This window comes from Paenibacillus roseus, from assembly GCF_016424485.1.
GTDB classification, from domain to species: Bacteria; Bacillota; Bacilli; order Paenibacillales; family Paenibacillaceae; genus Paenibacillus_D; species Paenibacillus_D roseus.
Genome location: NZ_JAELUP010000061.1, coordinates 57672 through 141535 on the forward strand (window position 1 = coordinate 57672; position 83864 = coordinate 141535).

Sequence of the window (83864 nt, forward strand, 5' to 3'; positions counted from 1 at the left end):
GGGCTTGGCGGACAGGTTGAAAAAGATTTTTTAAAACTTTTTTCAAAGGGTCGCAACTTTTCGCGAGATGCTGCGTTTAAATACATGTAGAAACGAAGCACAGCATCAGGGACACACTCTCTGATGGGAAATGTTCAATAATACTTAGGAAAATTGTACTTTACGCTGGATATTAGCCATTGTATAATGTTATAGTGGTCTAGCGAATCTTCCATTTTTTTCTTCTTGCGTTTACGAGTTTCTGCGACATGTTATTACAAGGGTTAAACATGACAGCAGACATTATTTTATATTATCGCGCTCAACTCTGGGAAGGGGGTGAATCGGCCGATGAGGGAAACGAGCCATTCATTAAGCAATTATCAAAACTCTCAACAACCGAAGCATTTTAGAGGAGGAGAAAAAAAGGTTATGAAGAAAAGTTTATCTTTGCTTGTAGCCATCGCTATGGTATTTTCTATGTTTGCATCTGTAGCGGCTGCAGCAGCATCTGAAGCTGGTAAAAAGCTAGAAGGTTACGGTGTTATCAAAGGTAACCAAAACGGCGATCTTTTGGAGGACGAAAACTGGTTGCGTCAAGACGTAGCTGTTCTGATCTCCCGTCTTGCTGGTAAAGAAGAAGAAGCTAAAGCAACTGCTAAGACTCACACTTTCGCAGATGTACGCGGTACTTTCTACAACGGATACATCTCTTGGGCTAAAGAAAATGGTTTCATGCAAGGTAACTCTGCAACCAACTTTGGCTTTGACAGCGAAATTACTTACAAAGAGTTCGCAACAGTTATTCTTCGCGCTCTTGGCGTAGACACTACTGACTACTCCAAAATCGGCGAATTGGCTGTTAAAGCTGGCATCATCGGTTCTGACCTGAACATCGATGACAAAGCAAAACGCGGCGTAACTTATGACATCATCGTAACTTCGCTTGACGTTGAAGTTGCTGGCACTGGCAAAGTTCTGGGTGAGGTTCTGGGACTGCCTGGTTTTGAAAAACCAGCTCCTGCAATCGACGCTAAAGCTACTTCCGTTAAAGAAGTAACTGTTACCTTTAACAAAGCGATTGATACTGCTAATGCTAAATTCGAGCTTACTCGCAGCCAAACTGCAGTTAAAGTTGACAAAGTGACTTTCTCTGACGATAAAAAAGTTGCTAAGCTGGAACTGAACAGCAAACTGGTTGCTGGTGACTACACACTGGTTGCAAAAGGTGCAACTGATGTTGAGCTTTCCGCTACTTTCTCTGCTGAGAATGAAAAAGTTGCTGAAATCAAATTCCTGGGCGACAAACTTGCTTTGGGTACTAATACTGATGGAAATGTGAACAGCGACCAAGTTGAAATTTCTTTCCAAGTAACAAACCAATATGGTGACGATGTAACTAGAACTTATGGTTCTTCCGTTAACTTCCAGGCTTCCAAAGGTTCAATATTCTCTCAAACTAACGGTAAACTCGTTATCGAGAATACTGCACAAGGCACAACTTACCAAATCAACGAGCAAGTATACGTTTCGGCTAGCTACACTAGCGGAACTAACAATGTGTTTGTTAACAACACATTCTCTGTTGGTGCTCAATCCCGTGTTGATTCTGTAACAGTAAAAGAATTGTACCATCCAGAAGACAAAACTATTTCTGCTGGTTCTAATTTCTCTGAATATACTTTGATCTTTGAAGCTAAAGACCAGTATGGCAACCTGATTACTGATCTGGCCAAGCTGAAAAAAGATCTGAGCGTATTCGTTACTAATCCATCTATCTTTGATATTGCTAAAGATAACAATAATGCTAACTTCCTTGCTGATCAAGGCAAAAACAAGGATAAACTTGGTTTGAAACTGAAATCACCAAACACTGGTGGATTTGCTCAAGAAGGTACTAATACTATCACCTTTAACTCCATCTTTACTGGTAAACAAACCAAATTTGATGTTGAAGTAACTAAAGGTACTGCTGTACAAAGCATCTCCCTGGTTGCTCCTTACAACTTGGCAGTAGGCGACAAAAAAGTTAAAGTTGCATTTACTGCTATTGATGGAAATGGTAACGAAGTAACAAAATACGATGATCTGGTTGACAGAATTACACTTAATTCTTCTGTTCCAGGTAACAATTTCAAATTTGTAAAAGATACCCTGACTGGTAAAGCAACTCTTGAACTTGACATCACTAATGCATCTCAAGGTACTTATGGATTGTATGCTTATGTGAAAAACACTAACAGCCAAGCTCAAGTACAATTTACAATTGCTGCAGCTCCAAAACCAACCGATATCAAGAAAGTAGATATCGATCGCAGCAAAATTATTAAAGGCAACCCTGCACAAGCTGTTTTTGAAGTGAAGCCTGATAAAGTGAAAATCGAAGACAATCTGTCTCGCGATTGGAAACTAACATCTGCTTACACGTTGAAACTGGTTCAAGTAAGCTCCAATAACAACTTTGTTATCTCTGGTAACGATGATAATGATGTTGTAACAGATAATACTATTATCACGGCTACTGCTTCCGGTACTGCTCGTTTCAGAGTAACACTTACAGGAGACAACACTAATCTTTCTTATGAGTTCACAATCTCTGCTGTTGAACTGAAAGATCTGAAAAACTTCTCCGTAGACGATATCTCTAAATTCTTTGGTGGCGCAGATTCCAAACATGCAAGAGAAATCAAAGTGTTTGGTGTTAACCAAGATGGCGAAAAGGTTCAATTGGACAAATCTCAATACGATGTATTTGTACCAACTGCTAGAAACCTGAGCTATGTAGATGGTAAGATCAAAGTAACTGAAGATTCTACAGGTTATCCTTTTGATAAGAGCTCTGTTACTGAAGAAACTTTCAGCTTCACTGTTCAAATTCAAGACGGTAAGGGTGGAATTGAGCAAGTCACTAAATCTGCCAAAGTATCCAATGAACTTCCTAAAATCACTAAAGTAGAATACAAGTCTGACAATAAGTTTAAAGGCGAGAACGGTTATGTAACTGTTCAAACCGGCGCAACATTCGCTACGATCCAAGATCTGTTCAACAATGCTTTGAAATTTGTTGATCAATACGGTGATGATTCTAAATATGTTGCTAATGTAACCATTACCGGTGATTCCGATGTACTTGCTAAGCTTTCCGCTAAATCCGGTAAGTCTGACGTAATTACAGTGGCAAGAGCATTTGCTAGCGGTGATAAATTCATCGTTAACTACACCATCCAAGGTGAAACTAGCGGTGTGTTCACTGTAGAAGTTGAGTAATTAATAAAAAAAGGAGCCCTTCGGGGCTTCTTTTTTTTGCAATTTTACCAAATTCGCTAATTCGTGATTTTATGAAACTTTTCACCCCTTTTTTCGTCTATATATATAGCTAGTTTTATACAAAGGAGAATTAATGGATGAAAAAACTGGGTAAGTACACATGCACGGTAGCACTGGCCGCAAGTCTTCTTATATCAGATCCATCACAACTGATATATGCTGCAAATACACCCTCGAAGGCTTCAGCAGCAGACACGAAACAAACGAACAGAGTTACAGCTTTCGCAGGAACCAAGTTGAAGACCTTCAACATTACTTCTAAAAGCTACATTGAGATTAGCGATGTACTATTCCAATACAGCAATAATGAAAAGATTGTACATTATACGGTAACCGTACATAACAAGGATAATAGGAACCTTGATTTTATGGATTATTGGGTAGACGTTCAGGATACCAGCGGCTCCAAATATTCAGTTCAAGCCAACCCTAATAATAGCAAGTCCAATCGTGTCGCTCCGCAATCTACACAGAGCTTTAAGTTCTATGCGAAAGTAAATCCCAAGTTAAACTACTATAATTTGAAGTTTAAATTGATTAAATGGGACTTCAGTATGCCTAATTATGAGCGCGTGATTGGTGAAGCACGTGTTACATCTAAGTATGCTAACGTTGTGCCTTCAAACCAATATTACATTCTGACTAAAGGTACGGAGAGAATCAGAACGTATTTGCAACCAGGTTCCAGATTCAATTTGGGTGATACAACACAATTTCAAGCCACCTTCCAGCTTGAGAATTCCGGGAACTTTGTGAAGAACGTCTCCGAATATCAATTTTATATAAAAACAAAAGCAGGAAATATTGTAAAATTAAATACAGATATTGCTACTGACCAAAAGTTGGAGTCTGGTAAAAAATTAGACGTTTTGTTATCTGGGGAAGTAAAAACCAATGTTGATTTGAATGGCTCACAATTGTTTGTGACACAAACTGAAGGAGAAGCAAAATTTGAATCTCCTGTGGCAAACTATGCTATGACCTGGCAGGCAGCAAGCAATATTATCGCAGAAGTGAACAAGTCCAAGACGATCAGAATTGATGGCGTACAGGTTGAAACAGGCATCGAGTACAGCTATGTTGATGAAGGTGAGAAGCAAAATGATATTTCAGTCACCTTAAAATTTATAAATAAAGGAAGCAAAGCGGTTAAGCTACCAAAATATCAATTTGAATTACTGAGTTCAGAGGGAGTGCGATATCCGATACTTCCTGAAGCAGAGGATTTGGAACTTGTTCCAGGGATTCAAAAAGAACTGATTCTAAATGGAAAAGTACCGGTAAGTGTTGCTTCTAAATCCTGGACATTGCTTCTACAACAGCCGAAGGAAGAAAATAAGGCATCAGGCTATGTATTGAGCGGGTTCAAGCTTCCAACCGTGAAAACTGGAGGTTCAGACCTATCTTTAATCAGACAATATCAGAACGAAAACAGCAAATATGAGATTGCTGTCATGAATACCGAACGACTGCCGTGGGGCGATCAGGATATTATTAATATCTATTTGGAAGTCCGCAATAATGGTGAAAAAGAGCAGCTCATTCCAGATATTAAAAGCACGTTGAAAATGAATGGCGCGGCATTGGATGCAAAAGATATCTCCATCATCAAACTTGATAATCAGATTCTTATTCCAACAGGCGAAAGCATTAGATATGTAATTAGCACCAAAGTTCCGTACAATTATAAGTTCTCTAAAATGAGCCTTGTATTAAATGACCAGCTCGAAGAGAAAAAGACGAGAACAATGGGCCAGTTTACAATTAATGAACTCGCTCAGGTGAAATACGTACGCAACTCTTATAACCTGGATTCCAAAGGACGCAAGGCTACGCTCGATTTAGAAAATTCCTATCGATTCGAAGCTAAAAATTCAAGCATGTACTATGTTGAGTTTAGCTACTCCAACAAGGAAGATCGAATTACTGAGTTGCCTGTATTAAAAGGTTACTTTAAAACTAAAGATGGTAAATACATTGAAGCTGAAATCCAGAATGTGAAATCTAAATTAAGCCCAACTGGCAGAGCATTGCTAATCGCATCGGCGCAAATTCCAAAATCGTATGATGGGGAAGGAGTAGCATTTATCGTTGGCGAGGCAATAACGACTGGCAAATATTCTACGATTGAGGATAAACCGGACAGCTACATTAAAGCTGGTTCCTTCAATGTTCCTGTAGCCGTTAATGAGGTAAGTGATAAGTTTCAGGATATGAAGATTAATCCTTATCTGCTTACTTTTGATAAAGTTGATGCCGGAATTACGGGCAATTCAGCTTTAACGCTGGAAATCAGATACACGCTGACAGACAGCAAAAAATATGAAGTCAATGAAAATAAAAAGAAACTTCTTTTTGAAATTAATGATGGCAACACGACCTATGAGCAAATTTTAGAAATTGAAGGTGAAAAAGGACTTGTTGTAGGTAAAAATCAACAGCTTAAAGTTGAGTTTACCGGCCCAAGTATTTCACGCGTACTTTCCAATGGATATAAGCTGAATGTTTACGAATACAACAATGGTCACAAAAAACTGCTTGCTTTTAAAGATTATAGTCGGTTCTACGTGTCCCAAAATAATAATGATAATAGTTAATTTCTAGGGGGACCTATTTTGAGCAGGATTAGACTGTTTGCAGTTATTTCTATACTACTTATAGGTGTTGTTATTGGGACTGTCTGGAACAGTGAGGCAATTGGAAGCCAGGTTGCCCCTGGTACAGCAGAGGATCCTGTCGTAACAAAGAGCTATGTTGACCAACTATTTAAGCAAAACGGCGGCGGCAGCTCAAGTGCAGGACCGGATTCGGTTAATACAGCAATGCAGGTAGTAACCGTTCCAGCAGGTAAAACTTTAGTTGCAACGCAAGAAGGAACGGAGTTTATTGTTCGCTCCGGTAAGGCTTTAGCTTTTAGTGAGGATAAAGATGGCATCTCAAATCTTACTTTGGGTGCGGATTTAACTAACGGGAAAGCTGTAGCCAACAATCACTTGATTTTGTCGCCGCGGGCTGGCCGGGGTATTGTCCCGGATGACAAAGTGAAAAATAATAAATTGATTGTCTTAGTTAAGGGCGGTTACGAACTTAAGTAAAATAAAAAGCATTGTATATTTTTGCCCTGAATGTAAACAACTTATACGCTTTGAGAAGACATCTCCTCCATATAATAAGGCTACAAACCAGTGGAGGTGCTTAATATGGCTACTCGCAGCAATAAAAAAGTAGTACCGGAAAGTCGTCAGGCATTGGACCAATTGAAATATGAGATTGCTGCAGAATTAGGCTTGTTTGTCCAATCTGTATCACAAGCGGATACCGAGTTTGCAGGAGAAATTGGTGATCTTCCTTTAGCTAATCGAGGATATGTCCCGTGGAGCCAGTTAGCTACACGGGATGCAGGCTCTGTTGGCGGGGAAATTACAAGACGGCTTATTGCCCAAGCAGAGCAGGTACTGGGTAGCATCCATTGACAAGAAGTGGCATATCCGGTATCATACTATCCTAGAGAGTTGTCTAACAACCTTTTCCTTCGTGGAAAAGGTTCATTTTTTGTGTAGGTGAAATGAACTTATAGCATACTATGGATGTGGGAGGTTGAACGGATGTCAACTAAAGGTCGCCACTTGTTTACTTCAGAGTCAGTAACCGAGGGTCATCCCGATAAAATATGTGACCAAATTTCTGATGCAGTATTGGATGCTTTCCTGGAAGTCGATCCGTATGCTCGTGTAGCTTGTGAAGTATCTGTAGCTACCGGATTGGTATTAGTTATTGGAGAAATCAGCAGCCGAGCAGATTATGTAGATATTCCGGCTATTGTTCGCCGCACAATTAAAGATATCGGATACACCCGTGCTAAATTCGGCTTTGATGCGAGCACTTGTGCAGTATTGACGTCGCTTAATGAGCAGTCCGCTGATATTGCACAAGGTGTTAATGCTGCAATTGAAACCCGTGATGGCAAGGACATACGTCTCGAGAATGAAGATATCGGTGCAGGGGATCAAGGCTTGATGTTTGGGTTCGCTACGAATGAGACCCCTGAGTTGATGCCGTTGCCAATCGCACTGTCACATCGAATTGCGCGCAGATTGTCAGAGGTTAGAAAAAACGGAACATTGGAATACCTCCGTCCAGATGGGAAAACTCAAGTGACGATTGAATATATGGATGGTAAGCCGGTTCGTGTTGATGCTATTGTCGTTTCGACACAGCATGCTGAGGAAGTCACACTAGAGCAAATCCAAAGCGATATTCAAGAACATGTTATTAGGACGGTAGTGCCGTCTGAATGGCTTGATGATGCTACGAAATATTATATTAATCCTACAGGCCGTTTTGTAATAGGTGGTCCTCAAGGCGATGCTGGTCTTACAGGCCGTAAAATCATCGTGGATACTTATGGGGGTTATGCTCGCCACGGAGGCGGCGCTTTCTCAGGTAAAGATCCGACAAAAGTTGACCGTTCAGCCGCGTATGCTGCTCGCTATGTAGCGAAAAACCTCGTTGCTGCCGGACTTGCTGACAAATGTGAAATTCAGCTTGCGTACGCAATCGGTGTAGCGACACCGGTATCTATTAATGTGGATACTTATGGTACAGGTAAAGTAGCAGAAGAGAAATTAGTAGAAGTAATACGCAACAACTTTGATCTGCGCCCTGCGGGCATTATTAAAATGCTTGATTTGCGTCGTCCAATTTATGGGCAGACTGCGGCTTATGGCCATTTTGGTCGTACAGACGTAGACCTGCCATGGGAACGCGTAGACAAAGCTGATCAACTCAGAGCAGATGCTTTGAGCTGATAGATTACTAACTTAGACCGTCATACTTACAAGTATGACGGTCTATTTTATTTAAGCTCTAAACTTCATCAATTAAATAGCCGAAAATATATATACTATCGTCTTTTGGGGAGTGAGTCAGCTTTGATTCGGAATTTGAAACGGATTTCAGTTTTGCTTGTCACCGTATTAATGGTTGAGTTAGTGTTAAATATGTTGTCTCCAGTCCCTCCTAGTGTTAAAGCCGCGCCATCAGGCCCGGTATTGCTTGGTACGTACCCTGTTGACGACGCAGTGAATGTCCCGATGAACTCAAATCTTTCCATGACCTTTGATGAGAATGTATCCAGGGGGACAGGTTCGGCTTCTATTTCCGTTCGTAGAGTTTCAGATAACCGAATTGTAAGGTCAATTTCGGCCGCTTCTGGAAACGAGATTTCGATCAACGGCAATGTAGTAACTATTAGCCTTCCGTCAGGTACGTTGGAAGCGGGAGGAGATTATTATGTCCTGGTTGATGCAGGAGCCTTTCAAAATAGCAACGGCGCCAATTTTGCCGGTATAGCAAACGCAACGGCCTGGAATTTCTCCGTTGTTTCGGCGGATTCCAGCGCGCCATTAATTACTTCGATGAATCCGGCTTCCGGATCAGTTGCACCGATCGATACTCCACTTGAGTTGGTCTTTAACAAAACAGTGTTTGCATCTGCAGGATATATTACCTTGCAAAATGAGAACACTGGTGATGTTCAATCCATTTCTGTCACCTCAAGCAATGTGCAGGGGAGCGGTTCGTCTAATCGGACAGTTCGGGTCACATTGCCGTCTCAACTGGCAGCAGGCAACAAGTATAATGTCACTATCGACAATAATGCTTTTGTAGATTTATATGGCAAAGGAACAGCGGCGGTTAGCGGCTGGTCCTTTACCACATCTGCGCCGCCTATGGCAATGCCGTCCTTTAGCCCTGCTCACAAGGAGATCGGGGTGGCGGTCAATGCTCCACTGACTATGAGCTTCAATACGCCAATGGCAAAAGGCAGCGGGAGTATAGAAATTCGCCGAATTTCTGATAATCGTGTATTTCAGACAATCAGTGTAAGCAGCACGAATGTACAAGTATCCGCATCACTTGTCACGATTTCACATTCTAATTTTGATGCAAATACAGGCTATTATGTCGTTATAGATAGTGGCGCCTTCCGCTCTGCTGATGGCTCTACTAATTTCCAGGGGATCTCAGATGCGTCCACATGGAGCTTTACAACGGTTGATACCCAAAACCCGACTGTGAAGACGTTTAGCCCAAGTCGCGGCTCAACAGCCACCGCACTCGATACCAAACTCGAAATCACATTTGATAAAGAAGTTTATCCAAGAACAGGCAACGTGGTCATCCGAAATGCCTCCAATGATACTGTTTTTGCATCCATTCCTGTCACTTCTGATCTGGTTACAGGTGGCGGTACAAGCAAAATTATCATTAATCCGGGAAAACAATTTGTAGATAATAGTTCGTATTACGTACAGATCGGCAACCAGGCTTTTGCAGATGGCTCGGGAAATAATTATACCGGCATCAATGACAAAACAACCTGGAGCTTTAAAGTAAACAAAGATACATCGGCGCCCTATATCGTGACGTATTCGCCGGTTAATAATGCTACGAATGTTTCGACCAGCCCAACGATGTTTATCACTTTTAACAAGCCGATTCAACGTGGAGACGGTGTAATTATCATTAGACGTTCCGGCACAAGTTCTTCTTTTTCGACTACGGCCACTGTTGATACAACGGATAACAAAAAACTGAATATCAAACCTTCATCATCCTTAATTAACGGAGTTTCGTATTATGTAGAAATTCCTTCTGGCGCCGTGACGGATCTGGCCGGAAACAAGTTCGCGGGGATTCAAAATGAATTTCAATGGACCTTCAAAACAGGGGTGGATACGACAACGCCACAGCTTTCCAAGGCTGAGATGTCCGGCTCTACCAAAATTGTTCTCACTTATTCTAAAACGCTTAATGCGGCGTATGTGCCCTCCATTTCAAATTTCTATGTGACCGTCAATGATGTGTCCAGGGACATATCGGGTATTTCTATTAACGATAACCAGGTTACGCTGTCGATCTCCAATGGGGTCATATACGGGCAAACAGTGAAATTTTCTTATTCAAAGGGAACTATACCACTTCAAGATCTAGCGGGGAATCAAGTGAGTAATGTAACCAACTATACGGTTACGAACTCTTCAGAAACAACACTGCCAAAGCCAACAAGTGGAACGGTATACAACAATACAGTTGTTGTTAATTTTTCTGAAGGACTGAGCGCAATGACTTCAGTCCAGGAAGCCTATAACCAATTTTCTGTTTTCGTAGGCGGGAGCCAGCGTTCGATTAAAAACGTTGTGGCGGGTGGGATGGCAGCAACGATTACGCTGGATTCTATTGTTTCGGAAAATGCTTCGGTTTACGTGAATTATACGCCAAATTCGTATGCACTTCGTGACTACTATGGAAATGCTGTACAGGCTTTCAGTAACTTTTATGTCAGAAACCCGTTTGACCGACAACCGCCTGAGCTGCAGACTGTAACGGTGAACAGCAACAAACTGACGCTCACTTATAATAAAGGCCTGAGCACAAGCTCTGTTCCGACCGCCAGCCAGTTTGCTGTGCTGGTTAATCAGCAGGCAAGGGGCATTACCAATGTAGAAGTGAATAATACGCAGGTGATATTGACACTCTCGTCCTCTGTATCCACGAACCAGACGGTACTGGTGAGCTATGTCATCGGCTATCCGCCAATTACGGATCTGTCAGGCAATCAGGCTCCCTCCTTCACCAATCAGGCAGCCACGCATTCGGAAGGCGCAGGGCTGCTGACAGGCGCTTATGCCCAGGGTCAAAGCATCACTTTGACCTTCTCGCAGGCGTTGAACAGCAGCTATGTGCCGGCGGTCTCCCAATTCAACGTGAGAGTGCAGGGCGTCTACACTGCGGTAAGCAGTGTAACGGTATCCGGGTCAAATGTAGTGCTGCAACTGCCCAAGGCGATTAATACCGGTGATACGGTTCTTGTCAGCTATACAGGGTCTTCAGGGACATTGCGTACAGCAACAGGCACAACAGTAGGAAGCTTCACGGACTATAAAGTATCGAACGGCTCGTCAGGCGGAAATTCGAATGAGGGGTCTGTCAATCTCCCGGCAGGAATGGAAAGGGCCGCCGCGGGCGGTATTAACATGAAGGATTCGCTGGCTACAACGAGTCTGGATATGACACCGGCCAACCGGGCTGCCAGCCGTTACACGATTCAGACGGATAAGCTTCAGGCCGCCTACGATGCGATTTTGAGCGGCAGTGGCATTGCGCCGAGAGTCCAGTTTACAGTGCCGACCTCGGAGCAGGCTGCAATTGTAGCTGTATCATTGGGGCAGTTGGAAAGTGTACAAAAGCAGATATCCAATGCCTCCTTCGCCGTCAGCTATCGGGAAATGATGTACGAAATTCCGCTGAGCAGCCTGGACTTTAAAGCGCTGGCCGGACAGGCGGGAGCAAGTGCAGCCAATTCACAGCTGGTTATTCGTATCGATGCGACAGCGACGATTTCATCATCCAGTTCACTGATGTCAGCCATTAACCGCTCACCGGGCCAATTGATGACAAGCGCGGCATATTTCCAGCTTTCTGTGCTTGGCAATGGTACAGAAACAACGGTCGATACATTATCCGACTATGCGACCTATACGATTGCTGCGAAGATTCAATTCGATGCGAACAAAACGTCTACCGTATGGCTTGACCCTGAGACAGGGAAGCTGTCCTATGTGCCGACTCAGGTCAAAACTTCGAATGGAGCTTCCTCCGTATCCTTTAAGCGCCGGGCTGGCGGAGGCTCTTATGCGGTCATCAGCGGATCCGCGAGCTTTACGGATACAGGCAAGCATTGGGCGGGCAGAGACATTAACGCAATGACAGCGAAGTACATTACAGAGGGGCGTACAGCAACGAAATATGAGCCGGAGAAGCCGGTTACCCGTGCGGAATTCGCCATGTTCATTGCCAGAGGGCTTGGATTGTCCGGAGATAAAGCGGCGGGGGCGAAGTTCAAGGATGTAAATGCTTCTTCACCTATGGCTCCTTACATCGGGGCAGCTTCCAAAGCGGATATTGTCAAAGGCAATCCGGATGGAACCTTTAAGCCGAACGATCTGATCACAAGACAAGAAATGGCGGTCATGATCATCAGGGCAGCGGCTGTGGCCGGCGTAAAGATCGACTTGTCGGGAAGTACCGCATCCTACTTCACTGCTTATAAAGACCGCTCAAGTATTGCAAGCTGGGCGCGGGATTCCTTGGCCAAAACAGTTGAGGCAGGGATTATTGCCGGTCTGAAGAAGGATACGATGGGACCGAAAGCGAACGCGACTCGTGCGCAGGCGGCAATCATTATTAAACGTATGCTCGTCTATATTAATTTTCTGGATGCCTAGTTATTAAACTGTGATTCAGTAAGGCTGCCTGATGGCAGCCTTTTTCTAATCCGTTTATAAACTTCATAGTATATGGGAAACAAGTAAGCAGATAAAGGGCTCAATTCTAAAAAAGTATTAAAGTCTTCTCATTTTGCGTAACTTTTTCCCGCGTTTAGAAGTCTATAACTAATAGATTTCTAGATGGGAGAGTTGCAAGGGAAATGCGGAAACCGTTAAAAAGAAGTGAAAGACGCAAAGGGATGGAACGGAACGTCCCGGCCCCAAAGACATTGGCAGCGATGAAAAAGCAAATTTTAATTGTGACGTTGAGCGGAGCTTTGCTTGTGCAGCCATTCGTTCCGCTTTCTTTGCCATCGGAGGGACAGGTTGCTTCGGCAGCCGCCGCTCAATCCCCTGCTGTTAAACTGCTGGATGAGGTAATGGTAACTTCCGGAGCCAAGCAGCAAAAATACTTATGGACTTCCACGCGCAGCAGCACAGCGGTGCAAGCGAACGTCTATGTGCTAGAGGTTGATTTGAGCAACCCCTATGTCAAACTGGATGTAATGAGCGGGAAGAACAGCACGGTTGCCAGCAAAAACACCGTGACAAACATGGTTGCTGAAACGAAAGCCGTTGCAGGCATTAATGCGGACTTCTTTATTATGACAGCCGAGGGTGTAGGGATGGGACCGCAAATCTCGAATGGGAATATGGTGACGACCCCTTCTGTTATTAATGGCATGTATTCTTTCTCGCTGGACAAAAATCGCACGCCAGAAATAGATAATTATGCTTTCGATGGCAAGGTGACATCGGAGTCAGGCGCGACCTTCGCGCTTTCCGGTATCAACAAGACGAACTACACGATGGATACAGCAAACGGGAGCCAACGCAGCCATGTCAACGCTCTCTATATGTACACCAGCGCCTGGGCGACTACAGAGCGGCCACAGAACAGTGCAACGCTCCCGACCGAGGTGCTCGTCCGCAATGGTGTCGTTACCCAGATTCAGGAGAACGGCTCATTGCCCGGCACGGTTCCCGAAGACGGTTACATACTCAGGGCGCATGGTGAGGCAGCGAAGTTCGTCCGGGAAAACCTGGCAATCGGGCAGCGTGTAACAGCGGATTATAGTCTTGTCTCCCTGACTTCAGGTGCAAAAAAGGACCCGGCGGCCTTCCAAATGATGGTGGGCGGACATACGCTATTGGTGGACAACGGCAAGGAGGCTGTATTTACCCGGGATATCTCAGGCGTGAGCGGCAACAGTGCGGTAGCTCGTACGGCTATCGGCTATTCCAGGGATAACAAGAAGCTGTATTTGATCACGGTGGAGAAGCAGGGAAGCAGCTCAGGAATGACACTGAAGGAACTGCAAAGCGCTATGGTATCTCTTGGCATATGGAAGGGGCTGAATCTGGACGGGGGAGGCTCCACAACGATGGTGACCCGGCCTCTGGGCGATTTTGCAGCGGGCTTGACCCATGCGACCTCCAACGGCGTAGGGACTTCCCAGCGTGCTGTAGCGAACGGGCTCGGCATTTACTCGATTGCTCCTCAAGGAGAAGCAAAAGGTATCCGTGCGAGCGGCCCCTCAGCTGTATTCGTCAAGGGTCCGGCTGAATTCTCGCTCAAGGGCTATGATACGTACTACAACCCGATTAGATTCGAAGGCGCTAACGCGACTTGGAGCGCGAAATCACTTGGTGCGTTCTCCGGCAATATTTTCACTGCCAGCAAGCCGGGCAAGACCACATTGACTGTCAAATCGGGCAGCGCGTCTGCGAATATGGATGTAGAGGTGGTGGCTGGCGGCCAGATTGATCAAATGACTGTATCTCCAAGCAGCGGCTCGATTGCGGCAGGAGCCACAATCAATTTGCCTATTAAGGTAAAATTAAACGATGGCCGTGAACTGACAGTTCCAGCGGAGTCCGTGACTTGGGAGCTGAAGGGCATGAAGGGCCGGGTGAAAGATGGCAAGCTGACCGTAGACTCTGTGGATCAGGGAGCAGCTAACGCCTACGCGATCGCAAGCTATGACGGTTATGCGGCAATGGCTGCCTTCTCGGCTTCGAACTCTGCAACGTCCAAAGTATGGGAGGATTTCGAAAAAGTCAGCTACCCGATTACGTTCAAAGGCAATCCTTTCGGTACCGTCGGCTCGGCTGTCATAGTAAAAGGAATTGCTGGCAGGGAAAACAGCTCTGCACTGCAAATTGCGTATGACTTCACGACAGGCGCAGGAGGCCGTTGGGCTTATGCGGTGTTAGGCAGCAACGGAAGGTCCGTTGAAGGTAAACCGGTTAGCCTGACAGCATCTGTATATGGAGATGGAAGCAAAAACTGGCTGCGTGCCGAAGTGAGTGATGCAGCTGGCAAAGTACACTATCTGGATTTGGCCAGACCGCTGGATTGGACGGGATGGAAGGACGTGAAGGTCGACCTCGGCAAGCTTGGCTTAAGCTATCCGATCTCAATCAAGCAAATCTATGTGGCCAACCCGGAATCCGGGCAAGAAGAGCGTGCTCTAACAGGACAGGTCGCAATTGACGATATTAAATTCGAGTATCAGAATGCCGTTACAACGCCTCCTGCCTCTAAAATTGAGCTGACGATCGGCAAGAGAAGCGCCGCGGTAAACGGCAAGGCGACGGCTCTGGATGCTGCTCCAATTGTATTGAACGGAACTACTTATGTGCCGTTGCGTTTCGTATCCGATGCGATTGGCGGTCAAGTGAACTGGGACGGCCGCAGCAAGCGGGTGAATCTGCTCCGGGGAAATAAGATGCTGGATCTGTGGATCGGCCGCAAGGAAGTTGTACTAAACGGTTCAAGAATCAAGACAGAAGTGAGTCCCATAGAACGGAGTGGCAGAACGCTCGTACCGGTGCGCCTGGTGTCCGAGCAGCTGGGGTTGACCGTGACTTGGGACAATAAAGCCCAAAAAGTTACAATCCAATAATAATTCGTATCGCATCTATGGTATGATAGTAGCAGACGAGTTTAATAGGAAAGTGGGCGGATTCGTTAGTGGAACAGAGAGTTAATGACATTGATCGCGTTATCAAGAACGCGATTCAGGTTATGGAGGATAGCAAGTATCAAATTTTTGAAATCTGCGAAGCCGCCCGCAACGAGCTTACTCTCCTGACCAAGGAGATGGAGCAGGTATTCAAGGAGACCGCCGAGACGATTGAGAAAGTCGATCGTCTCGAGCTGGATTACCGGCGTTCAAGAATCCGGCTTACCGAGGTAAGCCGGGATTTTGTTCGATACAAGGAAGAGGATATTAAGATCGCCTATGAGAAAGCAACGCAAATTCAGCTGGAGCTTATGATTTTTCGTGAGAAAGAGAATTATTTGAAGGCAAGGCGGGATGAGTTGCAGCTTCGCGCGAAAAATGTCGAGCTTTCTATCGAGCGAGCCGAGACGATCAGTTCACAGGTGAATGTAGTGCTGGAGTATCTGTCAGGAGACCTGACCCAGATTACCAGAATTTTAGAATCGGCCAAAAATCGTCAGCTGATTGGACTCAAAATTATTTTGGCGCAGGAGGAAGAACGTAAACGTATCGCCCGCGAGATCCATGATGGTCCTGCACAGTCTTTGGCCAACCTGGTTATTCGAACAGAAATTGCGGAAAGAATGCTCCAGAAGCAGGAGTTTCGCCTGGTCCAGGACGAATTAGTAGATTTGAAAGGTCAGGTTCGTTCAGGATTGGAGGAAATTCGCAAGATTATATTCAATTTGCGTCCTATGGCCCTGGATGATTTGGGTCTTGTGCCTACACTGCGAAAATATGTGCAGGATTTTGAGGAAAAAACCAAAATTCGCACGGATTTTGAACTTGTGGGCCGGGAAGTCAGACTGCCTTCCGCGATGGAAGCCGGAATCTACCGTTTGATTCAGGAAGCCTATACCAATGCCTTGAAGCATGCAAATCCTTCGTTTATATCACTTGAAATAACGTATCAGGCCCAAATGGTTAAAATTGTTGTGCAGGATAACGGAAGCGGCTTTCATGTCGGTTTAGCTGAACTAAAGGCAGCCGAGAATTCCAGCTTTGGACTGATTGGCATGCGGGAGAGGGTGGATTTGCTCGAGGGAAGATTGGATATCGAATCAGCCATCCAGGAAGGTACAAAAATTATGATTCATATTCCTATAAACGCAGAGACAAGAAAGGAGCCTTAATATTATGGAGTCAACATCGACAGGGACGCGTAAAATCAAGGTTTTGCTTGCAGATGATCACCAGCTTTTCCGTGAAGGTTTGAAACGCATTTTGAATATGGAAGAGGACCTTCAAGTTATTGGCGAATGCGGCAACGGCATTCAAGTGCTGGAATTTTGCAATCATCAAAAGCCTGAGGTTGTATTAATGGATATCAATATGCCGGTGGAGAATGGAGTTGTCGCCACAGAGAGGCTGCGGGATATTTTCCCGGATGTGAAAGTCATCATTTTGTCGATTCACGACGATGAAAGTTACGTATTTGAAACTCTTCGCAAGGGAGCGAGCGGTTACCTCTTGAAAGATATGGAGGCAGAGGCATTAGTCAATGCCATTCGGTCCGTTGTCAGCGGCCACGCTTATATTCATCCTAAGGTTACAGGCAAACTGATCAACCAACTGCGCAGAATGACGTATCTGGATGAGATTGGTGCAGTATCAGGAGCAGCAGCAACGAAGGAAAGCGGCGTGAAGTTCATTGCAGGCGATAACAATCCGCTGACCCGAAGAGAGGCAGAGGTGCTGCGTCTGATGGCGGAAGGCAAGAGCAATAAGCTGATCGGCGAGTATTTGTATATTAGTGAGAAGACCGTCAAAAACCATGTGAGCAGCATTCTGCAAAAAATGGAGGTCGATGACCGGACACAAGCGGTTATCAACTCGATTAAGAACGGTTGGGTTACACTCTAACTTTCAGCCTGACATACATATAGAAACAGAGTCGATAAAGGGTGCCCCCATGACCAAATCAGGAGCAGTAACCGTTCAGAACAGCGCTTGAAAAGCTCAATTCTTGTACGATTATTACTCCGTTTGGCCAGGGGAGCACTCTTTTTTTGTTGTTTTACTCTGTAAAAAACGTAATACGTTCTTCATAACAATAGGGTATCAGGTATCCATCAGCATCAACCAATCTTTTGTGGAGGTTAATATGTCCGATCTTAATGTACGGGAACTCGTCAAGTTTCTACAAAGGAACGCCTCTGGAAGTCAGCCTCACCTGAGACTGGTGCCTGAGATGGGTGCGAGTCCATTGGTATGTATATGGAACCCCCCGCAACGGATCAAGAAGTGAATACTTTTGAATGACATCCGGCTGGCATTTGCCAACAGACTATAGACAATTTCTGCTGGAGCATAACGGGGGATTCTGTTTAAAGAACCTTATTATGGTGAGGAACGGAATGGTTAAGGCGGCTTATTATATGTCAGGGTCAGGAATATATAAAGGCCGGAACCACCGGGTTGTACAGCGCATATAGTGCTACAAAAAGGAGGTGGCTCCTATGGTCTCCTTGTTCCTGGGCATTGTATTGTGTTATACGCTGGCTGCTGTCATTGTCCTGGCAATCCGTTTCTATCGTGGTCAAAAGCAGTCCAACACCTCCCATTATGTGCTTGTGGGGGCTAATCATGAGCTGCAGATGGAAGGTTACATCCGAGCAATTCGCTGGTCTTCCTTAAAATCCGGGTCGCCGGTCAAAATAACTGTTGTGGATGAAGGTTCAACTGATGAGACAAGGGCAATCGTAGAGAAGCTTGCCCGTGACGATAAGGGAATACTGCTCTACGACGGCGGTGAAGAAACGCCGCGCTTGGAACCTGCCGCCCAGCGAGTTGGCGCCTGGTATAATTCATGGCCGGGGCGTTCCGGTGTCAATGAGCCGCATCATTATTTATGGCTACTGCAGGCGGAGGGAATCGTCTCAGAGGCAGATCATGCCATTGTAGTCGATTTGCGGCAACCGGAGCAGCTTGAGAAATTGCCCCGGTAGTTTGGCAATTGGCTATCTTGTTTCTTCGGCTGATGGTTGTTGCGCCGAAATCTGTAGGGTATACTGGTAATTAGGAACAGTATTGGAGTGAAGCACACTTCTAAAGCGCTATCAGCGCGTTTAGGGTGTGCTTTTTTGTCGTCTGCAAAGGGAGGGAAATTATGAAAGCCTGGATATATGCTGTACAGATTGGTCCGAAGAAATGGCGGGCAGATATAAGTATTTTGCCGAAGGCCACACAGTTGTACTGGCTGGATGGGAGCTTTAGTCAAGGCGTCCGTGAGTGGGATAACCGTGTTGACTTTAGAGTAAAGAAAGGGACGGGGCATTTGGCTGAGTCAGCGTCAGCTGGTGGGCTTCAAACGGATCACAAGTCGCTGTGGTGGGGAGTATGCAGCCAGCCGCTTGGCATTGCCGTGGAGACGGCGGGTCGCTGGAACGGGATGTTCGCGGGACGCAGTCTGGAGAAGCAGCAGGTTAAGGAGCAGCTGGAGCAGATGCTAAAGCATGTATGGAAAGAGTGCCGGGCTAGAGAAACGAGCGTCAGGGCCGCAAGGAAGAGAGCGGACAACGAACAATCTTCCTGCGGGGAATGGGAGTTGCTTGCTGCCTATGATTCCGGTAGCGGATCGGAGTGCGAGCTGCGCCGCGCTCAAGGGCAAGCATGGGCGGCTGCGGCTGATGCTGCCGCCTATGCTTTGCAGGGCCGTGCGCTGCTGCATAGCGAAGCGCACAGCCTGCTCGCAGCCGCAGGCGCTGCCCTGCCGGTGGTGGGCGCGAGCTGGGACGCCCTGCTCCAGCTCGCGGCCCACCGGGGCAGGCTGCGCCTCTCCAGCGCCATCGCCGCAGCAGCGGCTGGGCGCCAGAGAGGCGCCTCTTCGCTGGCGCTGGCATGGCCGCGCCAGCGAAGGTCCGGCCGCTGCCGACGCTGCGGCAGCGGAGCGGCGCATATGCGCCGCACACCATGCGCCGCGTGCGGGCGCATGTGCGCCTACTGCGAGGCGTGCCTCGGCATGGGCCGGGCACGCGAGTGCGGGCTGCTCGTCCTAGGCAGCCCCGCACCCGGGCAAGAGCCGGCCACTGCTTTGCCTGTGGCCACGCCGTCTGCGCCGTCTGCCGCATGGTCGAGTCCCCATGCGGACCGACCCCTAGTGCCGCTGGCAGATCGCTTGCGGCACTGGGGGCTAAGCCCGGCTCAACTTGCCGCTGCGGGCGAGGCGCTTCGCTTTATAGAGGCGGCTGCTGCCGGGCAAACAGCGGGCAACGGCCGGCTGCTTCCGTTCTATCGGCAACTGGCAGCGCGCTTCGGATTCACCCCGTCCGCTCAGGCTCCCTCGGAGCCGGGGCCTCGCGAATTTCTGCTGTGGGCGGTTACCGGCGCCGGCAAGACCGAGATGATCTTCCCGCTTATCGAATCTACGTTGCAGCGCGGCGGACGGGCACTACTGGCTACTCCGCGCCGGGATGTTGTGCTGGAGCTTGATCCCAGAATCCGCAAGGCATTTCCCGGATACTCTGTTGTGACCCTGTACGGGGGTAGCAGCCAGCGTTGGGAGACGGGACACATCACGCTATCGACAACCCACCAGCTATACCGTTTTGAAGCTGCTTTTGAATTAGTGATTATAGATGAACTGGACGCTTTTCCCTACCTCGGGGATGAACAGCTTTATTTCGCTGCCCGCAAGGCAGGCAAGCCGGTCGGAGCCAGGGTGCTGCTCTCGGCAACTCCGCCCGAGGAACTCCAGCGTGCCGCAAGCCGCGGCAGACTCGCCCATGCGAGGGTGCCTGTACGCTATCATCGTCATCCTTTGCCGGTCCCGCTGCTGTTGCGTATTCCTGGCACAGCCGAACTTATTAGCCGTAATCGGGTTCCGGACAAGCTTGTCCAAGCACTGCGCCACTCACTGAGTAGAGAAGCTCAACTTTTTGTTTTTGTAGCTAAAATCCGTCATGTAGAGCCCATGTGTCACCTGCTTCGCCGCTTTTTAAAGGGTGTGGCAATTGCCGGAACTTCTTCCGTCGATCCCGAACGCACGGAAAAAGTGCAGCTATTCCGAAAACGGGAGATACGCTTGCTGGTTACAACGACAATATTGGAGCGCGGAGTTACCGTGCCGCGCAGCGATGTCTTTATATTGGATGCGGGCGCGGGACTCTTTGATGCGGCATCTCTTGTGCAAATGGCCGGACGCGCCGGAAGATCGGGTGACGATCCATTTGGCAAGGTATATTTTTGCAGCCCTGATAAGACCCGTTCACAGACATCAGCCGTAAGACAAATTACGGCCATGAACCGTTTTGCCCGTAAGCGCGGCTATCTTCTGGGCAGGGAGGGAGGCCGACAATGAGTTGGTTATTGCGTGCATTTTTTGAACTGCTGCGTCCTGCTTACAGATCATGCCGGATATGCGGGAAGATGATTACGGAAGCGAGGCTAGAGGGAATGGCCGGGTTTAATCCGTATGCCCGTTATGTGAAGAATATGCTGTGTCTCGACTGCTGCGGCAGCGTCCCCTGGATCGAAACGGGGCAAATTCGTTGCCATGCTTGCGGCAGAAGCGTCCCATGCGAGGACTGCATCAGAGCGCCAGGATCGGAGCTTGTCCGCAATCGCAGCGCCGTCCGCTATGATGAGGGGATGAAGGCCCTATTGGCTCGATTGAAATACAGAGGGGACGAGGCGATTTCGCTTTTGCTTGAAGCGATGCTGTATCCGGCTTTTGAACACATGACCTCAGATATTCACCGACTGTATTTCTCTCATCTGGATCGAAGGAAACATCGTTTTCAATCGTGGTCTGATTCCCTGCAAGGCAGTGTAAACCAGGCATCCGTTGTATGGGATGCAATTACCTATGTCCCGATCAGCATTCAGCGGGCTCAGGAGCGTGGCTTCAACCAGGCCCAACTGCTTGCGGACGGGCTTGCCAAGCGCTACAGTCTGCCTGCTATTGCGTTGTTGGACAGAGTTCGGGACACGCCCAAGCAAAGCATTCAATCCAGAAAAGCGAGATTTCATAATACGGAGGCTTTATTTTCCCCAGTTCCAGAGGCTGTTCGCCTGCTCCAGCTGTTGTCGGCAAATGGAAGTGTTCAACAAGGTCGCCATTCCGCCAACACCATTCGCATTCTGATTATGGATGATATTTACACGACAGGCAGCACCCTTAGAGCCTGTGCGAAGTCCCTATGTGAGACGGGTGTACCTGTGGAAGTCTATTCGCTTACCTGGGCACGAGGCTAACATTTATGTGTCCTAAACCCCAGCTTCAACATGCAGTCTTTAATAACAGTTAGGCTGATTCTTGTCCTTAAATCTCTGTGTGGCTTCGCTGTCTTTCTGTTGTTGTCGAGCACTAATTTTTAGGTTGAGCCTTTTAATAAAACGTTAATGAAAAAAATGGGGTTTTCCGTTAAAATAAAATATAACTTAGTCAGCCGGAACAAAAAGGAGTTGGCATAGATGAACCTGGGAAATTGTCCTCGCTGCGGCAAGCTCTATCAGCTTAATGTGCGGAACCTGTGTCCTGATTGCATCAAAGAAATTGATAAAGAATATGAGACTTGTGCGGATAAGCTTAGGAAAACCCCGGGATTATCGATTTATGAATTATCCGATGAAACAGGGGTCAGTACAAAGCAAATTACGAAATTTATTCGCGAAGGCCGCATTTCCATTGTAAATGCTCCTAATATGTCTTACCCTTGCGAGGTATGCGGGACGCTGATTCGGGAAAACAACATCTGCATGGACTGTCGCCAGCGACTGATCAAGGATGTGAATTCCATTAAAAATCGGAATCAGCACGGGCAGGGTCAAGGGGATAGAGCATACAATACATACAAGAGTGGAGAACGGGACTTCTGAGAGTGCGGCTGTAGCCGTTTTCCAGACAATGGAGTACTGATTCGGATCAAGTGCTATAAACTTTTATAAACACAATGCCGATATTACATCATAGTAATCATCGGCTATTTCTTTTTTGAACGGAGTGAGACTATGAAACTGAATGAAATCGGACGGATTGCAGGCATACAGAAATATGCGGCCGGCGGCAGAGACAAACAATCGGATCATGCATCATCGATTCGTCGTAAAGACGAAGTGTCGATTTCACCGGAGGCGAAGGAGTTATTGGAGTCGCAGCGTACTAATCAGGCGGAACGCGCCAACAAGCTGAATGAACTGAAACAATCGGTATCGACGGGCACCTATCACGTGGAAGCAGGCAAAATCGCGGACAAACTATTGCCTTATTTGAAATTCCCCAAGGAATAGATAGGAGAAGACAACATGGATGAAGCTGTTCAAGTCATTGTCGATACACTGGATGAGCTGAATACCGCGCACCGTCAGCTCATTGCTCTGGGAGTAGAGAAGCGGGATGCGATTCTTGAGAATAACACCGATGCCGTTGCCTCAGCGACGAATAGAGAGACCAAGGTCATCTTGAAGACTGCGGAGCTCGACCGGCAGCGGCTGCTGGCCGTGGGCAAGTATCTCGTGAAGCGAGGCATCGCTCCTACGAACTCTTTTCGCATGACACAGCTCATTCAAATGGTATATAAGGCAGAGGAAAAGCAGTCCTTGCAAGCTGCTTGCGAGCAGTTGTCCGGGACGCTCAAGGAGCTTCAGGATCTTAACGACTTTAATCAGCAAATGATGAAACTGAATCTGGAATATATTGCACATTCACTGGATATCATTGCAGGGCCGAGCGAAGATGAGGCTACCTATCATCGTTCCCTTCAATCTGAAGGTTTTAAGCGGTTTAGCCAGTTTGACGCCAAGGCATAAGAGAGGTGTGGGCAGATGAGATCGACATTTCATGGGCTGGAGGTCTCCAGACGGGGGATTTTTACACAGCAGGCAGCGTTGTATACAACCGGACATAATATTTCGAATGCAAGCACAGAGGGCTTCTCACGCCAGAAGGTAAATATGGTAGCAGCCAGACCGTTGGAAGGCTATGGCTTGATGCGCTCTACAGTACCCGGTCAAATGGGGATGGGGGTAGAGTTCTCCTCCATTACGCGAATTCGCGAGAAGTTCCTGGATGACCAATACCGCAATGAGAATAAAGCGCTTGGCAATTATGTCGTTCAGAAGGATACGCTCGAGAAGCTGGAGAAAATCGTCAGTGAGCCGACAGAAACCGGTTTTAGAACGGTATTAAGCGAATTTTTCAACGCATGGTCGGATCTCAGCAAGACACCGGAGAGCGGGGATAGCCGCAAGATTGTCCGGGAGCAGGCGTTGGCATTGGCAGATTCCCTCAACCATACCGCCAAGCAGTTGAATGATCTCAAGGCAGATATAGATACCAACATGAATATTAAAATGCTCGATGTCAATTCCATACTTGGAACGATCAGCCAGCTGAACGTTGAGATTAACCGTGTGGAGGGGCTTGGCGACAATGCCAATGATTTGCGTGACCAGCGGGATTTGCTTGCTGATCAAATTTCCAAAGTTATCAATATTAATGTAACGGAGCTTGCCAGCGGCTATCAAATTTCGATGGGCGGTGTGAATTTGGTAGAGGGCGATGCCTTGAATCCGCTGACCATGGAGGGGATTGAAGAGGCGTTTGCCAACGGGGATTTGAATGACGGGGAAATGTACGGTCTCATCGTCTCCAGAGACCGTTTTGTTCAAGGCTACATGAATGATTTGGACAAGCTGGCCAATACAATTGCCAATGGCGATTTAGAGATTACACTTCCTAAAGGCTCGAAACTTCCGCCAGGTGTTGTACTGCCGGGGATTCCTGCGGGGACGAGGGAAATTACCGAGGATATCCAAGTGACTGTAAAAGGTCTTAATGGCTTGCATCAGCTCGGTTATACGCAATCAGGCCAGCAAGGGGTTCCATTCTTTACGAATGCGAGCGGGGGGACGGACGGAATATCGGCTCTTTCATTTACAGTTAATCAAGCGATCAAAGATGATGCTTTCCAAATTGCCACTGCGATGAAAGTAACGGTAGACGAAAATGGCGTTGAGAGACCGGTCATCGGCAATAATGGTCTGGCTGTATTATTCTCGCAAGCAAGAGACGCCAAATTTAATTTTGGTACAGATGCTGTTAAAGACGCGAACACACTCAGTTCCTTTTTCAGTTCAGTAGTCGGCCAATTAGGGGTGCAGACGAAGGAAGCAACGCGCCAGACAAGCAACGCCCAGTCTTTGGTGGACCAGGTGGATGGACGCAGACAATCCGTAAGCGGCGTATCGCTGGATGAAGAAATGTCCAATCTGATCAAATTCCAGCATGCCTATAATGCGGCTGCACGTAATATGACGACGATTGACGAGATGCTTGACCGGATTATTAACGGTATGGGCGTCGTCGGACGCTAAAAAGAAGGCAGGGGATAAACTATGGCAATCCGTGTAACCCAATCCATGCTTAACAACCAGCTGCTGCGCAACGTCTCCAGCAACTTGAACAAGATGAATACCTTGCAGAACCAACTGTCCACAGGCAAAAAAATCAATGCGCCTTCCGATGATCCAGTAGGCTTGACGTTTGCGATGCGCTATCGCAATGAATTGTCTTCAAATAGCCAATATATTAGCAATGTGGACTCGGCGCTTTCTTTTATTAATTATACGGACACGGCATTGGGCCAGATCGGAGATGTCGCCCAGCGCGCGCGTGAGCTTATGGTGCAAGGCTCAAATACTCAGCCGGATACGGCTTATAGCGCGATTAGACTGGAGTTGAGTGAACTCTACAATCAGCTTGCAGAAATCGGAAATAGCAAATTTAATGGAAAATATGCCTTTAATGGCGAGCAAACGACTGCACAGCCCTATCCTAAATTGAGTATGGATGACACTTCAACCGAGGCCAAGGCTTACGAAGTTACAACCGACCTGGGGCAAGTGAGACTGGAACTGTCCCCAAGTATGACGCTTGCGGTGAACGTTCCTGGGAGTGAGATATTCGGGGAAGCCGTTACACCTGCTAATGAAACGGATAATGATAATCTGTTTTATGTACTGAAACAGGCATGTGATGCTTTGGATTCAGGTCGTCCCGAGCAAGTTTCCGGACTGCTTGCAAAGCTGGATTCCAGAATCAATACAATTCTTGAGAAACGCTCGGAAATTGGTGCCCGGATGAATCGGGTTGAATTGATCCAGGGACGGTTGGGTGATATTGAGCAAAACCTGACTGAGCTTCAGTCCAAGACAGAGGATGCCGATATGGCATACGTCATTACCAATTTGCAGATGGAAGAGAATGTTTACCAAGCATCCTTGTCTACAGGAGCGCGATTGATTCAGCCAAGTCTTATTGATTTTCTGAGATAAGGGCGGCATGAATCATGACCATACCCCAGATTCAAATTAGACAGCAATATGGGCAAATCGGGATTCATGCTGAACGAGGGCAGCAGGAAATCGAACAGCCAAGACCCGAGATAAGCATGGTCCAGCATCGTGCCCAAATGAATATTTCCCGCAGCGAAGGATATTTGGAAATTAATCAGGAGCGGGCTTGGGACGCGCTGGCGCTTGGAAACAATCTGGAGACGATGAAGAAAATCTATTCCATGGCGCCAGAGATTGCGATGCGCGGTATTGCCCGGCGTGTAGAGGAGGGCAAACAACTCGCTAATCTGCTGTATAAGGGAAATGCCATCGCAGATATCGCTAAAGGATGGCGCCAGCGTTTCCCGGAGTTTGATTTTCGCGGTCCTGCCTCCGGGTTGAATGTTGATTTGTACTATACGCCTTCTGAGCTATCAATTGATACTGAGGTGGGCAGTATAGAATATGATGTGCGGACCAATGCTCCAATTCTTCAATACGAAACAGGGAAATTGGATATTTATATGAAGCAATGGCCCAACATCGAGATAACAGTAGATATGAGTGTTTAATTTATTATAATTATAGGCCCCTTGCATGGAGACGTTATCTTTGTGCATAGAGGTCTATATTTTTAAATCGTGTTTTAGAGCGATCGGAAGCAGCCTCTGCCACGCAGCGTTCTCTCCCCCTGGAGGTCCAGCCACGAAATGACAATGCGATGGTCAGAACATATTAAGTCATTCAACACATACAGTTTGTGAAGGAGGAATAACGAATGAAAACAGAAAGGCTTGAAGAAGTTGAAATCCCTCGGGAGTCTATCCTGCGGTTTGAACTCGGGTTGCCGGGCTTTGAGAATCTTCGGAGCTTCGCTTTGATTCAAATGGCGGAAGATTCTGACATCAGGACCCTGCAGTCATTGGAGGAAAGCCATATTTCCTTTTTAGTCAGTTCACCCTTTATATTTCATCCCCAATACGAATTTGACTTGCCTGAGCCCGTTCAAGAGGAACTGGAATTGAATGGGGAGGAAGATCTGGAGATTTTGGCCATTCTGAACGTACCTGGAGATATTTCCAAAGCAACGATTAATTTGCTGGCTCCTCTGATAGTCAATAAGAACAATGGCAAAGCAAAGCAATATATTCTTCGTTCAAATGAATACAGCCCGCGGCATCCCATTATGAAGCCTGACCAGATTGCCACTAACATTGGAGGAGGCGAATAACCATGCTTGTACTTTCCAGAAAAGCTGATGAATCCATTATGATTGGTGAACAAATAGAGGTTGTTGTCCTGGGGATGGAAGGTGATGTAGTCAAGCTTGGTATTCGTGCCCCAAAACAGGTTGATATCTACCGGAAAGAATTGTACGTCGCCATCCAGGCGTCCAATAGGGAAGCCGTACAAAGACAACCGGCAATCGGGCAACTGACCGGATTGTTAAAAAAACAGCCCGCTGCAGAAAATATTGAAAAAAAATAATCAATTTCATACAAATGCTATAAAGTTATTTGAATCCGTGTCGATATATTAATTAAGCGTGATAATAGTGCGGCCGACCTATTATCGCAGCTCCGCAAGGATGCGGAAACATATTTCAAGGAGGAAATTTAATATGCGTATTAATCACAACATTGCTGCTTTGAACACTCATCGTCAACTGGGTAACAACACTGCTGGAGCTTCCAAAAACCTGGAGAAATTGTCTTCCGGTCTTCGCATCAACCGTGCTGGTGACGATGCTGCTGGTCTGGCAATTTCCGAAAAAATGCGTGGCCAAATCCGTGGTCTGGACATGGCTGCTAAGAACGCTCAAGACGGTATTTCCCTGATCCAGACTGCTGAGGGCGCCCTGACTGAAACTCATAGCATTCTGCAGCGTATGCGTGAACTCGCTGTTCAAGCTGCTTCTGATACGAATGAAGGCGTTGACCGTGAGAAGCTGCAAGCTGAGGTTAACGAATTGGCTAAAGAAATTACTCGTATCTCTACGGATACCGAGTTCAACAACCAAAAAGTATTGGATGGATCTTTTAAGGAAAAGATTTTCCACATTGGAGCAAATGCAGGTCAGAACATTAAACTAAGCATCGACAACATGAGCTCTGATTCGCTGAAAGTTGGTCAAAACCTTAAAGCAGATGGAAACGATTTGAAAGATTCAGCTGGTTCGGTTGTAGGCACATGGCAAGCTGCGCAAGCTGCAACTCCAGCAGTACCCGAAGTCCCTGAATCTGCTCCAGGTGCTGGTGATGGCACGCCGGCAGTACCAGCTCAGGAGGCTAAAGCCGCTGGTTACTATGATACTGATGGTAAACTGGTCTTAGCCGCAGATGCTGCATTGGCTGCTGATTCTGAAGTGACTCTTGGAGTTGATATTTCCTCCCAAAGCACTGCAGATGCTGCAATTACAACTATCAATGATGCATTAAATACGGTTTCCGAAGAGCGCTCCAAACTGGGTGCTAACCAAAATCGTCTTGAGCACACAATTAATAACCTGGGTACAACTTCTGAGAACTTGTCTGCTGCTGAGTCTCGTATCCGTGACGTAGACATGGCTAAAGAAATGATGGATTTCACGAAAAACAACATTCTTACACAAGCAGCTCAAGCTATGTTGGCTCAAGCGAATCAACAACCACAAGGCGTACTGCAATTGCTTCGTTAATAACTTTACCAAGGTTTCCGGTAGCTACCGGAAACCTTTTTCTTTTTGCATCAAATAGAAAAACCTGAAGCCAAACGCATTTTAATAACTTTTTACATAAGTGCTTTAAAATCTGAGGCTGAAACTAATACAACAGCCGCTGCCAACCGATATATACATCAATAGTTATTATTTGTGAGAGTAGGTGCAATGATGAATCTGCAAATTTCTTTTTCTGGCAGCACAACTTCTGTTACAGGCAGTTATCCTCAATTAGCCAAGTTAGGGGTAGAAACAAAGCAGCAGTCGTCAAATTCTGTGAAGGATAGCGAGCAACCGGAGTCGAACAGTACTCAGCTATCTATGGGAGAAGAACAGTTGGTCCGCTCTATTGATCGGGCAATTAAGGCGCTGCAAGGACCTGAGACGGCAGTTGAAATCAGTGTCCATGAGAAAACTCGGGCATTTATGGTGAAAGTGCTTAATAAGGAAACAGGAGAAGTTATTCGAGAGATCCCTCCAGAGAAAACATTGGAGCTTGTTGCCAAGATGATGGAGTTTGCAGGTCTCATCATTGATGAACGAAGATAGGAGGATGGAAAAATGAGAGTATCAGGTTTAGCATCACAAATGGATATCGATGATATCGTAAAAAAAATGATGGCGTCAAAACGCGCTCCGCTTGATAAACTGAACCAAAACAGACAGCTTATTGAGTGGCGCAGAGATAGCTACCGGGAAATTAATAGTGCTTTGGCAGATTTCAGGTACAACAAGTTGGACAAGCTTAGATTTTCATCTGCAACGAATGTGTACAGTTCTACGGTAACCGGGAATAAAACGGCCGTTTCGGCAAAGGCTACATCAGTAGCCAATCAAGTAACGATGACAGTAGAAGTAAATCGACTGGCCACCCAAACGACCTTGTCATCTGCTACACTTGACGATTCAACGACGACGAAAACAAAACTAGGTGAACTAGGCACAGGAGATACTTTTACACTCGAGGTTTCCCGCGGTTCATCGACAGAGGCGCAAAAATTCACATTTTCCAAGGATGATACAATTCAAACCGTCTTAAATAAAATTAACGGTAATCCGGATGCCAATGTTCAGGCTTCATTTGATGAAGCATCAAAAAAGTTTATTATTAAATCAAAAGAGTATGGAAATAGTGAAATCTCTTTTGAAGGGTCTTTGCTTACAGATGCTTTTAAAATTGAAAATCCTTCAGACAGTGGTGAAGGCGGACCATTACAGTTAGGTGCGACAGCCTTAGTAAAGATTAATGGCAAAGAATACACATTAGATAGTAATCAATTGACTATTAATGGTGTAGAACTCACTTTCCTGGAGAAAACAGGTGACAAGGATGCTGTTATAACCACGACAACAGATAGTACGAATCTGATAGGCACTATTAAGTCTTTTGTTGAAAATTATAATAGTTTAATTGGATATCTTAATTCTAAAACTAGTGAGCAAAAATATAAGGATTTCCCCCCACTTACTGCTGAGCAAAAAGAGAAGATGAAAGAGGATGAAATTAAACAGTGGGAAGCCAAGGCTAAAAGCGGTATTGTGAAAAATGACGATATCGTAAAGGATACCCTTTTTCAAATGAGAAGCTTGTTATGGGGTGCTTCAACTAAGCTAGGGGACAAGACACTAGATTTATCATCAATTGGTATTACTACAGGCGGGTATACAGAGAATGGTAAACTCTATATTGACGAAGAAAAACTGCAAGAGGCCATTGCCCAACATCCCAATGAGGTAGTTGCTATATTTAGTGGTAATGGTGAACAAGAAGGTGTTTTTCAAAAGATGCACGCCCAACTCATGACTCCGCTAACGAACCTTTCACAAAGGGCAGGCACATCGAGATATAGCGCGGATGTCTCTCTGAGTCTTAATGAGCAGAGTACTATGGGAAAAGAATTATTCAGTTTAAAAACAAGAATATCTGAGCTTACTAAGCGACTTGCAGTTACTGAAAACAATCTCTACAAACAATTCACCGCCATGGAAAAAGCCATTAACAAATTGAACATGCAATCCGCGAGCCTGGCAAACTTTGCGGGACAATAGGAGGGCCATTATCGATGATCACATCTCCTTATGATAAATACAGACAATCGTCCGTACAGACATCGACACCGGGTCAACTTCTGCTTATGCTGTATGATGGAGCGATTCGTTTTGTACGTGGAGGGATTGGGGCCATTACCGACCAGGATTACCAAAAAGCCAATACTCTGCTTGGCAAAGCCCAGTCAATCATCAGTGAGCTTAGAATTACGCTGGACTACTCCTATGAGATTTCCCAGCAGTTGTCCAGTCTCTATGAATATATGAATCACCTTTTAATTCAGGCAAACGTGAAAAAAGAAACGGGTCCGGCTGAGGAAGTGTTGGGCTACCTTATCGATCTTCGGGAAAGTTTTGCGCAAGCCGCCAAGTCCGCCGGGAATGTGACGCAGGATAGTGTTCATGCAAATGGATAAATTAATTGCGGGCCTGGAACAACTGAACGAAGAAATTATGCCGAATTTAAACGAAGCCTCGTATGAGGCATTGTCAGAATTTGTTGAAGTGCGGCAGGAAATCATTGATGAAATGGCGCGAATGATTGCCGAGACCCCCTTAAACGAAGCGCAGAAAAATCGGATACTGCAAATTCAGCAAACAGAGGACAGCATTCGGATGCGAATGTTCGAGCTGAAAAATGAAGCGACCGACTGGCTTCGCAACCGGGAACAGGTGAAAATTCAGCACAAAGCCTACGAAAATTCCTATGCACAGGACAGTGTTTTAATGGATCGAAAGAAGTGAGTGCAAATATCGACACCATTTGACAGAGTGCTTACGGGCACTCTTTTTTCTATGTCCATTAGGATTAAAACGCTTACAAAATAACGTTTGACTTTTCTGTGACAGCATTGTATATTCGAGATGTGGGCCATATTAATGCGATCTCACAGCTATATGATGATGAAGGGAATGTTATGAATGCAAGGTAAAGTAAAATGGTTTAATGCAGAGAAAGGTTATGGATTTATCGAGACTGAGCAAGGCGGCGACGTATTTGTTCACTTCTCCGCAATTCAAACCGACGGTTTCAAAACCCTTGAAGAAGGCCAATCGGTCGAATTCGACATCGTTGAAGGCGCTCGCGGTCCACAAGCTGCTAACGTAGTCAAACTGTAATATCCGGCTTTCCGAAGCCTTGGATAGTAAGGATACACTTGACAAGTGCTGGAAACTCAACCCTCGGGCAACCGGGGGTTTTTTGTTATACAAGCTCTAGTAATTTTCAACTACCCATAGGGAGTGAATATAGTAGTTTAGCAGAAATTATTTTCTTTTTTTGTGAGCGGGATCATATTTTTGAATGAGAATTATTGGTATAATAGTGCTGCAGTTTTCCCATTTACATGATGATAATGAAGGAGGAGAATATGGTCGCGCCCCATCTACGTTTCACAACAAATATCCTATACAGGATAATAGCTTTGCTTTGCATTGTTTCTCTGTTGATTTCCCACTTTGCATTGCCTTCGGTCGCCTACTCAGCAGGTGAGGGGGAAGAAAATTGGCAGACGCCGGGGGCGATAGCCGGCGAGCTTGTTCTGAACCAAAGCCACGAGCGGTTAAATTACAGGCTGAAAATTACTCAATTGACTGGGGACGAGCCTTTATTTGCTGAAGAGTATACTTGGGAAGGGACGGAACATCAGAAGTTTAGTTTTAATCAGCTTCAAGCAGGTGATTACAAGCTGGAGCTATTTTATAGAGAAGAAAGCAAGCTGGTTTATCAACTAAAGCTCGCAGCAGGGGAAACTTCCCATGTTCGCTTCTTCCCGGAGCAGGGAGGAAATGGTGTTCTGAAAGGCTCTATAGCTTTCGATGAGGATTCTTCGGGGGAAGGGTTCAGGATGTCGTTGCAGTCCTTAAGCGGTACTGGTCTTTATGAGGGACTACAGACGGATTATACGTTCCAAAGCTATGCTTTTGTAGGGCTGCCTAATGGTACATATAATATGTCTGCCAACTATAAAGACATGCAGCAACAGAGAAACAATATCTCCCTGGAAGCGGGGGAAGCGCTATCTGTCGACTACAAATTTCTTGAGAATCCGGTGGAGCACGGGTACAATCTGAGCGGACTTCTGACCAGCACCAAGAGCGGACAGCAGGTAGGCTCCATCTATCTGATTCATAATAAATCTACATGGCTGACCAAGCCGAATGCGGAAGGCTATTACAGCGTGAATGATATTCCTGCGGGGAAGTATACCATCGTTGTCTATGCCTACAATCCTAATCTGGATTATACGGTCCAAGGGTTTGAAGTCAATCAGAATCTAACTGATTTTAGTTATAAATACCGGGATTATTCCCGTGAAGGCACTGGCACGTTGCAAGGTCGTGTAATCGATGCGGACGGCAATCCGCAGGGCTTCAACCAGATTTGGCTCAAGCCGCTAGGCGCTGATTTCTCTTATTTGCCTGAAAGCTACAGCTGGGGAGGCCATTCTGACGCAGAGGGATCTTTTATTTTCCATGATCTTGAGCCTGGCGCGTATGAGCTGTCTGCCGGGGGCGGAATGTCGCACGGGAAGACGAATGTGCTGATAACAGCCGATAGTGAGACATACCGCGATGTCAGAACCGTAGAATATGACAAAGCTCGAAGTATCCAAGGAGTTGTAACCGGCTTTGACGGGACAATCAAAACTGGAGCGCCTGTACGTCTTTACAGCCTCATTCAGGATGAGACCGGAGAGCTGTTAAATGAAACGAGATCATCTGTAGATGGCTATTATTTTAATTTTTTGACCCCGGGCATATATATCGTTAAAGCGGAGATCGACGGTATTGAATCGGCGCGGAGATTCGAAATAGGCGAGGATGAAACCGAGAAAACGGTGAATATCGGGAACGAGCCTCCTGTCGTTTCCCGCGTATACATTGAAGGCCAATATGTGATAGGCAATCCATTATTGGCAACGGGTGTAGGGTACTACGACGAAGAGGATGATGAGCAAGACATACCTGAATATCAATGGGTAAGCTCTGAGACTGAGGATTCGGGTTATGTAGCGATTGAAGGAGCAACAGACAATACGTATATGATCCGTCCTGAGGATGCGGGAAGATACATCTCGGTGCTCTATACGCCAAAGGCCAAGACTGGAACTGTGAGAGGAGAGGTTGTGAAGGCGACGCCAAAAATTGTGCACGATTTGTCTGAACTGCATGTAGCAGGAGCCCAGGTAGTTCAGGGCGTCCCATTTGACCTTGACATTGAAACCGCCAAGGATTATGGCGGCTTCGATATTGATGGTGAGTACCAGGTCCTGGTCTGGCAAGGGGATACCGTAATAGCCGAGGTATCGGCGCACTTTACGTCCGGTGCAGGGCGTGTGAATAACCTCGTTATTCAGCAATTGGGCAACCAGTTATTTTATATTCAAGTGGCGGGAGCAACGACCAAAAAGCCGCTGGATCTAATTGTCTCAGGGAATCAGCCGCCAAGGGGCGAGGTTAGCATTGCATATGAAGGGACAGCGCTGCCAGGCAGTATCCTGATATCCTGGCTTGCATATCTGGACCCGGAGGGTGATCCGGAAGGGGAGCATGATTACCAATGGCTGAAAGCCAATCCTGGCAGTGAGGAATTTGTGGCGATTCAAGGCGAAACCAGGAGTACTTACACAGTGCGTGATCAAGATGCGGGCAGCCTGATCAAGCTTCGGGTTATCCCCCGTGCTGCATCAGGTACTTTGGAGGGAGAAGCGATCTATAGTCAGGCGGTGGCGATTGAAGACCTTTCCGGGATTTCTAGCATTCTTCCAGTCGGCCAGCCGAAAGCGGGCGTGCCTTTTCAGATTGCGATAAGCGGAGCTCGAAACTACAGCGGCGAGCTGCTGAATGGCGAACACAATGTACAATTAACACGCGGCATTGAAGGTCCGACCGATAGCTATCCGGTTAACTTCAGTTCAGGCGAAGGTATCATTTCGGACATTCTGTTCGACGAGGCAGGCGAGCATTTTTTATTGTTGAAAATCGGGAATCAAGTGAGCCCTGTAGGCTTCAGCTTCTTCGTTGGCGGGCCCAACCAACCCACTGTGAGCATTGTCGGGAATGGAACCCCTGGACACGAGCTTGCCGCGGTTTTTGAATGGTCCGGTGAGGGTGGCGGTGAACCGGGTGAGCTTGACTATCAATGGCAGATTGGCGGGACGCTGGAACAACCTGAGTTTGTTCCCATTGAAGGGGCGATTGGCGATACTTATTTGGTATCTGTCCAGGATATTGGACAGAACATCAGAGTTGGAGTAAGGCCCAAGGCAGTAGAGGGCATGCCGGAGTTCGAATTCGAATTTTTGTATAGTGAACCTGTGGAAATTAAGGATCTTTCGAATATCGGGTATATATATCCGCTGAGTGACCCCATCGCCGGCCAGCCGTTTGATCTGGTATTGAGTGAGGTAAAAGGCTACAGCGGTGAAGTATTGAACGGCATTTATACAGTGAAAGTTAAAAATGCGGATAGAGAACTTGCTAGCCGTGAGCTTGAATTTACTGAGGGTTCCGCTATCGTGCAGGGGGTCACCATCGAAACAGAAGGCGATTACGAAATCACAGTACAGGTCGCCCAAGCTGCTTCACCGAGGACAGCGACGATAACCGTGCTGAAGGCCGTCATGCTGCCGACAGGCACTCTGACTGTTTCTGGGAATCCGCTTCCCGGCCATTTATTATCGGCTCAAGCAGTCTATAGCAGCGACAATGAAGAAGCAGAGGGCACACACAACTTCCAATGGTCCAGATCAGCCGACGGCGAGTCCTTTGAGGCGATTCAGGGGGCAAATTCCGATGCGTATACTGTTCAACCGGAGGATGTCGGGTATTATATTCGTGCAGAAGTTGTTTTCCGTACGAGGGAAGGCGCAGGTGGCAATCCGGTTTATAGCGTTTCGGTGCGGATCATAAACGACGCTCAACCCGTAACTGGCATTACCTTCATTGATACGAATCCAGGAGTCGGGATTGTCAGCGGGGTAGTCCGCTGGAATACAGTTGCCGACGAATCCCGAATCACAGGCTATTCGGTTTATTTTACGGATCGCAACAAGCAGCGGATCGGTAATGTACTGGGGGAAGCATTGAAAGGCTTGAGTCCTTACATTCCGCTGAATCGTATGCAAGTGCCTGCAGATGCCGTGTACATTGCGGTTTTTGTTAAGACTGACAGCGGCATTGCTGCAGAAGGAGCGCTTATTGCATTAGAGGATTCTACCTCTACCGAAGAAGTTAGAAGGGCATTAAAAAATTATCTGTTCCCGAATGTTCTGGAAGTAAACATTGAGCACATCATGTCGGTCATTCGGAAGAAAACCGATATCAATGGGGATGGGGTTTTTGACAAAGAGGATGCCCGCCTAATTCTTTCTTTGATTGGCATGACCTCCTAATCAATTGAGATGAACATTAGAGTTGAAATCCCTGTTGCATTGTATGCGGCGGGGATTTTTTCTTACATTTTCTATGTTCACATCATGCCTGAAAAATGTGACCAAAAATTTAAATTGAATTTTCTAAATATTCAAAAATTAGAGTCGCAAGGCTTTGAAGTGGGGTGCCTAAATGTGGTATGATAGAGTCAGATCAAAGGAGGAGTGCCCTATGAAATACAATATCCGAGGACAAAATATCCCAGTAACTGATGCCTTACGCGACTATGTAGAGAAAAAATTAAGCCGCTTGGACAGGTATTTTGAAGCACCTCTTACCTCTGAAGTCAATGTCACCTTATCTGTAACGAAGAACAAGCATGGTATTGAAGTGACGATCCCGCTCCAAGGCACAATGCTTCGTGCGGAGGAGAAGAAGAATGATGATATGTATGCATCCATCGATCTGGTCGTGGACAAACTGGAGCGTCAGATTCGCAAATTCAAAACAAAAATCAATCGGAAATTTCGACAAGAAGGCAGCCTGAAATCACTCCTGAAGGAGGAAGGCGGATCAGTTAAAGTTGCGGAGGAAGATGACGAACTGGAAGTTGTCAGAACCAAGCGCTTTACCCTCAAGCCGATGGATGTGGAAGAAGCTGTATTGCAAATGAATATGATCGGACACTCTTTCTTTGTATTCGCCAATGCCGAATCGAAGGAAGTCAATGTTGTCTATAAACGCAGCGACGGGAAATACGGCCTGATTGAACAAGGCTGACGCGGCGCATAACAATGAATGAAAAACCGGGCCTTCAAGGCCCGGTTTTTGCCAAATATAGGACTGCTCATCAACAGCGCTCGGAGGAACCTTTCCCAAGGCGGCTCTAATCAAATGTAATTCTTTCATCTTATTGTAGAAAGACAGTGCAACTATCGGAAAATTATTTCCGTTATATGGGTAAGAAAGCAATAACGCCGCATTGCGGGAGTGGGTACAAACTGATACAATTTAGGCATTGAGGAAAAACTGAAAGGGGTTTACCATATACGATGCTCGGACTGGTGAAGAAAATATTCGGGGATGCCAATGAGCGTGAAGTCAAGCGACTCATGCGCACCGTAGATCAAATTAACGCGATGGAACCGGATTTTGTCAAGCTCTCGGATGAGCAGCTCCGCGACAAAACCGATGAGTTCAAGGCACGACTTGAAAAAGGGGAGAAAGTAGAGCAAATATTGCCAGAGGTGTTTGCCACCGTACGGGAAGCTTCCAAACGGACACTTGGCATGCGTCATTTTGACGTGCAGCTGATCGGCGGCATGGTGCTGCACGACGGCAAAATCTCTGAAATGAAAACCGGTGAAGGTAAAACGCTCGTAGCGACACTACCGGTATATTTGAACGCTTTGATTGGCAAAGGGGTTCACGTTGTTACGGTCAATGACTATTTGGCTCAGCGCGACAGCCAGCTAATGAGCCAGCTTTATGAATTTTTAGGCTTGACGGTTGGCTGTAACCTGAACTCTCTTTCCCACGAGGAGAAACAGCAGGCTTATGCTTGTGACATTACCTACGGAACGAACAATGAGTTCGGTTTCGATTATTTGCGTGACAATATGGTCTTGTACAAGGAACAGATGGTTCAGCGTCCTTTATTCTTTGCGATTATTGACGAGGTCGACTCCATTCTGATTGATGAAGCACGGACGCCTCTTATTATTTCCGGACAAGCTGCGAAATCGACGGAGCTTTATTTTGCTGCGGATCGCTTTGTGGGCCGCTTGAAGGCAGAAGAGGATTATACTGTCGATATCAAGCTTCGCTCGGTTACAATGACTGAAACTGGTGTTGAGAAGGCAGAGAAGGCCTTCGGCATTGAAAACCTGTTCGACCATGCGAATGTGCTGCTTAACCATCATATTCAGCAAGCCTTGAAGGCTCATGCCATTATGAAACGCGATGTGGACTATGTGGTGCAGGACGATGAGGTTGTCATTGTTGACGAGTTCACCGGGCGTCTGATGTCCGGCCGCCGCTACAGCGACGGACTGCATCAGGCGATTGAAGCCAAGGAAAATCTTGAAGTTCAAAATGAGAGCATGACCCTGGCGACAATCACGTTCCAAAACTACTTCCGGATGTACCGCAAGCTGGCTGGGATGACAGGTACAGCCAAGACAGAGGAAGAAGAGTTCAAGAAAATTTACGGGCTTGATGTGGTTCAAATTCCAACGAACCGTTCCATGATTCGTAACGATATCGCCGATGTTGTGTATAAGACGGAAAACGGCAAATTCAAAGCTGTGGTAGACGAAATTGTGAAGCTTCACAGCAAGAACCAGCCGGTACTTGTAGGCACCGTGTCTATCGAGAACTCCGAACGCTTGTCCGAAATGCTCAATCGCAAAGGAATCGCGCACAAGGTTCTCAATGCGAAGTTCCATGCAGAAGAAGCGGAAATTATTTCTCGTGCGGGGCAATTCGGCTCCGTTACGATTGCAACCAATATGGCCGGCCGCGGTACGGATATTTTGCTGGGCGAGCAGGTAGCCGGGCTGGGTGGTCTGCATATTATCGGTACTGAGCGACACGAAAGCCGCCGAATCGACAATCAGCTTCGCGGGCGCGCAGGACGCCAGGGTGACCCGGGGGCATCGCAGTTTTACCTGTCTCTTGAGGATGAATTGATGCGTCGCTTCGGCTCCGAGAATATTATGGGTATGATGGAGCGACTTGGTTTTGAAGAGGATCAGCCGATTGAGAGTCGACTTATTACCCGGGCAATCGAGTCTGCGCAGAAACGTGTCGAAGGCAACAACTTTGACCTGCGTAAAGTCGTACTGCAGTATGACGATGTAATGAATCAGCAGCGCGAAATTATTTACAAACAGCGCCGCGAAATCTTGCATTCCGACAATATCCGCGATGTTGTAATGGATATGATCAAACCAGTGGTCGATCGTATTATTGAAGCTCACTGTCCAAGCGACGATATTCCGGAGAACTGGGATCTTCAAGCCATTGTCGACTATGCTCACGGGACCTTCCTGAATGAAGGCACATTGAGTAAAGATGAGCTGTGGGGCAAGGAGAAAGAAGAGATCATAGCCCATACTTTGGATAAGGTAACCGCCCTTTATGATGAGCGCGAGGAAATGATGGGCTCCGAAATGATGCGCGAGTTCGAGAAGGTTATCGTGCTTCGTGCAGTAGACAGCAAATGGATGGACCATATTGACGCGATGGACCAATTGCGCCAGGGAATTCACTTGCGGGCATACGGCGGTACGGACCCGCTGCGCGAGTACCAGTTTGAAGGCTTTGAGATGTTCAAGGAAATGATTGAGAGCATTCAAGAGGAAGTTACCAAATATATTATGAAGGCGCATGTGGAGAAAAATCTGGAGCGTCAAGCTGTAGCCGAAGGTCAAGCAGTCGAGGATAGCAGCAAGAGCGATCCGAAGGCCAAGCAGCCGGTACGCAAGGATGACCGTGTAGGACGTAATGATCCGTGTCCATGCGGCAGCGGCAAGAAATATAAACAGTGCCACGGCAAATAAGTTTGTTGCCGGGATGAACTGTATTCTATAAGAGGTGACAGAAACAATATGATCGACTCATCAGTGAAACAGGATTTAAGGGAAATGGCAGCAAAACTTCAAAACTTAAGGGGGTCTCTTTGACTTAGATCTTAAGCAAGAGATGATCGCAAATTTTGAAGAGAAGATGACCGCTCCAGATTTTTGGGACGATAACGATAAGGCTCAGGGAATCATCTCTGAGCTGAATGCCATCAAATCAGTTGTTGAGCAGTATGAGAAGCTGCAAACCGAGCACGAGGATTTGGAGACGATGCTGGAGCTTGCGGATGAAGAGGGAGACAGCGATATGGTAGCCGAACTGGTCGGCAGTGTGTCGTCCCTCGTTGCCAGTGTTGGCGATTTTGAGCTTCAATTGCTGCTGAGCCAGCCCTATGACAAGCTCAATGCGATTCTGGAGTTGCATCCGGGAGCAGGCGGTACGGAGTCCCAAGACTGGGGGCAAATGTTGTACCGCATGTATACCCGATGGGTCGAGAAACGCGGCTTCAAATACGAAATTCTGGATTATCAGGATGGGGATGAAGCAGGAATCAAGAGCGCTACGATACTGGTCAAAGGCTATAATGCTTACGGCTATCTGAAGGCGGAAAAAGGCGTCCATCGTCTGGTGCGTATCTCGCCATTCGACGCTTCGGGCAGACGGCATACGTCCTTTGTTTCTTGTGATATTGTTCCTGAGATTACCGACGACATTGAAGTAGAAATTCGTACCGAAGACCTTAGGATTGATACGTACAGGGCTAGCGGCGCGGGAGGACAGCACGTCAACAAGACGGAATCGGCCATCCGGATTACACATATCCCGACAGGGATTGTCGTTGCTTGTCAGCAGGAGCGCTCACAGATTCAAAACCGGGAACGGGCAATGAAGACGCTGCGCTCCAAGCTGTACGAGAAAAAGATCGAAGAGCAGCAGCGCGAACTTGCTGAAATTCGCGGGGAGCAGTCGGACATCGCCTGGGGAAGCCAGATTCGTTCGTATGTGTTCCATCCGTACAGTATGGTGAAAGACCACCGCACATCCGTTGAAACCGGCAATGTTGGCGCTGTGATGGATGGTGATCTGGATCCGTTCATCGATGGGTACTTGCGCAGTCAAATCAACCAAGACCCTCAGTCTTAATTGTTTTTTCTTGAAACAGAAGCTTTTATAAGGAGACCGCATGGAATTTAGCTCCAGCGGTCTTTGTTTATTTGCATGCCCATCTTTTCCACATTCTCGATTATATAATGATTTACGTTTTGGTTCACTCAGGCGAGAAGCCGCATGATGGGGCGGGTCTTTGCACATACTGTTCGAAAAGATGGGGCTGCGAATTTCCAATTTATTTACCTACATATATCTTACGAGAAAAGGATGTATGCCGTTGAGCGGGATCAAAGACCATCCTCCAGCTGTAAAGAAACGTCATCGGAACCGCGTTCATAACCGTCCGATACATCCGGCAAAGCAAGCTGCAGGCCGAATCCTGTTGCTTGTTTTAGGCTGCTTGTTTGTAGCGGTCAGTTTTAATATGTTTTTTGTCTCCAATGGAATTGCCTCAGGGGGCGTTTCCGGCGTATCCATCATTGTACAAAGAACGCTGGGCATTGTTCCTGCTTACACGCAATGGGCGCTGAATGTGCCGTTATTTTTCGCAGGATTGTTTGTGTTCGGAAAGCGCTTTGCGCTGCAAACCGTACTCGGCTCGCTCGTACTGCCATTATTCGTGCTCCTCACCTCACACTGGTCTTCTCCGACAAGCAATCCGCTGCTTGCAGCTATTTATGGAGGAATCGGGGTTGGAATCGGTCTTGGACTTGTGTTCCGGGGGCGGGGCTCCACGGGCGGACTTGATCTGGCGGCACAGCTTTTGCACCGGTATACGGGCCTTCGCCTTGGACTGGCACTGCCGCTATTTGATGGTATGGTTATCCTGGCCGCAGGACTCATTATATCGCCTGAAAATGCGCTTTACGCTTTAATCGCCTTGTTTGTTACGAGCAAGACAATTGATATCATGCAGACGGGGCTTCTCGTATCCAAGGTTGCTTTTATTATCTCGAATAAAGCTGAGGAGATTGGCGAAAGCGTGCTTCATGATCTCGATCGGGGGATGACCCGGCTCATTGCGCAAGGCGGCTACACCGGCGAGGATCGACCGATTGTGATGGTCGTCGTCAGCCAGAATGAGGTGCCCAGGTTAAAGTCGCTTGTCCAGGCTGTTGACCCGCGCGCTTTCGTTATTATTAGTGATACGGCGGAAGTTCTGGGAGAGGGATTTAAAAGGACAGAATAATCGTTGTATTTATATAAATTTCAATGTATAATAATTCAAAGTTGGAAGTCCGGTATTTTAGATGAACGAAATGACAGGTTGTTTTCGATTTCTATATACTTTAATAGATAAGGATGGGAGAGAGTGAGAAATGAGTAACCAGATTCGTGTTGCGGTCGTGGGATCTACAGGCTATGGCGGGGTTGAACTAATCCGTTTGTTGGAGGCCCATCCGTATGTCGAGATTACATCCGTTATATCATCTTCCTCAGCAGGCGCGCCAATTGCTGAGGGTTTTCCGCATTTGACGGAAATCCGTACAGATCTTCTGGACGCGGTTGATGCAGAAGCCACAAGGAGCAAGGCTGATCTCGTATTTCTGGCAACACCTTCAGGTATTGCTTCACAATTGGCTCCACAGATGTTACAGGCAGGTCTGAAGGTTATTGATTTATCCGGAGATTTGAGGCTGAAGTCCCCGGATTTGTACGAGCGCTGGTATAAAAAGCCCGCCGCTGATCCGGCACTGCTGGAGCAAGCCGTATTCGGTCTGGCTGAAGTATTCGGCAACGAGGTGAAGGGACAGGAACTTATTTCCAATCCAGGCTGTTATCCAACAGCGGCTTTGCTAGGGCTGGTGCCGGCTGTTGCTGCCGGCTGGCTCGATCCTTCAACTATCATTATTGATGCCAAGTCCGGTGTGTCCGGTGCAGGTCGTGGTGTTGGACTCGGGACTCACTACTCCGAGCTGAACGAGAATTTCAAAGCCTATAAAATCAACAAGCACCAGCACATCCCTGAAATCGAACAGGTACTGGGGCGTGTGGCTGGGAAGCCTGTCGTCGCGACCTTTACCACACACCTTGTGCCGATGACACGCGGCATTATGTGTACGATGTATGCTGCCATTTCAGGCAATCATAGCACTCAGGAATTCATAGAGTTGTACCGCAGCTACTATCAAGGACGCAAGTTTGTCAGAGTTCGTCCGGAAGGCCAATGGCCGGCTACCAAAGAGGTGTCCGGGTCCAATTATTGTGACATTGGGTTTGCAGTCGATGAGCGCACAGGCAGAGTGACGATTGTATCGGTGATTGATAACCTGGTTAAAGGCGCTGCCGGCCAGGCCATCCAGAATTTGAACCTGATGATGGGCTGGGACGAGACGCTCGGACTTCATTTTGTTCCGGTTTACCCGTAATACTCATTTATATGCATATTTATTTCGCGGAACGCTGCTGCCTGAGATGGGCGGTATAGAACTGGAACCTGACTGCTGTGTAATTCAGCTAGCCGCGATTCATGTCTGACTGCAGCCGTTTACGCTTGACAAAGGAGTTTGAACGCGTCATGGAACAAGGCACTGGAGAAGTCTTCAAAGTTGTACCGGAAGGTTCAATTACTACGCCTAAGGGCTTTACGGCAGGGGGACTACATTGCGGACTGAAAAAAACAACGCGTCATGACTTGGGCGCAATCCTATGTGAGGTTCCGGCGGCGGCGGCCGGTGTCTACACCTTGAATCGGGTTCAAGCCGCGCCAATTAAAGTTACGAAGGACAGTATTGCCAATGGAGGCACGCTTCGGGCGGTGCTTGTGAACAGCGGCAATGCCAACGCTTGTACAGGAAAACAGGGAGAGGAAGACGCCTTTCAGATGCGCAAATCCTTTGCTGACGCGGCAGGTGTCTCCGAACAAGAGGTAGCTGTTGCTTCGACAGGTGTGATCGGCGAACTGCTGAAGATGGATCGCGTGTTGGACGGCATCGCTGGATTGCCACAAAGGCTGGGGGGTACAACGTCAGCGTCCGAGGATTTCTGCCAGGCGATTTTGACTACGGATTTGGTTCAGAAGATGGTATGCGTCTCTGTAGAGGTCGACGGCAAAACCGTTCATGTAGCAGGTGCGGCAAAAGGATCGGGAATGATTCATCCGAATATGGCAACCATGCTCGGCTTTGTAACGACGGATGTCAACATTGGCAGATCATCCCTCCAGCAATTGCTTGGGAAGGCTACTGATCTGACCTTTAACATGATTACCGTAGATGGTGATACGAGCACGAATGACATGCTTGTGGCCATGGCCAGCGGATTGGCCGGGAATCATGAGTTGACGCCTTCGCACCCGGATTATGCGGCATTTGCGGCAGCGCTGCAATACGTGTGTGAAGTGTTGGCAAAAGCGATTGCCCGCGATGGTGAGGGAGCGACCAAGCTGATTGAGGTGCAGGTTGAAGGAGCGGAAAGCAATCGGTCCGCACGTGCAATTGCCAAGACGATTATCGGGTCCTCATTGGTGAAATCCGCGGTATTCGGCGCAGATGCGAACTGGGGACGGATTATTGCAGCAGCAGGGCGGGCTGGCGAGCCGCTTAACCCGGATACAGTGGATATATACCTTGGCGAGATTGAGACCTTGAAGCAGTCCAGACCTGTGGTTTTTGACGAAGACGCCGCGCTGGAATATTTGAAGGGGGACACGGTAGTTATTCGCGTTCATCTTCACTTGGGCGAGGGGCAGGCGATTGGCTGGGGTTGTGATTTGACCTATGATTACGTACGGATTAACGCTGCCTACCGGACCTGATTTGAAGGATCGCCGTACAGATGAAGGAGCAATGGGGATGAAGGAACAGCGATTTGTAATGAAATGCGGCGGAAGCACGTTGGCGGCGCTCCCGTCCTCCTTTTTTGATGATTTGCGCCATTTGCAGGAGCAGGGCGTACGCCCTGTTATTGTACACGGCGGCGGTCCGGCGATTTCGGAGACGCTGGGCAAGCTGGGGATTGAATCCGAATTCGTGAACGGTCTGAGGAAAACAAGCGAAGCCGTACTGGACGTTGTGGAAATGGTGCTGGCAGGGCGCATTAATAAAGAAATTGTACGCAAGATCGGACAAAGTGGAGCCAAGGCGCTCGGAATCTCCGGCGTCGACGGCGGACTGATTCAGGTGCAGCCTGTAGCGAATCATGCGGAGATCGGGTTCGTGGGTGATGTAACGGAAGTCAATGCGGCTATTATCGAAGGCATCATGGCGATGACCTATATTCCTGTCATTGCCCCAATCGGAATTGACGGCGCAGGCCAGCGCTACAATATTAATGCGGACACGGCTGCCGGAGCCGTTGCTTCCCGCCTTGGCGTCGAGCGGATGATCGTCGTTACCGATGTGCCGGGTATTCTCAAGCAAGTTGACGGTGTGAAAAAAGTACTGCCGACAGTAACGATTGATGAAATTGAGGCAATGATCGCAAGCGGGGAAATATACGGCGGGATGATTCCAAAGGTGCGCGCAGCGATCCAGTGCATTCAAGGCTGTGTAAGCGAGGTAGTTATTGTCAGCGGGGAAGAAGAAGCTATTCTTAGCAAGGTGCTCCAGGGCAGCCAGGTAGGCACCCGAATTATAAAATCTGAATAGAAGGCAGGGGAAGATCATGAGTGAATCAGCACAAAGAGGGGGCGCATTGTTCCCGACATATGCCAGATATCCAATTGCGCTGGTAAAGGGCGACGGAAGCTGGCTCTGGGATGAGCAAGGCAACAAGTATCTGGATTTCATGTGCGGTATTGCGGTTACCAACCTTGGGCACGCCCCCGCGCAGGTCAAGGAAGCGCTCGTTAAGCAGCTTGATGAGCTGTGGCATGTATCCAACCTGTTCCATATTCCGAATCAGGAGGATGCAGCGAGGTTGCTGACGGAGAATAGCTGTGCGGATGCCGTGTTCTTCTGCAACTCCGGAGCAGAGGCGAATGAAGCTGCTATAAAGCTGGCTCGTCGCTACCATCAGAAGGTGCTGGAAAATGGACGGTATGAAATTATTACGCTGACCAATTCCTTTCACGGTCGCACGCTGGCTACGCTGACGGCAACCGGACAGGATAAAGTAAAGGAAGGATTTGGTCCGCTGCCAGAGGGCTTCCGCTATGTGCCGCTGCATGATCAGGCTGCTTTGGAAGCGGCTGTGAACGAGCATACCGCTGCCATTATGCTGGAGACCGTACAGGCAGAGGGCGGTGTATACTCGGTTCAGCAGGAGTACCTTGAATTCGTACGCGAACTGTGCGACAAGCATGGTGTGCTGCTGATTATTGATGAGATACAAACCGGTATGGGACGAACAGGCAAGTTGTTCTCTTTTGAGCATTATGGCGTTGAGCCGGATATTTTTACACTGGCAAAAGGGCTTGGAAGCGGCTTCCCTGTTGGCGCGATGCTGGCCAAAGAGAAACTGCGTGACGCATTTGCTCCCGGCAGCCATGGATCGACCTTTGGCGGAACGCCAATTGCGACTGCTGCAGTCAAGGCAACGGTCGAAACGATTGTAAGAGAAAAGGTGGCAGAACAAGCGAAGCAAGCGGGGGCTTACCTGACTGGCAAGCTGAAGGAGACATTGGCTGGCAATCCATTCGTCAAGGAAATCCGCGGCAAAGGTCTGATTATCGGTATCGAATGCGTACAGCCGGTATCAGATATCGTCACAGAGGCGCGCAATCGCGGTTTGCTGGTTGTAACCGCAGGGCCGAATGTGATCCGATTGCTGCCGAGCTTGATCATTACGAATGAAGAAATTGACCACGGGGTGCAAATTCTGGCGACGCTGCTGGCCGAGCAGGCGGCATCTACTGTGAAATCATAAATGAGGGAGTGAAAGCAATGCAAGGCACACTCAATGAAGAGCTGGCAGTCAGCTTGAAAGGACGGGATTTTCTCGGCCTGACCGACTTTACGTCTGAGGAAATCCGTTATCTTATCGATCTCGGCATTGAGCTGAAGCGCAAGCAAAAGGCAGGGGAAATCTATCAACCGCTAAAGGGAAAAACACTCGGGATGATTTTCGAAAAATCATCGACCCGTACACGCGTGTCGTTCGAGGTGGGGATGTATCAGCTAGGCGGTCATGCCTTGTTCCTGAGCCGCAATGATCTGCAGATCGGACGCGGAGAGACGGTATCGGATACGGCGCAAGTCATGTCCCGCTATCTGGACGGCATTATGATTCGCACCTTTGCACACCGCACCGTTGTAGATTTGGCAAGAGGGGCGACCGTACCGGTCATCAATGGTCTGACAGACCGTTCCCACCCATGCCAGGCGCTTGCCGATTACCAGACCGTTCTGGAGCACAAGGGCAAGCTCGAAGGCTTGAAGGTAGCCTATATCGGTGATGGCAACAATATGGTACATTCTTTAGTAATGGGCGCCGCGAAGCTGGGCATGCATATTTCCGTGGCGAGTCCTGCCGGCTATGAAGCGGATGAAGAAATTATGAGCCAGAGCAAGGATGTCGCTTCCCAGACCGGGTCGCAGATCCATGTGTGCCATGATCCGAAAGAAGCGATTGCCGATGCGGATATCGTCTATACGGATGTTTGGGCCAGCATGGGCTTCGAAGCGGAGCAAAAGGAACGTGAGCTTGCATTTGCAAATTATCAGGTGAACGACGAGCTTGTGAAATATGCGAAGAAGGATTACCTGTTCATGCACTGTCTGCCTGCCCACCGCGGCGAGGAAGTCAGCGAGAGCGTTATTGACGGCAAGCAATCGATTATTTTTGATCAGGCAGAGAATCGGCTGCACGCGCAAAAATCAATTATGGCTGCACTTATGTAAAGGGAGAGGATTTAAGCAATGGCAAAGGATAAAATTGTATTGGCATACTCGGGCGGGCTGGATACCTCCGTCATCCTGAAATGGCTCAAAGAGACCTACGATGCGGAAATCATCGCGTTTACCGCTGATATTGGACAAAAGGAAGAATTGGACGGTCTGGAAGAAAAAGCGCTCGCTACCGGCGCTTCCAAAGTATATATTGATGATCTGCGTGAAGAGTTCGCCCAAGATTTCATTAACCCGATGTTTCAGGCCGGAGCGCTGTATGAAGGCCAATATTTGCTCGGAACCTCCATTGCCCGTCCATTGATCGCCAAGCGGATGGTGGACATCGCCAGAGCGGAAGGCGCAATTGCAATTGCGCACGGCGCAACAGGCAAAGGAAATGACCAGGTGCGCTTCGAGTTGACGGCTGCGGCCTTGGCGCCTGAGATCAGTGTCATCGCGCCATGGCGTTTGGAGAGCTTCCGCGAGCAGTTCCCGGGCCGAGCGGAGATGATCGCATACGCCGAGAAGCACGGCATTCCGGTGCAGGCTTCCGCCTCCAAGCCATACTCTATGGACCGCAATCTGCTGCATATCAGTTTTGAGAGCGGCATGCTGGAAGATCCGTGGTTTGATGCAAGTGCGGATGAGAACCGCGACATGTATGTGTTGAGCGTGTCCCCGGAGGAAGCGCCGGATCAGGCTGAATATATTGAGCTGACCTTCGAGAGCGGGATTGCGACAGCGATCAACGGCGAATCACTGAGTCCGCTGGGTGTCATGGATAAGCTGAATGAACTTGGCGGCAAGCATGGCATCGGACGCGTGGATATGGTGGAGAACCGCTTCGTCGGCATGAAGAGCCGCGGCGTATATGAGACGCCGGGCGGTACCATTCTGTTCACTGCACATCGCAAAATAGAATCTTTGACCATGGACCGCGAAGTTATGCATCTGCGCGACTCCCTGATTTCCAAGTACAGCACATTGGTGTACAACGGCTTCTGGTTCGCTCCTGAGCGTCTGGCGCTGCAGGCGCTGGTTGCTGAAAGTCAGAAGAACGTAACAGGTGTCGTGCGTCTGAAGCTGTACAAGGGCAATGTTATCGGCGCAGGCGTGAAAAGCCCTGTCAGCCTTTACAACCCGGATATTGCCACAATGGAAGCTGATCCTACGCAAGCTTATGACCAAGGGGACGCAACTGGATTTATCCGTCTTAACGCCCTGCGCTTGAAGGTTTCCTCCGGTGTGGAGCAAAGCCGCAAGTAGGACGCTAACGAACCGGATTTCGAAAGGAGTGTTCACACGGTGAGCAAATTATGGGGCGGACGTTTTACGAAAAAAACCGACCAGTTGGTTGAGGAATATACAGCTTCAATCGAGTTTGACAAGGAGCTGGCACAGGAGGATATCCAGGGCAGTCTGGCGCATGTCACAATGCTGGGCAAGCAGGGCATTCTCCCTGCCGAGGATGTGGAGGCCATTCAGGATGGTCTTCACCGCGTGCTTCAACGAATCAAGCGTGGGGAAATCGAGTTCGCAATTGCGGACGAGGACATCCATATGAATATTGAAAAGGCGCTGATCGACGATATCGGTGCGGTGGGCGGCAAGCTGCATACCGGCCGCAGCCGGAACGACCAGGTTGCTACGGACATGCACCTTTACCTGCGCAAGCGGGTGGTTGAATTCGTCGGCCTGCTGCAGAAGCTTCAGGAAGCGCTGGTTGGGCAAGCCAGGGAAAATCTCGATACGATTGTGCCAGGCTATACTCACCTGCAGCGGGCGCAGCCGATCTTGTTCGCGCATCATTTGATGGCGTATGTGTCCATGTTTGGACGGGATATCGAGCGGCTTCAGGACAGCTACAAGCGGATCAACACATTGCCGCTCGGAGCGGGAGCGCTGGCCGGGACAACGTTTCCGATCGACCGCCATTTTGTAGCGGAGCAGCTTGGATTCGAGCGGGTCTATGAAAACAGCCTTGATGCAGTAAGCGACCGTGACTTCATCGTGGAGTTTTTGTCCCACGCTTCGTTGGTCATGATGCACTTGTCCCGTCTGAGCGAGGAGCTTATTCTGTGGTCGAGCACCGAATTCCGTTTCGTCGAGCTGGACGATGCGTTCTGTACGGGAAGCAGCATTATGCCGCAGAAGAAAAATCCGGATGTGCCAGAGCTTGTCCGGGGCAAAACCGGACGCGTCTATGGCGATCTGATCGGACTTCTGACTGTGCTCAAGTCGCTGCCGCTGGCGTATAACAAAGATATGCAGGAAGACAAGGAAGGCATGTTTGATACCGTACGGACAATGCAGGGGGCGCTCCAACTGTTTGCTCCAATGATCGCGACCATGAAGGTGAACAAGCAGCAGATGCGCCAGGCCGTCAATCAGGATTTCTCCAATGCGACAGATATTGCGGACTTCCTTGTCGGCAAAGGCTTGCCGTTCCGCCAGGCTCACGAGGTTATCGGCAAGACGGTTCTGTACTGCATTGAGAACAATAAATACCTGCTGGACCTGACGCTGGACGAATTCAAGCAATTCTCCCCGCTGTTCGATGACCGTATTTATCAGGTGCTGCAGCCGGAGCAGGTCGTCAATGCCCGCAATGTATACGGCGGTACGGCTACGATACAGGTAGAGGCAGCGATCGGGCGCGCGGAGCAGCAGCTTGCGCAAACAGCGGGCTGGGTTGAGGAATATTTGGAAAAGAGCAAATAGGACAGAAGCCTCTTGCTTGTCTCTTTCAAAAACTTTGATTTGCGCTTTTTTTTACCATTCTAATCATAAGGCGGTTTTGCGTAGCGACGCAGAGCTCGCCTTTTTATTTTATGTAGTTTTGCGTAGCGGAAGGAACCGTATCTAATGGAATGGTCACGCATAAAGCGAGCTACATGCGAGGAAACGGATTAGTAGCGCGTATCGCTCGCTTAGGGTACGCTGACAAGTTCGGATTGGGTGATCCTATAACGTTTATCGCATCTGGTCGCGATTTGCGCACTATGGGTAGCCACTATGATTGTCACCCCTTGCGAACGAATATGATGAAAACAGGCAATTACTTGTTCTACTGACTCATCATCCAGTGCAGAGGTTGGTTCATCCGCTACAATCAGCCCCGGGTTTCGAACAAGCGCCCGTAAAATACCGATTCGTTGTGCCTCGCCGCCGGACAGTTTTTCGATTCGCTTCTCAAACAGATGAGCAACGCCGAGTAAATCGCCGAAATGAAATAGGCGTTGCATAGCTGCAGCTTCTTCATCCGACTTTTGCTTGACTAACCAAAGGGGAACTTTTGCATTTTCCAATGCGGTTAGCTTGGGAATCATCGGACTATTCTGAGCAATGTAACCGATTTCCTTGCCTCGGATGGAACTTAATTCGTTCATGCTTTTGCCGCTAAGTGAAATCCCGTTCACCTGTATTTCGCCGGAAGTCGGCTTCTCCAGTCCGGCAACGAGATTGAGCAATGTGCTTTTCCCGACCCCGCTTCTGCCTTGCAGGGCGACCATTTCGCCGGATGGAACTCGCAATTGGATATTTTGGAATAAAAGCGTATCCTTGTATTCTTTCTTTACGTTCTCTAGCACTAGTCGCATATGGGATCAACCTTTCAATTGTTGCACGAGATCAAGCCTGCGAAACAACTTCTTCGACATTAGTTTAACCATTCCTACAAGCAGGAGTACTACAATGACAATCACCATGTAATAGACAACCAAGAAATAGAAGGGGTTCTCTACGATAATTATTAGAAGAGTAGTCGGAAACAAACTAGTAATCCCAATCGTCAGCATCAGTCTTCTGCTTGACAACATCTGAATGGAATCCATTGTTGCACCGCTAATCAACATTACCATATAAACCGGTATATTACGCTTAATTAACAAGGATAAGGTCCAAAGGTATAGCCCTGCTAACATGAAACCCGTCGTTATGCTGACAATAAAGAGAAGCAAGCGATTGGTATCTGTCATCTTCGATAGTGCCAGAATTGATAAGCTTTCTGCTCCGATGATGCTATAGGCTTCAAAGTTTGACTCAACATTGATCGGTTCGAGGGCAGCCCTCAGCTCCATAGGAGACAGATTCGTGATTATCGTGCCATTCATATGGCTATATAGAGAGGCTTTTGCGAAGATACCCTCTGTATTCTTGGGAGGTTCCTTGAAATACCGAACAGGTAAAATCACGCTTCGATCAATCACTGCCTCAGGGTCATTCATCGTAAATATTCTTTGTTGAGGCTTAAGAATGCCCGTCACGACACCATTAAAATGCCGAGAATAGTGCAGAAGCTCCAAACGGTCCCCTACCTGATAGATGCCTTTATAAGCTGCACCAAGCAGAATCGGAATGTCCTTATCTTCTTCGAAGAAATATGAATTAGAGGAAAAAAAACTACCTTCTTGCAAACCAATATTATTATATTCGAATACCTTTGCGTTAATCTGGAACGATGCGACTGTCGCATATGATTTACCTTCAAACTCGCGTATTTGAAGCCCTCTACCAGGTTCATAGTAAGGACCAAACTGCTGGTCTATTTTGAAATCAGCAAGTTCTATAGGTTGCCACACGGCATTGTAGTAGTCAAATTTATTGGATTGGCGAAGTTTTTGACCGAATTGATACAAAATAGAAAAACTGTTTGGATTTGAGAAAAACAATTTCTCCTGCTCGTTGTATAAATTATCGGAAATTTGGTATACATTTTTCCCGTTGAACTGATGAGCAGCAGTTGTCTCTATGTTCGATTTTTGCAGGTTAAGGATTAATACTAGGATCAGTGAACAAAATAGTATAGCTGCTACCCCACTAAGTACATTTAAATAAGGGGTCTGCTTGAATAATAATTTGCGAACTTTCAAAATCGCTTACCACCTTTTTGAACCGACTCCTTAATAATCGTAAACCCAAGAGTAATCAGTAGAACCAGCCAGCCAGCGCAGACAAAGTACGTCAACTTATAAAGCCATACGTTATCCCATAATGGGTTAATGAATTTAAATGTCAAGAATAAGACGAGTAATCCGCTGGAGCTAAAAAAATACGGCAGCAACTTCTGCTGCACCAAAAAACCGGTAATGCGCCAATAGGAACTTCCTGAAAAATAAAACACCTTTATTACGGCGTTATCCTTCCGTATCCACATAAAAATCACCAGGACTTTCATGATCGCCAAAAAAAGTATGGAAACCGTCAGAAAAGCTGGGAACATTCGGTTTGACTCAAGCACATAAGTCCCGAATTGATCCCTGGGAATCAGCTCATACTTCTCACTGCCAATAAGCCTATCCAATACTTTCCTAGCATTTCCTGAAGGTGTAGAGAAATCAAAGTTTGTTCCGTTAGTCAGTTCGATAGCCGCCTCTTTGCTGACTAACCATATTTGGGATTGTAGCCGATAGGAATGTGGCGTATGGAAATAGCCAATGATTTCATAGGACTTTGGTATGTTGGCTATCGTACCGACCATTTTCCCAATAAGCGCATATTTGGTTCGCTCCGCCGTGCTCATGCCTGAAATATAGTCGATTGGAGGAAGCTTAACGTGACCGTTAACGTGTACATACTTAAAATAAGGGGAAATGCTGTCATATTGCATCAATATGTAATTGGCCTTATGGTTCTTCAGTTTGCCTTCCCATCCTTTAGTGCGAAACGAAAGTGAATCTTTATTTAGATAGCCATTGTTAATCATATTAATCTGGTCTAAGTATGAGATGAACCAAAAAGCGCAGCCTGCAAGCAAGCAAATGAAATGCAAGATTAAAATATAACGGGTTTTATCCATGAGTTGACTATAATTTTTCTTCTTTTCAAAAAAATCATCCTTTCAATCAATTTTTAATGAAATGCTTACCAGCGATTTCAACAAGCTACTAGGTTTCACTTATTGATATATATGACACGAAAAATTGTACTATATTTGTTATATATTATCAATAATTGCCAATCGTGCATTTATAGGGATTCATCCTGAATCCATGAAAAGATTTGACGGGAGCAGGTCGATGAGCGCAAGAATGGGCGGTTAACGTTTTAAGAGACTGATCCCGATGAAAGCGTATGGGTTTCAAGACCGCACCTCCGTGGTGCCGATCTATGTCTGCGAGTACGCTAGCGACGTCGCTTTCTTCAATCACCTTCAGATTATGGACGGCGGCGTCGAACAAAATTTGCATGCAGATATGGTTGGCGATACGAGGGAGCCCCCCAATAGTATGATTAGTACACAAAAACCCGTAAGAGTTCACTTTTTTAAGTGTCCATCTTACGGGTTTCTTTTCGCCCACAAACAAAAGGAAGACCTGTCGTATCACAGACGGTCTTCCTCTAAAGATGAATCATTAAGCGTAACCTCCTGAGCCGCAAACTTGTTGAAGGCTTCACCATTACAACCAGAGCAGACAATTAATCCGCTCGTCCCTCATCCCGCATTTTCCTACCCTGAATAAAACGGGGAGCCCACCAGTTCCATTTGCCGAGCAGCTTCATCATGGACGGAACGAGCACCATCCGGACGATTGTCGCATCAATGAAGATGGCGAGAGCGATGCCGACGCCAAGCTGTTTGATAGGCATGACGCCTGTAAAAGCGAAAGCCCCTGTAATGACAATCATAATCGCGGCGGCGGACGTAATGATTTTGCTTGTAAGCGCAAGCCCTTCTAAGGTCGCTTGATCATTGTCCTGTGTTTGGCGGTAGATCTCCTGAATTCGCGAAATGAGGAAGACCTCGTAATCGGTGCTCAACCCGAAAACAATGCTGAAGATGAAAATCGGGATAAACAGAGCAATGCTTGAAGGCTCCATTCCAAGCAGACCGTCCTGAAAAATCCATACGAGCAGACCGAAGGTTGCGCACAAACTCAGAGCGTTCATCAAAATGGCTTTCAGAGGGATGAGCACAGAGCGGAAGGCGAGCAGCAGCACCAGATAGGTGGCGCCAAAAATCAGCGCAAGGCTATACACCGCTTTGGTGGAAATTTCATCGAATATTTCCTGATTAAATTTGGCATAGCCGCCGATTTTTAATTGCAGCCCATTGTCTTCGCGTTCCCAGCTCTTGACCCATTTTTTAGTTGCCTTTGCAAAGTTGTCTCCTTTAAGCTGAACGCGCAGCAGAGCCAAATTATCGCTCAGCATCGCTTCCTTTATTGGAGCGAGTTGCTGAACTGCCGCGGGACTATCCATCATAGCCTGCCATTGCTCTGCATTTACACCCCCGGCCAGCGTAAAGATGGATTCAACTTGTTCCACATAAGGGTCCTTCTGCAGTTTCTGCTGCAACTGGTATAAGCGCTGTAAGGCATCTTGCTGGCTGTAGCTTTCCGGCGCTTGCGCCAGGACAACGATGGAAGCATGATGACTGGCGATAAAGGTCTCCTCATACAAGTTATACGCTATCCGCGATTCATAGTGTTCCGGGAGTGAAGTCGTGTCAGGCACTCGCAAATCCATATTACGGATCGGGATCATGGCCGCCAGCAGCAACAGGAAGGCAGACAGTGCCATAAGAACAGGACGCTTCATAACATTTCGCGAGAAGCGCAGCCAGATGCCGTCCGGAGATGATACTGAGGTGCGGGTACGGTTCCTTAACACCATAAATCGATTTATGCGATGGCCGAGCAATGACAATAATGCGGGAAGAAGCGTAAGGGCCGAGAGAATAGAGAACAGCACGACTGTCATGCCCCCGAGTGCGATGACTTTGAAAATATCGACCTGGATGAACAGCATGCCCGCCAGTCCAATGAAGACACATAGCCCGGAGAAAATGATCGACTCGCCTGCTGTTTGTACCGAAATGCGGGTCGCTACCTCGACTGAGTGCTGGGCCAGCTCTTGCCGAAAACGGTTGACAAATAGCAGAGCGAAATCGATGCCAAGCGCAAGCCCCAACATAACGATGACATTGAGCAGGAATACAGACAGATCCATCTGCAAGCCGAAGAAGTACAGCACGCCCATTGTGCAGACAACACTGATCAGCCCGACGATGAGCGGCAGTCCCGCGGCAATAAGTCCGCCAAAGGCCAGCAGCAGGACGATAAGCGCGACCGGAAGTCCGATCATTTCGGCCCGTGTCAAGTCCTCCTGGCTGGCTGTATTCAAATCATTCTCAATGATCGGCGCTCCTGTAAGTTTGACGGGAATGCCTTCTTTTTTCAGTCCGTTGACAGCATCTTGAATCGAGCTCAAATTGTCTTTCATATGCTTGGCTTCCAGATCAAATCCTAGCGCGGCATAAGCGACCCCGTCCTTCATCATTTTGTCGCTCGCCGACACTCCTTTTCCTTCAAAAGGGCCCGTCGCAGTAGCAAGCCCCTGCAACGGCAGTGCGAGAAGCCTGTCCATCGTTTGTCTGATTTGCGCTTCGAACTTGCTGTAATCTCCGTCCACAGACTGTTCAAACAGCAGCAGAACCGTAGTATCATAGACTTTAAAACGGTCTTTAAGAAGCTGGTTCACCTCCTGGAAGGAACCTTTCATCGTGAAGCCGTTCCCTTTAAGCACCCCAGGAAGCTGGACTGCAAATACAGCCAGACCTAACACCGCAATGATCCATACGGCTACAATCCATTTGCGCAGTCTGTAGGCTGTCAAGCCAAGTTTGCCAAGCCAATGTTCCATAAAGGCTCCCACCTATGCATGTATGTTTATGTCAATGTCTGCTGCTATCGTAACTGAAACGGAATGCCGATTTCAACTTTGAGCTGGAACAGGTTTTAAAATATTCACCTTCCCTGTACAATATAGGGAATAGATGATGGGGGGCGTTTATTTGTCGTTTATAACGAAGCTGGGCTGGTTTTTTCGCAAACGCTGGCTCTTATATGTGCTCATTGTATTCCTAATGTCTTCTACTAGCTACCTGAATAGTGTAGCGCCCCGTCTCGTAGGGAATGCCATAGACAAGATGAAGGCCGGGCTGCTGACACAGGCCCTTCTTATGGAGACAGTCGGGCTATTGATCGGAATCGCGATTGTGATGTATTTGTTTATTTATGCATGGAATAATTTGTTGTTCGGCAGTGCGGCTCTGCTAGACAAGCAGCTTCGGGACCGCTTATTCGGTCATTGGACGAGGATGACACCTTCCTTCTTCCAGCGCAACCGCTCCGGTGAACTGATGGCGCTGGCATCCAACGATATCCAGGCAGTCAGCAATACGGCTGGATTTGGCGTGGTGACACTGGTCAATACAGTGGTGATTACCTCGGTTGTTATGGTATCCATGATCCTGTTTGTCAGCTTCAAGCTGATGATTGCGGCCCTGCTGCCGCTTCCTCTGCTGGCGCTGGCGATCAATCGGCTGGGTAAGTCACTGCGCAATCGATTCATTTTGGCTCAAGAATCATTCGGGCAAATGAATGATCATGTGCTGGAGTCTATTTCGGTCATGCGCGTCATCCGCTCCTATGTGCAGGAAGAGAAGGATATGGAGGCATTTGAGCGGGTGACAGGCGAAGTCATGGAAAAGAATATCAGAGTTGCTTATGTGAACGCTCTTTTTCAGCCTGCGATATCTATCATAGTGGGCATCAGTTTTGCAATCGGGATCGGCTACGGTTCTTTTCTTGTCTTCAACAATGAAATTACTTTAGGGCAACTGGTTACGTTTAATATTTACCTGGGACTGCTGATATGGCCGATGATTGCATTCGGCGAGTTCATTAATATTTTACAGCGGGGCAATGCATCTGTGAACCGCATACAGGATAATTTGAACCAGCGGCAGGAAGTAAGCGATGCGGATAAGCCTATGGAGCTTGTCCATCCCGGTCTGATTGAATTCAAAGGGCTTACGTTCCGTTATCCGGAGGCGAATACGGACAGTCTTACGGACCTGACGCTGACAATCCGCCGCGGGGAAACATTGGGCATTGTTGGCCGCACGGGAAGCGGCAAGAGCACGCTGCTGAAGCAACTGCTAAGGCAGTATCCGCTGCCGGAGCGCAGCCTGCTGATTGACGGCGCTCCGCTTGAGCGCATTGCCATTCATCATGTCCGCAGTTGGGTCGGATATGTCCCGCAGGAGCATCTGCTGCAGTCCCGGACAATCCGCGAAAATATTTCACTCGGCAAGCCGAACGCTACTGATTCCGAGCTTGCAGCAGTCCTGGAACTTGCATTTCTCAAACATGACGTTGAGCAGATGGAGCAGGGACTCGAAACTATTGTAGGGGAAAATGGAGTTGCCTTGTCCGGGGGACAAAAGCAGCGGGTTGGCATCGCGCGGGCGCTGCTGATTGACCCCGATATCCTTATACTGGATGATGCATTATCTGCGGTAGACGCTCGTACCGAGCATGCGATTTTAGAGCAAATAAGGCGAACACGCGAGGGTCGCACGACACTAATTGCTACTCATCGACTGACGGCTGTTGCCCATGCACAGCAAATTATTGTGCTTGACAACGGCCATATCACAGAATCGGGAACTCATGATCAACTGATGGAGCTTGGGGGCTGGTATTGCCTGCAGTATAACAGGCAAAAACTTGAGCAGGCCCTGCTGACGGACGGGAAGGAGGAGTTATGACCAAGCCGGGCAATACTTCAGTATCCAGACGGTTAGTAGGCTATGTACTGCTGTTCAGACGGCAGGTAATTGCGGCGCTTGTCATCTTGGTTGTAGCGATGGCAGCCCAACTGGCCGGACCATATATTGCGAAAATCATTATAGACGATCATATCTTGGCAATTGAGCAGGCGTGGATTGAACTGCCCCAGGATCAGGCTCCCGTTTCCGTCAATCATGTGAATTACCGGGAACAGGCGTTTATCCGTGCAGACTGGCTGCAAGCGGAGGAAAGGGATGCGCTGCAAGCTTATCCGATTGTGCATATCAAGCAGGAAGGAGCAGCGTTCTTGCTGGAGAGCGCCGCATATGGCAATATCCGGCTGACCGCTTCCGAGACGGCGGATTTCTACAGCTATGACATGCAGCCGGTACTGCTTTTGATCGGGCTTATTATCCTGCTTGCGATCATTGCAAGTGTCCTTAACTTTATTCAGAGCTATATGTTGCAGGCGGTGGCTCAGCGCGTCGTACAACGTATCCGGATGGATGTATTCCGAAATTTGCACCGTATGCCGGTCCGTTATTTTGACAACACGCCACTCGGGCAGGTTGTCTCACGTGTTGCCAATGACACGGAGAACATTAAGGAATTGTACATGAGTTTCATGTCGACCTTTGTCGTTAGCGGATTGAACATCCTGGGTGTTTTTGGAGCGTTGTTGTTTCTGGACTGGCGGATGGCGTTGGTCTGTTTCTTGCTGCTGCCAATCTATGCGGGCATTATGGCGCTCCATCTGAAATTTTCCCGCAAGTATGTGGCAGCGATTCGCGCCCGGCTCGCGGAGATGAATGCGATGCTTAGCGAAGTCATTCAAATTATGCCTGTGCTCCAGGTGTTCCGCCGTGAAAAGGCGGTTCAGGAGGAATTCGAGAGGCTGAATGAAGACCGCTACCAGAATCAGCGTACGCAATTTCGGATATTTTCATTTTCGGGGCGGAATGCGGTGTATCTGGTAGGCCGAATTTTTACGGCTATGATTATCTGGTACTTCGGCAGCGGATCGCTGGAAGGCGCCATCTCCTTTGGGGTCTTTTACGCATTTATTGATTATTTGGGCCGGATATTTGAGCCGATTATTGGGATCTTCGATCAGTTGATGAACGCACAACGTGCCGTTGTGTCTGCGGAGCGGGTATTCGAGCTGATGGATGAACCAGGGAAAGAAGTCGAAGCAGGCGTGAATCCTCCAAGGCCGCAGGGACATGTGGAATTCAAAGGGGTCACTTTCGGCTACCAGCCGGATCAACCGGTATTGAAAGAAATTTCATTTGAAGCAAGCAGGGGGGAAACCGTCGCGCTTGTCGGGCATACCGGTTCTGGAAAAAGCTCAATCATGAACCTGCTGCTCGGATTTTACGAGCCGAATGCGGGACAGATTCTTATCGACGGCGCTGATATTGCGGGCATGTCCAGACAGGAACTGCGCCGTCATATGGGGATCGTGCTGCAGGACCCGTTCCTGTTCACGGGGGATATTCGGTTCAATGTTAGTTTATATAATGATGAAATGGTTGAGGCCGATGTGCAGCGGGCACTGGATGAGGTAGGTGCGGCTGACTTTGTCGGCAAGTTGCCAAAAGGTCTGCAAGAGCCGGTCGTCGAACGGGGATCGACGTTGTCAGCGGGCCAGAGACAGCTTATCTCATTTGCACGTGCCCTTGCTTTTGATCCTGCAATTCTGATACTGGATGAGGCGACTTCAAGCATCGATAGCGAGACAGAGTCTGTTATTCAAAGAGCGCTTGAAGTATTGCGTCATGGCCGTACGACATTCATTATCGCCCATCGCCTTTCCACGATAAAAGATGCGGACCGCATCCTTGTACTCCACCGCGGGCATATTGTGGAGCGAGGTACGCATGAGGAACTGATGGCGCTGCAGGGCCGCTATTATCGCATGTACCAGCTTCAGAGCAGCGAGGGAGCTGTGTCCGTAAATGTATAAGTTGAATTAAAGAAAGTCAGGCAAGGCCTGCGTGTGAAAGGTTCTTCCGATCGCTGTTGTCCCCGAATCAAAAGGCTTCCGTCCGGTCAGCCCCCGGATGGAAGCCTTTCTTTCTTTCTTCAAATTACTCCATGCCTGCTTGCAAACTGTTTCCACAGCCGCCGCCAGCGCTACGCTGCCTATGTCGTCCACTGATCATTTATGATGCCGACCAAATACCATTGCCCTCCAGCAGGCTGAAACACCAACCGCAAACTTCGCCAGTCCAATCCTGCATATTCGGGGTTGATCTCCTCAAAATGATATTCCACAATTATGGAGCCCGGATAGACTTTAGCCGCATTATTGATCATATTTCCGTGGAAAAGCTGCTGGTTGTAGCTGACTTGAGGCGCTTCCCGGTAGTCATGGGGATAAATAAATTCCTTATAGTAATCACTCAAGCTTAACTCGATATCCTCGCCTGAACCGTCATAAATGCCCCAATTATAGACCTTATTTGCAATTCCCTGGCTGGCAAGCGCCTCCCGGCTTAAAACAGTATGCCGGGCTGCATCTACGTAAGTAAATGGGGAGAATCGGACGCCCCTCTTCGGATCAACCTGATCAGCGAGGGCGTTGAAGTCCTGCGCTGCCAGTGCTCCCAGCACAGCAGCAGCCTGTTCCTCAATAAGCTCCTTTGCTTGCTCAGGTGAATGGGAGGCGATGGCGTAAGGCTCTGTCGTAATATAAATGATATTATGGTAAGATTCATAGGCGATCAAGCCGCCCAATGCTTCTGTAATTGTACGTACCGGTGCAAACAACCGACCTTGCGTTGCTTCTACTTTGGAATCCAGCTTTACCTTATTGCCATTCCATATCATTTCAGAGGTTCCGTTTGTAAGAGTGAGGGAATGGGATGCATAGTGGATCACAGCGGTTTGAGCCTGCTCGTCCCAGCGCAGAGAATACCCGGGCAAATCCATCGCTTTGAGAAACAGGCTGACTGGAACCATTGTCCGATTCTGCTCATTCACATAAGCGGTTGGCTCGCCGTCGGGATGCTGGTAAGCTTGTCCATTAATAATAAACTGAATGATTTCGTCCTCATCAGCCAAACTGTCAGCAGATGCAGCAGCGGACCAGAATGGAAGCAGCAGAGTCCCCAGCAATAACATTGTGGCCCATTGTACACTCGTCTTCAACATAAGATGACCTCCATATTCGATAGAATATCTTTTATAAAATGATATGTTCATAGTTACTATTTAAGACTGGTTTCTGAAAAATTAACATGGACCATTATCCCTTTATCTTGCGGCTTGACTCAAGCAGAACTGTCAAGCACCAACTTTGGGTATTGGGATACGTGTGTTTATAAAAAATTTACGGGTATTTATAAAAGATTTTAGTGATGAATGATTTGCTTTCCTGTTTGGACTGTGATATGATCAACTCAACATTAATAAAAGTGTAACCAATTCATGTATTGAAAAGGGTTAACATTTCTTGATGAAGCCTTTCTCAATATGTGAATTTTTGTTTATCGGCAAAAAATGAACATGTTAATTTTCAATTTGGAGGTTATCCACATGCAACAAGGTACAGTTAAATGGTTCAACGCAGAAAAAGGTTTTGGATTTATCGAAGTTGAAGGCGGAAGCGACGTATTCGTTCACTTCTCCGCAATCACAGGCGACGGTTTCAAAACTCTTGACGAAGGTCAACGCGTAGAATTCAACGTGGTACAAGGCAATCGCGGACCACAAGCAGAAAACGTAGTTAAACTGTAATAACAGTTAACAACGGAACGCCCTCATCCATCAGGATGGGGGCTTTTTTAAAAATATAAGAATTTATAAATTTTCTTTTTATAAATGGCTTCTATTTCTCCGCGAAACGAAGTTTTTGCCCGTCAAAGGACGGCAAAGCCGTTTACGCTTGATGTAGAAGCAATATGATCATAGGTATAATTGTTAAAGACCTGGCAGCTTGCTTTCTGTTAGGTTTTTTGGCGTTTAAACAGAAATCCAGTAATCACCGATTGCAACAACTGAACGGAAGCAGTATAATTATACGGGAACACATATTCTTATTGATATACATGTCTAGCATTTTGGTTAGAATAAATATACAGTCTTACTAGATTACGTTTATGAATCCCGGCATTTGCGGTTGTGACATTTGCAGCAATGATGCAAAGGGATATGACCAGCCATACGCATAACGTTCGCTGCCGCTGCCAAGAGCGGTTTTGGCCATTTACACTTGTGCGAAGCGCTGTACCCTGGTCCAAGGCCGGGCCAGTTGTTTTGCTTGGAAAGGGGAAAGTTATGAGCGAATTGGAATTGTCGACCAGGAAATTCGAGCTGCTCTCTGAATATTCACCTCAGGGGGATCAGCCAAAGGCAATTGGAGGACTGGTCGCAGGGGTTCAACAAGACCAGAGGTACCAGACGCTGCTAGGGGCGACCGGAACGGGCAAGACCTACACCATTGCAAATACAATTGCCCAGCTGAACCGGCCTACTCTGGTCATCGCGCACAATAAGACGCTGGCCGCTCAGCTTTGCAGCGAGTTCAAGGCGTTTTTTCCGAATAACGCAGTTGAATATTTTGTCAGCTACTATGATTACTACCAGCCGGAAGCTTACATTCCTTCCTCCGATACGTACATTGAGAAGGATTCCAGCATCAATGACGAGATTGACAAGCTTCGCCACTCGGCAACGAGTTCTCTCTTTGAGCGCCGGGATGTCATCATTGTAGCGAGTGTCTCCTGTATTTACGGCCTCGGTTCGCCGTCCGAATACGGAAGTCTTGTGCTGTCCTTGCGCGTTGGAATGGAGAAATCCCGCAATGATATATTGCACAAGCTCGTCGATATCCAGTATCAGCGCAACGATATCAACTTTATTCGAGGTACATTCCGGGTGCGGGGAGATGTGATTGAGATTTTCCCGGTTGCCAACAATGAGAGGGCCATTCGGGTAGAACTGTTCGGAGACGAGATTGAACGGATTACCGAAATTGATGTGCTGACTGGCGAAATTGTCGGCCAGCGTGAGCATGTTGCAATATTCCCTGCCTCTCACTTCGTTACCCATGAGGATACGATGAAGAGAGCGCTAGTCAATATTGAACGGGAGCTTGAAGAAAGGCTGGCTGAATTCCGCGAGCAGGGAAAGCTGCTGGAAGCGCAGCGGCTGGAGCAGCGGACACGCTACGATATCGAGATGATGCAGGAGATGGGCTTCTGCTCAGGGATTGAGAACTATTCCGGCCCGCTGACTTTCCGGGAACGCGGTTCGACGCCGTATACCTTGCTTGATTTCTTCCCTGATGATATGCTCGTTGTCATTGATGAGTCTCATGTCACCCTGCCGCAAATTCGTGCGATGTATAACGGTGATCAGGCCCGTAAAAATGTGCTGGTGGATCATGGCTTTCGCTTGCCGTCGGCCAAGGACAACCGGCCGCTGCGGTTTGAGGAGTTCGAAGACAAGTTCAGCCAGGTCATCTTCGTCTCGGCTACGCCGGGACCGTATGAGCTTGAACATTGTCCGGTGATGACCGAGCAGATCATCCGGCCTACCGGCTTGCTTGATCCGATTATTGAGCTTCGTCCGACGAAGGGGCAGATTGATGACCTGCTTGGGGAGATCAGAGAGCGTATGGCCAAGGATGAGCGGGTGCTGGTCACAACACTGACGAAGAAGATGGCCGAGGATTTGACCGACTATTTGAAGGAAGTTGGCATCAAGGTGCGCTACCTCCATTCCGATATTAAGACGCTGGAGCGGATGACCATCCTGCGCGATTTGCGGATCGGAACCTTCCATGTCCTTGTCGGCATTAACCTCTTGCGAGAAGGACTCGATTTGCCGGAGGTATCGCTGGTTGCGATACTTGATGCGGACAAGGAAGGCTTCCTGCGCTCGGATCGTTCGCTTATCCAGACGATCGGACGGGCTGCGAGGAATAGCCGCGGACGTGTCATCATGTATGGCGATAAAGTCACCGACTCGATGGGCCGTGCGATCCGTGAGACGGAGCGCCGTCGCGAAATTCAGATCGCGTATAACGAGAAGCATGGGATTCAGCCTCAGACGATCCGCAAACGCGTATATGATGTCATCGAGGCCACCAAGGTTGCGGAGCAGAAGGCGGATTACATGACGGACGGCAAGCTTGGCAAAATGTCGAAGAAAGACCGCCAGACGCTCATTCAGCGTCTGGAAGGGGAAATGAAGGAAGCTGCTAAAAACCTGCAGTTTGAACGCGCGGCAGAGCTTCGCGATGCCCTGCTGGAATTGAAAGCGGAAGGATAGAAAGGGAGGGAAACAGCTTTGGCTAGCGATCAAATCGTTATTAAGGGCGCACGCGCCCACAACCTTAAAAATATTGATGTCACGATTCCCCGTGACAAATTTGTTGTGCTGACGGGGCTGAGCGGGTCCGGCAAGTCCTCGCTCGCCTTTGATACGATTTACGCGGAGGGCCAGCGCCGCTACGTGGAGTCTCTCTCGGCCTATGCCAGGCAATTTCTGGGCCAAATGGAGAAGCCGGATTTGGACTCCATTGACGGGTTGTCGCCAGCAATCTCTATTGACCAGAAGACAACCAGCCGCAACCCCCGTTCCACTGTCGGAACCGTAACGGAGATTTACGACTACTTGCGGCTTTTGTTTGCCCGGGTCGGCAAGCCGCATTGTCCAGATCATGGGATTGAGATTACTTCGCAAACGGTGGAGCAGATGGTAGACCGGATTATGGAATATGAAGAGCGTACACGTCTGCAAATTCTCGCCCCGGTTGTATCCGGGCGCAAGGGTGAACATACGAAGCTGCTGGCAGATATCCAGAAGCAAGGGTTTGTGCGCGTCCGGGTAAATGGCGATCTGCGCGATTTGAGCGAGAAGATCGAGCTGGAGAAGAACAAGAAGCATAACATTGAAGTCGTGGTTGACCGGATCGTCATTAAGGACGATGTCCAGACCCGTCTTGCGGACTCGCTGGAGACAGCTTTGAAGCTTGGGGAAGGAAGGGTCATTGTCGATATTATCGACAAAGAGGAGCTGTTGTTCAGCTCCAGCTTGTCCTGCCCGGAGTGCGGATTCAGTATTGAAGAACTGGCCCCGCGCATGTTCTCGTTTAACAGCCCGTACGGGGCATGTCCAGAATGTGACGGGCTCGGAGCCAAAATGATCGTCGATCCCGAATTGCTCGTGCCGAATGCGGGCAAGTCGATAGACGAGGGCGCTTTTGAAGCTTGGGCAGGCAGCACCTCCAACTACTATCCTCAGTTTTTGGATGCAGTGTGCAGCCATTACGGTATCCCGAAGGATAAGCCTATCAGTGAGCTGAGCCAGGAGCAGATGAAGAAGCTGCTCTACGGTACAGGCGGAGAACGGGTGAAATTCCGCTATGAAAATGATTTCGGCCAGTCCAAGGAAGCCTATGTCCCGTTCGAAGGGATCGTCCATAACCTGGAACGACGCTACCGGGATACGGCTTCAGAAGGCATTCGCGAGTACATTGAGGCTTATATGAGCGCCAAGCCTTGCGTCGGCTGCAAAGGGCAGCGTCTGCGCAAGGAGACGCTGGCGGTTACGGTAGGCAGCAACAACATTTCCTATGTGACATCCTTGTCTATCGGGGGAGCCCAGCAGTTCTTCCAGGAGTTAAGCTTGAATGAGAAGGATACCAAAATCGCTAATCTTATTTTGAAAGAAATTAACGGTCGCCTCGGCTTTCTCGTCAATGTCGGCCTTGAATATTTGACGCTTAGCCGCGCAGCGGGCACCTTGTCCGGCGGTGAAGCTCAGCGTATCCGTCTGGCTACACAAATCGGCTCCAGTCTGATGGGCGTACTGTATATTCTCGACGAGCCAAGCATTGGACTGCATCAACGGGATAATGACCGGTTGATCCAGACGCTGGAGCATATGCGCAACTTGGGCAATACGCTCATCGTAGTTGAACATGACGAGGACACGATGCTTGCTGCCGACTACATTATTGATATTGGACCGGGTGCGGGTATTCATGGCGGACAGGTCGTTGCACAGGGTACGCCTGCGGAGATCATGGCTGATGAGAATTCCCTGACCGGTCGCTATTTGAGCGGACGGCAATTTATTCCGGTTCCGCTGTCGCGTCGCGCAACAGGTGAGAAGTGGCTGGAAGTGCGCGGAGCCAAAGAGAATAACCTTCGCAATTTGAATGTAAAAATTCCACTGGGCGTATTCACTGCTGTAACGGGAGTTTCCGGTTCGGGAAAATCGACGTTGGTCAACGAGATTTTGTACAAGACGCTTGCCCGCGATCTGAACAAAGCCAAGACTCGTCCGGGCGCACACAAAGAGATTCGCGGTTTGGAGCATATCGATAAAGTGATTGATATTGACCAATCGCCAATCGGGCGGACGCCGCGTTCCAATCCGGCGACCTATACCGGTGTATTCGATGATATCCGTGATGTATTCTCGGCTACAAATGAGTCCAAGGTACGCGGCTACAAGAAGGGGCGTTTCAGTTTCAATGTAAAGGGCGGACGCTGCGAGGCTTGCCGTGGTGACGGCATTATCAAGATTGAGATGCACTTCCTGCCGGATGTCTATGTCCCTTGTGAAATTTGCAAAGGCAGCCGTTACAATCGGGAGACGCTCGAAGTCAAATACAAAGGAAAAAGCATTGCGGAAGTGCTGGAGATGACAATTGAAGATGCCGTTGATTTCTTCAAAAACATCCCGCGCATCCACCGGAAGATGCAGACGCTCTTCGATGTCGGTCTCGGCTATATGAAGCTGGGGCAGCCTGCTACCACATTATCAGGCGGTGAGGCACAGCGCGTGAAGCTCGCGGCTGAACTGTATCGCCGCAGCACAGGCAAGACGATGTACATTCTCGATGAGCCGACCACAGGTCTGCATGTCGATGATATCGACCGTTTGCTCGTCGTGTTGCACCGATTGGTGGAATCCGGTGAGAGTGTGCTTGTTATTGAGCATAATCTGGACGTCATCAAAACGGCCGACTACCTCATTGATCTCGGTCCCGAGGGCGGCAGCGGCGGCGGCTCGCTCGTTGCGGCCGGGACGCCAGAGGAATTGGTGAAGGTGGAGGCTTCCTATACCGGACGTTATTTGAAGCCGGTTTTGGAGCGTGACCGCGAGCGCACCGAGCAGCGCAATGTGAAGGACGGCGTGGCAGCAGGGGCTGAAGCGTAACGAAATAACGGATATGAAAGAGGATTTCGGGATACGCCCCGGAGTCCTCTTTTTTAAAAATATAAGCATTTATAAAGTTCCCTTTGTAAATGAGCTTATATTTCACCACGAAACGAAGTTTTTGCCCGTCAAAGGACGGCAAAGCCGTTTACGCTTGAATCAGTTGTGGTAATAAATGCTGGAAGGGATGGACACGTTATATGTACGGATGCGATGGAGAATCCTTTTTATCGAAAACTCATTCTCATATTGAGTTATTTTTCTTGATCCCTTGTTATCGTTTATAATTTTTGTTTATAATTGGTGACAAAGTTGTTAAAGTTCTAAATTCGTACTTGCATCGTGCGAAGGTACAGGCTAACATAGAATAATAATAGGATACGTGTGATAAAAAGGAGGTCCCTCATGTTTTTCCTAGCAGAAGAGCAAGCAGCAGCCAGCACATTTGAACCGTTTGATATTATTATGTTGCTGTTTACAGTCATTATCTTCATTGGGCTAATCCGTCTTGTAATGGCTCGTCCAAGGAAGAATTTGTTCGCGATCGGATTTACTCTTGTAGCCTTGATTACTTTCCTGGTTGTAGATTTCATCATGATTACCCAGACTTGGTAATCTAACGCATTTTTGCTTACATAGCAGCGCTAACATCTTGCTGCCCGGGCAGAGTCTGACTGACTCCCGCCAAAAACATAAACCCCGCTTACAACTTGTAAGCGGGGTTTATGTTTTATAGGCCTAATCATTTATGCAATCAAATATCTTGTCAGTAAACTATAGCTCACCAACTATCCTTGCTTATACCCACCACATTTCCCCGAGCGGCTCACGAATCAGCACTTGCTTGAGGTTTTCAACGGCTTTGGTAAAGCCTTCTTCAACAGACATCAGGCCATCCTCATGCTCAATGCTGACTACATAGTCATAGCCGACGAGCCGTAGAGCACTAATGATGTCTGCCCATGTTTTCAGGTCATGCCCGAAGCCTACGCTTCTGAACTGCCAAGCGCGGTCCAGCATTTGTGTATAGGATTGCATGTCGGTTACACCGTGATAGTTCACATTGACAGGGTCAATAGTTGTATCCTTGGCATGGAAGTGGTGAATCGCATTCTCGCGTCCAAGAATCCGAATAGCCTGTACAGGATCAATCCCTTGCCACCACAGATGGCTCGGGTCAAGGTTCGCGCCGATTGCATCGCCTGCTGCTTCACGCAGACGGAGCAGAGTAGCCGGTGTGTGAACAGAGAAACCGCCATGTAGCTCGAGTCCGATTTTTACATTATGGGAATCGGCAAGCTTAGCAATTTCCTTCCAGTATGGAATGATTTTGTTCGTCCACTGCCAGTCCAGAACTTCCTGATAATCGTTCGGCCATGCTACAACCGGCCAGTTCGGATATTTGGCATCCTCGTGGTCGCCTGGACAACCGGAGAATGTATTAACGATTGGCACGCCCAGTTTGCCAGCAAGTTCAATCGTTTTACGAAGCGCCGCATCATGCTCGGAACTGATCGCTTTTTGCGGGTGGAGCGGGTTGCCGTGACAGCTAAGCGCGCTGATGATCAGACCGCGGGATTCGAAGGCTTGCTTGAATGCAGCCAGCTTGCTCTCGTCAGCAAGAAGCTCGTCCGGTTTGCAGTGTGAATCGCCAGGATAGCCTCCGGTACCAACCTCTACAGCATCCAGCCCTTGAGCTTTAATATAGTCGAGTGCCTCATCCAATGTTTTTTGTGCAAATAATACTGCGAATACGCCAAGCTTCATAACATTAAAACCTCGCTTTCAATTGGTTCTATCCAGTCCGTATTATATCATGCGTCTCCTGCTTCTTGAAGTCGGTTATAGAAAGAATGGCAATATTACATATAAACATACCAATATGCTTCGCATCTGACTAAATAATTGGGATGCCAACCTCGGAAGATGTTTCTTTTTATCAGATGTAGCTTCGTGCGTTGCGCTTTGTTAGAATAGAATTATTATAAAGCGTTGCAATACCTTGCAAAGGTTGCCGCCAGGCGGAGAAGATGCCTGGGCAGTCTAAATATGGACGCTTGAACCTGGAGGAACATTCATACACATGTTAACAATAAAACGGGAAGATATTGAGCTGCTGGCTCCTGCAGGCGATTGGGACTGTATGCGGGCTGCGGTTGCAAATGGCGCCGATGCGGTTTTTTTCGGTGTGGAGAAGTTCAACGCACGGGCGCGGGCCAACAACTTCCGTACTGAAGAGCTGCCGGAGATCATGGCGTTTTTGCACAGCTATGGTGTGAAAGGATTTCTGACCTTTAATATACTTGTTTTTGAAAATGAACTGGAAGATGCGAAGCGTCTTATCGAGTCCTGCATTGAGGCGGGCGTAGACGCGGTTATCGTACAGGACTTGGGATTGGTAAAGCTCATTCGCGAGCTGTCGCCGAACTTTCCGATCCACGGCTCGACCCAAATGACCATTACTTCACCAGAGGCAGTGGAGTTTACGAAGCCGTGGGATATGGAGCGCGTCGTACTGGGACGGGAAAACAACCTGAAGCAGATCAAAATGATCGGCGATCAGGCGAAGCTGCCGATGGAGGTGTTCGTCCATGGGGCATTATGCGTCAGCTATTCGGGGCAATGTCTCACCTCGGAAATGTGGGGAGGGCGGTCTGCTAACCGCGGGGAATGCGCCCAAGCTTGCCGTTTGCCTTACGAATTGATGGTGGACGGCGAGCATAAGCCGATGGGGGATATCGCCTATCTGCTATCGCCGAAGGATTTGGCTGCTGTGGAACTCGTACCGGAACTGATTGAGGCGGGCGTGACTTCCTTTAAAATCGAAGGTCGCCTGAAAAGCCCTGAATATGTAGCAAATGTTGTCAGCAAGTACCGTCGTGCGATTGACAAGTACTTCGATGGCGACTTGTCTGCGCCGTCGAAAGAAGAACTGCGCGAGCTGCAGCAAAGCTTCTCCCGTGGCTTTACCCACGGTTTCCTCAAGGGGACAAATAACAAGCAATTGGTTGAAGGAACATTCCCGAAAAGCCGCGGCGTCTATCTGGGACGGGTGGAGCGTATTTTGCGCGATGCGGTCGTATGCCGGATCGATGCGCCGCTCAAGCGTGGAGACGGGATTGTATTCGATGCTGGCGACCCGACGAAAAAGGAAGAGGGCGGGCGCGTTTACGACTTGCGCCGTCAAGGTGTCAAAATTGAAGGCGAGGCCCAGGAAGGCATTGTACTGGAGATAGTGCCTGGCCGTAACGATATCGATTTGAAAAAAGTTCATGTCGGTGACCGCATTTGGAAAACAAGCGATCCGGCACTCGACAAGCGTCTGCGCCAAACCTTTGAGACAGACAAGCCTTATCGCGTATTCCCGCTTCATGTCAAAGTGACGGGAGCGCTAGGACAGCCGCTCCGCTCATGGTGGACCGATGTCCAGAAAGGGACTACGGTAGAGATCGTCTCGGAGCTGGAGCTGGAGCTGGCTCAGAAGCGTCCAATGGATGAGGAACTGCTGCGCGAGCAGCTTGGACGGCTTGGCGGAACCGTGTATCAGTTGGAAAATCTCGATGTTGCGCTTAACGGGGACCTGATTGTGCCCATTCGCGAGCTGAACAGGATGCGTCGTGAAGCAGTCGAAAAGCTGGCTGGAGAGCGTCCGAAGCCGCCGGTCTACAAGCGCAATCCGCCGGAGATGCACGCAGATGTGCGTGTTGCCGGGCGTATGCGTACCCCAGCCAAGGAAGCCAGACTGACCGTGCTGTGCAGAACACTAGAGCAGGTAGAAGCGGCTGTGCAGACGAATGTGGAGCTGATTTACGCCGATTTTGAATTCATCAAGCAATTCCCTGCTGCTGTTGAGGCAGCACGCCGAGCAGGCAAGCTGATTGCGCTTGCTACGCCGCGCATTCATATGCCGAATGAGAACGGCTACCATCGCAATATTCTCAAGTTGCAGCCGGATGCCGTGCTGGTGCGCAATACGGGCGCGCTGTACTTTTATTTGAAGTCGCGCAATGAGTGGCAGGCGGAAGGCGCGCAAGGCCGCTTCCCTGAGCTGATCGGTGATTTTTCGCTTAATATTGCCAACCACAAGACGGCGGACCTGTTCCTGGAAGCGGGCTGTTCACTCGTTACGCCTTCCTATGATCTGAACGTGCAGCAGATGGTCGATATGTTGGGCGAGTCGGATACGTCGCGGCTTGAAGTTGTGCTGCATCAGCACCTCCCAATGTTCCATACAGAGCACTGCGTGTATTGTACGTTCATGAGTGAAGGAACGGACTATACGAACTGCGGGCGTCCTTGTGAGGAGCAGCGGGCATCGTTGCAGGACCGCATCGGCATGTCGCATCCGGTTCGCGTAGACGAAGGCTGCCGCAATACGGTGTATAACGCGATCGAACAATCCGGCGCTGAATATTTGAGCAACTTCCGTGAGCTTGGCGTACATTCTTTCCGTCTAGAGTTTCTGGAGGAATCGGCAGAGAAGGTGTTGGAAGTGATTAGTCTTTACAACGATGCCTTGCTGGGACGCGTTAGCGGCACTCAGGTGTGGCGCAAACTGAAGGCCACGAATCAGCTTGGCGTTACCCGCGGTCAATTGGTGAAGTAACAACAGCTTGCAGCATCGAATGCATAGTGACAGGAGGGGCTTCTAGCAGATGGTGATCAAAGACCTTATCGATCTTCCGCCATCCTTCCCGCTTCGAATTACAGAATCGGAGGGTGTGAGTCCCTCCTTCCAACGGCTTCACTGGCACGCAACACTCGAGATCAATTACATTTGCCAGGGGACAGGTCATTACTTGATTAACGGCAACAAGCATGAACTGCAGGAAGGCGATATCGTGCTGATTAATTCCAATGATCTGCATCGGGCCTTTGAACAGGAGAATCTCATTATGAGAATTATCATGTTCGACGGCGCCTACTTTTCCTTGGAACGAAGGTATGATACCGATCTGATGAACCCTTTCAGGGAGATGGGCAGACGGTTCCAGAATGTGCTGGACCGCAGCCATCCAGTCCACCCGCAGTTGCGCAGGCTAATTCAGGAGATGAGCGGGGAATACACCCGGGGAGAAGCTCATTTCGAGACCATTGTGCGGGCGCAAATGGTCCAGTTTTTCGCGCTTGTGAACCGGCATTTTGCCAGGGCAAGCGCAGAAGGGATTCCGCATACAAATGGAACGGAGCATATCCGCTCCTTGCTGCGTGAATTAGAGAATCGCCTTTCGGAGCCGTGGACACTGCGGGAGATGGCGGATTATGTTCATCTTAGCCCTTCGCGGTTTAGCGCGCTGTTCACCCAGGTCGTAGGCACTTCGCCGATCGATTATTTGATTCAGTTGCGCCTTACTCAAGCAATTGCCATGCTGGAGTCCTCCGACTATAAGATTATTGAAATTGCGGAGTGCTGCGGATTCCATAATTTGTCCAACTTCAACAGGCTGTTCAGGCGTCATATTGGCAAGTCCCCATCTGAAGTTCGTCCTTTGAATAAACAGTAAGATAGTATCGAAACATCGTTCTTTGTTACTAGAGAGCGATGTTTTTTTATTTTAAAGTATAAGCAAGTTCAACGATAAAGCGATTGTATAAGAATAGGAGTCAAAGGAGTGAGCAAACATTGTATTTCCTTGGAATCGATGCCGGGGGCAGCAAAACCCATGCCCTGCTGACCGATGAGCATGGCCGTCTGCTCGGCCAGGGGAGCGGAGGCAATGGCAACCACCAGACCGCATTTGAAGGAGCCAGGGCAAGCATCGAGCAAGCGTGCATTCAGGCTTTGGAGATGGCTGGAGTGACGAAGGAAGAAGTCACGTTTGCTTTTTTCGGACTGGCAGGTGCGGATCGGGAAGTAGATTACAGGATTTTGCGTCCGATGATCGCTTCACTCGGCTTTGCTGAATATGACCTTTCCTGCGACACCATTATCGGGATGCGGGCCGGAACGAAACATTCATATGGTGCGGTTATTATAAGCGGTACCGGATTCAACAGTGCGGCTCGCAATGCACAAGGTGAGGAACTCCAATATGGAGGGTTCGGATATTTGTTCGGGGACGGCCAGGGTTCGGGCTCGGATTTGGCGGTTCATGCGTTCCGCAGCGCAATTCGGGGCTGGGACGGCCGCGGAAAGCCTACCCTGCTAAGTGAGATTGTCCCGCAGCGGTTGGGGTACACTTCACTTCAGGACATGTACGATGATGTGCTCGATAATGGCAAGTACCCGACATTTTCACTGGCAAAGGTTGTATTTGAAGCCGCAGCCCAGAGCGATGAAGTCGCGATTGGCATATTGGAGGAGGCAGGAAGGGAACATGGCAATGCAGCGAATGCGCTCATTCGCCGGCTTGGCATGGAACAGGAGGAATTCGATGTTGTGCTGACAGGCAGCGTGCTGTCCAAGGGCAGTACTTCGCACATGGTGGACGCAATCCGGGCCGAGATCAATCGTATTGCACCGCGGACCAGTATCGTGAAGTTGACTGTCGACCCGGTTGTTGGCGCAATCATGAGCGCAATGGATCGCCATGGCGTTCACATTGATCCGCAGACTGACGCTGCGCTGCGCAAAATTACATTTGACAGAGAAGCAGAAGTGCTATAAGGAGTGATACGCATGACAACAGACAAGAAAGCGCTGAAAATCGCCGTTATCGGCGGTGGATCTTCCTATACCCCGGAAATTGTAGAAGGTTTTATTCTTAAATATCATGACATGCCGATTCGCGAGCTGTGGCTGGTCGATATTGAGGAAGGTCGCCACAAGCTTGAGATTGTCGGCGCGCTTGCGAAGCGGATGGTTGAAAAAGCAGGCTTGCCCATTCGGGTGGAGCTGACAGTGGACCGCAGGGAAGCAATTCGCGGAGCAGATTTTGTGACGACGCAAATTCGTGTCGGACTGCTGGAGGCGCGGCGTCAGGATGAGCATATTCCGATCAAGCACGGCGTAATCGGTCAGGAGACGACTGGACCGGGGGGAATGTTCAAGGCGCTTCGCACTGTGCCGGTTATTTTAGATATCTGCAAAGATATTGAGGAGCTGGCTCCTGATGCCTGGCTGCTTAACTTCACGAATCCGGCGGGGATTGTGACTGAAGCGGTTCAAAAATATACGAAGGTGAAAACAGTTGGCCTGTGCAATTCACCAATCAATTTTCAAAAGTATCTGGCCAAAGAATATGGCGTCAGTGAGCAGGATGCACTGGCAGAGTTCGTCGGCATCAACCACCTGCACTGGGTAACGGCTGCTTATGTGCACGGGGAGGATAAACTCCCTGAGATGATCGCCGGACAAAAATCCTACTCTGCCGCGAATGTAACGGCGTTGGACTGGGATGCGGATTTCTTGAGCGCATTGGGAGCAATTCCGACCTATTATCTGCGCTACTTCTACATGACAGACAAGATGTACGCCGATATGGCTGCTTCGCTGGAGAAGAACGAGACCAGAGCAGATGTGGTCAGCCGGGTGGAGTCGGAGTTGTTCGAGCTGTACGCCGATCCTGATTTAAAGGAAAAGCCGAAGCAACTGGAGCAGCGCGGCGGCGCCTTCTATTCGGAATCTGCAGTCAACCTCATTTATTCCTTGTATGTGAACAAGCAGGATATTCAAACGTTGAACGTCCGCAACGGACGGATGCTGGACTTCCTCCCGGAGGATGCAAGCATTGAGGTCAACTGCGTCGTGACAGGCCAGGGGCCGATTCCGCTTCCTCCGCAGCGGGTTCCAGAAGCAATCAAGGGTTTGATTCATGAGGTTAAAGTTTATGAGTCGCTTACAATTGAAGCGGCGATTACAGGCTGCCGCGATACTGCCTTGTTAGCGATGACTCATCATCCGCTTGTGCCAAGCATTGAAGTCGGCAAGCGGCTTCTGGATGAAATGCTGGAAGCGAATAAAGCGTATTTGCCCAATTTCTTTAAGGCTGGCAGTTTGGAGCCTGCATAAGCGAAAATGCTGGGTCAACATCATATAATTTCAAATAGCCTCTCGCGATTCTCTTCGCAAGTTTCCCCCTTTCCCTGTCCGTCAACAGTGTATCTGTTGGCGGATTTCTTTTTCCGTGCCATCGGCATTAGCTGAACGAAAACCGTCCATATGGTATAGTAGATTCATCAAAATGATGCAGGCATGGACACCGGAGGAACTCATGATTGAACCTATATTTGCAAGCTGGAAGCATGTTTTCAAGCTCGACCCGGACAGGGAAATTAACGATGAGGCACTGGATGCGGTGTGCATGTCCGGGACGGATGCCATTATGGTCGGCGGATCAAGTGGAGTTACCTTTGACAACACGGTCGATCTGCTGTCCCGAATTCGCAGATATGAAGTGCCCTGTGCGCTGGAGGTGACTTCGGAGGAAGCGGCGGTGCCGGGGTTCGATTATTATCTAATTCCAATGGTGCTTAATAGCCGAGACCCCCAATGGCTGGTGGGCAGACAGGTGGAAGCCATCCGGCAGTTTGGCTCCTATATTCCATGGGAGAACACTTTTGCCGAAGGCTACATTATTTTGAATGCGGATGCGGAGGCTGCCCGCAGGTCAGATGCGGACGCAAGACTGGATGACTTGTCTGTGCTGGCTTATGTCAGGCTGGCCGACCGACTGATGCGAATGCCGATTGTTTACCTGGAATACAGCGGTCGATTCGGCAATATGGGGCTGGTCAGACGGGCTCGCAGCCTGCTGACGCAAGGCCGGCTGTTCTATGGCGGGGGGATCGACAGCGCGGAGAAAGCGGGTGAAGCTGCTGCCGCTGCTGATACTGTTATCGTAGGGAATATTATTTATTCGGATCTTGCGGCTGCACTGAAGACGGTTCAGGCTGTGAAGCAGCGTGAAAACTAGGGTCTTATTGCGTATTAAGGCGCGCTGGCTTGTGATTTTAGACCAATTTATTCCGGATCAATTGACACGCAGGACCCCGTAACTTAGACTTGAAGACAGGCGAACATAAATGGGAACAAAGGAGTAAACTATGTTTAATCGAATAGATATCGATCAGGCCGTGCAGAAGCTGAATGAGCGCCAGCGGGAAGCTGTTCAGTGTACGGAAGGCCCTTTGCTCATCATGGCAGGGGCGGGGAGCGGGAAGACCCGTGTCCTGACCCACCGGATTGCGTATTTGATCGAGAAGCGGCGGGTTGCCCCCTGGAGCATACTGGCCATTACGTTCACGAACAAGGCGGCCCGCGAGATGCAGGAGCGGGTGTCCGCTTTGATTGGTCCAAGCGGTCAGGATATATGGGTTTCTACCTTTCACTCGATGTGTGTGCGAATTTTGCGCAAGGATATTGATCGGATCGGCTTTACCTCGAACTTTTCCATTCTCGATTCAACCGATCAGCTTTCCGTGATTCGCAACTGCATGAAGGATATGAACATCGATACGAAAAAGTTTGAACCGAAGGCTCTGCAGTCGGTGATCAGCAGCGCGAAGAATGAACTGATCACCCCGCAGCGGTATGAGCAAAAGGTAGGCGACTACTATCAGCAGATTGTATCGGATGTGTACAAAGCCTATCAAAAGCGGCTGAAAAGCAACAATTCCCTGGATTTTGACGATCTGATCATGATGACGATTGCCTTGTTCAAGGAAGTTCCGGAAGTGCTGGATTTCTATCAGAACAAATTCCGCTATCTCCATGTGGATGAGTATCAGGATACGAACCGCGCGCAGTATATGCTGTGCCAGATGCTGGCGGACAAACATAAGAACATTTGTGTCGTCGGCGACAGTGACCAGTCGATCTACGGCTGGCGCGGGGCGGACATTACGAATATTTTGAATTTTGAAGAGGATTATCCGAACGCGACGACAATTTTGCTTGAGCAGAACTATCGTTCTTCCTCTACAATACTGCGAGCCGCCAACGCGGTCATTCAGAACAATACAGGCCGCAAGTCAAAAAATCTGTGGACGGACCGCGGGGAAGGCGGGCCGGTCACGGTCTATCAGGCGGATTCGGAGCATGATGAGGGGTATTATGTGACCTCGGAAATTCGTAAAAACCGGGGCAGCGGCAAAAAGTATGCTGATCATGCTATTTTGTATCGGACGAATGCACAATCCCGGGTTATTGAGGAAATACTGATCAAATCGGATATTCCGTACCAGATCGTAGGCGGGATCAAGTTCTATGACCGCAAAGAGATCAAGGACTTGCTTGCTTATTTGCGTCTGGTTTCCAATCCGGATGATGATATCAGTCTGATCCGCATCATCAATGTGCCCAAACGTGGGATCGGGGATACGACGCTGGCGAAAATTTCGGCGGAAGCCGCGTCCCGCGGCGTATCGATGTATGCTGTGCTGGATCATCTGGATGCCGTCGACGTGGCTGGCAAGACCAAGGCGGCGCTCGCGGATTTCCGCTATATGATCCAGTCGCTGTCGAGCATGGTGGATTATTTGTCCGTGACCGAGTTGACTGAAAAAATGCTGGAGATGACTGAATATAAACTGGAGCTTCAGCGGGAAAATACAATTGAATCGAAATCTCGCCTGGAGAATATTGACGAATTTCTATCGGTTACTCAGGATTTTGAGAAGCGCAATGATGACAAGTCGCTTGTCGCTTTTCTGACCGATCTGGCGCTGATTGCGGATATTGACTCCATGGACAAGGACGAAGAGCAAGGTCATGAGAACGGGGATGCAGTCATCCTCATGACGATGCACAGCGCCAAGGGACTCGAGTTTCCGATTGTGTTCATCATCGGCATGGAGGAGGGTGTTTTCCCGCATAGTCGTGCCTTCACCGATAATGAGGAGCTTGAAGAGGAGCGGCGGATCGCCTATGTCGGCATCACCCGCGCCGAGCAGCAGTTGTACCTGACGTCCGCGAGAATGCGGACGTTGTTCGGCCGGACGAGCGCCAATGCGCCGTCCCGCTTCCTTGAAGAGGTGCCGTCCGAGCTGAAAGCGGACGCCTCTCCCGGCCGCGGCAGCGCGGGCGGCTTCGCCCCGCGCCGCAGCGGCTATGCCGCTGACCCGAATGCCGCAGGCTTCGGGTTCCGCGGCGGCGGGTCCGGGCGCAGCGCCGCAGGCGCGCCCGGTGCGGGCGGCCGTCCCGGCTTCGCGGGGACGGCGGGCGCCGCTGGCGGCGGCGTGGCCCGTGGCGGCGCTGTGCGCGTCACGAGTCCGCTGGGCGCCGGCCAGGCGGCGGAAGGCAGCGCGGCTGCGCAGGCGCCGCGCGATTTTTCGGCGGGCGACAAAGTATCGCACGCCAAATGGGGCACGGGCACAATTGTAGCCGTGAAGGGCAGCGGCAACGATATGGAGCTGCAAATTGCCTTTCCTGCCCCGGTTGGACTGAAGCGGTTATTGGCCGGTTTCGCGCCGATTACGAAAGTCTAATTTAACCCGAGAGGATGAGAACCCTCCATGGAACAGCCGCTGCAGGCACGTATGGAACAATTAACGGCTGAAATTAACCGTTTGAATTATCATTATTACACGTTAGACAATCCTGTCATCAGCGATAATGAATATGATGCGTTATATGACGAACTGCTGGCGCTGGAGAAGGAGACGGGGATTACACTCCCGGACTCTCCAACGCTTCGCGTAGGTTGGGAACTGCAAAAAGGCTTCCTTCCTCATCGTCATCTCTCCCGTCTATGGAGTCTGGACAAGGCCCAGGACGGGGATGACCTGCTCGCCTGGAACCAGCGTGTTCTTAAAGGTATCGCAGATTATAATACGAAGCATCCTGATGCAGAGCCGTTGCCTGATCCGGCCTATGTGGTCGAATACAAGTTCGACGGGCTGACGCTTAATCTCACTTACGAGAACGGCAAGCTTGTGCAGGCTGCTACCCGCGGCAACGGAGTCGTAGGAGAAGGCATTATGGCACAGGTCAGAACGATACGTTCTGTGCCGCTCACGATTCCCTTTTCAGAGGGCAAGGTAGAGATTCAGGGCGAAGGCATTATGAATCTCTCGGTGTTGGAAGCTTATAACAAGACAGCGGCCGAACCGCTTAAAAATGCCCGCAATGCCGCAGCAGGAGCGCTGCGGAATCTGAATCCGCAGACAACTGCTGAGCGCAAGCTGAATGCCTATTTCTACAATGTCGGCTATGCTGAAGGCATCAGCTTTGCCACGCATCAGGAAATGAGCGCTTTTCTGCGCGACAATCAGTTGAAGGTCAACCCGTATTGCGTTTACTTCAATACCATTGAAGAAGTGCTGGGGGAGGTTGCAAAGCTTGCCGACAAGCGGAGCCAGCTGGATTATTTGATTGACGGGGCTGTTGTGAAGTTGGTGGATATGCGTACCCGCGAGGCGCTTGGCTATACGGACAAGTTCCCGCGCTGGGCGGTGGCCTTCAAGTTCGAAGCGGAAGAGACAACCACGGTCCTGGAATCGGTGAACTGGGAGGTTGGCCGGACCGGCAAAATTACCCCTGTCGCCCGGGTCGAAGCGGTAGAACTGGCTGGGGTAACCGTACAAAATTGCACTTTAAACAATATTGGCGATATTGAGCGTAAAGGTTTGAAAAATGCGCTGGGGACTCGCGTTTTTATTCGCCGTTCCAATGATGTTATACCGGAAATCCTGGGCAGAGCCGAAGACGAAGATGGCGAGGCCATTGTCTATCCGACGGAATGTCCGGCCTGCGGAACGCTGCTTGAGCAACGAGGCGCCCATTTGTTCTGCAATAACAAACTGGGCTGCAAGCCGCAAATTATTGGCCGTATTGCCCATTTCGCTTCACGGGATGCGATGGATATTGAGACATTCAGCGTCATGACAGCGGAACAGCTCTATTCGGAATGCGACGTACATGACCCTTCCGATCTGTATCAGCTGTCGTATGATCAGTTAATTGGTCTTGAGCGCTTCGGTGACAAAAAGGCCCGCAATCTGCTGGATGCGTTGGAGAAATCCAAGGATCGTGATCTGGCTGCCTTCCTGTATGCGCTCGGTATTCCGAATACCGGGAAAGCGACGACCAAAATGCTTGCCGATCACTACCGGTCTCTGGACGATATCATGACGGCAGAGGTTGATGAGCTAATTGGGCTGCCGGATGTCGGGGGCATTGTTGCCGAGAGCATTACCGCATTTTTCAGAGATCCGATTATTCGGGCCAGCATCGACAAAATGAGAGCGCTTGGGGTGAAAGCGGAAGCCGAGCAAAGGGCTGTCGTGCGCGAAGACAGTATTTTCACCGGTAAAACCGTAGTTCTGACCGGTACGATGTCGGCGCTCACTCGTGATGAAGCTGCCAAAAGACTTGAAGCTCTCGGAGCCAAAGTGTCTGGCAGCGTTTCGAAAAAGACGGATTTTGTTATCGCCGGGGAGAAAGCCGGCAGCAAGCTGAAGAAGGCGGCAGAGCTTGGCATTCCTGTAATTGACGATGAGGAAGAGTTTTTGAAAATGCTTGACTAGAGCTGTGGACGGAAAAAACAGGATCACATACGAAAAAAGGCCGTCAGTCCATCCAAAGCTGACGGCCTTTTTTTGAAAATATTGGCATTTATAAGGTTCCCTTTGCAAATGAGCTTATATTTCACCACGAAACGAAGTTTTTGCCCGTCCAGGGACGGCAAAGCCGTTTACGCTTGACCAATAAGAGGTGACGATATGCAGTCTGCGGCCTTTACATTCGCACATATGATGCAATTGCCCCTGTTTCGGGATGCACAGGTACTGGCAGGGATGACGGGTTCGGATAATGAGATTTTTTATGTGGACAGTATGGAGATGCCGGATTTAACCGGATGGCTGCGGCCAAATGAACTAATTTTGACGACAGGCTATTCATTTCGCAATGAACCTCATATGCTCAGCCGGCTGCTCGATGAGATGCATAAGGTTGGCGGCGCGGCTGTAGGGATTAAAGCCAGGCGTTATTTGAAGGAGATTCCCGATGAAGCCATTCTAAAAAGCAATGAGTACGGCATCCCGCTTTTTGAGATTCCGCCGGATGTCACCTATATGGATATGACCCGGGTGATTCTGGATGAAATACTGGGCCGTCAGGCTATTATTTTGCAGGAGGTTCAGCATGCTAATCAGCAACTGACCGATCTTGTTCTCAATCGGCGAACGGATGAACTGGTCGTGCTGGTCGGCCAGCTTTTGCATTGTGAAGCCGCCATTCTCAATGCCGGGGGAGACATTGAAGCGTGTACCACGGATTTTTCATGGACAGATACTGTACAGAAGCATGTCGTACGTGTAGGAACGCGTGTTTTTGGCTATATCGCAATTTCGAGGACATTGGAGAGCATTGATACATTCGGTCAACTCTTTCTGGAGCATGTGGTGACAGTACTGGCTGTGGAGTTTACCATTCGCCAGTCCCAACGCCTTCGCCGTGAACAGGAGCAGACGGACTTGCTGGCAGAGATATTGCTGCAGCCGGGCAAGCCAGAGCAAGAAGAACTGGTCCGCTACAGGGCCCAACGATTAGATATGATTCAGGGAAATTTTTATTATGCGGCCTCCCTGGAACTGTCTGAGGCAGTGTCTTCTGACGAAAATGTTAACGTTCTGCTGAAGGAGCGTCTGGTCAAACATATTAATAGCAGTTTCCGGTTAAAATTCAGTAGCATGTTGTCAGACGGCGTGCTGTCAGTGCTTTGCGCAACTGAAACTTCGGCGCGCAATCAGCAAAGGACGGATATTGAATCGCTGTTGGCATCAATTCGGGAGATTGTAGCGGAGGAACAGACAATAAGCTTTGGCATAGGGCGGACTTATGAGAATTTGAGTGAAGCTTCTACAAGTTTGAGCGAGGCCCGCAAGGCGTTGATCATTGGGAAGGGGCAAAGGGGTAACGAGTCGTGGAGGAAGATTTTTCATATTCATGATTTTATTGTGGAGGAGATGCTGCTGGACTTGACGGGGCAGCCGCAGCTTGAGAGTTTGTACAAAGAATTAATTGAGCCGTTAAAGCAGTATGACCGCGAGTATAGCCAACACCTGCTCTCTACACTAAACGCTTATCTGCGAACGGGAGCTAACACAAAATTAGTTGCAGAGCAGTTGTTTATTCATCGTAATTCGGTGTTGTACAGACTGGAGCGGATCAAGGAAATTTTGCAATGTGATTTGAATGATGCGGAGTTACGCTTTCGTCTGACCCTTGCCATGAGATATGGAGAAACCATAGATATCTATAAAAACATGCATTTGTGACAGAGCCTAAATATGATAGGGGTTATTTGTGCCGCGCTCCATAGGACGAACGTTTTCCATTTGCTATATTGAATGTATAGCCAGACAACATGGATTATAGTGAGAGAGTGCATGGGATAGTCTAAGAATAACTTCTGAGAATAAAAGGAGTGGAGCAGTTCATGCTGTTGAAAGATAAGCGGGTCGTAATTATTGGGGGCAGCGCAGGCATAGGATTTGCAGCAGCGCAAGCAGCCGTTGTACAAGGAGCTAGCGTGATTATCGCTGGACGATCAGCCGAGAAACTGGAGAAAGCAAAGGCTATAATCGGCAGTGACAAGGTGGAAGCAATTCAATTGGACAACAGGGTAGAAGAAGAAATTAAATTGTTCTTCGAGAAGGTAGGGCCATTTGATCATCTTTTTACTCCGGGTGCTTCATATGTACTCGGGCCGATAACTTCTGACAGTGATATTGCTAAAAGCAGCTTTGAAGGGAAGTTCTGGCCGCAATATTTCGCTGTTAAATATGCTTCTCCTTACTTATCCAAATCCGGCTCTATTGTACTGATGTCAGGGGCGTTCAGCCAGCGTCCGCTCAATGGCGGGGCATCCTACGCAGCATGTAATGGAGCAATTGAAAGTCTGGGTAAGGCATTGGCTGTTGAACTTTCCCCGATTCGGGTCAATGTTGTTTCTCCCGGAACTATTCGTACTGCCAGGGAGGGAGCGGCCCAGGAGAAAAGAAAGCGGGATTATGAAGCGTATAAGGAGATGTGTGCTCTTGGAAGGGTAGGACAGCCAGAAGAAATCGCCCATAGTGTTCTGTATTTATGGACTAACACCTATACGACAGGCAGTACTTTATTCCCTGATGGCGGATATATTTTCAGTTGAATTTTGAACATTCAATAAATCCGTCTGACAGACGGATTTATGATGCTTATTGTTATGAAAAGACAGTTTGCGATTTATATCGAATGCATGTGAACTTCCTTTTAGTTTGCTATAAATATCGTACCGTATTGTAATGTGCCGCGCATAACCTAGAGCAATAAAAGCCAAAGTGAATAAAAAGTCTGCAAGAGGGTTAAATATTGATTACTTAAGCAATTTCATACTAGTATGTTTTTTTAAAAAATTAATGCTTGCATTCATAATTAAATTATGATAAATTATTCATTGTCGCTTCTGAGCCAACTGAAAATGAGCAAATAAAACTCAAAAACAATTTTAAAAAGTTGTTGACAGGTTGGGCGAAAGGTGATAAAGTAAATAGATGTTGCGGCAAGTTGAATAAACTTAAAGCAACAAACAAGTTCTTTGAAAACTGAACAAATGGATCGCGTCGATCCAAAGTTTTAAAGTCAGCATTTAATGAGCTAACAAGCGAATCTATAACTTTTATGGAGAGTTTGATCCTGGCTCAGGACGAACGCTGGCGGCGTGCCTAATACA

59 protein-coding genes are annotated in these 83864 nt (G+C 48.5%); 53 read left to right on the forward strand and 6 right to left on the reverse strand.

Features of this window, described 5'->3' with window-relative positions; genetic code table 11:
• The first annotated feature begins 330 nt into the window (after window positions 1–330).
• The 38 genes from JFN88_RS11615 to argH all read left to right on the forward strand — a co-directional run bounded on the left by JFN88_RS11615 (window position 331) and on the right by argH (window position 50230).
• The gene (locus JFN88_RS11615; protein ID WP_199019463.1) at window positions 331–3246 is read left to right on the forward strand and encodes a copper resistance protein CopC; all 2916 of its coding nucleotides are present in this window, start codon (window positions 331–333) and stop codon (window positions 3244–3246) included.
• Between the two features lie 137 nt (window positions 3247–3383).
• A complete protein-coding gene (locus JFN88_RS11620) occupies window positions 3384–5903 on the forward strand; it encodes a hypothetical protein (RefSeq protein ID WP_199019464.1) in 2520 nt (839 codons plus the stop codon).
• A gap of 18 nt (window positions 5904–5921) precedes the next feature.
• Entirely contained in the window at window positions 5922–6401 is a 480-nt protein-coding gene (locus JFN88_RS11625; RefSeq protein ID WP_233167727.1) for a hypothetical protein, read from the forward strand.
• Between the two features lie 105 nt (window positions 6402–6506).
• Window positions 6507–6779 (forward strand): alpha/beta-type small acid-soluble spore protein, encoded by a 273-nt coding sequence (locus JFN88_RS11630; RefSeq protein ID WP_199019465.1) that lies wholly within the window; start codon window positions 6507–6509, stop codon window positions 6777–6779.
• A gap of 132 nt (window positions 6780–6911) precedes the next feature.
• Window positions 6912–8114 carry a methionine adenosyltransferase gene (gene metK, locus JFN88_RS11635; RefSeq protein ID WP_199019466.1) on the forward strand — a complete coding sequence of 401 codons (1203 nt, stop codon included), beginning with the start codon at window positions 6912–6914 and terminating at the stop codon, window positions 8112–8114.
• A 123-nt stretch (window positions 8115–8237) separates the two neighbouring features.
• Entirely contained in the window at window positions 8238–12596 is a 4359-nt protein-coding gene (locus tag JFN88_RS11640) for an Ig-like domain-containing protein (protein WP_199019467.1), read from the forward strand.
• A gap of 203 nt (window positions 12597–12799) precedes the next feature.
• Window positions 12800–15547: a stalk domain-containing protein gene (locus JFN88_RS11645; RefSeq protein WP_233167729.1), complete on the forward strand. Its 2748-nt coding sequence runs from the start codon at window positions 12800–12802 to the stop codon at window positions 15545–15547.
• Window positions 15548–15615: 68 nt separating this feature from the next.
• Window positions 15616–16779 carry a sensor histidine kinase gene (locus JFN88_RS11650; protein WP_199019468.1) on the forward strand — a complete coding sequence of 388 codons (1164 nt, stop codon included), beginning with the start codon at window positions 15616–15618 and terminating at the stop codon, window positions 16777–16779.
• Window positions 16780–16783: 4 nt separating this feature from the next.
• Window positions 16784–17509 carry a response regulator gene (locus tag JFN88_RS11655; protein ID WP_199019469.1) on the forward strand — a complete coding sequence of 242 codons (726 nt, stop codon included), beginning with the start codon at window positions 16784–16786 and terminating at the stop codon, window positions 17507–17509.
• Window positions 17510–18105: 596 nt separating this feature from the next.
• A complete protein-coding gene (locus JFN88_RS11660; protein WP_199019470.1) occupies window positions 18106–18594 on the forward strand; it encodes a hypothetical protein in 489 nt (162 codons plus the stop codon).
• 161 nt (window positions 18595–18755) lie between these two features.
• Window positions 18756–20945: an ATP-dependent helicase ComFA gene (locus JFN88_RS11665; RefSeq protein WP_233167731.1), complete on the forward strand. Its 2190-nt coding sequence runs from the start codon at window positions 18756–18758 to the stop codon at window positions 20943–20945.
• Window positions 20942–21841: a hypothetical protein gene (locus JFN88_RS11670; protein ID WP_199019471.1), complete on the forward strand. Its 900-nt coding sequence runs from the start codon at window positions 20942–20944 to the stop codon at window positions 21839–21841. The genes JFN88_RS11665 and JFN88_RS11670 overlap by 4 nt, the downstream gene beginning before the upstream one ends.
• A 219-nt stretch (window positions 21842–22060) precedes the next feature.
• Window positions 22061–22465, forward strand: coding sequence for a flagellar protein (locus tag JFN88_RS11675; RefSeq protein WP_199019472.1), 405 nt, complete (start codon window positions 22061–22063; stop codon window positions 22463–22465).
• A 132-nt stretch (window positions 22466–22597) separates the two neighbouring features.
• Window positions 22598–22876 (forward strand): flagellar biosynthesis anti-sigma factor FlgM, encoded by a 279-nt coding sequence (gene flgM, locus JFN88_RS11680; RefSeq protein WP_199019473.1) that lies wholly within the window; start codon window positions 22598–22600, stop codon window positions 22874–22876.
• A 15-nt stretch (window positions 22877–22891) separates the two neighbouring features.
• Window positions 22892–23395 (forward strand): flagellar protein FlgN, encoded by a 504-nt coding sequence (locus tag JFN88_RS11685; protein WP_199019474.1) that lies wholly within the window; start codon window positions 22892–22894, stop codon window positions 23393–23395.
• Between the two features lie 15 nt (window positions 23396–23410).
• Window positions 23411–24961, forward strand: coding sequence for a flagellar hook-associated protein FlgK (flgK, locus tag JFN88_RS11690; protein WP_199019475.1), 1551 nt, complete (start codon window positions 23411–23413; stop codon window positions 24959–24961).
• 21 nt (window positions 24962–24982) lie between these two features.
• Window positions 24983–25921 carry a flagellar hook-associated protein FlgL gene (gene flgL, locus JFN88_RS11695; protein WP_199019476.1) on the forward strand — a complete coding sequence of 313 codons (939 nt, stop codon included), beginning with the start codon at window positions 24983–24985 and terminating at the stop codon, window positions 25919–25921.
• Window positions 25922–25935: 14 nt separating this feature from the next.
• The gene (locus JFN88_RS11700) at window positions 25936–26493 is read left to right on the forward strand and encodes a DUF6470 family protein (protein ID WP_199019477.1); all 558 of its coding nucleotides are present in this window, start codon (window positions 25936–25938) and stop codon (window positions 26491–26493) included.
• A 206-nt stretch (window positions 26494–26699) separates the two neighbouring features.
• Window positions 26700–27152: a flagellar assembly protein FliW gene (fliW, locus tag JFN88_RS11705; RefSeq protein ID WP_199019478.1), complete on the forward strand. Its 453-nt coding sequence runs from the start codon at window positions 26700–26702 to the stop codon at window positions 27150–27152.
• A gap of 2 nt (window positions 27153–27154) precedes the next feature.
• Window positions 27155–27409 (forward strand): carbon storage regulator CsrA, encoded by a 255-nt coding sequence (gene csrA, locus JFN88_RS11710; protein WP_199019479.1) that lies wholly within the window; start codon window positions 27155–27157, stop codon window positions 27407–27409.
• A 133-nt stretch (window positions 27410–27542) separates the two neighbouring features.
• On the forward strand, window positions 27543–28598 hold the full coding sequence (locus JFN88_RS11715) for a flagellin N-terminal helical domain-containing protein (protein ID WP_199019480.1): 1056 nt from the start codon (window positions 27543–27545) through the stop codon (window positions 28596–28598).
• Window positions 28599–28787: 189 nt separating this feature from the next.
• Window positions 28788–29168 carry a flagellar protein FlaG gene (locus tag JFN88_RS11720; RefSeq protein ID WP_233167732.1) on the forward strand — a complete coding sequence of 127 codons (381 nt, stop codon included), beginning with the start codon at window positions 28788–28790 and terminating at the stop codon, window positions 29166–29168.
• A 12-nt stretch (window positions 29169–29180) separates the two neighbouring features.
• On the forward strand, window positions 29181–30668 hold the full coding sequence (gene fliD / locus JFN88_RS11725) for a flagellar filament capping protein FliD (RefSeq protein WP_199019481.1): 1488 nt from the start codon (window positions 29181–29183) through the stop codon (window positions 30666–30668).
• A 14-nt stretch (window positions 30669–30682) separates the two neighbouring features.
• On the forward strand, window positions 30683–31084 hold the full coding sequence (gene fliS / locus JFN88_RS11730) for a flagellar export chaperone FliS (protein ID WP_199019482.1): 402 nt from the start codon (window positions 30683–30685) through the stop codon (window positions 31082–31084).
• On the forward strand, window positions 31077–31412 hold the full coding sequence (locus JFN88_RS11735; RefSeq protein ID WP_199019483.1) for a hypothetical protein: 336 nt from the start codon (window positions 31077–31079) through the stop codon (window positions 31410–31412). Before fliS ends, JFN88_RS11735 begins: the two co-directional genes overlap by 8 nt.
• 177 nt (window positions 31413–31589) lie before the next feature.
• Window positions 31590–31787, forward strand: coding sequence for a cold shock domain-containing protein (locus tag JFN88_RS11740; protein ID WP_028559287.1), 198 nt, complete (start codon window positions 31590–31592; stop codon window positions 31785–31787).
• A 305-nt stretch (window positions 31788–32092) separates the two neighbouring features.
• The gene (locus JFN88_RS11745; RefSeq protein ID WP_199019484.1) at window positions 32093–36064 is read left to right on the forward strand and encodes a hypothetical protein; all 3972 of its coding nucleotides are present in this window, start codon (window positions 32093–32095) and stop codon (window positions 36062–36064) included.
• 211 nt (window positions 36065–36275) lie between these two features.
• A complete protein-coding gene (gene hpf / locus JFN88_RS11750) occupies window positions 36276–36824 on the forward strand; it encodes a ribosome hibernation-promoting factor, HPF/YfiA family (protein WP_199019485.1) in 549 nt (182 codons plus the stop codon).
• 272 nt (window positions 36825–37096) lie between these two features.
• Window positions 37097–39607 carry a preprotein translocase subunit SecA gene (gene secA / locus JFN88_RS11755; RefSeq protein WP_199019486.1) on the forward strand — a complete coding sequence of 837 codons (2511 nt, stop codon included), beginning with the start codon at window positions 37097–37099 and terminating at the stop codon, window positions 39605–39607.
• A gap of 48 nt (window positions 39608–39655) precedes the next feature.
• A protein-coding gene (prfB, locus tag JFN88_RS11760; RefSeq protein ID WP_199019487.1) for a peptide chain release factor 2 occupies window positions 39656–40772 on the forward strand; the annotation gives its coding sequence in 2 pieces (ribosomal slippage) (window positions 39656–39727 and window positions 39729–40772; 1116 coding nt in all).
• 238 nt (window positions 40773–41010) lie between these two features.
• Complete coding sequence (locus tag JFN88_RS11765; protein WP_199019488.1) at window positions 41011–41928, forward strand: YitT family protein; 918 nt, start codon at window positions 41011–41013, stop codon at window positions 41926–41928.
• 130 nt (window positions 41929–42058) lie between these two features.
• Window positions 42059–43108, forward strand: coding sequence for an N-acetyl-gamma-glutamyl-phosphate reductase (argC, locus tag JFN88_RS11770; protein ID WP_233167735.1), 1050 nt, complete (start codon window positions 42059–42061; stop codon window positions 43106–43108).
• Between the two features lie 149 nt (window positions 43109–43257).
• A complete protein-coding gene (gene argJ, locus JFN88_RS11775) occupies window positions 43258–44496 on the forward strand; it encodes a bifunctional ornithine acetyltransferase/N-acetylglutamate synthase (RefSeq protein WP_199019489.1) in 1239 nt (412 codons plus the stop codon).
• Between the two features lie 37 nt (window positions 44497–44533).
• Window positions 44534–45328 carry an acetylglutamate kinase gene (gene argB, locus JFN88_RS11780; protein ID WP_199019520.1) on the forward strand — a complete coding sequence of 265 codons (795 nt, stop codon included), beginning with the start codon at window positions 44534–44536 and terminating at the stop codon, window positions 45326–45328.
• Between the two features lie 16 nt (window positions 45329–45344).
• Complete coding sequence (gene argD / locus JFN88_RS11785) at window positions 45345–46547, forward strand: acetylornithine transaminase (protein WP_199019490.1); 1203 nt, start codon at window positions 45345–45347, stop codon at window positions 46545–46547.
• 17 nt (window positions 46548–46564) lie between these two features.
• Complete coding sequence (gene argF / locus JFN88_RS11790; RefSeq protein WP_199019491.1) at window positions 46565–47521, forward strand: ornithine carbamoyltransferase; 957 nt, start codon at window positions 46565–46567, stop codon at window positions 47519–47521.
• A gap of 18 nt (window positions 47522–47539) precedes the next feature.
• The gene (locus JFN88_RS11795; RefSeq protein WP_199019492.1) at window positions 47540–48775 is read left to right on the forward strand and encodes an argininosuccinate synthase; all 1236 of its coding nucleotides are present in this window, start codon (window positions 47540–47542) and stop codon (window positions 48773–48775) included.
• Between the two features lie 39 nt (window positions 48776–48814).
• Window positions 48815–50230 (forward strand): argininosuccinate lyase, encoded by a 1416-nt coding sequence (argH, locus tag JFN88_RS11800; RefSeq protein WP_199019493.1) that lies wholly within the window; start codon window positions 48815–48817, stop codon window positions 50228–50230.
• Between the two features lie 209 nt (window positions 50231–50439).
• Here the strand turns inward: argH and JFN88_RS11805 are convergent, their stop codons facing one another.
• From JFN88_RS11805 to JFN88_RS11820, 4 genes are all read right to left on the reverse strand, one after another.
• A complete protein-coding gene (locus JFN88_RS11805) occupies window positions 50440–51108 on the reverse strand; it encodes an ABC transporter ATP-binding protein (RefSeq protein ID WP_199019494.1) in 669 nt (222 codons plus the stop codon).
• Window positions 51109–51114: 6 nt separating this feature from the next.
• Window positions 51115–52380, reverse strand: coding sequence for a hypothetical protein (locus JFN88_RS11810; protein ID WP_199019495.1), 1266 nt, complete (start codon window positions 52378–52380; stop codon window positions 51115–51117).
• A complete protein-coding gene (locus JFN88_RS11815; protein ID WP_199019496.1) occupies window positions 52377–53213 on the reverse strand; it encodes a hypothetical protein in 837 nt (278 codons plus the stop codon). The genes JFN88_RS11810 and JFN88_RS11815 overlap by 4 nt, the downstream gene beginning before the upstream one ends.
• Window positions 53214–53926: 713 nt before the next feature.
• Entirely contained in the window at window positions 53927–56152 is a 2226-nt protein-coding gene (locus JFN88_RS11820) for an MMPL family transporter (protein ID WP_199019497.1), read from the reverse strand.
• Window positions 56153–56303: 151 nt separating this feature from the next.
• On the opposite strand from JFN88_RS11820, the gene JFN88_RS11825 reads away from it, so the two are divergent.
• The gene (locus tag JFN88_RS11825) at window positions 56304–58064 is read left to right on the forward strand and encodes an ABC transporter ATP-binding protein (protein WP_199019498.1); all 1761 of its coding nucleotides are present in this window, start codon (window positions 56304–56306) and stop codon (window positions 58062–58064) included.
• On the forward strand, window positions 58061–60052 hold the full coding sequence (locus tag JFN88_RS11830) for an ABC transporter ATP-binding protein (protein WP_199019499.1): 1992 nt from the start codon (window positions 58061–58063) through the stop codon (window positions 60050–60052). The genes JFN88_RS11825 and JFN88_RS11830 overlap by 4 nt, the downstream gene beginning before the upstream one ends.
• Before the next feature lie 179 nt (window positions 60053–60231).
• On the opposite strand, the gene JFN88_RS11835 is transcribed toward JFN88_RS11830, so the two are convergent.
• Entirely contained in the window at window positions 60232–61242 is a 1011-nt protein-coding gene (locus JFN88_RS11835) for a copper amine oxidase N-terminal domain-containing protein (RefSeq protein ID WP_199019500.1), read from the reverse strand.
• A gap of 384 nt (window positions 61243–61626) precedes the next feature.
• Here JFN88_RS11835 and JFN88_RS11840 point away from each other — a divergent pair, with 384 nt between their 5' ends.
• From JFN88_RS11840 to JFN88_RS11855, 4 genes are all read left to right on the forward strand, one after another.
• Window positions 61627–61827: a cold-shock protein gene (locus JFN88_RS11840; RefSeq protein ID WP_188528831.1), complete on the forward strand. Its 201-nt coding sequence runs from the start codon at window positions 61627–61629 to the stop codon at window positions 61825–61827.
• 540 nt (window positions 61828–62367) lie between these two features.
• Window positions 62368–64365 (forward strand): excinuclease ABC subunit UvrB, encoded by a 1998-nt coding sequence (gene uvrB, locus JFN88_RS11845; RefSeq protein WP_199019501.1) that lies wholly within the window; start codon window positions 62368–62370, stop codon window positions 64363–64365.
• A gap of 18 nt (window positions 64366–64383) precedes the next feature.
• On the forward strand, window positions 64384–67266 hold the full coding sequence (uvrA, locus tag JFN88_RS11850; RefSeq protein WP_199019502.1) for an excinuclease ABC subunit UvrA: 2883 nt from the start codon (window positions 64384–64386) through the stop codon (window positions 67264–67266).
• Window positions 67267–67671: 405 nt separating this feature from the next.
• Complete coding sequence (locus tag JFN88_RS11855; RefSeq protein WP_199019503.1) at window positions 67672–67881, forward strand: hypothetical protein; 210 nt, start codon at window positions 67672–67674, stop codon at window positions 67879–67881.
• A 183-nt stretch (window positions 67882–68064) separates the two neighbouring features.
• Here the strand turns inward: JFN88_RS11855 and JFN88_RS11860 are convergent, their stop codons facing one another.
• Entirely contained in the window at window positions 68065–69033 is a 969-nt protein-coding gene (locus JFN88_RS11860) for a sugar phosphate isomerase/epimerase family protein (RefSeq protein ID WP_199019504.1), read from the reverse strand.
• A 316-nt stretch (window positions 69034–69349) separates the two neighbouring features.
• On the opposite strand from JFN88_RS11860, the gene JFN88_RS11865 reads away from it, so the two are divergent.
• The 9 genes from JFN88_RS11865 (at window position 69350) to JFN88_RS11905 (ending at window position 83303) form a co-directional block, all read left to right on the forward strand.
• On the forward strand, window positions 69350–71872 hold the full coding sequence (locus JFN88_RS11865) for a U32 family peptidase (protein WP_199019505.1): 2523 nt from the start codon (window positions 69350–69352) through the stop codon (window positions 71870–71872).
• A 49-nt stretch (window positions 71873–71921) separates the two neighbouring features.
• The gene (locus tag JFN88_RS11870) at window positions 71922–72770 is read left to right on the forward strand and encodes an AraC family transcriptional regulator (RefSeq protein ID WP_199019506.1); all 849 of its coding nucleotides are present in this window, start codon (window positions 71922–71924) and stop codon (window positions 72768–72770) included.
• A 119-nt stretch (window positions 72771–72889) separates the two neighbouring features.
• Window positions 72890–73873: an N-acetylglucosamine kinase gene (locus tag JFN88_RS11875; protein ID WP_233167737.1), complete on the forward strand. Its 984-nt coding sequence runs from the start codon at window positions 72890–72892 to the stop codon at window positions 73871–73873.
• A gap of 12 nt (window positions 73874–73885) precedes the next feature.
• Entirely contained in the window at window positions 73886–75217 is a 1332-nt protein-coding gene (locus JFN88_RS11880; RefSeq protein WP_199019508.1) for a 6-phospho-beta-glucosidase, read from the forward strand.
• A gap of 202 nt (window positions 75218–75419) precedes the next feature.
• Window positions 75420–76121, forward strand: coding sequence for a heptaprenylglyceryl phosphate synthase (pcrB, locus tag JFN88_RS11885; protein ID WP_199019509.1), 702 nt, complete (start codon window positions 75420–75422; stop codon window positions 76119–76121).
• A 130-nt stretch (window positions 76122–76251) separates the two neighbouring features.
• Window positions 76252–78633: a DNA helicase PcrA gene (pcrA, locus tag JFN88_RS11890; protein ID WP_199019510.1), complete on the forward strand. Its 2382-nt coding sequence runs from the start codon at window positions 76252–76254 to the stop codon at window positions 78631–78633.
• Between the two features lie 27 nt (window positions 78634–78660).
• The gene (ligA, locus tag JFN88_RS11895; RefSeq protein WP_233167739.1) at window positions 78661–80673 is read left to right on the forward strand and encodes an NAD-dependent DNA ligase LigA; all 2013 of its coding nucleotides are present in this window, start codon (window positions 78661–78663) and stop codon (window positions 80671–80673) included.
• Between the two features lie 195 nt (window positions 80674–80868).
• Window positions 80869–82428, forward strand: coding sequence for a PucR family transcriptional regulator (locus JFN88_RS11900; RefSeq protein WP_199019511.1), 1560 nt, complete (start codon window positions 80869–80871; stop codon window positions 82426–82428).
• 161 nt (window positions 82429–82589) lie between these two features.
• Window positions 82590–83303, forward strand: coding sequence for an SDR family oxidoreductase (locus JFN88_RS11905; RefSeq protein WP_199019512.1), 714 nt, complete (start codon window positions 82590–82592; stop codon window positions 83301–83303).
• The last annotated feature ends 561 nt before the right edge of the window (window positions 83304–83864 follow it).

What these genes read in the sequence shown, in the direction of transcription:
- JFN88_RS11665 (WP_233167731.1), top strand. Translation starts at nt 18,756, where the DNA reads ATGAAAGCCTGGATATATGCTGTACAGATTGGTCCGAAGAAATGGCGG.
- pcrB (WP_199019509.1), top strand. Translation starts at nt 75,420, where the DNA reads ATGATTGAACCTATATTTGCAAGCTGGAAGCATGTTTTCAAGCTCGAC.
- argB (WP_199019520.1), top strand. Translation starts at nt 44,534, where the DNA reads ATGAAGGAACAGCGATTTGTAATGAAATGCGGCGGAAGCACGTTGGCG.
- JFN88_RS11660 (WP_199019470.1), top strand. Translation starts at nt 18,106, where the DNA reads ATGGTCTCCTTGTTCCTGGGCATTGTATTGTGTTATACGCTGGCTGCT.
- csrA (WP_199019479.1), top strand. Translation starts at nt 27,155, where the DNA reads ATGCTTGTACTTTCCAGAAAAGCTGATGAATCCATTATGATTGGTGAA.
- JFN88_RS11735 (WP_199019483.1), top strand. Translation starts at nt 31,077, where the DNA reads ATGGATAAATTAATTGCGGGCCTGGAACAACTGAACGAAGAAATTATG.
- JFN88_RS11765 (WP_199019488.1), top strand. Translation starts at nt 41,011, where the DNA reads ATGCCGTTGAGCGGGATCAAAGACCATCCTCCAGCTGTAAAGAAACGT.
- JFN88_RS11860 (WP_199019504.1), bottom strand. Translation starts at nt 69,033, where the DNA reads ATGAAGCTTGGCGTATTCGCAGTATTATTTGCACAAAAAACATTGGAT.
- JFN88_RS11870 (WP_199019506.1), top strand. Translation starts at nt 71,922, where the DNA reads ATGGTGATCAAAGACCTTATCGATCTTCCGCCATCCTTCCCGCTTCGA.
- JFN88_RS11835 (WP_199019500.1), bottom strand. Translation starts at nt 61,242, where the DNA reads ATGTTGAAGACGAGTGTACAATGGGCCACAATGTTATTGCTGGGGACT.
- JFN88_RS11620 (WP_199019464.1), top strand. Translation starts at nt 3,384, where the DNA reads ATGAAAAAACTGGGTAAGTACACATGCACGGTAGCACTGGCCGCAAGT.
- argF (WP_199019491.1), top strand. Translation starts at nt 46,565, where the DNA reads ATGCAAGGCACACTCAATGAAGAGCTGGCAGTCAGCTTGAAAGGACGG.
- fliW (WP_199019478.1), top strand. Translation starts at nt 26,700, where the DNA reads ATGAAAACAGAAAGGCTTGAAGAAGTTGAAATCCCTCGGGAGTCTATC.
- fliS (WP_199019482.1), top strand. Translation starts at nt 30,683, where the DNA reads ATGATCACATCTCCTTATGATAAATACAGACAATCGTCCGTACAGACA.
- JFN88_RS11865 (WP_199019505.1), top strand. Translation starts at nt 69,350, where the DNA reads ATGTTAACAATAAAACGGGAAGATATTGAGCTGCTGGCTCCTGCAGGC.
- JFN88_RS11855 (WP_199019503.1), top strand. Translation starts at nt 67,672, where the DNA reads ATGTTTTTCCTAGCAGAAGAGCAAGCAGCAGCCAGCACATTTGAACCG.
- JFN88_RS11720 (WP_233167732.1), top strand. Translation starts at nt 28,788, where the DNA reads ATGATGAATCTGCAAATTTCTTTTTCTGGCAGCACAACTTCTGTTACA.
- flgM (WP_199019473.1), top strand. Translation starts at nt 22,598, where the DNA reads ATGAAACTGAATGAAATCGGACGGATTGCAGGCATACAGAAATATGCG.
- JFN88_RS11615 (WP_199019463.1), top strand. Translation starts at nt 331, where the DNA reads ATGAGGGAAACGAGCCATTCATTAAGCAATTATCAAAACTCTCAACAA.
- argC (WP_233167735.1), top strand. Translation starts at nt 42,059, where the DNA reads ATGAGTAACCAGATTCGTGTTGCGGTCGTGGGATCTACAGGCTATGGC.
- JFN88_RS11900 (WP_199019511.1), top strand. Translation starts at nt 80,869, where the DNA reads ATGCAGTCTGCGGCCTTTACATTCGCACATATGATGCAATTGCCCCTG.
- JFN88_RS11645 (WP_233167729.1), top strand. Translation starts at nt 12,800, where the DNA reads ATGCGGAAACCGTTAAAAAGAAGTGAAAGACGCAAAGGGATGGAACGG.
- JFN88_RS11820 (WP_199019497.1), bottom strand. Translation starts at nt 56,152, where the DNA reads ATGGAACATTGGCTTGGCAAACTTGGCTTGACAGCCTACAGACTGCGC.
- JFN88_RS11840 (WP_188528831.1), top strand. Translation starts at nt 61,627, where the DNA reads ATGCAACAAGGTACAGTTAAATGGTTCAACGCAGAAAAAGGTTTTGGA.
- JFN88_RS11880 (WP_199019508.1), top strand. Translation starts at nt 73,886, where the DNA reads ATGACAACAGACAAGAAAGCGCTGAAAATCGCCGTTATCGGCGGTGGA.
- fliD (WP_199019481.1), top strand. Translation starts at nt 29,181, where the DNA reads ATGAGAGTATCAGGTTTAGCATCACAAATGGATATCGATGATATCGTA.
- JFN88_RS11655 (WP_199019469.1), top strand. Translation starts at nt 16,784, where the DNA reads ATGGAGTCAACATCGACAGGGACGCGTAAAATCAAGGTTTTGCTTGCA.
- secA (WP_199019486.1), top strand. Translation starts at nt 37,097, where the DNA reads ATGCTCGGACTGGTGAAGAAAATATTCGGGGATGCCAATGAGCGTGAA.
- pcrA (WP_199019510.1), top strand. Translation starts at nt 76,252, where the DNA reads ATGTTTAATCGAATAGATATCGATCAGGCCGTGCAGAAGCTGAATGAG.
- uvrB (WP_199019501.1), top strand. Translation starts at nt 62,368, where the DNA reads ATGAGCGAATTGGAATTGTCGACCAGGAAATTCGAGCTGCTCTCTGAA.
- JFN88_RS11675 (WP_199019472.1), top strand. Translation starts at nt 22,061, where the DNA reads ATGAACCTGGGAAATTGTCCTCGCTGCGGCAAGCTCTATCAGCTTAAT.
- argD (WP_199019490.1), top strand. Translation starts at nt 45,345, where the DNA reads ATGAGTGAATCAGCACAAAGAGGGGGCGCATTGTTCCCGACATATGCC.
- JFN88_RS11715 (WP_199019480.1), top strand. Translation starts at nt 27,543, where the DNA reads ATGCGTATTAATCACAACATTGCTGCTTTGAACACTCATCGTCAACTG.
- metK (WP_199019466.1), top strand. Translation starts at nt 6,912, where the DNA reads ATGTCAACTAAAGGTCGCCACTTGTTTACTTCAGAGTCAGTAACCGAG.
- flgK (WP_199019475.1), top strand. Translation starts at nt 23,411, where the DNA reads ATGAGATCGACATTTCATGGGCTGGAGGTCTCCAGACGGGGGATTTTT.
- argJ (WP_199019489.1), top strand. Translation starts at nt 43,258, where the DNA reads ATGGAACAAGGCACTGGAGAAGTCTTCAAAGTTGTACCGGAAGGTTCA.
- JFN88_RS11685 (WP_199019474.1), top strand. Translation starts at nt 22,892, where the DNA reads ATGGATGAAGCTGTTCAAGTCATTGTCGATACACTGGATGAGCTGAAT.
- JFN88_RS11700 (WP_199019477.1), top strand. Translation starts at nt 25,936, where the DNA reads ATGACCATACCCCAGATTCAAATTAGACAGCAATATGGGCAAATCGGG.
- JFN88_RS11670 (WP_199019471.1), top strand. Translation starts at nt 20,942, where the DNA reads ATGAGTTGGTTATTGCGTGCATTTTTTGAACTGCTGCGTCCTGCTTAC.
- JFN88_RS11630 (WP_199019465.1), top strand. Translation starts at nt 6,507, where the DNA reads ATGGCTACTCGCAGCAATAAAAAAGTAGTACCGGAAAGTCGTCAGGCA.
- JFN88_RS11830 (WP_199019499.1), top strand. Translation starts at nt 58,061, where the DNA reads ATGACCAAGCCGGGCAATACTTCAGTATCCAGACGGTTAGTAGGCTAT.
- ligA (WP_233167739.1), top strand. Translation starts at nt 78,661, where the DNA reads ATGGAACAGCCGCTGCAGGCACGTATGGAACAATTAACGGCTGAAATT.
- JFN88_RS11795 (WP_199019492.1), top strand. Translation starts at nt 47,540, where the DNA reads ATGGCAAAGGATAAAATTGTATTGGCATACTCGGGCGGGCTGGATACC.
- hpf (WP_199019485.1), top strand. Translation starts at nt 36,276, where the DNA reads ATGAAATACAATATCCGAGGACAAAATATCCCAGTAACTGATGCCTTA.
- JFN88_RS11815 (WP_199019496.1), bottom strand. Translation starts at nt 53,213, where the DNA reads ATGATTAACAATGGCTATCTAAATAAAGATTCACTTTCGTTTCGCACT.
- JFN88_RS11740 (WP_028559287.1), top strand. Translation starts at nt 31,590, where the DNA reads ATGCAAGGTAAAGTAAAATGGTTTAATGCAGAGAAAGGTTATGGATTT.
- JFN88_RS11905 (WP_199019512.1), top strand. Translation starts at nt 82,590, where the DNA reads ATGCTGTTGAAAGATAAGCGGGTCGTAATTATTGGGGGCAGCGCAGGC.
- JFN88_RS11805 (WP_199019494.1), bottom strand. Translation starts at nt 51,108, where the DNA reads ATGCGACTAGTGCTAGAGAACGTAAAGAAAGAATACAAGGATACGCTT.
- flgL (WP_199019476.1), top strand. Translation starts at nt 24,983, where the DNA reads ATGGCAATCCGTGTAACCCAATCCATGCTTAACAACCAGCTGCTGCGC.